The sequence below is a fragment of the Nonomuraea sp. NPDC047529 genome, assembly GCF_040642995.1.
In the GTDB taxonomy this organism is placed as follows: domain Bacteria; phylum Actinomycetota; class Actinomycetes; order Streptosporangiales; family Streptosporangiaceae; genus Nonomuraea.
This window is the reverse complement of the sequence record NZ_JBEYTJ010000007.1, coordinates 167,019-279,048: the sequence shown is the minus strand read 5'-3', so window position 1 is coordinate 279,048 and position 112,030 is coordinate 167,019. Positions and strand designations below refer to the sequence as shown.

The window sequence follows — 112,030 nt, the reverse complement described above, 5'->3', positions numbered from 1 at the left end:
TCCGGATAGCCGGGGTCGGCGTCGATCGCCGCGGTGTAGTCCGCCAGCGCCTCCTCGTACCGGCCGGCCTGGGCCAGCAGCTGGGCCCTGTTGGCGCGCAGCACCAGCAGGTGGACCGGGTGCTCGCCCGCCAGGTGCTCCTCGGCCAGCGCGACGGCCTGCTCGACCAGCCGCAGCGCGGCGTCGGGACGCCCGGCGCGCAGCTCGACCAGGGCCTTGCCGTTGAGGTCGAAGCCCAGGTGGAAGGCCCGTTCGCGGGGGTCAGGCAGCAACGACGTGATCGTGACGGCCTCGTTGATCCACGCCATCGCCTCGCCGGGGTCGCGGCGGGCGGGGTCGTGGTGGCGTACCAGGATCATGGCGGTGGCGTAGGCGATCGTGGCCCGGTGCTTGGGGTCGGTGCTGACGCGCCTGGCCCGGTCGTAGAGCTCGCGGGCCTCCTCCTCGCGTTCCACGGCCTCCAAGGCGGCGGCGACGCGCTGCACGAGCGTGCGCCACCCTTCGGGGTCGTCCTCGTACGCCATGCCGCGCAGCGCCTCCGTGCCCGACTCCGCCATCGCGTGATGGAAGCCCTCGTCGCGGTAGCGGTCGAAGTCCCCGCACAACGGGCCCTCACCGGGCGACGACGGGCCTTCCTCGACGCGCAGCAGCCCGGGGTCGAGCCGGCGGCGCAGCACCTCGACCAGCTCGGCGTCGGTGTGGTCGGCCTCGCCCAGGTTCGACACGACGAGCGTGAGCGGCCCCGTGACGGTCAGCAGCTCGCGGACGAACTCGGCCAGCCCGTTGGCGATCCTGAGGCTGCGGCGCGCCCCCGGGATGAGGATGCGCTGCGCCCTCGGCAGGTCGTCGGCCAGCGAGCGCCTGCGCGCCGGGACGAGCGGCCACAGGCGGGGCGCCGCGACCCGGAGCTCCACGTCGTGGGCGGCCACCAGGTCGGGCCGCCGGTCGAGCGCCTCGGGGACCAGCAGGTCGAGCAGCGCGGCGGCCATCGTGTAGGGGCCGGCGGCCCGGCGGTCGGCGTCCAGGGCGATCGTCCTCACGACCGCCCCCTTCCCAACGGTCGGCGTTCCCGTGCGGAAACGCCGACCCAGAGACAGGTCAAACGCAGTGCCGCGGTGAGGCGAGCGTGGTGGGCCTGACAGTCCCGGGACGATGGACGACGATCTTCTTCATGGGCATCCCCTTGGTGATCGCGGATAACCCGAACATGTCAGCACAAAGCTAACTAACGACTCAAGACTTTTCTGGTAACGGCTATTTCGGCATGAATTAGGACATGACCGATAAAAGCGGTCAGTCGCCCAGGATCGCGTCCACGAAGACCTCGGGGTCGAAGGGCGCCAGGTCGTCGGGCCCCTCGCCGAGCCCCACGAGCTTGACCGGCACGCCCAGCTCGCGCTGCACGGAGATCACGATGCCGCCCTTGGCGGTGCCGTCGAGCTTGGTGAGCGCGATGCCGGTGATGTTCACCACCTCGGCGAACACCTGGGCCTGGCGCATGCCGTTCTGGCCGGTGGTGGCGTCGAGGACGAGCAGCACCTCGTCGACCGTGGCCTTCTTCTCGATGACCCGCTTGACCTTGCCCAGCTCGTCCATCAGGCCGGTCTTGGTGTGCAGGCGGCCCGCGGTGTCGACGATGACGACGTCGACCTTGTCCTCGATGCCCTTGGCCGTGGCCTCGAAGGCCACCGAGGCCGGGTCGCCGCCCTCCGGGCCGCGCACGGTCTCGGCGCCGACCCGTTCGCCCCACGTCTGGAGCTGGTCGGCCGCCGCCGCGCGGAAGGTGTCGGCCGCGCCGAGCACGACCTTCTTGCCGTCGCCGATGAGCGAGCGGGCGAGCTTGCCCGTGGTGGTGGTCTTGCCGGTGCCGTTGACGCCCACGACGAGGACCACGGCGGGCCGCTCGCCGTGCTTCTGGACATGCAGGCCGCGGTCGAGGTCGGGGTTGACCTGGGCCAGGAGCTGCTCGCGCAGCAGGGCCCTGACCTCCGTGGGCGTGCGGCTGCCCAGCACCTTGACCTTGGTACGCAGCTCCTCGACCATCGCCTGGGTCGGGGCCACGCCCACGTCGGCGGTGATCAGGCTCTCCTCGATCTCGTCCCAGACGTCGTCGTCGAGCCGGTCACGCGACAGCAGCTCCAGCAGCCCGCGGCCGAGCGCGCTCTGCGAACGCGCCAGACGCGAGCGCAGCCGCACCATCCGCCCCGCGGACGGCGGCGGCACCTCGACCTCGGGCGCGATGACCATCGGCTCGGCCGGCGCGACCGGCGGCGGCACCGTGGTGACCGCGCCGTCGACCTCCTCGACCGGGCCGGCCGGCCGCTTCTCCTCCTCGGGAAGCGGCGGCGCCTCCGGCGGCGGCACGGGCGGCGCCGCCTTGCCACCCGGCTTGAACAGCAGGAAGAGGCCGCCGGCCGCCAGCAGGGCGACGACGACCACGATCACTATGACGCCGAGGTAACCATCCACAAGATGTCAGTTTTCCAGATCGACCGGCATGGTCATGCCCAAGGCACACGGATGATGACAGGCCGGATCAGGCGGATTCGCGCTCACGCAGGCGCTGGCTGACCACCTGCGTCACGCCGTCGCCGCGCATCGACACGCCGTAGAGGGCGTCGGCGATCTCCATCGTGCGCTTGTTGTGGGTGATGACGATGAGCTGGGAACTCTGCCGCAGCTCCTCGAACAGGGTCAGCAGGCGCTGGGTGTTGGTGTCGTCGAGGGCGGCCTCGACCTCGTCCATGACGTAGAAGGGCGAGGGCCGGGCCTTGAAGATGGAGATCAGGAACGCCACCGCGGTCAGCGAGCGCTCGCCGCCCGACAGCAGGGACAGCCGCTTGACCTTCTTGCCCGGCGGTCTGGCCTCGACCTCGATGCCGGTGGTGAGCATGTCGGTGGGGTCGGTGAGCACGAGCCGCCCGTCGCCGCCCGGGAAGACCCGGGTGAAGATCTGCTCGAACTCGCGGGCGACGTCCTCGTACGCCGAGGCGAACATCTGCTCGACCCGGTCGTCGACCTCCTTGACCACGGTCAGCAGGTCGCGCCGGGTCTTCTTGAGGTCCTCCAGCTGCGAGGTCAGGAACGCGTGGCGCTCCTCCAGCGCGGCGAACTCCTCCAGCGCCAGCGGGTTGACCTTGCCGAGCTGGGTCATCTGCCGCTCGGCGGCCCTGGCCCGCTTCTCCTGCTCCTCCCGGACGTACGGGACGGGCGGGTCGCCGGGCACGAGGGCGTCGGGGCCGTACTCGGAGATCAGCGTCTCGGCCTCGACGCCGAACTCCTCCATCGCCCGCTCCTGGAGCTGCTCCAGCCGCAGACGCTGCTCGGTGCGGGCCACCTCGCTGCCGTGGGCGCGGTTGACCAGCTTGTCGAGCTCCTGGCCCAGCTCACGCACGCGCACGCGGACCTGCTTGAGCTCGGCGTCGACGGCGACACGGGCGAGGTCGGCGTCGTCGCGCTCGCGGGAGGCGAGCTGGATCGAGGAGGTGAGCGCCCTGAGCACCTGTTTGGCGCCCCTGCTGACCGCCTCGGCCAGCACGGCCTGCCGCCTGCGCCTGGCCCGCTGTGCGGCGGCCTGGGCACGTTCCTGGCGCTCGCGCTGGGCGGCCCGCAGCAGGCCGTCGGCGCGGCCCTCCATGCTCTTGACGCGCTCCTCGGCCGTGCGCACCTGCAGGCGGGTGTCCATCTCGCGGTGCCTGGCCGTCTCGCAGGTGGCGGCCAGGTCGTCGCGCAGGTCGGTGGTGGGCTCGGTCTCCAGCTCCTGGGCGTATTCGGCCTCGGCCAGCCGGATCTCCAGCTCGGCCAGCTCCTCCAGCCCCTCGGTGCGCGCGTCCTGGGCCGCGGTGACGCTGCGGGCCAGGCGTTCGGCCTCGGCGTGCGCGGCCTGCGCGGCGGCCTCCAGCTGGGCCAGCCGCTTGGCCGCCGCCGCGTTGCGCTGGTCGGCCTCCCGCTGGCGGGCCCTGACCTGGTCGAGCACGCCCTGGGCCGCGCTCACGCCCGCCTGGGCGGTGGTGACCGCGCTCTGGGCCTCGTTGACGTGCGCCTGGGCCGCCTCGACGGCGGTCTGGGCCGCCTGCTCGGCCTCGATCGCCTGGTCGAGCGCCTCGGCCGTGGCCTCCGCCCTGGCCTCGGCCTCCCGCAGGTCGTGGACGGCCTCGTCGAGCGCCGCCCGCACCTGCAGGACGGAGGTGCCGCCGGCCGACCCGCCGCTGGCCAGATGGGCCCCCAGCACGTCGCCGCCCTCGGTCACCACGCGCAGGTCAGGACGCAGCCCCACCAGCTCGCGGGCCGCTTCGAGGTCGCCGACCACGACGACCCCGGCCAGCACGTGGTCGAGCGCGGGCCGCAGCTCGTCGGGCACGGTGACCAGATCGGCGGCCCACCGCCCGCCCTGCGGCGCCTCGGGCCGCGATCGCGCAACCTGGGAGTGATCGGCGCTGTCCGAAACCCCGGCCTGGGCCACCAGCAGCGTGACCTGCCCCGCGTCGGCGTCGCGCAGCAGGCCCAGCGCCTCGACGGCGCTGTCGAGCGTCTTGACGGTGACGGACTCGGCGACCGGGCCGAGCACGGCGGCCACGGCCAGCTCGGCGCCCGGCGTGACCTGCATCGAGGCTGCCAGCGGGCCGAGCACCCCGGCCAGGTCGGCGTCGAGCAGCGCGGCGCCGCCGTCGCCCTTGGCCAGGCCCAGCTCCAGGGCGTCGCGGCGGGCCTGGAGCGCGGCCACGGACCGCTGGGCCTGCTGGTCGGCGGCACGGGCCGTGGTGACGCCCGCCTTGGCGGCCTGGACGGCGGCCCGCGGCCCGTCGAGCCCGGCCTTGGCCTCGTCGGCGGCCACGCGGGCCTCGTCGGCGGCGGCCCTGGCCTCCTCGACCACGGCCTGCGCGGTGGCCAGCTCCTCGGCGAGCGCCGGATCGACCGCGGGCTCCTCCTCGCGCTGGTTCTCCAGGTCGATCAGGGCCTGCCGCTCGCGCTCGGCGGCGTCGGCCACGGCCTTCTCCAGCCGCCCGATCTCCTCCTCGGCCGCCCGCGCCCTGCTGCGTACGGAGTCGACCTGCCCGCGCAGCCTGGCCAGGCCCTCGCGGCGGTCGGCGGCGGCCCGCGCGGCCATCGCCAGGCGCTGCTCCTCCGCGCTCAGCTCGGCCTCGGCCGCGGCCCGCCCCTGGACGGCCTCCGCCAGCAGCTCCTGGGCGTGTTCGAGCTCGGCTCCGAGGATGTGCTCCTGCTCGCGCACCTCGCCCGCCTCGCGTTCGAGGTCTTCGGGGTCGCGGCCGCGGCGTTCGATGGCGGCGGCGTCGAGGGCGTGGCGGTGGCGTTCGGCGGCGAGCTGTTCGAGGCCGGTGATGCGCTCGCGCAGGGAGGAGAGCCTGAAGAAGGTCTCCTGGGCGGCGCTCAGCCGCGGCTGGGCCTCGGCCTCGGCGGCCTCCAGGGCGGCCTCGCGCTGCTGGCCCTCGGCCAGCTCGGTCTCGACCTGGTGGCGCCTGGTCGTGACGGCGGCCTCGTCGGCGGCCTCGCGTTCGAGCGTGGCGCGCAGGATGCCCAGGTCGTCGGCGAGCAGCCGCAACCGGGCGTCACGCAGGTCGGCCTGGATGACGGCGGCCTTGCGGGCGATCTCCGCCTGGCGGCCGAGCGGCTTGAGCTGGCGGCGCAGCTCGGTGGCGAGGTCCTGGACCCGGGTGAGGTTGGCCTGCATGGCGTCGAGCTTGCGCAGCGCCTTTTCCTTGCGCTTGCGGTGCTTGAGCACGCCCGCGGCCTCTTCGATGAAGGCGCGGCGATCTTCGGGGCCGGCGTGCAGCACGGCGTCGAGCTGGCCCTGGCCGACGATGACGTGCATCTCGCGGCCGATGCCCGAGTCGGACAGCAGCTCCTGGATGTCGAGCAGGCGGCAGGTGTCGCCGTTGATGGCGTATTCGCTCTGCCCCGACCGGAACATCAGCCGGCTGATCGTGACCTCGGTGTAGTCGATCGGCAGCGCGCCGTCGGAGTTGTCGATGGTCAGCGTCACCTCGGCGCGGCCCAGCGGCGGCCTGGAGGAGGTGCCGGCGAAGATGACGTCCTCCATCTTGCCGCCGCGCAGCGACTTGGCGCTGTGCTCGCCCATGACCCAGGCCAGGGCGTCGACGACGTTGGACTTGCCCGAGCCGTTGGGGCCGACGACGCACGTGATGCCCGGTTCGAGACGCAGGGCGGTCGCCGAGGCGAAGGACTTGAAGCCGCGCAGGGTGAGGGCCTTCAGGTACAAACGCCGACCCCCTGTCTTCCCGGCCTCCGGCTGAACGGGCTTCGGAAAAGCCTACTGGTCCCCGCCGCCCGTCGTGGGCATGTCGGTGACCAGCGCTTTTTCACCAGGGAAAATAACAAGGGACGCCTCTTCGAGACGTCCCTGGGTCTTGCGCTCCGATCACTCTCAGGTGAGTGCCGGCTCGCGCTCCTGCAAGCGACTGAGCGCTTCGTCGCGGGTCTGCGCCGCAAGAGCGTCGTTCGTGGCCTGAAGTCGGATGAGTTCTGCCTCCAGATCCCGGATACGCTGCTGCAAGCGGCGCATCTCCGAGACCATTCGAGGGTCAGGACCGCCGACGTGGCCGAGTAGAGCCTTCGCCATGGTAAAGGGTCCTCCACGCTGAGTGACCAGACTGGTTCGCGCACTTCTATTCCGCGGGAGGGGTGCGCGTGGTACTTAACAAGAGTCGCACCGGCAGTGTGGGCGGTCAAGTCGATCCAACCGCAACGCCCCACTGATAGGCACTCCCGACATATAACTATACCCTATTTGGGCCGTTTAGCAAAAGCGACTACCGCTCTACAAAACCGCTCAAACTACCTCGGGGTTCACTCCATCGTTCCACTACTCCATCGACCCTTCCCGGCGTGTCGCAACCCTTGAGCAGCTCCAACAGCTTGACGCACGCCTCCTGCGGCCCCTCGGCGACGACCTCGACCCGGCCGTCGTCGGTGTTCCGCGCCCAGCCGGTGAGGCCGAGCTCCAACGCCCGTGCGCGCGTCCACCATCGGAAGCCCACTCCCTGGACCCTCCCCCGCACCCAGGCGGTTACTCGGACGTTTCCCGAAGCTTTGTCGCCATTACTCTTCGTATCCGTCATGCCGCCACCGTCTCATGCCGCCGTACGACTTCCATGGCCAACTCGTTGAAGGCCAGGATCGAGGCCGTGCGTCCGGCCCGCAGCCAGGCCAGGCCCAGGATCGACGGAGGCAGGCCGGTGACCGGCACGAACGCGATGTCGGGCCGGCGGTGGTGGTCGGCGCTCGGCTTGCAGAAGAGCATGCCACCGCGGTTCAGGGCGACCTGCGTCAGGCCCTCCTGGGTGGTGGCCACCGAGCCGGCCCGCGCGATCGGCCGCCCGGAAGGGGTGAGGGTGGGGGCGATGTGCTCCTGCCAGCGGCGCGGGGCGGGGTCGTCGAGGCCGAACAGGGCGACCGAGGCCAGCTCCTCGGCGTCCACGCCGGCGCGGGCGGCCAGCGGATGGCGTACGGACAGGCCCAGCTCGACCGGGCAGTGGTTCAGCTCCGCGCCGCCCTCCAGGTCGGGCTCTTCGAGGGGCAGCAGCGTGAACGTCAGGTCCACCCGCCCCTCGCGCAGCTTGCTGAACGGGTCGGAGAGCGGCACCTCCACCAGCTCTACCATGCAGCCCGGATACCGGCGCTCGAACGCCGCCACGCTCCCGGTGACGATCTCGGTGGGCGTGGCCAGGAACCCCACCCGCAGCAGGCCCGCGACCTCCCGGGCCGAGGCCGTCGCCCGCGACACGGCCGCCGCCATGCCGTCGTAGGCGGGCCGCAGGTCGGCCAGGAAGCGACGGCCGAGCGGCGTCAGGCGCACCCGCCTGCTGGTGCGGTCGAACAGCCGGCCGCCGATCCGGGTCTCCAGCGCGCCGATGAGCTGGCTCACCCGGCCGGGCGACAGATACAGGCGCTCGGCCGTACGCGCGAAGTGCAGCTCCTCGCTCAGCACGACGAAGCACTCCAGTTCCCTGAACTCCATGCCACTCCCCGGGACGCGATCGCTTAGCCTGCCTAAAGCAAGGCTTCGAGCTTCGTCATTGTTCCGCCCCCGGCCGATGACGAGGCTGAACGGCATGACGACTCTTGAGACCTCCACTGTCGCGCGGGCCCGCTGGCTCGCCGTGCTCGCGGTCGCGGTGGGCACCTTCACCGTCGTGACCAGCGAGATGTTGCCCGTCGGCCTGCTGACCTCGATCGCCTCCACCCTGGGCGTGTCCGACGGCACGGCCGGGCTGATGATGTCGCTGCCGGGGCTGGTCGCGGCCGTCTCGGCGCCCGTGCTGGCCCTGGTCACCCGGCGGCTGGACCGCCGCGTCCCCTTGCTCGGCCTGATGGCGTTGCTCGCGGTGGCCAACCTGGCGGCGGCGTTCGCGACGAGCTTCCCCGTCATGCTGGGCGCGCGGGTGCTGACCGGGATCAGCATCGGCGGGTTCTGGGCCTTCGCGGCCGGGCTCGGCCTGCGGCTGGTGCCCGAGCGTTCGGTGGGCCGGGCCACGTCGGTCATCCTGGGCGGCGTGTCGGTGGCCTCGGTGCTCGGCGTGCCCGCGGCCACGCTCATCGCCTCGGCGGCCGGGTGGCGCACGTCGTTCGGGGTCATGGGCGGGGTGGCGCTGGTGCTGCTCGGGGTGCTGGCCGCCGTGCTGCCGCCCATGCCGGGCGAGGACGCCGCCGGTGGCTCGCGCGCGCCGCTGCCGGGGGCGCTGCGGGTCGTGCTGGCGGCGACCGTGCTGATCATCACCGGGCACTTCGCGGCCTACACCTACGTCCGGCCGTTCCTGGAGCAGGTCTCCGACGCCGGTCCCGCCCTGGTCAGCGTGGCCCTCCTGGTGTACGGCGCGGCCGGCGTCGTCGGCAACTTCGTCGCGGGCGCCAGGGCGGCCAGGAACCCCAAGCCGGTGCTGATCGTCCTGGCCCTGCTCATCGCCGTGTCCACGGCGGCGCTGGCGCTGGTCGGGCTGCCCCTGGTGATGCTCGTCGTGTGGGGGCTCGGCTACGGCGGCGTCGGCGTGGCGCTGCAACTGTGGATCATGCGCTCGGGCGGGGGCGAGCTGGGCACCGCGCTGTTCGTGGGCGCGTTCAACGTCTCGATCGCGCTCGGCTCGTTCGTCGGCGGCCGGGTGGTGGACGGCGTGTCGATCTCGTCGGTGATGTGGCTGGGCGCCGCGCTGGCCCTGCTCACCGCGGCTTTCGCTGGCATTTGGGGCAGGAGTACGACGACCGGTTCATGAACGCCTCCCGCCTGATGGGCGTGCCGCAGCGGGAGCACGGCAGGTCGCGGCGGCCGTAGACCTCCAGGGAACGGTCGAAGTAGCCGCTCTCGCCGTTGACGTTGACGTAGAGGCTGTCGAAGGAGGTGCCGCCCTGCTGCAGGGCGGCGCCCATCACCGTGCGGACGCCGGCCAGCAGCTCGGCGACCTTCGGACGGGTGAGCGTCTCGGTGGGACGGGCCCAGTGCAGCCGGGCGATCCACAGCGCCTCGTCGGCGTAGATGTTGCCGACGCCGCTGATCAGCGACTGGTCCAGCAGCGCCCGCTTGATCTCGGTGCGTCTGGCCCTGAGCCTGCGGGTGAACTCCGCCTCGTCGAACGACTGCTCGAACGGGTCGGGCGCGATGTGCGCGATCGGCGCGGGCACGCCACCGACGAGCGGGGTCAGCATGACGTGGCCGAACGTGCGCTGGTCGACGAAACGCAGGTCGGGGCCGCCGTCCTCGAAGCGGAGGCGTACGCGCAGGTGCTTCTCGGGCGGCGTCTGCGGATCGACGACGAGCAGCTGGCCACTCATGCCCAGGTGGGCCAGGAGGGCCTCCTCGGCGCCCGACAGGGGCAGCCACAGGTATTTGCCGCGCCGCTCGGCCGACAGGACCGTACGGCCCTTCAGGCGGGCGGCGAACTCGTCGGCCCCGGGGACGTGCCGCCGGATCGCCCGCGGGTGCAGCACCTCCGCGGCGGCGATCTCGCGGCCGACGACCCATTGCGCGAGGCCGCGCCTGACGACCTCGACCTCCGGCAGCTCAGGCACCGTGCACCAACCGTCCTCTCGACTTCCCCGGCCGCAGGGCATGCCGCGGCGGAGACGGATCCGCAGTCACAACGCCGGACGCGGGCCGGGGCTTCCCGTGTGCCGGGGTCAGCTCGCGGGCTGGCTCTCGCGCTGCTCGCGGCGGGCCCGGATGCGCGTCCAGGCCGCCTCGGCCGCCTGCTGCTCGGCCTCCTTCTTGCTGCGCCCGGTGCCCGAGCCGTAGGACTCGCCGCCGACGCGGACCATCGCCGTGAACGACTTGGCGTGGTCGGGCCCGCTCTCCTCGACGTGGTACTCGGGCACGCCGAGCGCCTCGGAGGCGGTGAGCTCCTGAAGGGAGGTCTTCCAGTCGAGCCCCGCGCCCAGCGAGGCCGAACGCACGATCAGCGGGTCGAACAGCAGGTGGACGACCCGGAACGCCTCGTCGAGGCCCTTGTCCACGTAGATCGCGCCGATCAGCGCCTCAAGCGTGTCGGCCAGGATCGAGGACTTGTCGCGCCCGCCGGTGCCCTCCTCGCCCCTGCCGAGCCGCAGGAACCGGCCGAGGCCCAGGTTGCGGGCGACGTCGGCCAGCGCGCGCATGTTGACCACCGCGGCGCGCAGCTTGGCGAGCTGCCCCTCGGGCAGGTCGGGGTGGTTGCGGTAGAGGGTGTCGGTGACCACGAGACCCAGCACCGAGTCGCCGAGGAACTCCAGGCGCTCGTTGGTGGGCAGGCCGCCGTTCTCGTACGCGTACGAGCGGTGCGTCAGGGCCCGCTCAAGGATGTCGGGGTCGAGGCCGACGACCAGGACCCGCTGCAGCTCTTCCCGGGCGACCTCCACGGCCACCGGCTTAGGACCTGCGCCCACGTGTTTCCTCCTCGGACATCTTCACAAGGCGGCCGCGGAAGATGCCCGAAAACGTGGTGGGCGTCGGGGTAACACGTTAGCCCCGGCGTCCACCACGGCCGCGGGCGAACCGCCGCCGTACGCTTCTACAGACGTTAACGCCGACCGAGGCACAATGGCACCCGGTCGGCATCACGTCAACTGCTGACGGTGAGCCCGCCGCCGACGTGACGGGCGGGCCGGCTGTCAGTGTGATCAGGCGGACGGCTCGATGACCTGACGACGGTTGTAGGTGCCGCAGGTGGGGCACGCGATGTGCGGCTGCTTGGGCGAACGGCACTGCGGGCAGCTCACCAGGGCGACAGCAGTCGTCTTCCACTGGGAGCGACGGGCGCGGGTGTTGCTCCGCGACATCTTTCGCTTCGGGACGGCCACGTCACTTCTCCTGATCGTTATCGTTCTCGGAAATCAGACCTTGCAACGACGCCCAGCGGGCATCGATCTTCTCGTGCCGGTGATCGGCGCCGGCCTCGGCCAGCTTGATCCCGCACTCCGTGCAGAGCCCCTCGCAGTCCTCGCGGCACACGGGGCTCAGCGGCAGTGCGAGCACCACCGCGTCACGGAACGTCGGCTCGAGGTCGAGCAGCTCCCCGTCGAGCAGCGAGTCCTCCTCCGAGGCGTCCTCGTCGGAGTAGAAGAACAGCTCCTGCAGATCGACCTCGATGTCCGAGGTGATCGGGTCAAGGCACCGCGCGCACTCCCCGGCGAGCGGGGCGTGCGCCGTGCCCGAGACGAGCACGCCTTCCATCACTGCTTCGAGCCGGAGGTCCAGCTCGACTTCGGCGTCTTTGGGGACACCGATCATGTCGACGCCGAGGTTAGCCGGTGCCGGAAGGGACAGGGTCATCTGCCGCATCGTGCCCGGTCGCTTCCCCAGATCATGAGTGGAGAGCACCCAAGGGGAGCGGGGGTCGAGGTGCTGAGTCATCCTGCTCTCGCTAGGCATGGCGAAGACGCTCGCCGTCGTACAAGGCCGAAATGAAAGGATACCAGGTCGCGGTCAGCCCCTGAGACGCTCGATGAGCAGCTTGTGCACCAGGTCAGGGACCAGGCCGGACACGTCGCCACCATACCGCGCGATCTCCTTGACCCGGCTGGAGGACAGGAAGGAGTACTCGGGGTTGGTGGGCATGAACAGCGTCTCGACGCCCGAGAGACGGTAGTTGAGCTGGGCCATCTGCAACTCGTAGTCGAAGTCGCTGACCACCCTGATGCCCTTGACGATGGCGGGGATGTCGTTGTGCTTGCAGAAGTCCACCAGCAGGCCGTGGAACTTCTGCACCTTGACGTTGGGGTATTCCTTGGTCACGGTCTGAAGGATCTCGATCCGTTCGTCGACCGTGAACAGGCTGCTCTTCTCGATGTTGATGAGGACCGCCACGACCACCTCGTCGTACAGGCGGGCGGACCGGCCGATGATGTCGAGATGGCCATTGGTGATGGGGTCGAACGACCCCGGGCAGACAACGCGGCGCAAGACGCCTCCCAGGTCTACGGGTTCCCGGCGGCGCGACCGTACCAAACGGATGCTTCGCCGTATCTACGGACCCTCTCCTCAACATAACCTTCCGGCCATATCAAGGACTTTCCCCTGGTTTCCCGCTCGAACGCCACCAGCCCGTCGTCCACCAGCCAGCCGTGGTCGCGCAGCAGCTCCAGGACCCGCGTCACCTCCCCGTCGCCCAGCGCGTACGGCGGATCGGCGAAGACGATGTCGTACGGCTCCTCCGGCGGCTTGGCCAGGACCCGTTCCACCTTGTCGCCCACCAGCTCGGCGCCTTCGAGGCCGAGCGACTGGATGTTGGCCCTGATCGTCCGGATCGCCTTGGCGTCGGACTCGACGAGCAGCGCGTGGGCCGCGCCCCTGGACAGCGACTCCAGCCCCACGGCGCCCGAACCGGCGTACAGGTCGAGCACGCGGGCCTCGCGCAGGCCGTAGAGGGAGTCGAGGGTCAAGAAGATGCCTTCCCTGGCCCTGTCGCTGGTCGGCCTCGTGCCGCGCCCCGGCGGCACGGCCAACCGCCGCCCGCCCGCGCTCCCCGCGATGATCCGAGTCATAAGGGCCATTGTTCCGCATGTTCGCGCAGGTCAAGAGTGGACAAGTGTCGGCCTCGACTGCGCAAGGGTGATTCACATCGGGCGGATCGGCCCGCATGATGAATCTGCGGCCTTCAAGGTGACCCACATGAAGGCCGACCGGCGTGATCGTGAGCCCTTCCGCACGCCGGTTCCCTCGGCACCTGACCCGAGGGTGGGCCCAGCCGGGGACGGCATTCGGGGGGAGGCCGTCCCCGCGGCTGGGCCTTGTAAGACCTTCATCTCTTACGGCTTCGCGTGGTTCCTCCACTCGCCGTACTTCGGCTGACGGCCCTCCACGTAACGGCCTCTGACCCTTCACCGGCTTGCCGCCGTTACGCGAGCCCCCGTCGACCTGCTTCGTGGTTCTCCCCGACCCTCACGTCTTCTCCAGGTATTCCGCCTTCTCGTCCTCCAGCAGGCGGGCGATCTCCGCGCGCAGGCCGTCGTGGGTCGCGAGGTCCGGGTCCTCCGCCAGCAGGGCGGCCGCCTCGTCCCTCGCCGTGGTGATGACGTCTTCGTCGCGGAGCAGTTGCAGAAGCTTCAGCGAGCTGCGTTTGCCCGACTGGGCCGCCCCCAGGACGTCGCCCTCGCGGCGCTGCTCCAGGTCGACGCGGGACAGCTCGAAGCCGTCGAGCGTGGCGGCCACCGCGTCGAGGCGGGCGCGGGCCGGGGTGCCCTCGGGGAAGTCGGAGACCAGCAGGCACAGGCCGGGCAGGCCGCCCCGGCCCACCCGCCCGCGAAGCTGGTGGAGCTGGGAGACGCCGAAGCGGTCGGCGTCCATGATGATCATGACCGAGGAGTTGGGCACGTCGACGCCCACCTCGATGACCGTGGTCGCGACCAGCACGTCGACCTCGCCCTTGGTGAAGGAACGCATGATCGCGTCCTTCTCCTCCGGCGGGAGCTTGCCGTGCAGGGTCTCGACCCGCAGATCCTGGAAGGGGCCCTGGGTCAGCAGCTCGGCGACCTCCAGCACGGCCAGCGGCGGACGCCGCTCGTCGTCGCCCCCCGACGCAAGGTCGCCCTCGTCGCCCTCCAGATCGCCGATCCGCGGGCACACGATGTACGCCTGCCGGCCCAGCTCCACCTCCTCGCGCACCCGCTGCCAGGTGCGTTCGAGATAGTGGGGCTTCTCGGCGGCGGGCACGACGTGCGTGGTGATGGGCGCGCGCCCCGACGGGAGCTGCGACAGCGTCGAGACCTCCAGATCGCCGAAGACCGTCATGGCGACCGTGCGCGGGATCGGGGTCGCGGTCATCACCAGCACGTGCGGACGGCCGCCGCCCGCCTTCTCGCGCAACGCGTCACGCTGCTCCACGCCGAAGCGGTGCTGCTCGTCGACCACCACCAGGCCCAGGTCGGCGAACTGGACGTGCTCCTGGAGCAGGGCGTGCGTGCCCACCACGATGCCCGCCGTGCCCGAGGCCGCGTCGAGCAGCGCCGAACGCCGGGCCGCCGCGCCCATCGAACCCGTCAGCAGGGTGACCGCCGTGCCGCCGAACATGCCGCCCTGGGCCAGCTCGCCCAGCATGTTCGTGATCGAGCGGTGGTGCTGCTGGGCCAGCACCTCCGTGGGCGCCAGCAGCGCGGCCTGGCCGCCCGCGTCGACCACCTGGAGCATCGCGCGCAGCGCCACGACCGTCTTGCCCGCGCCCACCTCGCCCTGCAACAGCCGGTGCATCGGGTGCTCCAGCGCCAGGTCGGCGGCGATCTCCTCGCCCACCTGTGCCTGCCCCTCGGTGAGCGTGAACGGCAGCCGCCCGTCGAAGTCGGCCAGCATGCCGTCGGAACGCCTCGGACGCGCCTTGGCCGGCCACGCCGTGGCCGCCTGACGCCGTTGGAGCAGCACCGCCTGCAGCACGAACGCCTCGTCGAACTTCAGCCGCTTGCGCGCTTTCCCCACCTCGGCGAAGTCCTTCGGCCGGTGGATGGCCACCAGCGCCTCGGCCAGCGGCTGGAGGCCGTGCCGGGCCCGCAGTTCGGCGGGCAGCGGGTCGTCGAGCGGGCCCAGCGTGTCGAGCACCACGCCGACCGCCCGCCTGATCGCCCACGGCGTCAGGTCCTTGCCCGCCGGGTAGATCGGCACCGGCGCCGACGCGAACTCCTCGGCGCTCGCCTCGCCCTCCTCGAACAGCTCGAACTCCGGGTGCGAGAGCTGCCAGCGCGGCTTGGACCGCGCCCCGAACAGCCCCACCTTGCCGGCGAACATGCCGCGCCGCCCCGGCTTGAGCCGCGACTCGGCCACATGGGAGCCCTTGCCGAAGAACGCCAGGTAGATCCGGTTGCCGTTGCCGTCGACGACCTCGGCCTCCAGCCACGTGCCGCCGCGGTTGCGCATCGGCTTGCGCATCAGCCTGGTCACCTCGCCGACCACGGTGACGTGCTCGTCGACCTCCAGCGCGTCGAGCGAGGTCAGCTCGCCGCGCTCGGCGTAGCGGCGCGGGTAGTGGCGCAGCAGGTCGCCGACCGTCTCCAGGCCGAGCACGCTGTGCAGCAGCTTGGCGGTCTTCGGGTCGAGCGCTTTGGTCAGGGGCTCGTCGAAACGGCTCACGGGATCCAGTTCTACCGCCTGCGGCCGACAGGAATCCCGCATCGGGGCCTGGAGTCGCCCCCGGAAGGGGCCTATGCCGCTACTCGACGCCGATCAGCAGCGGGTAACCGCCCTGCTCGCCGTCGTAGACGACCAGGTCCACGTCCGGCCGGGTGCGCCGCAGGTGGTCCTCCAGGTGGACGGCGAGCCGTTCGGGCAGGCCGGAGCCCGTGACCAGGGTCACCAGCTCGCCGCCGCCCGCCAGCATCCTGTCGACGATCAGCCTCGCCACACGTTCCAGGTCGCCGCCGATGACCGCCACGTCGCCGTCGATCAGGCCCAGCACGTCGCCCGGCCGGCACACGCCCGCGCTGGTGAACGCCTCCCTGTCCGCCACCGCCAGATGCCCGTGCCTGGTGTGGCCGGCCGCGTCCGTCATGGCCACCACGTCGTCGTCGAACCGGCGCAGCGGGTCGTGCACGGCCAGCGCCGACAACCCCTGCACGGTCGCCCTGGTCGGCAGGACGCTCACGGCCACACCGTCCTCGCGGGCGATCTCGGCCGCCGCGACGGCCACCGCGAGCACGCCCTCGTCGTTCGGCAGCACGGCCACCTCCGCGCCCGCCTGCCTGATCGCGGCCAGCAGCTCGGGCAGCGCCGGACGGGTGCCGGGCTCGCGGCGCACCACGACCGCGCCGCTCTGCTCGAACAGCGCCGCGATCCCGTCGCCCGCCGCCACCGCCACCACGCCGCTGCCCGCCCTGCCCCGGTGCGTACGCTCGGCCAGGTACGTGATCCTGATCCGGTACGGCCGCCCCGCCCGCAACCCCGCCTCCACCGCCGCCCCCGCGTCGGCCACGTGGACGTGCACGTTCCACAGCCCCTCGCCGCCCACCACGACCAGCGACTCGCCCATGGCGTCGAGCTCGGCGCGCAGCCCGGCCACGGCGCGCTCGTCGGCGTCCAGCAGGTACATCACCTCGTAGCCCGCGCCCACCTCGGTCATCGGCGTCACCCGGGCGGTCGGCGCGGGCACGTCGTAGTGATCGCTGTAGGAGTCCGTGAGCACGGCGGCCAGGGTCTCCAGCACGATCGCCGCCCCCGCCCCGCCCGCGTCCACGACCCCGCTGCGGGCCAGCACCTCCAGCTGCCCCGGCGTACGGCGCAACGCGGCCCGCGCCTCCCGCGCAGCCTGCCGCGCCACCTCGCCCGCGTCGCCGTCCACGTCCTGGGCGGCCCGCGCGGCCGACTCCAGCACGCTCAGCACCGTGCCCTCGACCGGCCTGGCCACGGCCTCCCTGGCGAGCGTGGCCGCCCTGAGCAGCCCGGCACGCAGGTCGGTACCGTCCTTGAGCACCTCGGCCAGCCCGCGCAACGCCTGGCTGACGATGACCCCCGAGTTGCCGTGCGCCCCGACCAGCGCGCCGTACGCGAGCGTCTGCCACACCACGGCCGCGTCGACGTCGTCGGGCAGGGACTCGACGGCCTCGGCCGCGGACAGCATGGTGAGGTGCAGGTTCGTGCCGGTGTCGCCGTCGGCCACGGGGAACACGTTGAGGGCGTCGATCTCCGACCTCGCACCGCCGAGCGCGTCGGCGGCCAGGCGGGCCCAGCGGCGCACCGCGGGCGGGTCGAGGGCCTTCATCTGCGCTCCTTCGACCTCCCCGTATGCGCTACCTTGTTGGAGGAGAATATCCCCGCACCGGTCACCGTCCAGTGCTCTGGTTCGCGCCCAATGGTGTGGATCAGATATTCTCGTCTGGCTGGCCGGTTGTCCCGGCATGCCCTCCGCCCGGAAAGCATCAGCGGACAGGGCTACATCGACTGTTTTAAGGAGCGATACCGTGGCTTCCGTCTGCGATGTCTGCCGCAAGGGGCCGACCTTCGGCAACAACGTGTCCCACTCCCACCGCCGTACCCGTCGTCGTTGGAACCCCAACATCCAGACGGTCCGCGCGGTCATCGGCGGCACGCCGAAGAAGCTGAACGTGTGCACCTCGTGCATCAAGGCGGGCAAGGTCACCCGCTAGTTCTCGTCTTTCGCGAAGCCCGTCGCTCTCGGTGAAGGAGCGGCGGGCTTTCGTCGTGCCCGCCGCCGCCCCCACCGATCCTCCGTCCCCCCACCCGCTCCCCCGCTGCCCCCAGGCGATTCCCCCACTGGTCCCGCTGGGGAACGGGGGGCGGGGGCGGGGCTGAGCACGCCGGGGGGGCGGGGGTTGAGGCGGGGTGGGGCCCTGAAAGCGGGGAGGGTCAGTGCCAGAGCCAGGCGTGGTCGACCGGGCCGATGCCGTCGCCCAGGGGGAAGCCGTGGGCGATCGCGCCCGTCACGTACTCCTTGGCCTTCCCCACCGCCGTCGGGACGTCGTCGCCCAGCGCGAGGCGGGAGGCGAGGGCCGAGGCCAGAGTGCAGCCCGTGCCATGGGTGTGGCGGTTGTCGAGGCGTTCGGCGGCGAAGCGGTACTCGGTCGCGCCGTCGGTCAGGAGGTCGACGGGAGCGCCGGGCAGGTGGCCGCCCTTGATGAGGGCCCAGGCCGGGCCGAGCGCGAGCACCGCGTCGGCGGCCCGGCGCAGGTCGTCCTCGCCCTCGACCTTGACGGAGGTGAGCTGCTCCACCTCCCACAGGTTGGGCGTCACGACGGTGGCGACGGGCAGCAGACGGGTCCTGAGCGTGTCGACGGCCGCGGGGGCGAGCAGGGAGTCCCCGTGCTTGGAGACCCCGACGGGATCGACCACCACCGGCGCGCCGTACGCCCCCAGCACCTCGGCCACCGTCTCCACCAGCACCGGCGAGGCCAGCATCCCGGTCTTGACCGCCTGCGCCCCGATGTCGCCCAGCACGGAGTCGAGCTGCGCGCGTACGGCCTCCGGCGGCAGCTCCCAGTAGCCCTGGACGCCCAGCGAGTTCTGGGCCGTGACGGCGGCGATCACGCTCATGCCGTGCACGCCCATCGCCATCATGGTCTTCAGGTCGGCCTGGATGCCCGCGCCGCCTCCCGAATCGGAGCCCGCGACGGTCAGCACACGTGGAGGGGTCGTCATGAACCCCATCCAACCACTCGACCCGGACTTGTCCGGCACTCAGCCGATGGCGCACTCCCCGCCGACCAGCCCGCACGCGCCCGGCTCCTGCGCCTTCCCCGTCGCCGAGTACGTGACGTCCACCGAGTCGCCGGCGGCCAGCGAGCCCGACAGGTCGATGATCAACAGGTCGCCGTCCTGGGTCCAGGCGCCGCCGTTCACGTTCGTGACGCGGCCCTCTACCGGCAGGGAGAAGGTCGCGTTGTCCAGCGGAGCCTGCGACTGGTTGGTGACGCGCAGCGTGGCCGAGTACGCGGTGAGCCGCTGCTTGACCGTCTGCCGCACGTTCACCGAGCCGCCGCTCCCGCCGTAACCGGCCGTCGAGGTGGGCTCGGGCACGGTGCTGCTGCCCACCGTGGGCACCACGCCGCCGTCGGTGTTGCCCACGGTCGTGGCGTCGTCGGTCGGGGTCTCGGTGATCGCCTCCTCGGGGGGCGGCTCGGGGGCCCGCGTCGGCTTGGTCGAGGGCTTCGGCCTCGTCCTCGTGGGCGTGGGGGTGGGGGCCGAGCTGCGGCGCGGGGGCCGGTTGCCGTACGTTGGGGCGGTGGTCGTCGGGGCGTCGGAGGGCGTGCTCGCGTCTTCGTCCTCCGACGGCTCGTCCGTCGGCTCCTCCGAGGGCTCCTCCTCGTCCGTGGGGTCGGAGACCGTGGCGGTCGAGGGGCTGGTGCTGGTGTGGACGGCGGCGCAGCTCGCGTCCGCGCACGTGCCGGGGTCGCCCGAGGAGCTCATGAGCTTCACGCCGGCGACCGTGCCGCCGAGCACGACGGCCACGGCGGCGACCGACAGCAGCGCCAGGCGTCCCTTGTTGTTGCCGTTGCCGTTGCCCTTGCCTCTGCCCCTGCCGCCGCCGGTGGGGGCGTTCAGGCCGTCGTCGTCGCCACCGCCGTCGCCGCCGCCACCGGACGACCTGCGCCGTCCGCCGCGGCGGCGACCGCGGGACTCGTCGGTCTCGTCGAGTTCGTCGAGGTCCTGGTCGGAGGACCAGCCCGAGCGCAGGAAGCCGGTCTCGGCCTCCGCCCAGGCGGGGGTGTGCACGGCGGTCGGCTCCCCGGCCACCTTCACGTCACCGGGCTCCGGCGGCCTCCCCGGGAAGCCGCCGTCGGGGCCGCCGGGCACGTCGAACCTCGCGGTGCTGCCCGGCTCCGGCAGGTCGAACCTGGCCGTGCCACCGGGTTCCTGGGCGTCGAAGGGGCCGGTGTTCCTGCCCTGCCCGTCGAACGGACCCGTGTTGCGGCCGGAGGCGTCGAACGGACCGGTGTTCCGCTGAGGGGCGTCGAACGGGCCCGTGTTGCGCTGGGGCGCGTCGAAGGGGCCGGTGGTGCGGCCGGAGGCGTCGAAGCTGGGCGGGGCGCCGGGCTGGGACGGCGGCCCACCGGACGGCCCACCAGAGGGCCCGACGGCGTCCCAGTCGGCCGGACGGGCGAAGGCGCCCGTCACCTCGAACGGCCCGGCCCCGTTCGGCTCAGGGTACGGAGCCCCGGGAAACCCGGGCCCGTTCGACTCGGAGTACGCAGACCCGGAGAAGGCGGGCCCGTTCGGCTCAGAGTAGGGAGACCCGGAGAACGCGGGACCGGACGGCGGCGGAAAGGAGCCGGCGGGGTCGTCGGACGGCGTGAACCCTGGGGCGGCGTCGGCGGGCACAGCGAAGGCCCCCGTGGTCTCGAACGGCTCGGGCTGCCTGCCGCGCTGCGGCGGGCCGTCCTCGCGGCGCGGCATCGGGGCCCACTGCCCCGTCACCTCGACCTGGTCCGGCAACGCCGGCCAGCCCGGCGCCTCGGCCGGGTCGTCGGGACCCCAGAAAGCGCTGCCGTTCCCCCGTTCATCCCCATCGTCGGATCCACCGGTGCCGTGGCGGCCCATGTGTGCCCTTTCTCGCGGTTACAGTGGCCGCCAATCTTCATAACACCTTTACTACGTCCTTGTCACAACAATCCCGCTAGTGCTACCCCAAACCAGGAAAATTTCACGTAAATCGGGACAAGTCATCACCGAAAGTGATCCCAGCCGCCTTGTCCCATCTCGCGGCCGTACACCAGGACGCCCTCTCCCTCGACCACCCGGCCCACGACCTGCCACGCCGGCGGCAGCCGTACGTCAGAGGGGAAGACCGCGGCGAGCGCGTGATCCTCGCCACCCGTGAGCACCCATTCGAGTGGATCGTTCCCCAGCTCCTTGGCCGCCGCCGCCACCGGCTCCCCCACGGTGAACGCCTCGGGATCCAGCTCGACGCGTACGCCACTGGCCTCGGCGACGTGCCCGAGGTCCTGCACCAGGCCGTCGCTGACGTCGAGCATCGCGCTCGCGCCCAGTTCGGCCGCCCGCGGCCCCTCCTCGTACGGCGGGCAGGGCCGCCGATGGGCAGCCACCGCCTCCTCCAGCACGGCGGAGCCCGCGGCGACCCCGGCCCCCAGCAGGGCCAGCCCGGCGGCGGCGTACCCCAGCCGCCCGGCCACGGCCACCACCTCCCCCGGCCGCGCCCCGGACCGCGTCACCGGCGCCCGCCCGCGCAGGTCGCCCAGCGCGGTGACCCCGATGACCACCAGGTCGGAGCGGGTGATGTCGCCCCCGACCACGCTCGCGCCGACCACCGCGCACTCCTCGCGGAACCCGTCGGTCAAGGCGTCGAGCCAGGCCACGGGCAGATCGGGCGGGATGCCGAGCCCGACCACGATGGACGTCGGCACGGCTCCCATGGCGGCGATGTCGGCCAGGTTCTGGGCGGCGGCCTTGCGGCCCACGTCGCGCCCGCCGGACCAGTCGAGGCGGAAGTGCCTGCGCTCGACCAGCAGATCGGTCGAGACGACCACCCGGCCGTCGGGCGCGGCGACCATGGCGGCGTCGTCACCGGGGCCGAGCATGACCCCCTCTCCCTGGGGCAGACGTCCGGCAATACGATTTACGACACCGAATTCGCCGAGATCTCCGACTGTGATGACGCACCTCCTGACGCACACAGGGTACGGTGGCCCTTCGGCGTGATCCAATCGCCCGGGAGGACGTGATGGTGCAGGCCTACATCCTTATTCAGACCGAGGTCGGCAAGGCCGCCGCCGTTGCCGAGGAGATCTCCGGAATTCCGGGGGTCACCCAGGCGGAAGACGTGACGGGGCCCTACGACGTGATCGTCCGCGCGGAGGCGCGCAACGTCGACGAGCTGGGCAAGCTGGTCGTGGCGCAGATTCAGGCGGTGGAGGGGATCACGCGTACTCTTACGTGTCCGATCGTTCATATCTGACACATTCGAGGTTCGGGTTCCATGCGCGCCGCCGCTGTTCTGCTTCTTCTTCTCGCACTCGCCGGCTGCGGCGGCGCCGTACAGGTCGATCCGCCCAAGCCTTCGGGGGAGGCGGCGGCGGCCTGTGACAGGCTCGCTTCCCTGCTGCCCAAGACGCTCGACGGCGCCGAGCGCGGCGTGTCGGAGCCGGCCTCGCCGTACGTGGCGGTCTGGGGGGAGTCGTCCATCGCGTTGCGCTGCGGCGTGCCGCGGCCTGCCCGGATGGCGCCGACCGACCAGCTCCAGGAGATCAACGGGGTGGGCTGGTTCGCCGACCCGGACAAGCCCATCCTGTTCACCGCCGTGGCCGCGCCCACGTACGTGGAGGTCACGGCCGGCGGCGACCACTCGGCGCCCGACGTGCTCGCGCAACTGTCGGGGCCGATCGGGCGGGCGCTCTCAACGCAGTCCGGCTGAGCGCGACAGCGCGAGCTGGATCAGCCGGTCGACCAGCGCAGGGTAGGACAACCCCGAGGCCGCCCAGAGCTGCGGCGCGACCGACAGCGAGGTGAACCCGGGCATCGTGTTGATCTCGTTGAAGACCAGCCGGCCGTCGGGCGTGTAGAAGAAGTCGACCCTGGACAGGCCCTCGCAGTCGAGCGCCTCGAAGGCCCGTACGGCCAGCGCGCGCAGCTCTTCGGCGGTCTCGGCCGGGATGTCGGCGGGCACGGTCAGCGACATCTGGTCGGGGTAGTACTTGGCCTCGAAGTCGAAGAACTCCTGGCCGCCCTCGACCTTGACCTCGCCGGGGATCGACGCGGCGGCGGGCTCGTCGCCGAGCGACTCCAGCACCGCGCACTCGATCTCGCGGCCCTCGATCGCGGCCTCGATGAGCACCTTGGGGTCGTGCAGCCTGGCCGACTCGACGGCCGACTCCAGCTCGGCGCGGTCGTGGGCCTTGGAGATGCCCTGCGAGGAGCCGGCCCGGGCGGGCTTGACGAACACCGGGAAGCCGAGCTCCTCGGCCTCCTTCAGCACGCACTCGCGGTTGAGCCGCCAGTCGCGGTCGCGGACGACGACGTATCGGCCGATCGGCAGCCCGGCGGCGGCCATCACGGTCTTCATGTGGGCCTTGTCCATGCCGACGGCGCTGGCCAGCACGCCGGAGCCGACGTAGCGGACGCCGGCCATCTCCAGCAGGCCCTGGATGGTGCCGTCCTCGGCGAACGGGCCGTGCATGACGGGGAAGACCACGTCGACCGAGCCGAGCTCGACCGGGATGCTGCCGGGGTCGTAGGCGACCAGCCCGGTGCCGCCGCTGGGCAGCGCGAGCGCGGCGCCCGAGGTGTCGACCTCGGGCAGTTGCCCGGCCTCGATGGCGAACCGCTGGTCGGACGCGGCGAGCACCCACCTGCCGTCCTGGGCGATCCCGACGGGGATCACCTCGTACTTACTCCTGTCGATCACATCCAGCACGCTGCCCGCGCCCATGAGGGACACGGCATGCTCAGAATTGCGACCTCCGAAAACGACGGCGACGCGTGGCTTGCTCATGACGTCCGAATCTACCGGGGTGTCCCCCTGACAGCGAGTCGAGCGCGCGGTGACGTCCGGATTCACACGCCGTACCGTTCGGGTTTGGGCGAGCGGGACATGAGCAGCATGCCCGCCTCCGACGGCGACATGCCGTCGTGCACGACCCCGACGACGACCTCGGTGATCGGCATCTCGACGTCGTGCTTCCTGGCCAGTTCGAGGACGGACTCGCAGGACTTCACGCCCTCGGCGGTCTGCTTGGTGGCGGCGACGACCTCGGCGAGGGTCATGCCGCGGCCCAGGTTCTCGCCGAAGGTGCGGTTGCGCGACAGCGGCGAGGTGCAGGTGGCGACCAGGTCGCCCATGCCGGCCAGGCCGGCGAAGGTGTGGGGGTCGGCGCCGAGCGCGGCGCCCAGGCGGGAGATCTCGGCCAGGCCCCTGGTGATGAGCATGGCGCTGACGTTGTCGCCCATGCCCATGCCCGCCGAGACGCCCACGGCCAGCGCGATCACGTTCTTCACCGCGCCGCCCAGCTCGACCCCGACCACGTCGGTGTTGGTGTACGGCCGGAACCATGGCGGCAGGTGGCAGGCCGCCTGGAGGCGTTCGGCGACCGACTCGTCGGTGCAGGCGACGACCGTGGCGGCGGGCTGCCGGTGAGCGATCTCCTTGGCCAGGTTGGGGCCGGACACCACCGCGACCCGCTCCTCGGGCACCTCGGCGACCTCGCGGATCACCTCGCTCATGCGCTTGGTCGTGCCGAGCTCGACGCCCTTCATGAGGCTGACCAGGACCGCTCCGGACGGGATGTGCTCGCGCCAGGCGGTCAGGTTGGGCCGCAACATCTGCGAGGGCACGGCGAGCACCACGAAGTCGGCGCCGTCGAGCGCGCGCACCGGGTCGGTGGTGGCGCGCAGGGCCTCGGGCAGCGTGACGCCGGGCAGGTAGTCGGGGTTGGCGTGGTCCTTGTCGATCGCCTCGACCAGCTCGGGCCTGCGCCCCCACAGCGTCACCTCGTTGCCCGCCTCGGCGAGGACCATGGCGAACGTGGTGCCCCACGAACCCGTGCCGAAAACGGCTGCCTTTGTCATGCCATCACCGCCTGGCGGGGTCGTAGGGAGTTTCGGGGGCCTTCTCGCCGCGCAGCTCGGTCAGTTGCTCGGTGATGGCCGCCATGATGTCGGCGGTCGCCTCCCGCAGCACACTGGCCCGCAGGGGCTGGCCCTCGTACTTGGACAGGTCGACCGGTGGGCCGACGGTCACGTGGAAGGTCTTGCGCGGGAACAGCCTGGGCTTCTTCGCGCCGTACGGGAGCAGCTCCTGGGCGCCCCAGTGGGCGACGGGGATGACCTGCACGCCGCTCTCCAGCGCCAGCCGGGCCGCGCCGGTCTTGCCCACCATGGGCCACAGGTCGGGATCGCGGGTGCAGGTGCCCTCGGGGTAGAACAGGATGGCGGCGCCGTCGCGCAGCCGCTGGGCCGAGGAGCTGAGCGACCTGGCCGCCTCGCTGCTGCCCCGCTCGACGGGGATGGCCAGCAGGCCGTTGAGCGCCCGGCCCAGGAAGGGCACCTTGAACAGCGCGGCCTTGGCCAGGATGACGGGCCAGCGGCCGTTGTTGAACAGGAAGTGCGACAGCAGGACGGGATCGGTCCAGGACAGGTGGTTGGCCGCGATGATGATGCCGCCGGTGCGCGGGAGACGCTCGCCGTTGCGCCAGTCCCTCTTGACCAGGAGCGTCGACAGCGGCTTCACCACCGCTACGGCGAATGACTCCCAGAAACGCGAAGGTCGCGTGGGGCGGCTCATGCTCTCCTCCAACCCGTACGGTATTCGCCCCAAGTCTCCCGGTTGGCCGCGTGGGATGTCGAGGCGAGATGCTTAAGCCTATGAGCAACCGCTGGTCTCTGGTCATTCCGGTGAAGACGCTGGTCGCGGCGAAGACCCGGCTGGCCGCCGCCACGGGGCCGCATCGTACGCGGCTGGCCGTGGCCGTGGCCTGCGACACCGTGGCGGCGGCGCTGGCGTGCCCGATGGTGGCGCGGGTGGTCGTGGTGACCGCCGATCCGGCCGCGGCGGGGCCGCTGGGGGCGCTGGGGGCGGAGGTGGTGCACGATCCCGACCGGGGGCTCAACACCGCGCTGCGCACGGGCGCGGCCCATGCCGTACGCGTCGCGCCCGGTGACGCGGTGGGCGCCCTCCAGGCCGACCTGCCGGCGCTGCGACCGGCCGAGCTGGCGACGGCGCTGACGGCGGCGGCCGAGTTCGACCAGTCGTTCGTGCCGGACGCGCAGGAGGTCGGCACGACGTTCTACGGCGTGCTTCCCGGCCGGCCGTTCACGCCGCGGTTCGGCGGCGAGTCGCGGGCCAAGCACCTGGGCGGCGGCGCGAAGGAGTTGTGCCCGCCGGGGATCGACTCGCTCCGGCGGGACGTGGACACCCCCGACGACCTGCGCGCGGCCCTCGTCCTGGGGCTGGGCCGGCACACGGCGGCGGTGGTCGCCGACCTGTGGCCGGACGCGTGATCCTCCGGGCCGCCTCTCGCCCGCCGGGCGGCGATCGGCTTAGGCTGGTCGGCGTGCAGGCGACGGTACGCAGCTTCGACGAGGTCACCCGTTCCGGCTCGGTCTTCCTCGACGACGGGACGGTGCTGGAGTTCGGCACGCGCGCCTTCGACGCGGGGCCGCTGCGGCTGCTGCGCACGGGGCAGCGGGTGAATCTCGCCACCGACGGCGGGGAGATCACCTACATCACGCTGTCGACGTTCCCGATTCCCGCGCCCGAATGATGACGCGGTCCCGGAAAACAGCGAACGCCCGGGCGTGGGCCGCCCGGGCGTGATGTCCGCTGAGACTATTTCTTCTTGCCGATCTGCTTGCCGCCCTCGTTCACCTGGTCCTTGAATTCAGAGCCGGGACGGAACTTGGGCGCCCAGCTCTCGGCGACCTTGATCTCGGCGCCGGTCGACGGGTTCCTGGCAGTGCGGGCGGGCTTGTTCACCATCTCGAACGCGCCGAAGCCCGTGATGGAGACCTTGTCCCCGCTCGCCACAGCCTTCTGGATGGCCTCGATGACCGCGTTGACGGCCTCGGTGGCCGTCCTTTTGTCGCCCACCCGATCGGTGATGGCGTCGACGAGCTCTCGCTTGTTCATGAAAGTCCTGCTCCCCCAGTGACGGCTCGGGGTTCCAGCTCTCGAGTTCGACGTAGAAACCCCTTACGCGCTCGAAAGTAGGCGGGATCGCGGGGGAACTCAATCACCCTGCGTGTTTTCCCCCTCGCGTGGCGTGTCGAGAGCGCCCAAAAAGGCGTCGAGGCGGGCGGCCGCCCTTTCCGGATCGCGCTTGGCGAGATCGCAGATGGACAGGTAGCGGCGGGCCGCCCGTTCCTTGTCGGCGGCGGGGAGCATGCGGACGCGGCGGTGCGCCTCGCGCAACCGCCGCGCCAGTCGGTCGTCCTCTAGACGGTCGTCGGCAGCCATGGCTGCCGACCATTCTCGTACGTGGCCACATCGTCGGCGTGACGCAGGGTCAGCCCGATGTCGTCCAGGCCTTCGGTGAGCCGCCAGCGGGTGTAGTCGTCGATCTCGAACGGCACGACCTCGCCGGCCCAGCGGACCTGACGTTCCAGCAGGTCGACGGTCACCTGGAGCTTGGGGTCGGCCTCGACGGCGGCCTGCAGGGCCTCGACCTTCTCGCCGGGCAGGACGACCGGCAGCAGGCCCATCTTGGTGGAGTTGTTGCGGAAGATGTCGCCGAAGCGGGCGGCGATCACGGCGCGGAAGCCGTACTGCTGCAGGGCCCACACGGCGTGCTCGCGGGAGGAGCCGGTGCCGAAGTCGGGGCCGGAGACCAGGATCGAGCCGCCCTCGTAGGACGGGTCGTTCAGGACGAACGTCGGGTCCTCGCGCCAGGCGGCGAACAGGCCCTTCTCGAAGCCGGTGCGGCTGACCTGCTTGAGCCAGACGGCCGGGATGATCTGGTCGGTGTCGACGTTGCTGCGGCGCAGCGGCACCGCCGTACCGGTGTGGGTGGTGAAGGCGTCCATCGGTCGTTCTCCTTACAGGTCGGCGGGGGCGGTCAGGCGGCCGGTGACGGCGGTCGCGGCGGCGACCTGCGGCGACACCAGGTGGGTGCGTCCGCCCTTGCCCTGGCGGCCCTCGAAGTTGCGGTTGGAGGTGGAGGCGCTGCGCTCGCCGGGCTGGAGCGTGTCGGGGTTCATGCCGAGGCACATCGAGCAGCCGGCCTCGCGCCACTCGGCGCCGGCGGCCTTGAACACCTCGTGCAGGCCCTCCTGCTCGGCCTGGAGCTTGACCAGCATCGAGCCGGGCACGATCAGCGTGCGGGTGCGGACCTGGCGGCCGCGCAGGATCTCGGCGGCCGAGCGCAGGTCCTCGATGCGGCCGTTGGTGCACGAGCCGACGAACACGGTGTCGACCTCGATCTCGCGCAGCGGCGTGCCCGCGGTCAGGCCCATGTACTCCAGCGCGCGCTCGGCGGCCGAGCGCTCGACCGGGTCGGCGAAGCTGTCGGGGCTGGGCACGGACCCGCCCAGCGGCAGGCCCTGGCCGGGGTTGGTGCCCCACGTGACGTACGGGGTCAGGGTCGTGGCGTCGATCTCCACGACCTTGTCGAACACGGCGTCGTCGTCGGTGCGCAGCGACTTCCAGTACTCGACGGCCTGGTCCCACAGCTCGCCCTTGGGGGCGTGCCGGCGGTCCTTGAGGTAGGCGAAGGTGGTCTCGTCCGGGGCGATCACGCCGGCGCGGGCGCCCGCCTCGATGGACATGTTGCAGACGGTCATGCGGCCCTCCATGGAGAGCTTGCGCACGGCCTCGCCGCGGTACTCGACGATGTAGCCCTGGCCGCCGCCGGTGCCGATCTTGGCGATGATCGCCAGGATCAGGTCCTTGGCCGTGACGCCGGCGGGCAGCTCGCCCGAGACCTCGATGGCCATCGTCTTCGGCCGGTAGGCGGGCAGCGTCTGGGTGGCCAGGACGTGCTCGACCTCGGAGGTGCCGATGCCGAACGCGATGCCGCCGAAGGCGCCGTGGGTGGAGGTGTGCGAGTCGCCGCACACGATCGTCATGCCCGGCTGGGTCAGGCCGAACTGCGGGCCGATGATGTGCACCACGCCCTGGCCGGCGTCGCCCATCGGGTGCAGCCTGATGCCGAACTCGGCGGCGTTCTTGCGCAGCGTCTCGACCTGGGCCTTGGAGACGGGGTCGGAGATCGGGCCGAGGACGGTCGGAACGTTGTGGTCCTCGGTGGCGATGGTGAGATCGGGCCTGCGCACCTTCCGGCCGGCGAGACGGAGTCCGTCGAACGCCTGCGGACTGGTCACCTCGTGAATGAGGTGCAGGTCGATGTAGAGCAGGTCGGGTTCGCCCTCCGCACGGCGGACGACGTGCTGCTCCCAGACCTTCTCGGCCAGTGTGCGGCCCATGATCTCCTCCTTGAGATTGCCTCCGACTTGCTTTCTCATATGTCGAGACGGCAGTATCGGTGTATGGACAACTCTAGCGGAGTCGGAGTACTCGACAAGGCCGTTCTTGTACTCAATGCCCTCGAAGCGGGTCCCGCTTCCCTGGCTCAGCTCGTCCAGGCCACCGGCCTGGCCCGCCCCACGGCCCACCGGCTGGCCGTCGCACTTGAGCACCACCGCATCGTGAGCCGCGACACGCAGGGCCGATTCGTGCTCGGGCCGCGGCTGTCGGAGTTGTCCACGGCGGCCGGCGAGGACCGGCTGCTCGCGGTGGCCTCGCCCGTGCTGACGCAGTTGCGCGACCTGACCGGCGAGAGCGCGCAACTCTACCGGCGCCAGGGTGACGAGCGGGTCTGCGTGGCGGCGGCCGAGCGGGCCAGCGGCCTGCGCGACACCGTCCCGGTGGGCTCTGCGCTGCCGATGACGGCGGGCTCGGCGGCCCAGATCCTGCTGGCCTGGGAGGAGCCGGACCGGCTGCACAGGGGCCTGCGCGGCGCCAAGTTCACCGCCGCCACCCTCGCCTCCGTACGGCGCCGCGGATGGGCCCACAGCGTCGGCGAGCGGGAGCAGGGGGTGGCCAGCGTGTCCGCCCCTATAAGGGGCAGCGGAGGCAAGGTGATCGCCGCCGTCTCGGTCTCCGGGCCCATCGAGCGGCTCACCAGAGCGCCCGGCCGGCTGCACGCCGTACCCGTCATGGCGGCCGCAGAACGCATCACCGAGGCCATGCGCCGCACGTCATGATCGGCGAAAGCTCGTATTTCGGGGGCCGACTGCCTCGTGGGCGCACTAGCCTGAGTGCGTGACAGATCGCATCGAGGTAGCCGCCACTGAGCTGCGACCCCTGCTCGAAGAGTTCATCATGTGGGCGCGCTCCAACGCGCCCGGAAGCGACCCCGAGCTCGTGGGGCCTGCCGCACTCTGGCACCGTCTCGCCTTCTCGCAGGACCTCGGCACGTGGAAGCGTGCCGACCTGCGCAACCTGCTGCTCGACCGCATGCCGAAGGTCGTGGAGGATCCCGATGCCGCCGCCGACGGCATGCTGCCCGCCGTCGACGCGTACCTGACGTTCCTCTCCCAGACCGGCAGGCTCGCCAAGGGCTCCGACACCCTCGCCGATCTGCAGGCCGAGCTCGACGACGTCGAGGACGAGTTCGTCGAGCTCATGGAGGAGCTGCTCGACGACGACGGCGCGGGTGACGACGAGGACGAGACCGGCGACCTGGGCGACTTCGAGGCGTTCGCCGACGAGCTGGCCGAGCTCGACACGATCAGGCTGCGGCCCGACTCCGAGCTGGCCGCGGCCGCCCGCCAGGCGCCGCTGGTCGGCAAGGCCCGCGACCTGGCGCTGTGGGTGGGCTCCGGCCGCCGCGTCGGCGAGGACACCCTGCTCACCGACGCCGAGGTGGAGGAGGCGCTGGCCGTCGTCGGCCTGCCCAGGCCCGAGACCGACGGCCCGGTGGCCGAGGTGGTCCCGCAGCTCTGGAACATCTGGAACCTCGCCGTCGACCTGGAGTTCCTCGAACCGGGCGAGGGCAACACCGTGGCCGTCCAGGACGACACCTCCGAGTGGCCGTTCGACGACGACGAGGACGTCCTCGACGCCTGGATGCTCGGCCTGCACTCCGTCGACTACGGCGACCCCGAGCTCGACGACGACGACCTGACGATGGCGCTGGCCGGCCTGACCCGGGGCCTGCTGGTCAGGCTGCTGCTGGCCGGCGGCTCGCGCGAGCGCGACGACCTGGCCCGCGAGCTGGCCGAGGCCGCCGCCGACCTCGACGAGCTGGGCGGCGACGCCTGGGAGGCGGCCGGCGACCCGCTGGCCCCCGCCATCGACTGGCTGGTCGGCTACGGCATGATCGAGGTCGAGGGCACCACCGTGCGTCTCACCCCGCTGGGCACCGAGGGCGTCGTCCACCTGGTCGACGACGCCGACATCGAGGTCGACGCCCGGCCCGCGATCGAGTCGATGAGCGCCCACGAGCTGCTCGCACTGAGCGCCGAGCTGCCCGAGGACGAGGCCGACGCCGAGTTCGCGGCCTGGATGCGGCTCAGGGAGCCGGCCAAGGCCGCCGAGGAGCTGCTCGACGCCGCCGCCGAGGACGAGAGCGACGCCCTGATCCGGGTGCAGGCCGCCAGCGTGGTCGGCACACTGGGCGAGGCCGCCGTCCCGGCCTGGCAGGAGGCGCTCAAGCAGCCGTCGCTGCGGCCGTACGCGGCGACGCACCTGAGCCAGCTGGAGATCGAGGGGGCACCCGAGCCCACCCAGGACGACACCCACTGGCTGATCCTCGACATGTGGACGATCTCGGCCGGGCTGGGGCGTTCCGAGTTCGTCAGCAGCCTGCAGGACATCGGCCCCGACATGGTCAACGGGCTGCTCGAAGTGATCTGGAAGATCCCGCACGCGCACGTGGAGGAGCTGCTCGACCTGATCTCGCAGGTCCACCCCGACAAGCAGGTCGCCAAGGCGGCCCGCCGCGCCCTGTTCAAGGCCCGCTCCTCGGCCTGACCCCGCTACGGCCAGGGCTCCACGCGATCGGCGTGGGGCCCTGTTCCCGTTCGCGGGCGTGCCCGTGCAACGCAAAAAACGCCCCGGTGCTTGACGCACCGGAGCGTTTTGAGTGAACGTAGTCCCGACCGGATTCGAACCGGCGCTACCGCCTTGAGAGGGCGGCGTCCTGGGCCACTAGACGACGGGACCTTCGCTCAGCTTGTGACAGTGGTAGTCCCGACCGGATTCGAACCGGCGCTACCGCCTTGAGAGGGCGGCGTCCTGGGCCACTAGACGACGGGACCCTGTTCACAAGCTGGTGTGCCGGGTCTCCCCGGCGACGCAGGTAACTCTACCGCACCCCGCAGACCACAACCAACCCGCTTGTCAGCGCATGAGATCAGGCCGGTGGCGGCGGACCCAGTCGCCCATCGGCCCCCGTTCCCACAGCGGGTCGATCTCGCCGAGCGGGATCGCCACCTCGGGCCGTCCGGTGACGGGGTCGGCGGGCACCCGGGCCAGGCGCTCGCGCATCCACTGCGGCGCCCGCGGCGGGAGCGTGCGCTCGCCCCACCCGACCAGCCCCACCGAGCGCAGGGCCTGGACGCGTACGCGGACGCCGCCGGGCCGGCCCAGGAGCCGGGGGTCGGCCGGCCGGGTGTCCACCACGCCGATCCGGGCGATGTCGGGCCAGCGCAGCCGCACCCTGAAGCCGCGGGCGTCGGCCAGCTCCACGCCCTCCGGCGAGAAGCGCACGACCGTGCCCGCGACCAGCCGGCGGTGCTTGACGACGAGCACGCCGGTCAGGGCCGCCGTGGCGAGCGCGCCGAGCACGACGCCCAGCGCCGAGCTGCCGGTGAAGATGGCCCCGAGCAGCAGGCAGACGGCGAAGAAGAGCGCCAGCGGCGCGGCGAACGGGGCGACGAAACGGGCAAGGCCGCCCTCGCGCATGCGGAATTCGTCCATGAGGCGAGGGAGGCTACCCGCCGAGCAGCCCGCGGCGGAAGGCCTCGGCCACGGCGGCGGCGCGGTCGCGGACGTCGAGCTTGGCGTAGGCGTGCAGCAGGTGCGTCTTGACGCTGGCCTCGCTGATGAACAGCTCGGCCGCCGCCTGCCGGTTGGTCGCTCCCCCGGCCACCAGCCGCAGCACCTCCAGCTCACGTCTGCTCAGGTCGCCCCGCCTCGGCCTGCGCACGTGGTCGGCCAGCCGTCCGGCCACGGCGGGGGCGAGCACGGTCTCCCCGTCGTACGTGGCCCGCACGGCGCGTGCCAGCTCCTCCGGGTGGGCGTCCTTCAGCAGGTAGCCGGCCGCCCCGGCCTCCAGCGCGGGCAGGACGTCGGTGTCGAACGTCGTGAGCACCAGCACCCGCGGCCCGCTCCCGCTCAGCTGCCTGATCGCGGCCAGGCCGTCCATGCCGGGCATGCGCAGGTCCATGAGGACGACGTCGGGCCGCAGCTCGGCCGCCAGCCGGACGGCCTGGGCGCCGTCGGCCGCCTCGCCCACGATCTCCATGCCGGGCTCGGCGCCCAGGGCGGCGCGCAGGCCGTCCCGGACGATCGGGTGGTCGTCCACGATGAGCAGTCTCACGGTCGTTCGCCTTCCGCGGGTATGACGGGGACGGCCGCGGCCACGGCGCTCCCCCGGCCCGGCTCGGACTCGACCTCCAGCGTGCCACCCACCGCGCGGGCCCGCCGGCGCATGCCTTCCACCCCGAAGCCCTCAGCAGCCTCCTGCGGAACGAAACCGCGCCCGTCGTCACGGATGTCGAGCATGACGACTTCGTCCGTGTACGACAGGGTGAGGGCCGTCTTGGTGGCATCGGCGTGCTTGGCGACGTTGGCCAGTGCCTCCTGGGCGATGCGGAACAGCGTGGCCTCGACGTCGGCGGACAGGGCGACGGGGGTGCCGGTGACCTCGACGGCCAGGCCGACGCCCGCCGTGGCGGCCCACGAACGGGCCATGCGGCCGAGTGCGTCGGGGAGTCTGGAGTCCTCCAGGGGGCCGGGGCTCAGGGCGCGTACCGACCGGCGGGTCTCGGCCAGGCTCTGGCGGGCCAGCCGAGCCGCCTGGTCGAGGTGGCGGCGACGGTCGGCCTCGGCGGTGGCGCGGCCGGCCGCGCCGAGCTGGCCGATCAGGGCCGCCAGGTCCTGTGCGACGGTGTCGTGGATCTCGCCCGCCACACGCTGCCGCTCGTCGAGCACGCCCGCCCGCCTGGCCTGGTGCAGGAGCCGGGCGTGCAGGTCGGCGTTCTCGTCCATGGCGGTACGCAGTTCGCCGATCAGGCGGCGGCGCCTGTCGCTCTCGGCGGAGACATACCAGCCGGCCAGGGCGAGCGGGACGGCGATGCCGCCGGCCACCGTGAACAGCCCGGTGGGAGCGCCGGGACCGGCCTGGGCCACGACGACGACCACGGCGGTGAGTGTCACGCCCGCCATCACCAGGCGGGTCGGCAGCAGGGCGACGGCCAGGGGGTAGCCGAGCGAGGCGAACACGACGAAGGCCGGGTTGCCCGCCACCAGCGCGCCCGCGAGGCCCATGAGCAGCACGTAGTACGGGACGACGAGAACGGCCTGCCGGTGCCGCCGGGAATGCAGCCACGGGACGGCGGCGAGCCACACCGCCGCGACGGCGGCCAGGACGGGCCAGGGCGCGACGATCCAGGGCGCCGCGGCGGCCAGGGCGTTGCCGCCCTGCGGCGGGTCGCCCATGACGGCGGCGGCGACCACGGAGATCGCCAGCAACCCGTAGCCGAGCGCGACGTGGAGCAGACGCTCACGTCCTGGTGCCCGGCTCACGCCTCCAGCCTGGCACGCCGCCCGGGTCAACCGATCGGTGGATGGGCGGACTCAGCCGTACGGACCGCCGGACGGGCGATGTGCAGGCCTGCCGGCCTGGGCGAACATCGGCCCATGAGCGATCGAGAGAGCGGATCCCGGCCCGGCCGGGTGACCACGTTCGTGTTCGTCACCGGGGCCGGCGGCGTGGCACAGGGAGATCCGGAGCTGACGCTGCGCGGGCACCGGACCGTGGGCGTGGAGCTGCCGGGGCACCTGCCCGCCGAGCAGTTCAGCCGCGCCTACCAGGCCCCGCAGGACCTGGCGGCGCTGACCACCGCGCCCTCGCCGGTGTCCGGGGTGACCCTGGACGACTACGTCGAGGCCACGGTGAACGTCGTGCGCAGGGTCGCCGCGTACGGCCCGGTGGTCCTGGTGGGCGGGAGCCTCGGCGGAGCGGCGGTCACCAAGGCCGCCGACGAGGTCCCCCACCTGCTCGACCGGCTGGTCTACGACACGGCGTTCTGCTGCACGCGGCTGCGCTCGCCGGCCGAGTACCTGGAGACACCCGAGGCCGCCACGAGCGTGGCGAAGGGGCTGGTGGCCGGATTGATCGGCGACCCCACGGCGCTCATGGCGGTGCGGATGAACTGGCGGACGTCCGACCCGGCGTTCCTGGCCGCGGCCAAGGAGGCGTTCATGGCCGAGGCGGCCGACGGCGAGTTCCTGGCGCTGCTCAACACGTTGCTGCCGGACGAGAGCCTGCTGGTCTCCGTCGCGGACGCGCGCGGCAGGCCGGACGCCTGGGGGCGGGTGCCGCGGACGTACATCAGGCACACCCGGGACCGGATGATCCCGCTCGCGCTGCAGGACCGGATGATCAGGGAGGCGGACGCGGCCACCCCGGGCAACAGGTTCGAGGTGCGCACGGTCGACACCGGGCACGCGGCCACGGCCGCGGAGTACCGGAGGATCAGCGAGATCCTGGACGCCCTGGCGACCTGACGGGCCGCCGACACGAAAAAACGGACGTCTCTCAGGGAGACATCCGTTTGGTGACTTGCTGGGGTACCAGGACTCGAACCTAGACTAACTGAACCAGAATCAGTCGTGCTGCCAATTACACCATACCCCACCGCTGCGAACCCCTTCGAGGAGCGCGCTTGGCGACGTCCGAAAGAATAGCCCAGCTCGGGGGGTAAGACCAAAACGATTGCCGAAGCGGTCTCCGGCGGACTGCGGCACGGGCTCCGGCGTGCCAAGCTGAAGAGGACAAAACACCACGTGGAGGAGCCCCAGCGTTGGCCGAGAACCCGTTCTTCGCCCCTAGTAGCCTGCCGTACCAGTTGCCTGCGTTCGCGGACGTCCGCGAGGAGCACTACCTGCCCGCGTTCGAGCGCGGCATGGCCGAGCACCTGGCCGAGGTCGACGCGATCGCGAACAGCACCGAGCCGCCCACCTTCGACAACACGATCGCGGCCCTGGAGCGTTCTGGGCGCGTTCTCGGCCGTACGGCCACGGTCTTCTTCAGCATGGCCGCGTCCAACTCCAGCGACGGGATCATGGAGATCGAGAAGGAGATCTCCCCGAAGCTGACCGCGCACAACGACGCGATCCGCCTCAACCGGGCGCTGTGGGCGCGGATCAAGCAGGTCGGCACGTCCGACGCCGAGGAGGCGTGGCTGCTGGAGAAGTATCGGGAGGACTTCGTCCGGGCCGGGGCCGACCTGTCGGAGTCGCAGCAGGACCGGCTGCGTGAGCTCAACGGCGAGCTGTCGAAGCTCTCGACCGAGTTCGCGCAGACCCTGCTCAAGGCGTCCACCGAGGAGGCCCTGGTCGTCACGGACGCCAAGGAGCTCGACGGCTTCGACGAGGCCAGGATCGAGTCGCTGCGCCAGGACGACGGCACGTACGCGCTGCCGCTGCTGAACTTCACCAACCAGCCCGGCCTGGCCCAGCTCACCGACCGCGACGTGCGCCGCCGGCTGTACGAGCTGAGCGTCGGCCGCGCCCCGGCCAACTTCGGGCGGGCGGTCCAGATGGCCACACTGCGGGCCGAGCGGGCGGCGCTGCTCGGCTTCCCCGACCATGCCGCCTACTCGGTGGCCGACCAGACGGCCAAGACCGTCGAGGCGGTCGAGGAGATGCTCGGCCAGCTCGTCGGCCCGGCCGTGCGCAACGCCGGCAAGGAGGCCGAGGCGCTGGCCGGGCAGGCCGGGTTCGCGATCGAGCCGTGGGACTGGTCGTACTACTCGGAGAAGGTGCGGCTGGCCCGCTACGACTTCGACGCCGACGCCATGCGGCCCTACTTCGAGCTGAACCGGGTCTTCAGGGACGGCGTGTTCTTCGCCGCCACCAAGCTCTACGGCCTCACCTTCACCGAGCGGCCCGACCTGGACGGCTACCACCCCGACGTGGCCGTCTTCGAGGTGTTCAACGAGGACGGCGCCCCGCTGGGCCTGTTCCTGCTCGACCCCTACGCCAGGGCGAACAAGCGCGGCGGCGCGTGGATGAACAACCTGGTCGACCAGTCGTACCTGTTCGACGAGCTGCCGGTGGTGATGAACAACCTCAACATCACCAAGCCGGCCTCGGGGCCGACGCTGCTGACGTACGACGAGGTGAACACCGCCTTCCACGAGTTCGGGCACGCGCTGCACGGGCTGTTCTCGGAGGTGCGCTACCCGCGTGTGTCGGGCACCAGCGTGCCGCGTGACTTCGTCGAGTACCCCTCGCAGGTCAACGAGATGTGGGCCACCTGGCCGGAGGTCCTGACCAACTACGCCAAGCACCACGAGACGGGCGAGCCGATGCCCGCCGAGCTGGTGGAGAAGCTGCACGCGGCCGAGAAGTTCAACCAGGGCTTCACGACGGTGGAGTACCTGGCGGCCACGCTGCTCGACTGGGCCTGGCACCGGCTGGCGGCCGGCGAGCAGGTGGCCGACGCGCAGGCGTTCGAGCAGGCGGCCCTTGAGGCGGCCGGGATCGACGTGGCGCTGGTGCGCCCCCGCTACCGGACGAACTACTTCGCCCACATCTTCTCGGGCGGCTACAGCGCCGGCTACTACTCCTATATCTGGAGCGAGGTGCTCGACGCCGAGAGCGTGGAGTGGTTCAAGGAGAACGGCGGCCTGACCAGGGCGAACGGCGACCACTTCCGCCGCGAGCTGCTCTCCAGGGGCGGCAGCCTCGACCCGCTGACCGCCTTCCGCAACTTCCGCGGGCGCGAGCCGGGCATCGGGCCGCTGCTGGCCCGCCGCGGCCTCGACTGACCGTCCCCTCCCCCGGGAATCGTCTCCCTACGGCTCCGGCAGCTCCTCGATGCGCTGCCGGAGCCATTCCTTCTCCGCCCGGCTCGACGCCCGGGCGATCTCCAGCATGCCCCGCCGGTACGGGTCCGGCTCGTCCTTGATCCGGACGGGCCGGCCGCCCTCGTGGAAGAAGCTCGCCGGGGCCTCCAGGAAGGCCAGCCTGAGGCGCAGCACCCTTGACCGGTCGGCGGGGTCGGGCAGCGCCGACAGGAACGTCAGCAGGGCGAAGAAGCGCGTCTGGTCGCTGATGTCGAGCTCGCTCGGGTCGCGCAGCCGCCGCAGCAGCTCCTGGCGGCCCTCGCCGGTGAGCGTGAGCACCTGCCTGCGGGCCGCCGCCGCGCCCGCCTCCTCGTGCCGTTCGACCAGGCCCTTGGCCTCCAGTCTCGATATGGCGGGGTAGAGAGCGCCGTCGCTGACCGGGCGGAGGTGGCCGGTGAGCGCCGTCAGGCGGGCCTTGAGCTCGTAGCCGTGCATCGGACGCTCGTTCAGGAATCCCAGGATGGTGAGGGACAGATCCCCGCCGCTTGCCATGGCCCGCATCGTAACGCTATACCTCTAAAAGAGGTACAACGAAACGAGGTATTGGCATGTTCAGGCTGGCTCTCCCCATCTACGTGGAGCTGCTCACGGCCGTGGTCGCGGTGGGCGTGATCGACCTGCTGTGGGTCTCGGGGCTCGGGGAGGGGGCCATCGCGGCCGTCACCGTGGGCACCACGGCCGAGTACCTGGCCTACGGACTGTTCCTGGCCGTCCCGACGGGGGTGACCGTGCTCGTCGGGCGGCGTGACGGTCAGGCGCCGATCGGGCCGGTGATCAGGACGGGGTGGATGTTGTGGGCCGCGTTCTCGGTGGCCGTCGCCGTCCCGGGGGTGCTGCTGCGCGAGCCGCTGGCGGCCCTGTTCACCGACGATCCCGGGCCGACGGCGGGGTTCTTCCTGATCTCACTGGGCGGGCTGCCGGTGTTCTTCGCCCAGACGGTCGTGGACGCGATCCTCAAAGGGCTGGGCGACACGAAGACCCCCATGCGGAACGCGCTGATCTGCAACGCCCTGGTCATCGTCCTGGACCCGCTGTTCATCTACGGCCTCGACCTGGGCGTCCAGGGGGCCGCGCTGGCCACCGTGGCGGCGCGGCTGGTCACGCTCGGGGTGGCGGTCACCTCCGTCGTACGGCTGCGCGCCGCCCCCGGCGACGGCCTGCTCGCCGGGGAGGTGCTGCGGACCGGCCTGCCCATGTCGGGAGACTTCCTGGCCCGTTCCCTGGTGGGCATGGCGCTGGTGGAGATCGTGGCCGGGTTCGGCACGGCCGAGGTCGCCGGGTACGGCATCGGTCAGAAGATCATGCTGGCGGGGGTCATGGTCTTCTACGCGCTGCGCCAGGCGGCGATGATCCGTACCGCGCGGTCGGAGCCGGTCGGGTCGCCGCTGCGGCTCGGGCTGGCGACCGGGGCGGTGGTCGCGGTCGTGCTCAACCTGGTGGCCGCGCCCGCGGCCGGGCTGTTCACCGGCGATCCGGCGGTGACCGTGGGCTTCCTGCGGTGGATGACGCTCTACCTGGTGCCGTTCGGCGGGCTCATCGCCGTCGGGGGGGTGCTCCAGGCAAGCGGAAGGGGCAGCCGCCTGCTCGCCGCCACGCTGGCGGGCTTCGCGGTGCAGCTGCCCCTCGCCTACCTGCTGAGCTCGTGGCTCGGCGTCACGGGGGTGTGGCTGTCGATGGCCGTCGGGTCGTCGCTCAGCCTCGCAGGCGCCCTAGCGCCGCTCGGATCCGCTCCGTGGCACGCTCGCGCCCGAGCACCTCGATCGACTCGAACAGCGGCAGGCCCACGGTCCGGCCGGTGATCGCCACGCGCACGGGGGCCTGGGTCTTGCCCAGCTTGAGCCCGAGCGGCGCGCCGACCTCCTCCAGGGCCTCCTTGAGCGACTCCGCGTCCCAGGGGACCGTCTCCAGGCGGGTGAGGTAGGCGCCGAGGATCTCCTCCGGGGAGTTCTTCATCGCCTTGTCCCAGGACGGCTGGTCGAAGACGGGCTCGTCGAGGAAGAGGAAGTCGACGTTCTGCCTGATCTCCGACAGCACGGCGATGCGGGTCTGGGCCAGCGCCGCGACCTTGCTGAACAGCTCGCGGTCCCAGGCGGGGTCGAGGTACGGAGAGCAGCGCTCCTCGAAGGTCTCCAGCGGCAGCGCCCTGATGTACTCGCCGTTGAAGGCCCGCAGCTTCTTCTCGTCGAAGAAGGCGCTGGCGGAGTTGACGTCCTCCAGCTTGAACAGCGGGACCATCTCCGCCCACGGCATGATCTCGCGGTCCTCGCCGGGGCCCCAGCCGAGCAGCATGAGGTAGTTGACCATGGCCTCGGCGAGGTAGCCCTCGTCGCGGTAGTCCTCCAGGGCCACCTTGTCGCGGCGCTTGGACAACTTCTTGCGCTGCTCGTTGACGATCACCGGCAGGTGGGCCCAGATCGGCGGGGTGGAGCCGAGCGCCGGCCACAGCAGCACCTGCTTGGCGGCGTTGCCCAGGTGCTCCTCGCCGCGCACGACGTGCGTGATGCCCTGGGTGATGTCGTCGACGGCGTTGGCCAGCACGTAGAGCGGCGAGCCGTCGGTGCGGGCGATCACGAAGTCTTCCTGGGCCTCGTTGGGGAACTCGACGTTGCCCCTGATCAGGTCTTCGACGACGGTGACGCCCTCGTCGGGGGTGCGGAAGCGCACCGCGCCCTCGGTCAGGCCGCGCTCGCGGCAGAAGCCGTCGTAGCCCTTGTGCTCGGAGCCGGTGCGGGCCACCAGGGTCTCACGGGTGCAGTCGCAGTGGTACGCCTTGCCGTCGGCCAGCAGCTTGGCCACGGCCTCGCGATGCTGCGGCTCGTAGGCCGACTGGAAGTAGGGGCCCTCGAACACCGGGTTGGTGCCGTTGATGCCGATCCAGTCGAGCGCCGAGATGATGCCCTCGGTCCACTCCGGGCGGTTGCGCGTGGCGTCGGTGTCCTCGACGCGCAGGACGAAGCGGCCGCCGGACTGTTCGGCGAGGGCCCAGTTGAACAGCGCCGTGCGGGCGCCGCCGACGTGGAACATGCCGGTCGGGGACGGGGCGAAACGCACCCGTAGATCAGTCACGGGAGACCACCTTGTTCGTGAGAGTGCCGATGCCTTCGATGCCGACGCTGACCTCGTCGCCGATCTCCAGCGGGCCGACGCCCGCCGGGGTGCCGGTCAGGATGACGTCGCCGGGGATCAGCGTCATGACCGCGCTGACGTAGGCGACCAGCGCGGGGATGTCGTTGATGAGCTGGCTGGTGCGGCCGCTCTGCCGGATCTCGCCGTTGACCGTGGTGGTCAGCGCCAGGTCGCTCGCGTCGAGATCGGTCTGGATCCAGGGCCCGAGCGGGCAGAACGTGTCGAAGCTCTTGGCCCGGGTGAACTGCACGTCCTTCTTCTGCAGGTCGCGGGCGGTGACGTCGTTGGCGCAGGTGTAGCCGAAGATGACGTCCTTGACCCGGTCGACGGGCACGTCGCGGCAGAGCCTGCCGATCACCACGGCCAGCTCGCCCTCGTAGTCGACCCGGTCGGACAGCGAGGTCGGGTAGGCGATGGCCTCGCCGTGGCCGATCACCGACGTGGACGGCTTCATGAAGATGAGCGGCTCGTCGGGCACCTCGTTGCCCATCTCGCGGGCGTGCTCGGCGTAGTTCCTGCCGATGGCGACGACCTTGCTCGGCAACATCGGGGCCAGCAGCTTCACCTGGGACAGCGGGAAGCGGTCACCGGTGAACTGCACCTGGCCGAACGGATGGCCGGAGACCGTGGAGACGAACTCCTCGCCAGGGCCGCCTTCGACCACGCCGAACGACACGCCTTCGCCTGTGGAGAACCTCGCTATACGCACCTGACAAGGCTATCGCCGCCGTCGCAGGGGTCCGCCCACCGCCGCAAAAGTCAGGAACCCTCCATAAATGCCCCCAGAGTCCGTTTTGTTGGGTATCGGAGGTGATTAACCGGATATCTCTGCCTATCTAGAGACTTCTAGGGGGTGATGGAACGTGCCGGACACGATGGTCAACCAGACCTCTGCCGTACCGCGGGCCAGAACACAGGACGGCGGACCGGCGAACCCGCTGGTCACCGACAAGGGCACGACGAGCATCGACGACGTCGTCGTCGCCAAGATCGCCGGGCTGGCCGCACGCGAGGTCTCCGGCGTGCACGCCATGGGCGGCGGCGCCGCCAGGGCGCTCGGCAGCATGCGCGGCATGGTCGGCGGGGAACGCAGCGTCGCGCAGGGCGTCTCGGTCGAGGTGGGAGAACGCCAGGCGGCCGTGGACATGGACCTGGTCGCCGAGTACGGCACCGCGATCCCGGACCTGGCCGCCGCCGTGCGCAGGAACGTCATCGCGGCGGTCGAGCGCATGTGCGGCCTGGAGGTGACCGAGGTCAACATCAGGGTCGACGACGTGCACCTGCCCGGCCAGGACCGCGACAAGGACAGGGAAATGGGCGACGGTCGCCGCGAGGTCATCGAGCAGCCGGAGCCCCGGGTCCAATGACCCGGCCCGACGCCCCCGCCTGTGGCAGGGCCGACACCGAGACCGACGCCGAGGCGGAGGCCGAGGCGCTGGCCGAGCTCGTGCGGGCCTGCCCAGGGGTGGCGGGGCTCTCCGGCGGCCCGTTCGGGACGGTGGCGACGTACCTGCGCGGGGAGCGGGTCAGGGGCGTCTCGACCGGCGGGGACGTGGTGGAGGTCGCCATCGTGGCGACCCTGGAACGGCCGCTGCCCGAGACCGCCGAGGACGTCCGCCAGGCAGTGTGGAAGCTGACCGGCGGGCGTCCCGTCAACGTACGCATCGACGACGTGGTGGAGGAACCATGAGCAACGTCCCTTGGCTGCCGGTCATCGGCATGATGGTCGGCATCATCCTCGGATTCGCGGGGGCCTTCGGCGGCCTCGGCGCGTTCCTGCTCGTCCTCGTGCTCGGCGCGGTCGGCTTCCTGGTCGGCAAGATCGCCGACACCGGCGAGCTGAACCTGTCGGGCCTGACCGCGAGGCGGCGATGACGCCGATGATCACGACCGCTCCTCAGGTGACGGTTCCCCGGCAGCGGCTCGCGCCGGGGGACGAGCCGGAGCGGCGGGGCCGTACCGAGATCGCCGACCGGGTGGTCGCCAAGATCGCGTGCTGCGCGGCGCGGGAGGTTCCCGAGGTGCGCGACGTGCAGCTGGGCGGCGTGCCGTGGACGCGTTCGTCCAGCGCCGAGGTGCGCGGCGAGCGGGCCACCCTGAAGCTGAACGTGACCGTCGCCTACCCAGCCCCGCTGCACGCCGTGGCCGCGCGGCTGCGGGAGCACGTGCGCAACCGGGTGGCCATGCAGACCGGCCTGAACGTCACGCGCCTCGACGTGATCATGACCGATCTGGCGGGAGGCCCGGAATGACCCGCCCCCTCCCGCCCGAAGAACCTGAGGAGGCGCGGGGGGCCGTCCCGGCGGACGGGGCCGCGGCCCATCGGGGCTGGGCGGAGGCCGTGCCGCCGCGCGACAAGGGGGCCGACCGGGCCGCGGTGCGCGCGTTCCGGCCGCAGCGCCGGGCGCCCGCCATCGTGGTCGCCGTCCTGCTCACGCTGCTGGGCCTGCTGGTCGCCGCCGAGACGGTGTCCGCGCTGGTCGGCAGCCCGTTGCGATGGCTGCCGTACGACCGGATGCTGGCGTGGGCGTCCACGACGCCGTGGTCGCACCCGCTGGTCCTGACCGGGGCCGCGATCGTCGCGCTGATCGGCCTGGCGCTGCTGGTCACCGCCCTGGTGCCGGGACGGCCGCGGATGGTCCCCGTACGGACCGGCGACCCCGACCTGATCATCGGGGTGCGTCCCAAGAGTTTCACCAGGGCTTTGGAGCACGCCGCCGAGGAGGTGCCTGGGGTGCGCTCGGCCCACGCCACGCTGCGCGGCCGCACGGTAGCCGTCACCCCCGCCACGTCCGGCTGGGACGACGAGGGCTTCGGCCACGCCGTGCGCGAGGCCGTGCTCACCAGGCTCGCCGGGCTGGACCCGGTGGAGCCGTACCAGGTGGCGGTCAACGTCAAGGAGCGGCGATGAACAGGCGGACCGGGCGCGGCAACCGCTGGGGGCTGGCCCTGGTCGGCCTGGTGCTGGCCGTCCTCGGCGGCCTGACGCTGGCCCGGGGCCTGCTGGGGCCGTCCATGCCGATCGTGGACGCGGGCACGCGCGGGTTCTTCGCCGGCAACAGCCCGCTCGTGTGGTGGGTCGTGGCCGCCGTGTCGGTCCTGGTCGCGCTGCTGGCCCTGCGCTGGCTGGTCGTGCAGGGACGCAGGGACGCCCGCACCCGGCTGCGCCTGGAGAGCGGCCCGGACGGCGTCACCGAGATCGCGGCGGGCGGGATGGCCCACGCGGTCGCCGCCGACGTCGAGGCCAGCCCCGCCGTCCTGAACGCCGACGCCGACCTGGTCGGCCCGCGCGGCCACCCCGAGGTACGGCTGCGCGTGGCCGCCGACGAGGCCGCCCCGATCGCCGAGCTGAGCGAGCACCTGTCCAGGGTCACCCTGCCGAACCTGCGGGACGCGCTGGACAGGGATCACGTGCCGGCGGTGGCCCGCGTTAGCCTGGAGCCCTCACCTGCGACGCAGCGGGTCGTGCGCTAAGGCTTCGCCGAGAGGGGTCCTCCGTTGTCCATCGTGAAGATCAACGTCCTGACCGTGCCCGACGAGATGCGCGAGGAGCTGGAGAAGCGCTTCTCTGGCCGGGCCGGGATGGTGGAGTCGGCCGACGGGTTCGAGTGGTTCGAGCTGCTGCGGCCGGTCGAGGGCACCGACCAGTACCTCGTCTACACGCGCTGGCGCAGCGAGGAGGACTTCCAGACCTGGCAGCAGGGTCAGGCGTTCCAGCGCGGCCACGCCCAGGCCGCCGCGGCCGCCGGGCAGGGGCAGGGGCACGGCCACGGGCAGGGCCCGGCGGCGACGGGCTCCCAGGTGTGGAGCTTCGACGTCGTGCAGAGCGCCGGGCCCAAGGGTTAGGCGTCGAGCGGGTTGTTCGCGATCCGGTCGGCGGCCCCGTTGCGGACGAACCGGCCGGCGATGCTCGACGGCTTGCGCGCCCCCTGGTCGGCGATGCAGGCGGCGAACTCCTTGGCGATCTCCAGCCGCGGATGGCGCTCCAGAACCTCGCGCCGCACGCCGTCGGGGATGTCCTCGGTACGCCGTCCGGAGATGTCCATGCCGGTGGAGAGCTCCAGCAGGTGACCCTCCGGGTCCTCCTCCAGCGGCACCTCCTCCCACATGTGCCGGACGATCACCTCGGAGGCGCGCAGCCGGCGCTCGGGCGACCAGCCGGCCCCCGCGCAGAAGGCCCAGGCCACATGGCCGCCGGCCTCCTCGAAGGGCACGGTCTGGCTGTCGAACTCGGCGACCAGGCCGAGATCGTGCAGCATCGACGACACGTAGAGCAGCTCGGCGTCGAAGTCGATCGCCCTGCTCTGGGCGTACGCGGCGGCCCACAGGTAGGCGCGCACGGAGTGGTTGAGCAGCGAGGGCGTCTGGTAGCGCGTGGCCACCTCCAGCGCACCCCGGCAGGCCGGCGTGTCAGGGATCACGATGTCGTCGTATCTCACGGATTCAGCATGACATCCGCGCTGCCGCAGGCACCGGTGGGCATCGGGCCGTTAACGATCCGGTACGCGACTTGACCGCTTGATCGTGATTCCGAAAGCATGTCCCGCCCTCACTTCTTTGTCCGGAAGGAACCCTGGCGTGCGCCGGCTCGCGATACCTCTTGCCCTCATGCTCGCGACCAGCGGGCTGGTGAGTCCCGCGCAGGCCGCCGACAAGGTGACCCGCACCGCGCAGTGCCAGGGAGACTGGCTGCCGGGCACGCCGACGGCCGAGGACGTCATGAAGGGCGAGATCTCCCTGGTGGGGCTGCCGGCGTACAAGCTGGGCAAGAACGTCGACTGGGGGGCGAGCCCGTACCGGAACCGGTCGTGGGAGTTCGTCTTCCAGTCGCTGCGCTGGATGGGCACCCTGGTCGTGGCCTACGAGAACACCGGCGAGCAGCGTTACCTGGATCGTGCCACCGAGATCACCAAGGACTGGGTGGCGAGCAACCGGCGCGGCGCCGCCGCGACCAAGCCGTACGTGTGGAAGGACCACCCCGTCTCGCTGCGCACGCAGCCGCTGCTGTGCCTGAGCATGCACGTCAAGGAGAGCTGGCTGAAGGACAGCCTGGCCGACCACGCCAAGCTGCTGTCGGACGCGCGGTTGTACAAGAAGGGCCACAACCACGGCATCGACCAGGACATCGCCCTCATGGGCATCGGCTGCCGCTACGGCCGCTCCGACTGGTCGAACCTGGCCTCCAGGCGGCTCACCGGCACGGTCAAGCTGGACGTCGACTCTCAGGGCGCGCTCATGGAGCAGGCCCCCCGCTACGCGGTCTACGTGTACGGCCGCCTCCAGGTCGCCATGACCAACATGAAGGCCTGCGACCGCAAGGTGCCGTCCGAGATCAGCCGGCGGGCCGAGGCGCTGAAGGACTTCATCGCCCACTCCACGATGCCCAACGGCTACATGGCCCCGATCGGCGACGGCAGCGCCGAGACCGAGCCCAAGATGGAGACCGGCACCCCGAAGCAGAAGATCAAGGTCTACAAGGCCGGTTACGTCTACGGCCGGACGGCCTGGGGCAAGCCGGACTCGTCGTACTACTCGATCAGGTTCGGCCCGGGCATGAAGTTCCACGGGCACGAGGACCACCTGGGCGTCACGTACTACGCCCAGGGCCACGACATCCTCATGGACGGCGGCTTCCACTCCTACGAGAAGAGCGCCTACCGCTACTGGACGCTCTCCCCCGAGGCGCACAACGTGCCGACGGTCGAGGGGGCCCGGTTCCGGCCGCGCACCTCGTCCAAGCTGACCAAGACCTCCTACGGCAAGGACCGGCAGGCCTTCCGGCTCACGGACAAGGCCTACGGCGTGAGCCGGACGCGTGCGGTGCTGGTGAACCACGGCCAGGACCTGATGGCGGTGCTCGACACGGCCTCCGGGGGCAAGAAGGTCAGGAACCTGTGGCGGTTCGCGCCCTCGTACAAGGTCGTCTCGAACTCCGGCGGCAAGGTGGTGCTGGCCGACGGCGCCTTCAAGGTGACGCTGATGCAGTTCTCCGCGTGCCGCCGGGTCGGCGGGCAGAAGGTGGAGCGCGGCGGCAAGCTGGGCTGGGTGTCGCCCACGTACCTGGCCAAGGAGGCCACCAACGTGGTGGTGTCGCCGGCGGCCAGGTCGCTGCTGACGGTGATCGTGCCGGGCACCGACTCGCCGAAGGTGTCGTGCTCGGGCGGCAAGCTCAAGGTCGAGGGCCAGCCCCTCTCCGCCGGGCTGCTCTAGAACGCGATCCGGCGGTACCACTCGTTGGACAGCATCTGGGCGCGGGCCCGCTCCGGCAGCCCGGTCAGCATGGTCATCGACGCGCCGCGCCCGACCTCGGACTCGTGGGCGAGCATCGCCGCCCACTTGCGCTCCGACCAGCGCGACACGTCGATCGCGGCCGAGACCTGGTCGTCGGGGACCCCGGGCAGGGCCTGGCCCGGCTCCGGGTCGGCGCCGAAGACCGCCCGCCAGTGTGACGTCACGACCGAGCGCGGGACGGTCGCCAGGTAGAGCGCGTGCGGCCGCCAGGGCTCGCCCGCGTCGCGGTGGAGCTGGTCGTACCCGGCCGCCTCGACGGCGGCCAGGGTGACGCGGTGCACGTGGACGTGGTCGGGGTGGCCGTAGGCGCCGAAACCGTCGTAGGTGAGCACGACGTCGGGCCTGACGTCCCGGATGTGCTCGACCAGCAGGCCCACCGCCTCGTCGAACGGCACGTCGAGGAAGCGCGGGCGGCCGGGGGCGGACTCGGGCTTGTTCGCGTCAGCGAAGCCCAGCAGCCGGGGCTTGCCCGCGCCGAGGATGTCGAGGGCCCGTTCCAGCTCCTGCGCGCGCTGGGTGCCCTCGGCCCACGTGCAGGTGACGACGGCCGTCCGCGCGCCCTCGTCGGCGTATTTGGCGAGGGTGCCGCCCGTCCAGATCGCCTCGTCGTCGGGATGGGCGTGCACGCCCAGCACACTGAAGCTCATGGATCACCATCGTATGGAGGCCGGGCACCACTCCGGCCCCACGTAGGCTTGGGCGGAACATCCGGCGCGGAAGAAATGACCCGATGAGCGAGCCCGTACCCCCTGATCTGCTGGAGATCGCCGACGCGCTCGTGCCCGGCGCTCCTCTCGACACGGCGCGGCTGGCCCGTGGCGGGATGCACGACGTCGTCCTGGTGCCCGAAGTGGCGGCCGTGCGGGTCGGCCGGCGGCCGAGCGTGTCCGAGGCGCTGCCGCGGCGGACCGAGCTGCTGCGCGCGATCGGTGCCGCCGGGCTGCCGTTCGCCGTGCCCGAGCCGCTGACGCCGGTGACGACGTTCGGGGAGCGCGCGGCCGTGGCGGTGTCCTGGGTGCGCGGCGCCGGGCACGACGCGGGCCAGGGCGACCCGGCGCTGATCGGCGAGCTGCTCGGGGCCCTGCGCGAGCTTCCGGTCACCCCGGAGCTGCGTGCCCTGCTGCCCGCTCCGCGCGCGTACGCCGGGCCGGCGAGCTGGAGCACGATCCTCGCCGAGGAGGTGCTCCCCCGCTTCCCCGCCAGGTGGCGCGACGAGGGGCGGCGACGCCTGGACGACGCCCTGGCCCTGGAACCCGTCCCCGACGCGCTGGTCCACGGCGACCTGGTCGGCGACAACGTCCACTGGGACGAGAACGGCAAGCTGGTCGGCGTCCTCGACTGGGACCGGGCGCACCTGTTCGACCCGGCGATCGACGCGGCCTTCATGGGCTGGCACGGCTGGCACACCCTGCGCGACGCCGTCGACGCCGGCACCTACCGGCGGGCGGTCACGTGGGAGCGCGCGTTCGGGGTCAACCAGCTCGTCGCCCTCCTCGTGCTCGGCGGCGAGCCCCTGACCCTCGCGGACAGCTTCACGACCCACGTCGTCGCCTGGCTGGACGAGGACGGCGGGCCGGACCGGCTCTAGACGGCCCGCTCCCGCGCGACCGGCATGCGGATGATCGCCGCCGTGATCGGACCGGCTCCCACGGCACCGGGCCGCATGGTCAAGGCGTTCCTGGCGAGAAGCGCGGCCTCCTTGGACGCCGACTTCGCCACCGATGTCGCCGCAGCCCGCGAGGCGTTCGACGACGAGATGAGGGACACGTGACCCGACGCCTGATCCTGGACACAGGGGTGCTCATCGCAACCGCGCGCGTCGTGGTCACCATGGACGCCTCCGCCGCGTTCGACGATCTCCCCGGCGTACGGGCCGTGGTCCTTCCTCACTGACACCCGGCGGCGCCCAGCGATCCGCCACCGGGCCCGCCCGGCTCACCCCTCGCCCCGCGACCCCGACCGAGGGCCACCCCTCCAGGAGGGCGGCCCTCAGCCGCGAAGCCCGCCCGGAACGCTCGTCGCCTCGGGGGTCAGCCGCAGTCGCGGCCCGCGCGCAGCAGGCCGTACGTGACCGCCTGCTCCAGCGCCTGCCAGGAAGCGTCGATGATGTTCTCGGCCACCCCCACCGTCGCCCACTCGGCGGTGTCGTCGCTGGAGGTGATGAGGACGCGGGTGACGGCGTCCGTGCCGTGGGTGCCTTCGAGGATGCGGACCTTGTAGTCCACCAGCTCCAGCTTGGCCAGCTCCGGGTAGAGCTGCTCCAGCCCCTGCCGTACGGCCTTGTCCAGGGCGTTGACGGGGCCGTTGCCCTCACCGGTGGCGACGATGCGCTCGCCCTTGGCACGCAGCTTGACGGTGGCCTCGCTGACCAGCTCGCCGCCCTTCGTACGCTCGACGATCACCCGCCACGACTCCACCTCGAAGTGCCGGCGGCGCTCCCCCTGGACGGTGTCGCGCAGCAGCAGCTCGAACGACGCGTCCGCGGCCTCGAAGGTGAACCCCTGCGACTCCAGCTCCTTGACCCGCTCGACCAGCGTCTTGGTGTGCTCCGGCGTCAGCTCGTAGCCCAGCTCGCGGCCCTTGAGCTCGACGGAGGCGCGGCCGGCCATGTCGGAGACGAGCATGCGCATGTCGTTGCCCACGGCGGCCGGGTCGATGTGCTGGTACAGGTTGGGGTCGACCTTGATGGCGCTGGCGTGCAGCCCGGCCTTGTGCGCGAAGGCGGACATGCCGACGTAGGGGGCGTGCGAGTTGGGGGTGACGTTGGTGACCTCGGTGATCGCGTGCGCGATGCGGGTCATGTCCGCCAGCGCCTCCTGCGGGACGAGGTCGAAACCGCGCTTGAGCTGGAGGTTGGCGACGACGGTGAAGAGGTTGGCGTTGCCCGAGCGCTCGCCGTAGCCGTTGGCGCAGCCCTGGACGTGCGTGGCGCCCGCCTTGACCGCGGCGAGGGTGTTGGCGACGGCGCAGCCGGTGTCGTCGTGGCAGTGGATGCCGACGCGGGCGCTGGTCTGGACGGCCGCGTGCACGGTCTCGGCCAGCTCGTCGGGCAGCATGCCGCCGTTCGTGTCGCACAGGGCGATGACGTCGGCCCCGGCTTCGGCGGCGGTCCGCAGCACTTCGAGCGCGTAGGCTGGGTTGGACTTGTAGCCGTCGAAGAAGTGCTCGGCGTCGAGGAAGACTCGCTGTCCCTCCGCACGAAGGTGAGAGACCGTGTCGCGGATCATCGCGAGGTTCTCCTGGAGAGTCGTGCGGAGGGCCAGCTCCACGTGCCGGTCGTGGCTCTTGGCGACAAGGGTCACGACCGGCGCGCCGGATTCGCGCAATGCGGCTACCAAGGGGTCGTCGGCGGCCTTCACTCCGGCCCGGCGGGTCGCGCCGAACGCGGCGAGCTGCGCGTGCTTCAGGTCGAGCTCTGTTCGAGCGCGCCTGAAGAACTCTGTGTCCTTGGGGTTGGCGCCCGGCCAGCCCCCCTCGATGAAACCGACGCCCAGGCTGTCCAGGTGCCGCGCGATGGCGAGCTTGTCGACGACGGTGAGGTTGAGTCCTTCCTGCTGCGCGCCGTCGCGCAGAGTCGTGTCGTAGACGTGGAAGCGGTCGTCGGCCATGAGTCTCTTCTTTCGGATCCGTGTCCTGGAAAACAAAAAGACCCCTCACGGACGTGAGAGGTCTGCGCGCTGGCGGTGTCCCTGTGTCAGCCAGCGCGCCTGCCGATAATGAGCAGACTGTAGAACATGGTGCCTGCCAGTCTGCCACAGGGATTCACCATCTGGCACATCGGTCTCAACTCGTGGACACGACCTTTACACTTGCACGCCGGTGCCGCCGACGATGACGCGTTCGAGCGCCGTCGGGTCGAACACCTCGTTGCCGAGCTGCTGCCCGTTGAGCAGGACGGTCGGCGTGCCCTGGATCTGGATCTTCGCGGTCTCCGCCAGGTGCGTCTTGGCGTACGACTGCGAGGTCACGCACTCGTCCACCGAGGCGCCCGCCTTTCTGGCCGCCGCGACCAGCTCCTGCACGGTGAAGCCCGAGGCCGTGCCGTGCGGGGCGGGCTGCATCGCGTAGAGCGCGTCCCTGAAGGCCAGCCAGTTCTCCTCCGGCATGCACCGGGCGGCGGCCGCGGCCCTGATGGAGTTGGAGCGCATGGGCTCGTCCTGGAAGATCGTCACGGGGTGGAAGACGACCTTGAGCCTGCCCTCCTTGGCCAGCTTCTGGATCGTGCCGTCGACCTTGGAGTGCATCTCCTTGCAGATCGGGCAGTCGAAGTCCTCGTACACGTCGAGCACGGGCGCGTCGCTGGACCTGTCGGCCAGGACCATCGAACCGTCGAGCTGCCTGGTCAGGCGTACCGACCCGGCCGTCTCACCCGGCTCCGAGAAAGCCAGCACACCCAGCACCACCAGGGCCGCACCCGCGACCACGACCGCAATCAACCGCTTCATCATCCGCCCATTTCCCCGCTCACCGATCGCGCAGACCCTACCAACGCCAGAACCACTCTCCGGACGGCCGCCCGGCGCGGCTCCCTCATTGGTACCTGATGACGGTGAGAGAACGCTGTGAGGAGAGAATGACCTTCATGAAGGCGAACCTCCTCGACCCCGCGGTGGGCCGGTACATCCTCGACCACTCCACCCCGCCCGACTCCCTGCTGGAGGAGCTGGCACGGGAGACGGCCGAGGCGACGGGCGACCGCGCCGGCATGCAGATCTCCGCCGACCAGGGCCGGTTCCTGACCATGCTCACCCAGCTCGCGGCCCCGGCCGTGGCGGTCGAGGTGGGCACGTTCACCGGCTACTCCTCGATCTGCATCGCGCGGGGGCTGTCCGGCGGGCGGCTGCACTGCTTCGACGTGAGCGAGGAATGGACCTCGATCGCCCGGCGCTACTGGGAGAAGGCGGGCGTGACCGACCGCGTCTCGCTGACGCTCGGGCCCGCCCTGGAGACGCTGGCCGCCTTCGACGAGCCCGTCGACCTGGCCTTCCTCGACGCCGACAAGGGCAACTACCCCGGCTACTACGAGCTGCTGGTCGAGCGGCTGCGGCCGGGCGGCCTGCTGCTGGCCGACAACACGCTGCGCAGCGGGCACGTGGCCGACCCGGCGCACGCGGAGCCGACGACGGTGCAGATCCGCGAGTTCAACGACCTGGTGATCGAGGACCCGCGGGTGAGCGTGGTCGTGCTGCCGATCGCCGACGGGATCACGATGATCAGGAAGAACCACTAGCCCCCCCTTGACCACGGGATCCCGGCGGTGGCCGGCGGCTGAACGCCGGCCTCCCGGGCACGCCCTAGGCGATCTTGTGGATCCAGCCGCGGGTGTCGGGGCGGGCGCCGTACTGGATGCCGACGAGCTCCTCGCGCACCCGCATGGTCACCGGGCCCGGGGTGCCGTCGGCGATGGTCCAGGAGCGGTCGGCGCCCCTGACCGAACCCACGGGGGTCACCACGGCGGCGGTGCCGCACGCGAACACCTCGGTCAGCTCGCCGGCGGCGCAGGCGGACTCCCACTCGTCCACCGAGATCAGCCGCTCCTCGGTCTCCAGGCCGAGCTCGTCGGCCAGCTCCAGGATCGACTCGCGGGTGATGCCGGGCAGCAGGGTGCCGGTGAGCGCCGGGGTGACGAGCTTGTTGCCGAAGACGAAGAACAGGTTCATCCCGCCCATCTCCTCGACGTACTCGTGCTTGTGGGCGTCGAGCCAGACGACCTGGTCGCAGCCGTTCTCGACGGCCTGGCGCTGGGCGACGAAGGCGGCGGCGTAGTTGCCGCCGCACTTGGCGAAGCCGGTGCCGCCGGGCGCGGCGCGCGTGTACTCGGTCGACAGCCACACCGAGACGGGCTTGATGCCACCGGCGAAGTACGAGGCCGCCGGCGAGGCGATGACCATGTACTTGTAGGTCTTCGACGGGTAGTTGACGCCGAGCCCGGCCTGCGTGGCGAACATGAACGGACGCAGGTAGAGGCTGTGGCCCTCGGTGGTCGGCACCCACTCCTTGTCGGCCGAGACCAGGAGCTCCAGCGACTCCACGAACGCCTCCTCCGGCAGCTCCGGCATGGCCATGCGCTCGGCCGAGCGGTTGAAGCGGGCGGCGTTCGCGTACGGACGGAAGGCCACGATCGAGCCGGAGATCTGCCGGTACGCCTTCAGTCCCTCGAAGAGCTCCTGCGCGTAGTGGAAGACCGAGGTCGCGGGGTCGAGCAGGAGCGGCCCGTACGGCAGGAGCGCGGCGTCGTGCCACCCCTGGCCCTCGGTGTAGTCGATCGTGATCATGTGGTCGGTGAAGACCTGCCCGAACCCGGGGTTCGCCAGTACCTGCTCCCGCTCGGCCGCGGTGCGAGCGTGGTCGGAATGCTGCACGTCGAAGCTGAGCTTCTGAGCGATGGTCATGACGACGGTCCTTACTCTCTGCGAATCTACGATCCTGAAAGCTACTGCCCACGAGCAGTATTCGTACTTCCTATTGTCTTGCCATTTGGGATGGCAAGAGGCAGTTGGGATGGGTTCAACCCTCTGAACGCCAAAAAGCGCCTGGCAGTCCTCGTCGGGACCGCCAGGCGCGTACGGGGCTAGACGGTCCTAGCCGGATACTCGCGCGGAGATGTCGTCGCCGATCTCGCTGGTCGAACGGCCGGCGCGGCCGGTGACGCGCTCGGCGATGTCGGCGGCCACGGCCTGCTCGACCTTGGCGGCCTCGGCGTGCAGGCCGAGGTGGTCGAGGAGCATGCCCACGGACAGGATGGTGGCGGTCGGGTCGGCCTTGCCCTGACCGGCGATGTCGGGCGCGCTGCCGTGCACCGGCTCGAACATGCTCGGCGAGGTGCGCTCGGGGTTGATGTTGCCGCTGGCCGCCAGGCCGATGCCGCCGGCGATCGCGGCGCCGAGGTCGGTGATGATGTCGCCGAACAGGTTGTCGGTGACGATCACGTCGAAGCGCTCGGGCTGGGTGACGAAGAACATCGAGGCCGCGTCGATGTGGCTGTAGTCGGTGGTGACGTCGGGGAACTCCTCGGCCACGCGGTTGACCGTGCGCTGCCAAAGGTCGCCGGCGAAGGTGAGCACGTTCGTCTTGTGGACGAGCGTGAGCTTCTTGCGGGGCCGCGACTGCGCCTTCTGGAAGGCGTAACGCACGACGCGCTCGACGCCGTGGGCGGTGTTCAGCGACTCCTGGGTGGCGATCTCGTGCGGCGTGCCGCGCCGCATGACGCCGCCGGTGCCGGCGTAGAGGCCCTCGGTGCCCTCGCGGACGACGACCATGTCGATGTGCTCGGCGGTGGCGCCGGCCAGCGCGGTCTCGACGCCGGGGAACAGCTTGACCGGGCGCAGGTTGACGTAGTGGTCGAACTCGAACCTGAGCTTGAGCAGCAGGTCGCGCTCCAGGATGCCCGGCGGCACGCTGGGGTCGCCGACGGCGCCGAGCAGGATCGCGTCGTAGCCGCGCAGCTCTTCGAGCACCGCGTCGGGCAGCGTCTCGCCCGTGCGGTGGTAGCGGGCTGCGCCCAGGTCGTAGTGGGTGGGCTCGATCTTCGTGCCCACGGCCTCCAGGGCCTTGAGCCCTTCGGCTACGACCTCGGCACCGATGCCATCCCCGGGGATGACGGCCAGGCGGATGTTACGCGACTCCATGGGCGGTACCTTACCGGCTCGTCTCGGCTGACGAACACATCATCTCAATCTCCGGACAATCCGTTTTGGGGGGATTGCGACCTTTTGACCGTTTCGTTAGAGTCCGACGAGCCTAATCCACGCAGCCGCTGCGTGGAGCCGGGGACCCATCTTTCCCCCCGGGGCGAATCGGCACCGCTCTCAAGCACCGCCGTAGGGCTACTTCCAGGCCCGAGCCCGTCAGCTAACCCGGCCGGCCACGTGGAAGGACAGTCCCCTGTCTAGCATCGCCATTCTCCTGGCGGTGGCGGCGGGCGGAGCGGGTCTCGCGCCCGCCGCTCCCGTCGCTCCCGCCGACCCCACCCCCGCCATCACCCTCACCGGCCCCCAGGTGAAACAGGTCCAGGAACGGCACGTGCCGAAACCGGCCTGGAAGGTCGCCCTCGAATACGCCATGGACAAGCGCGGCACCCCGTACGTGTGGGGCGGCGCCAGCGAGCGGGGCTACGACTGCTCGGGCCTCATGCTCCGGGCCTACGAGGACGCCGGCATCGAGCTCCCCAGAGTCGCCGCGGATCAGTACGGCGCCTTCTCCAAGAAAATCGCCTGGAAGGACCTCAAACCAGGCGACCTGGTGTTCTTCAGCGGCCTCGGCCACGTCGGCATGATCTCCAAGCCCGGCTACATGGTCCACTCCCCCCACACCGGCGACGTGGTGAAGGAGGAACGCCTGTCGCAGTGGCGCAGGCAGGCCTTCGTCGGCGCGGTACGCCCCGACCCCAAGGGCGTCAAGCGCTGGGCCGACTACGCCCAGCTCCGCAAGGCCCCGGCCCCCGCCATGCTCACCGCGACCCTGTGACGACGACCTTCCCCGGCGAGTGTCCCTCCTCCTGGTAGCGGACGGCCGCCGGGATCTCGCCGAACGGGAAGGTCCTGTCGATGACCGGGGTGACCTCCCCCTGCTCGATCAGCCCGGTCAGCGTCAGCAGGTTCGCCCTGTTGCTCCCGCAGCGGACCACGTCCGCCCTGACGATCCGCTGCGGGACGAAGGACGCCGACGCCAGTGCGGCGAACATGTGGCCGGCCGGCTGCACCCAGCGGCCGGCCGGCCCGCCGACCAGCACGTACGTGCCCTTCCTGGTCAGCACGCGACGGCAGTCCGACAGCCGGCGGCCGCCCGCCACGTCGATGAGGAGGTCGAAGCGCCGGCCCGAGGTCGCGAAGTCCTCCTTGGTGTGGTCGACGACGTCGTCCGCGCCGAGCGAGCGGACCAGGTCCGCGTTGCGCCCGCCGCACACGCCGGTGACGTGGGCCCCCATCGACCTGGCGAGCTGCACGGCGAACGTGCCCACACCGCCGGACGCGCCGTTGACCAGCACCTTCTGGCCCGGCTGCACGCGTCCCTCGTCGCGCAGCGCGATCAGCGCGGTGTTGGCCGCCATCGGCACCGCCGCCGCCTGCTCGAACGACAGCCCCCGCGGCTTGGGGGCCACCTCGTCCTGCCGCAGGCAGACGTACTCGCCGAAGCCGCCCCGCAGGGACATCGCGTACACCTCGTCGCCGGGGCGGAACAGCGTGACGTCCTTGCCCGCCGCCTCGACCTCCCCCGCCACGTCGGCCCCGAGGACGGCGATGCTGGGCCGCAGCAGCCCGACCCCGCCGCCCATGACCCGGGCCAGGTACGGCTCTCCCCGCATGAAGTGCCAGTCATAGGGCTGCACGGACGTGGCCCGCACCCGGATCAGCACCTCGTCGTCGCGCGGCACGGGCCGCTCGACCTCGGTCAGGACGAGCTGGTCGGGCGAGCCGAACCTGCGCAGGACGTAGGCCTTCATCGTTTCCTCCCTCGTGGATGTGCCGTCAGTGTGGGCGCGACCTGCGCGGACGCTCAACGGTCGAAAGGCGACGGCTCGATGGCCGAAAGTACGACGGCCCGTCCCGCCGATGGTGCGAACAGGGAGGGGCCGTCCGCGCGATGACCCGGCACGGCCGCGGCCGTCACCCTCTTCCCCATGAGATGGATCGCACCTGCCGGGCTGCTCACGCTCAGCGTCGTCCCCCTGGTCGCCGGCGCCCTCCGGGTGACCGAGCTGGCCTCCGGCGCCGCCGTCACGGCCGACAACGCGCGGTTCTTCGCCATGCCCGTGCCGGTGCTGCTGCACATCCCGGCGTCGCTGGCGTTCTGCGTCCTCGGCACGTTCCAGTTCCAGGCCGGGTTCCGGGCCCGGCGGCCCGGGTGGCACCGGGTGGCTGGGCGGGCGCTGGTGGCGTCCGGGCTGGTCGCGGCGCTGTCAGGGCTGTGGCTGACGCTCTTCTCCGACCTCCCGGCGGGCGACGGCACGCTGCTGGCCGCCTTCCGGCTGCTGTTCGGGACGGCCATGGCCGCCTGCCTCCTGCTCGGCCTGGCCGCGATCCGGCGGCGCGACGTCGCCCGGCATCGGGCCTGGATGACGCGCGGGTACGCGATCGGGCTCGGCGCGGGCACGCAGGCGTTCACCCTGGCGTTCGGGCTGGCCGCCTTCGGGCCACCTGGCGAGCTGGGCCGGGCGCTGCTCGTCGGCGCGGGCTGGGTGATCAACCTGGCGGTGGCCGAGTCGGTCGTCCGCCGGGGTCAGGTGCGTACGCGGTCGGTCTCGTAGGCCCACATGGCGATCTCGACGCGGTTGCGCACGCCGAGCTTGGTCATCAGGCTCGCGACGTGGCTCTTGACCGTGCTGAGCGAGATGTGCAGCTCGGCGGCGATCTCGCTGTTGGTCCGGCCGCGGGCCACCGCGCGCAGGATCTCCTCCTCGCGGCCGGTGAGCGCCTCGACCGGCTGCGCGGGCGCCTCGATACGCCCGGCCCCGGCGAACGCGGCCAGCAGGCGCGCGGTCACGCTCGGGGCGATGAGCGCCTCGCCGCCGGCCGCCGCGGTCACCGCCTGGGCGAGCAGCGCGGGGCCGGCGTCCTTGAGCAGGAAGCCCCTGGCTCCGGCGCGGAGGGCGGCGTAGACGTACTCGTCGAGGTCGAAGGTGGTGATCACGACCACCGCCATGGGGTCGGCGACGTCGGGCCCGGCCAGCTGCCGGGTGGCCGCGATGCCATCGAGGCCGGGCATGCGGATGTCGAACAGGCACACGTCGGGACGCAGGCGGCGGGCCAGCTCGACGGCCCGCCTGCCGTCGCCGGCCTCGCCGACAACCTCGATGCCGGGCTGGGCGTCGAGGATCATCCTGAGCCCGGTGCGGGCGATCTCCTGGTCGTCGGCGACGAGCACCCGGATGGCCCCCGCCTCCCGCTGCTCGGTCACGCGGGCTTCCCCTGGTCGGTCACGCGGCCTCCCGTCGGTCGGTCATGCGGCTTCCCCTGCTCGGTCATGCGGCTTCCCTGGGCAGGACGGCGGTGACCGTCCAGCCTCGGTTGGGGTTGGGGCCCGCCTCGCAGGTGCCGCCGAGCAGGGCGGCGCGTTCGATCATGCCGATGAGACCGTAACCGGGGGCGGCGACGCCACCGGCGCGGTCGCCATCGTCGCTCACGGTCAGGCGGACGGCGGCGTCGTCGGCGGTGACGCGGACGGTGATGTGGGTGGCGTGGCGGGCGTGCCGCCGGGCGTTGGTGATCGACTCCTGGGCGATGCGGTAGAGCGCGGCGCCCGCCGACGGCGGCAGGTCGCCGAGCCCGTCCGCGACCTCCACCTCGACGGCCGGGCCGACCCGCGGGCGGCCGGCGAGCTGCCGCAGGTCGTCGAGGTGGCGGCCCGGGGCCAGCTCCGCCGGCTCGTTCCTGCGCAGCACCCGGACCATGGCCCGCATCTCGGCGAGCGTACGCGACGCCTCGGCCTCGATCACCCGCAGCGCGTCGGTGGCCGCGCCCGGCTCGGAGGCGGCGGTGGCCAGGCCCGCCTGGGCGCGGATGGCCATGGCCGAGACGTGGTGGGCGACGGTGTCGTGCAGGTCGCGGGCGAGCTGTTCGCGTTCGAGCAGTTTGACCTGGTCGAGCTCGCGCAGCCGCGCGCCGGCCCGGTACCGGAAGGCGCTGCCCAGCCCGACGGTCGCGACCAGCACGCCCAGCGCCGGGACGACGTCGCCGATCGCCATGCGGCCGGAGGCCAGCGACAGGCCGACCGCGACGAGCCCCGCCGCCATCCCGATCCCGGCCTCGCGCCCCGAACCCCACCGGAACAGCGCGTAGAGCACGATCGTCACGAAGACCAGCGTGTACGTCTCCACCGGCGCGCCGCCGGTCAGCAGCGGGGCCAGGGTGGTGACGCCGAAGACGAGCGCGACCATGAGCAGCGGCCTGGTCCGGCGCCACAGCAGCGTGGGGATCAGCGCGACGGTGACGGCCGTCGAGACCACCGGCCACCGGAGGTCGGGCCGCAGGACGCCCTCGATCACCGCGGCCGGCACGAGCGCCGCGACGAGCGCCCAGTCGCGCCACACCCGCACCGGCGGGCCAGGGGGACGAGGCTCGCGCCACACGGAACGAAGGAGGCCGGCCACCCCCACATCGTAAAGGCGCCCCCCACCCCCCGCAGAGCCCAAACCCCCACCAACCCCCGCAAGGCACGCCACCCGAACACGCCGCCCCTCCGAAGGGTCCGGGGGCCGGGGGTCAGTGTCTGCGGGCGTCGAAGATGAGGTCCCAGGCGCGGGACTTGGCGTGGGCGACCGCGCCCAGCAGGACGCCGCTGTCGCCGAGCACGCTGGCCACCACCCGCGGGCGCAGCGGCCCGAGCTCGGCGATGCGGCGCTCGACGGACGCGCCCAGCAGGTCGAGGTTGCGGCCCACTCCCCCGCTCAGCACGATCACCTCCGGGTCCAGCACGGCGGCCACCGCCACCAGCAGCCCGCCGATGCGCCGCCCCTCGGCCTCCACCACCGACCTGGCCACCTCGTTCCCGTCGGCGGCGGCGGCGAAGACCTCCCTGGCCGTCTCCAGCTCCAGCCCCGCCGCCCGGGCGGCGCGCACGACACCCGGGGCGGAGGTGACGGCCTCGGTGGCCCCGTGCGCGAACGCGTCGGCACCGTGCACGTACGAGTCGGCACCCTGGGCGAACGCGTCGGCACCCTGGGCGAAGGAGTCCCCGCCCTCCACGAAGGAGTCGGCGCTCTGCGCGGCGGCGGCGGTGGCCGGTTCTTCGGCGGCCGGGACGTAGGAGACCTCCCCGGCCGCCCCCCGCGCCCCCACGTACAGCTCGCCGTTGATCACGATGCCCATGCCGACGCCCGTGCCGATGGACACCAGGGCGAAGTTGGCCTTGCCGCGGCCGGCCCCGTGGGCGTGTTCGCCGACGGCGGCCAGGTTGATGTCGTTCTCGATGACGAGCTCGACGCCGAGGGCCGCGCGCAGCCGGTCGGCCAGGTCCGGCGGGCCGGGCAGGTTGGGGGCGAAGTCGAGGCCGCCGCGGACGGGGTCGTACACGCCGGGCGAGCCGACCACCGCGCAGGTGATCGTGCGCCACTCGACCTCCGCCTCGCGGGCCGCCGCCCTGGCCAGCTCGCCCACCAGCCCGGCCAGCTCGGCCGAGGTACGGGCCGTGTTGCGCCCGTCGGTACGCCCCGCGAACGTGCCGCGCAGGTCGGCCACGGCCACCCGGATCCAGTCGCGGCCGATGTCGATCCCGGCGACGTGGGTGGAGGCGGCGTTCATGTCGTAGAGCGAGGACACCGGGCCGGGCCGCCCGGACACCTCCCCGACCAGGTGGACCAGGCCGTCCTCCGCCAGCCCGGCCAGGGCGGCCGAGACCGTGGGCTTGGACAGGCCGGTGCTCTTGGCCAGGTCGGCGCGCGAGGCCGGGCCGTGCTCGTGGAGCTGGTCGAGCAGGCGGCGCTCGTTGAGCACCCGCAGCAGCCGTGGATTGGCCAGGTCGCGTCGCATGTCCGGCCTCCCTCCGAGGTGCACTCTAGCCAACTCGCCTGATAGTAAACTACCTTTCTTACCAAGCGGGGGCGGGCATCTTCTGAGAGGACGAAGTGCGATGCACCGAGCTTGGCGACTCATCCCCGCGGCGGCGGTCCTGCTGGCCGCCGCCTGCGGGAACAGCACCACCGGCACGACCACCACCACGCAGGCCACCACGCAGACCGACACGGCGCGACAGGGCGGGACGATCGCCCTGTTCCTCCCCGAATCCAAGACCACCCGGTACGAAGCCTTCGACCGTCCCCTGTTCGAGGCCAAGGTCAAGGCGTTGTGCCCCGGCTGCAAGGTGATCTACGGCAACGCCGAGCAGGACGCGGCCAAGCAGCAGCAACAGGTCGAGGCCGCGCTCACCCAGGACGCCGACGTGCTCGTCCTGGACGCCGTGGACGCCAACGCGGTGGCGCCCCTGGTCAACCAGGCCAGGCAGAAGAAGGTCCCCGTGGTCGCCTACGACCGTCTGATCTCGGGGATCGACTACGCCTACTACGTCTCGTTCAACAACGTACGGGTGGGCGAGATGCAGGGCCAGGCGCTGCTCGACGCCATGAACGCCAAGGGCACCACGGCCAAGGGGCAGATCGTGATGATCCACGGCTCGCCCACCGACCCGAGCTCGGCCGACTACAAGAAGGGCGCCAAGAACGTCCTGGACGGCAAGGTCAAGGTCGGCAGGGAGTTCGACACCCCCGACTGGAGCCCCGACAAGGCGCAGCAGCAGATGGAGCAGGCGATCACCGCCCTCGGCCGGGACGACATCGTGGGCGTGCTGTCGGCCAACGACGGGATGGCGGGCGGCGCCATCGCGGCCATGAAGCGCGCCGGATACAAGGAGCTGCCGCCCATCACCGGGCAGGACGCGGAACTGGCCGCCGTGCAGCGCATCCTCACCGGCGAGCAGTACATGACCATCTACCTGGACATCAGGAGAGAGGCGGAGAAGGCCGCCGAACTGGCCGTCGCCCTGACCAAGGGCGAGCAGCCCGCCGCCACCTCCAAGGTGAACAACGGCACCGCCGACATCCCGGCCTTCCTCCTCGACCCGATCGCGGTCACCGCCGACAAGATCAAGGACACCATCGTGAAGGACGGGTTCTACAAGGCCGACCAGATCTGCACGGCCGAGGTCAAGGCCGCCTGCGCGAAGGCGGGCATCGAGTAGATGATCGCGGCGACCGGGATCTCCAAACGGTACGGAGCGGTGCGGGCGCTCGACGGGGCAGGGCTGGACCTGCGTCCCGGCGAGGTCGTGGCGCTCATGGGCGACAACGGGGCGGGCAAGTCGACGCTGGTCAAGACCATCTCCGGCGCGGTCGTGCCGGACGAGGGCCAGATCACCGTGGACGGCGTGCCGGTGCGCGTCGCCACCCCGCACGACGCGCAGGCGCTCGGCATCTCGACCGTCTACCAGGATCTCGCGCTCTGCGAGAACCTCGACGTCGTGGCCAACCTGTTCCTCGGGGCCGAACGCCGCCGCTGGTCGGTGCTGCGTCACCTGAGCATGGAACGCGCGACCCGCGACCTGCTGGCCCAGCTCGACGTGCGCATCGGCGACATCAGGGTGCCGGTGTCGATGTTGTCGGGCGGCCAGCGGCAGTCGGTGGCCATCGCCAGGGCGCTGCTCGGCGAGCCCCGGCTGGTCATCCTGGACGAGCCGACCGCCGCGCTCGGCGTCGAGCAGACGGCGCAGGTGCTCGCGCTGATCCGGCGGCTGCGCGAGCGCGGGCTCGCGGTGCTGGTCATCTCGCACAACCTCGCCGACGTGCGCGAGGTGAGCGACCGGGTGGTGGTGCTGCGCCTCGGGCGCAACGCCGGTGAGTTCCGTACGGCCGACGCCTCCCGCGAGGAGATCGTGGCCGCGATCACAGGAGCGGGCGAATGACGGCGATGCCGATCGCGGTGACCGGACGGCTGCGCCAGGGAGAGGTCGGCGCCTGGCCGGTGGTCGGCGGACTGGTGGCGATCACGATCGTGTTCAGCACGCTCAACGACCGTTTCCTGTCGCCCGAGAACCTCACCAACCTCGTCCTCCAGATGGCCGCCACGGGCACGATCGCGCTCGGCCTCATCATGGTGCTGCTGCTCGGCGAGATCGACCTGTCGGCCGGCTCGGTCAGCGGCCTGTGCGCCACGATCATGACGATCGTCCACGTCAAGCAGGGCTGGAACGCGCTGCTCGCCATCCTGCTCGCGCTGACGGCCGGAGCGGCGATCGGGCTGCTGCACGGGCTCATGCTGACCAAGCTGCGGATGCCGTCGTTCGTGGTCACGCTGGCCGGGCTGATGGGCTGGCTCGGGCTGCTGCTCTACCTGCTGCGCGAGGGCGGGACGATCAACCTGCCGTTCAACGGGTTCGTCTCCGGGCTGAGCGACACCTGGCTGCCGGGCTGGCTGTCCTGGGCGCTGGTGATCGGGCTGGCCGGCGGGCACGCCGGGATCGCCACGCTGGCCAGGCGGGCGCGGCTGGCCGCCGGGCTGCCCGTGGCGCCGGCGTGGCAGGTCCCCGTGTCGTCGGGCGGGCTGGCGGTCGTGCTCGGCGCGGCGGTGGCGGTCATGTCGGCCGACCGGGGCGTGCCGCTGCTGCTGGTGCTCTTCGGCGCGCTGGTCGTCCTGCTGGACCTGGTGCTGCGGCACACCGCCTTCGGCCGCCACCTGTACGCCGTCGGCGGCAACGCCGAAGCCGCCAGGCGCGCGGGCATCAACGTGACCAGGATCAGGATCCTGGCGTTCGTGCTGGCCTCCACGCTGGCGGCGGCCGGCGGCGTGCTGGCGGCCAGCCGGCTGTCGGCGGTCAACCAGGGGTCGGGCGGGAGCGACATCCTGCTCATGGCCATCGCGACGGCGGTCATCGGCGGCACGTCGCTGTTCGGGGGCCGGGGCCGCGCCTACGCCGCGCTGCTCGGGGTACTGGTCATCCAGTCGATCACCAACGGCATGTACCTGCTGAGCGTGGACTCCTCCGTCCGGTTCATGGTGACGGCCGGCGTGCTGGCCCTGGCGGTGGCGATCGACTCGCTGGCCCGCAGGGGCGCCGCGCGATGAGCCGGGTCCTGGGCATCGACGTCGGCGGCACCAAGGTCGCGATCGGGGTGTCGGGCTCCGACGGGCCCGTGGTCGCCGGTCGCACCCGGCTGGAGACCGGGCCGGACACGCTCGTCCGGGCCCTGGCCGCGGCCCGCGTCCTGGACGGGCGGCCGGCCGCGGTCGGCTTCTCGACCTGCGGGGTGATCAGGGACGGCGTGGTGCGCCTGGCCCCGAACGTCCCCGGCTGGGAGGGGCTGGAGCTGCCCAAGCTGCTGCGGGAGGAGTTCGGCGCCACGCCGGTGGCCATCGACAACGACGTGAACGCGGCGGCTGCGGCCGAGCTGCGGTGGGGCGCGCTGCGCGGCGTCTCCACGGGCGTCTACCTCAACCTCGGCACCGGCCTGGCGGCGGCCCTGGTGGTCGGCGGCCGGGTGGTGGCCGGGGCGCACGGCGCGGCCGGCGAGATCGGCTACCTCCAGGTCACGCCGGGGCAGGCGGCCTTCGCCGACGGGCGGGTGCCGCTGGAGGAGCTGGTCTCCGGCGCGGGGCTGGCGGCCAGGGGCGGCGCGCTGCTCGGCCGCGCGACCACGGCGGAGGAGGTGCTCGCCGCACGTTCCGGGCCGCTGGCGGAGCTGGTGGAGGAGACGCTGCGGGTGCTGACCATGACCGTGGCGAACCTGTGCGTCACGCTCGACCCGGAGCGGCTGGTCGTGGGCGGCGGCATGATGGGCGCGGCCGGGCTGATCGTGCCCAGGCTGGCCTGCGAGGTGCGGCGCGCCGTGCCGTTCCCGCCGGAGATCCGGCCCGGCCGGTTCACGGACGACGCGCCGCTGCTCGGCGCGCTCGCCCTGGCCCACGCCGCGGCGCGGGCCTGAGGGCGGGCGCTACCGGGCCGAGTTCTGGGGGGCGCCGCCGTTGTCCCTGCGGTCCAGGGCGGTCTGCAGGGCCTCGGCGGCCTCGTTCTCGTTCTCTTCGGTACGGTTCCAGGCATACATCTCGTACATGTCGCTCATCTCGTTTCGCGGGCGCGTTCCAAAGGGGGGCGTCGGACCCCGGTCGCGAATCCGACCGGGCCTGCTCTCGCGGGTCCGGGTCACGGACCGGGCGAAGGAAAAGGGACTGACCGGCCGACGACGTCACCACTCACCGCGGCGGGTCGTCGGCCTGCCCTAACAGGCCCCGCCGCGGCAGGTAATGAGTACGAGCACCTGGCGCATTTCCATCCACGGTACCCGGCGGCGGTTTCGCTGTCTCGTTGGATGTCCTACCATCTCGCATTCTGAGACAAGAAAAGGCCGCCACCCGGAACGGTCCAGGTGACGGCCTTCCCCCAGATCTGGGGGTCGGTCCCGCGGCGGCGGAGGTCAGTCCTCCAGGTCGACCGAACGGCCGCTCTCGGCGCCGATCTCGGCCGCGATCTGGTCGATCACGGCGGCCGGGATGGCCGAGTCGACGGTCAGCGCGATCAGCGCCTTGCCGCCCTTGACGTCACGGGCCACCTGCATCGAGGCGATGTTCACGGCGGCCTCGCCGAGCAGCCGGCCGACCACGCCCACGATGCCCGGACGGTCGGTGTAGGTGAAGAACGACAGGTGGGCCGTCGGCTCGATCTCCATCTCGTAGCCGTTGACCTCGACGATCTTCGTGATCTGCCGGGGGCCGGACAGCGTGCCGGAGACCGAGACGTGCCGGCCGTCGGCGAGCACGCCGCGCAGGGTCACCACGTTGCGCCAGTCGGGGCTCTCGGAGCTGGTCACCAGCTCCACGCTGATGCCCCGCTCCTTGGCCAGCAGCGGCGCGTTGACGTACGTGACCTGCTCCTCGATCACGTCGGCGAACACGCCCTTGAGCGCGGCCAGCTCGATGACCCGCACGTCCTGGGAGGCGATCTCGCCGCGGACCTCGACGTCGAGCTTGGTGGCGACCTCGCCGGCCAGGGCGGTGAAGACCCGGCCCAGCTTCTCGGCCAGCGGCAGGCCCGGCTTGACGTCCTCGGCCACCGCGCCGCCCTGGACGTTGACCGCGTCGGGCACGAACTCGCCCGCCAGCGCCAGCTTCACGCTCCGCGCGACCTGCGTGCCGGCCTTCTCCTGGGCCTCGTGCGTGGAGGCGCCGAGGTGCGGCGTGGCGACGACCTGGTCCAGCTCGAACAGGGGGCTGTCGGTGCACGGCTCCTTGGCGAACACGTCGAGGCCGGCGCCCGCGACGCGGCCCTCCTTGATCGCCGAGTAGAGCGCGGCCTCGTCCACGATGCCGCCGCGGGCCACGTTGATGATCCGCACGGACGGCTTGACCTCGTGCAGCTCCTTGTCGCCGATGAGCCCGAGGGTCTCCTTCGACTTCGGCAGGTGCACGGTGATGAAGTCGGCCTGCTTGAGCACCTCTTCGAGGCTGAGCAGCTTGACGCCCATCTGCGCGGCGCGGGCCGGCGGCAGGTAGGGGTCGTAGGCGATCAGCTCGACGCCGAACGGCTGGAGCCGCTGGGCCACGAGCTGGCCGATCTTGCCGAGGCCGAGGATGCCGACGACCTTCTCGTCCAGCTCGACGCCGGTGTACTTGGAGCGCTTCCACTCGCCGTTCTTCAGCGCGGCGTGGGCCTGGGCCGTGTTGCGGGCGCTGGCCAGGATGAGCGCGATGGTCTGCTCGGCGGCGCTGGTGATGTTGGAGGTCGGCGCGTTGACGACCATGACACCGGCCTTGGTGGCGGCCTCGACGTCGACGTTGTCGAGGCCGACGCCGGCGCGGGCGACCACGCGCAGCTTCGGCGCGGCGGCGATGGCCTCGGCGTCGACCTGCGTGGCGGAGCGCACGATCAGGGCGTCCACGTCGGCGAGGGCGGGCAGAAGCTGGGAACGGTCCGCTCCGTCGGTGTGGCGGACCTCGAAATCGGCGCCGAGCACGGCGAGGCCGGCCTCGGACAGCTCCTCTGCGACCAGAACGACGGGCTTGTTCACAGGCGTGGATCCTTAGGGGCATGCGGCGGGCTGGAGGGACACGTCGATGGGTCCCTCGGATCTCTCTGAGTCTATCCGCGCTTGTGAACGCGTTCACGAGGGACCCACGATTTGAGACGACCCGCCCGGCGTCACGGGCTCCCGGACACGGCTCCGGCTACCCCCGTCGCGGCAAAGTCATCCACTTCGCATACATCTTTGTCTTGATCGGGAGATTTATTCGCCATTAGCCTGATAAGCCGTGGCCGACTACCTATGGTTCGTCATATGAGCATCGGGAATCCTGCGCTTGCCGACGTGCTCGCACAGCATGGCACGCCCCATCGCCTGCTGGCGGCCCTCGCCGACGGTGGAGTCCTGGTGGCAGTGCGACCAGATCGATCGGTCGTCCTTGGGACGACCCAGGCGGGTGACCGGGTTCTGCTCGGTTACACCAGCCCTACGACCTATGCCCGGCACCGAGGCAGCCATTCGCTCTCGGTGTGCGACGCCGACACCATCCTGGACATCCAGCGCGTCACCGGCGTGCGGGAGATCGTGATCGACGCCGCCGGCCCCGCAGCCGCGGCCGTGCCCATCGACGATCTCCAGCGCTTCCTCACCGGCACGCGCTCGGGGCACACGCCCGTGCTGTCGGGGGCGGTGCCCGCCGCCTACGCGACGGGCGCGATGGCCACCGTCTCGCGCGTGCCCGCGATGGCGCAGGCGGCCCCGCCGACTCCGCAGGCGCCCGCGCTGCCGTGGGTGCCCGCGCCCCGGCCCCACCTGTCGGGGCCGATGCAGCAGGTGGACCCCGGCTACCGCCGGTGCACGCACCCGATCCTGCCGGCGCTGCGGCAGGCCATCGCGCAACTGCTGGCGGACTTCCCGCTCGTGCACCACGTGTGGATCTCCGAGGCCGGCACCGCGTCCGGGGCGACCGGGATCATGCTGCACGTGAAGGTGCACATGTCGGCAGCCGAGGACGTCGTCCGCGACCTGCACCGGCTGGTCCGCGCCCGCCTGCCGCAGTTCGCGGCCAGCGGCGCGCCGATCCTCATGGCCAGAGTCGCCGACGCGCGCAGCGAGCGCCGGATGATCGAGATCGGCGCGCACGTGGTGTGCGCCAACGTCCGGGAGTAGCCGCCGTTCTGGAGTGGCCGCCGGTGGGGCCCGGGAAACTGGGCCCTACCGAACAAGCTCTCGCTCGGCTTGAATAAGGCTCATGATCACAACGCCGGTGAGCGCGCCCACGGTCTCCAGGGGCGTGCGCCTCGGCTACGGCGTGGGCTCCTTCTGCACGGCCACGGTCAGCGCCGTGCCCGGCCTGCTCCTGCTGTACTACATGACCAACTTCCTGGCGGTGCCCGCGTGGCTGGCCGGCGTCGTGGTCACCGCGCCCAAGGTCTGGGACCTGATCATCAATCCGCTGGTCGGCCGGTGGTCGGACCGGACGGTCTCGCGCATGGGACCGCGCCGCCCCTGGCTGCTGGCCGGGTCGCTGACGCTGCCCGTCGCCTTCTTCCTCGTCTTCGCCGGGCCGCCGCTGACCGGCGTCCCGGCCGCCCTGTACGTCGGGCTGTGCTTCATGGCGACGGCCACGGCGTACGCGCTGTACGAGGTGCCGTACAAGGCCATGCCCGGCGAGATGACCGACGACTACCACGAGCGCACCTCACTGCTGCAGTGGCGGATGGTCTTCATCGGCGCGGCCACCGCGATCAGCGGCGTGCTGGCCCCGATGATCGCCACCGGCCAGGGCGAGGAGGGCACGCTCGGCAGCTACCGGCTGATGGGCCTGACGATCGCGCTCATCCTGCTGGCCTCGATGCTCGGCTCCTTCTTCGGCACCGCCCGCGCCCCCATGACCGGCGCCCCGGAGGCCGACCACGGCGGGTGGCGCGAGCAGTTCGCCGCGATCCGGGGCAATCGGGCGTTCCTGTGGCTGACCGTCATGGCCTGTCTGCAGATGCTGGCCGTCAGCATGATGCTGGCCGCGGCGCCGTACTTCGCGTCGTACACGCTGGGGTCGCCCAAGAGCACGCAGACGCTCTTCGCCGCGCTGGTCGGGCCGATGCTGCTGACCATGCCGCTGTGGGTGTGGCTGGCCCGGCGCTTCGACAAGCGCGGCGCGATGATCCTGGCCGCGCTGCTGTTCGGCGGCGGCACGGCGGCGGCCATGGCGACCCCGCTGTTCGGCCCCCTGTACGCCCACCTGACCATCCTGCTGGTCGGCATCGGGATCGCCGGGGTCGAGCTCATGCTCTTCTCGATGCTGGCCGACGTGGTCGCCACGGACGCGGCCGAGTCCGGCAAGCGGCGGGCGGGCGTGCTGACCGGGTTGTGGACGGCCATCGAGAGCGGCGTCAGCTCGTTCGGCGCGCTGATCTTCGGGATCATCCTGTCGATCGGCGGCTTCGTCGAGTCCGACGCGGGCACGCCCGTCCAGCAGCCGGACAGCGCCGTGACCGCGGTCCTCATCGGGCAGACCGCGGTCCCGGCGTTGATCATCTTCCTGTCCGTGCTGGTGACGCTGCGGTATCGGCTCAGGCCACCCGCCGCGCCAGCACCAGACGCGTCCGGGTGAACAGCCCGGCCACCAGCGCCGCGACCAGCGGCAGCCCCAGCACGAGCGCGGCCAGGAACAGCCAGGGGACGTCGATCACGGCAGGACCGTCCAGGAAGCTACGCGAGCCGCCACCGCCGTACCTGGTGAGCGGCCAGGTCACCGCGACCCCGGCGACGGATCCGGCCAGCAGGCCCACCACGGCGCCGAGTCCCGCGATGTAGGCGGCCTGCGCGGCCACCACCAGCCTGCGCACCCGGGGCGCCGCGCCGACCGCCGACAGGTTGTTCAGGTCGGGACGCATGTCGGCCGCCGCCAGCCCCGTGGCCGCGAACGTGCCTCCGAGCACGAGGACCAGCGCGGCACCGAGCAGGATCATGAGGACGAAGGCGCGGTTCTCCGCGTTCCCCCGCTCGGCGTAGAGGAACAGGTTGCCGTCCACCTCGCCTCGCAGGTCGGCCTCCATGCGCCGTTCGTCCTGCGGCGGGGACCCGGTGTAGAGCATCCGCTCGGTCACCACGAGTCCGGCCTTGGCCAGCGCCTGCGGCGGGATCATGGCGCCCGCCTGACGGGGGTCGGCGCCGGTGGACACCACAGCCGGGATCCGGATCGTCCTGGCGGTCGTGCGCGTGTCCCCGTCCTGGCGGTCGACGGTCACCTCGATCATGCCGTCGCGCATCACGTCCTGGCTGAAGGCCACGGCCTTGCCCGCCGCCAGCGCGGCGGCCGCCTGCGGGTCCCGGCGCTTCTGAAGGAAGGCGAGCAGGTCCGCGCCGCCGATCGGGGGGCGGTCGTAGAACCGCAGCGGGCACGCCGCCCCGCACGTCGTCCTGTTCACGGTCAACCACAGCGTCCTGCCCTTGGCGTCCGCCACCTCCCGTCCGGCGACGATCTCCGTGCCGGGGAAGCGGACGCGGACGGCCTCCTTCAGCCGCGCCCAGGTCTGGTCGTCCATCGCCGTGGCCCCGCCGATCACCGTGGTGCCCAGCGGGAACACCGTGGCGGTGGCCTCCTCCTGGTGTGTGTACGCGGTGCTGCTGCCGATGCCGAGCGCGACCGCCCCCATGGTCGCCGCCATGACGGCGGCCGCGGCGGAGGCCGTACGGACGCGGTGGCGCGCGGCGTCGCGCACGGACAGGCGCAGCGGGAGCGGCAGCCGGGCGGCGATCCGGGAGCCGGACTGGACCAGCCACGGCATCAACGCGACCACGCCGAGCACGAACGGCACGAAGGCCGCCGTCATCGACACCACGCCCCTGGTCATGGCGTAGCCGGTCGCCCCCAGCCCCACCAGCAGCAGCACGACCCCGAGCACGGGACGCCGGGCCCGCCCCCGGACCTCGGCGGCCCGCCCGGCCAGCACCAGCGCGGTGTTCTGCCGGCTCGCCTGTACCGCGGGCACGATCGCCGCGACCAGCCCGCTGACCAGGCCGAGCACCGCCACGCCGAGCACCGGCAGCCAGGGCACGTCGGCCGGCCCGTGCGTCCAGTCCAGTTCCCTGGCCGCGATCGACTCGACCAGCAGGCCGGGGCCGATGCCCAGGACCACCCCGAGCACGGCCGCCGCGCCGCCGAGCACCAGGCCGTCGGCCAGCACGATCATGCGCAGGTGCCGCGCCGACCCACCCTGTGCGGAGATCACCGCCAGCTCCCTGCGCCGCCGTCGCAACCCCACGGCGAACGCCGGACCGGCCAGCAGCACGGTCTCCATGACGACGAGCACGATCGCGACGACGAGCACGACCAGATCCTTCGCCCTTCCCGGGCCGTCGAAGCGCGAGTCGTCGCCCGTGTGGGCGTCGAGCAGCGCGCGGGAGATGACGCCCAGGCCCGCGCGGTTGAGCTGCTGCACCTTCGACCACATGACGGGCGTGGCGGTGTCGGCCAGCCAGCCGCTGCTGTTGCCGTCGTTCTGGTGCGGGAGCAGGCCCTCCGGCAGGGCGGTCAGCTCAAGGATGCCGGGCCGGTTGGGGTTGTCGAAGACGCCGACCACCTTCACGGTGCGCTCCGGCCGCCGCGTGACGAGCGTGTCGCCCACCCGGACGCCGCTGTCGGCCATCTTCGACGAGATCGCCACCTCGCCGGGCGCGGTGGCGTACCGGCCCTGCTTCAGGGGGCGCACCCCGGCCGTCATGGGGTCGCGCAGATCGACCTCCAGGACGTCCGCCAGGTTGAAGCCGTCGGGCAGCCGGGTGGTGACCACGCTCTCCTGGTAACGCAGCAGGCGACCGGGCAGCAGCGTGTTGATCTCGGCGACCGTCCACGGGCGCATCGGACCGGTGCTCTGGGTCTGGTACGCGGAGAAACCGTAGTGGTCCTGCTTCACCGGCCGGCGGAACGGGAAAGTGGTGATCCGCGCGTCGGCCGCCCCGATCTCCGACACGGCCTTCTCCTGCGGGGTGATGCTGGTCGTGGCGGCGCTCGTGAGCACCGCCGTGATCACCAGGACGGGCAGGCCGATCATCACCATGATCAGCGCGGTACGGCCCTTGGCCCGCCACGCGCTCCGCCTGGAAATGCGCAGGGCGGCGAGGAAGGCGCTCATCGGGAGCTCTCCAGCCGCACCGCCGACGCCTCCACGATCAGTCCGTCCCGCAGGTAGACCACCCGGTCGGCCCACGCCGCGTAGCGCGGCTCGTGGGTGACCAGCAGCACCGCCGCGCCCTCGTCGCAGCGGGTGCGCAGCAGTTGCAGGATCTCGTCGCCGGTGGCCGTGTCGAGCGCGCCGGTCGGCTCGTCGGCCAGCAGCAGCCGCCGTTCGCCGACGAGCGCCCTGGCTATGGCCACGCGCTGGCGCTGGCCACCGGACAGCTCTTCGGGGAACCGGTCGGCGAGCTGGTCGACACCCACGTCGGCCAGGGCGGTCAGCGCCTCCCGGCGGGCCTGGCCGGCGCGGACGCCGTCCAGTTCCCGGGGCAGCATCACGTTCTCCGCCGCCGTCAGGGACGGGATCAGGTTGAGGTCCTGGAAGACGTACCCGACGCTGCCGCGTCGCAGCGCGGCCAGGTCGCGGACCCCGGCCAGGTCGCGGCCCTCGATCAGGACCGTGCCCGACGTGGGCCGGTCGAGGCCGCCCGCCAGGTTGAGCAGGGTCGACTTGCCCGAGCCCGACGGGCCCATGACCGCGACGAGCTCCCCCTGCCCCGCCTCCAGGCTGACGCCGCGCAGGGCGTGCACCTGGCCGTGCTCGCGGGTCACGTCCCGCAGCTCCAACACAGTCATTGGTTCTTCTCCTTGACAACGGCCTCGCAGTGGTCGAGCCAGCGCTGCTCGGCCTCGACCTTGAAGATCATCGATTCCAGGACGAGCCGCTGGGCGAGACCGCCCCCCGTGGCCCTCTTGGCCCTGGTCAGGTCCTGAAGCGTGCGCATGCCCGCCATCCGCTGGGCCTGGATGACCTCGCCGACGTCCACGTCGGTGGCGGCGACGGCCATCGCGATCTTGATGACGAGTTCGTCCCGAGGCCGGTCGGAGTGGTCGACGGGGGTGCTGAACCATCGCTCCAGCTCCTCCCGACCGGCCTCGGTGATCGTGTAGACGGCTCTGCCCTGCTCGTCGGCGCCGCCGGGCGCCACCAGGCCGTCACGTTCCAGGCGGGAGAGCGTCGTGTAGACCTGGCCGATGTTGAGCGGCCAGGTCGCCCCCGTCGACGCCTCGAACTCCACCCGGAGCTGATAGCCGTAGCGCGGCGCGCTGCTCAGCAGAGCGAGCAGTCCGTGTCTGATCGACATGGATACTGAGTATGCATACCGAGTATGGCCACCGCAACCGATCCGCGTATTCTGGACACGGAACGCCGTTCAGGCCGATACTCGGGACATGAGCTCCACACAACCGCCGTTCCGCGCCTCCGACGGGGAACGCGACCGTGCGATCGACGAGCTCAAGCACCGGGCCGTGGAGGGCCGGATCTCCCACGACACCTTCGTCGGCCGGGTCGACCAGGCGCTGCGGGCGCGCAACCAGCACGAGCTCGACGAACTGGTCGCCGACCTGCCGCGACGTGCGACGATCAGGCAGCGGCTGACGGACGCGGTCTCGTCGATGTCGGAGTTCACCACCCGGCTCCAGTCGGCCTGGCGGCGGCCACGGCTGCCCCGGCTGGCCCTGCCGGACGACGACCGGCTGCGTTACGTCGTCGGCCGGGGCTCGGCCTGCGATCTCGTCCTGTCGGACCTGACGGTGTCGCGCGTGCACGCCGAGCTGCGGCGGGAGGGCGACGGCGGCTGGATGCTGGTCGATCTCGGCTCGCTCAACGGCACCCGGCTCAACGGGTGGCGGCTGGTGGGGCCCGCCCGGGTGAAGTCGGGCGACGAGATCTCCTTCGGCGACTGCGGCTTCCTGCTGGCCTCGGACATCCCGTCCGCCTGACACCTCCCCGCCTCCCGCCCGGAGCCGCGCCCTCGCCGAAAGGCCGCGCGGCGGCAGGCGGCAGTGGGTGGCGCGGGTGGCAGGCGGCGGTGGGCGGCGGCGGGCGGCGGCGGGCGGCGCGCCGCCGGAGCTCGCCCCAGAAATACGGATATTTGCGGATTACACGGCGACTGCGCTGATTCATGCTCACATGCGATCCCCCAGTCCCTTGGAGACCACATGCGGCGCACCTCAGCCTCCCTCCTCGCGGGCACGCTCGTCGCGGCACTCGCGTGGGCGTCCGGCCCCTCCACACCGGCGGTCGCCCTCGACCCCTCGCCCGGCGTGGCCGACCTGACCCAGGACATCAACCAGATCCTCGGCGACTCCCGGCTCACGATCGGCCGGGCGGGCGTCGTCGTGAAGAGCGCCGCGAACGGCGAGCAGCTCTACGCCACCGACGCCGGCAAGCTCCTGACCCCGGCGTCCAACACCAAGCTGTTCACCTCGGCCGCGGCGGTGCAGACGCTCGGCCTGGACTACCGCTTCCCGACCACCGTGCTGAACGCCGGCCGCAAGGTCGGCTCGGTGCTCACCGGCGACCTCGTGCTGCGCGGCACCGGCGACCCGACCATGCTCGCCGAGGACTACGACGCGCTGGCGGCCAAGGTCGCCGCATCCGGCGTCAAGGTCGTCACGGGCAAGCTGATCGCCGACGACACCTGGTTCGACGGCCAGCGGCTCGGCACCGACTGGGCCTGGGACGACGAGACCGCCTACTACGCGGCGCCGATCTCCGCCCTGACCGCCTCCCCCGACCGGGACTACGACGCCGGCTCGGTGATCGTCTCGGTGGAGGCCGACGGCGGCCAGGTCAAGGTCTCGACGACCCCGGAGACCGACTACCTGAAGATCGTCAACAAGGCCACCGTGGGCGCCGAGACCGACGTGCTCATCGAACGGCAGCACGCCTCCCGGACGGTCGTGATCACCGGCACGGTCGCGGACCCGTACCAGGAGTGGGTGGCGGTGGACGACCCCACGGCGTACGTGTCCACGCTGTTCCGCAAGGCGCTGGCCGCGCACGGCGTACGGGTGCTCGGGCCGACGGCGACGGGCGCGGCCCCCGCCGGGGCGGCCGAGCTGGCCAGGCACGACTCGATGCCGCTGAGCGAGCTGCTGGTGCCGTTCCTGAAGCTGAGCAACAACATGCACGCCGAGATCCTGACCAAGGCCATGGGCCGCAAGGCCGCGAACCAGGGCACCTGGTCGGCCGGCCTCAAGGTCGCCACGGACTTCGCCAAGGCCAACGGCGTCCAGGTGATCAACATGCGGGACGGTTCCGGGCTGTCGCGCCGGGACGGCTTCTCGCCGGACTCGATCGTGCAGCTGCTGACCGCCGTACGGACCAAGCCGTGGTTCAGCACCTGGTACGAGGCCCTGCCCATCGCCGGCAACGCCGACCGCTTCACCGGCGGCACGCTGCGCAGCCGGATGCGGAACACCCCCGCGGCGAACAACGTGCACGCCAAGACGGGCTCGCTGACCGGCGTGACCTCGCTGTCCGGCTACGTGACCAGCGCCGAGGGCGAGCCGCTGGTCTTCTCCATCATGCTGAACCAGTTCCTGTCCGGCTCGCCGAAGGACATCGAGGACAAGATCGCCGTACGGCTCGCGCAGTTCTCGCGGGCGACGGCGACCGACGTCACCGCCCACCTCAAGGCCGCCGACCAGGGAACGGCGGGCGACCTGGAGTGCTCGTGGCTCAAGCCGGCCCAGTGCTAGCGGCCCGATAGAGGGCCTGGCGGCCTCCGACGCATGGGGGCCGCCCCGGCTCGACAAAGGTGATCACGATCCGATCACCTGGAGCCCCAGATATAGTCCACATTTTCACTACATAGCCGACACGGGCGCGCCAGAATTCGGAGTCAACGCCGAGGCGAACCCCCCAGATCCCGGGAGCGCCGGGCCGTCACCGGCCACACCCCCAAGCCGGTCGTCCCACCGAATGCCCGGCACGCTCCCTCCCGGCGGGCCCGCGCCGCACGTCCCCCCGCACACCGGACCGCGGCCGGGCCCGCCCCCCTCCACCGGGGGACCGGCACAGGCCACGCCACGCCGCGTCGCGGCACGGCAAAGGGGCCCGCCCGGACGGGCGGACCCCTCGGTCACGCAGTTCAGCCGCTGAGGAATTACGTCAGCTGACAGCGCACTTCGTGTCTTTGCTCTTGATGCCGAGGATCTGGCTCAGGATGTCGCCGGTCTCGAGGACGAGCACACCGCTGGTGCTGTTGTCGACCTCGCCACGGGCGAAGATGTTCTCGTCACCGCAGACGAAGAGAACCCGGCCCGGGTCCTCGTCGGAGTGAGGGACGAAGGCCATGTGAGGGGTCGCCGCTAGAGCCGAGCCGCCGACCATGACCATCCCGCCGACGAGCCCGGCCAGGATGAGCCCTTGTCTGAACATATCGATTCTCCTTGATACCTATCGACTACTCTCCGTAGCTATCGGGAGGAGATTTGCCCTAGGCCCTCTTTCAACAAACGCCGGTATTTCTGTCTTTACCTGCGCAAACACGCGGCATGAGGGAAGGGATGACACAGCCCGCCCTTCTTGACCGACAGGTGTACGCGGCAGAGGAATATCCGGCTCCGCCGTGACCCCGCGCTGACGCGTCCTCTCAGGGGAGGGTGAGAACCACCGGGCCGTCGGCGGTGATGGCCACCGTGTGCTCGACGTGGGCGCTCCTGCTGCCGTCCCCGGAGCACACCGACCAGCCGTCCTCGGCCATGCGGTACTCGTCGTCGCCACCCGCCATCAGGCTGGGCTCGATGGCGATCACCAGGCCGGGACGCAGCCGCAGTCCCAGCCCGGCGCGCGCCTCGTTGGGCACGAACGGCGACTCGTGCATGGCCCGGCCGATGCCGTGGCCGCCGAAGTCGTTCTGCATGCCGTAGCCGGCGCCGCGGCCGACCAGCGACATCGCGTGGCCGATGTCGCCCATCCGGCCTCCGGGCACGGCGGCCGCGATGCCCGCCGCCAGCGTCTCGCCGGCCACCTGGACGAGCTTCAGGTCCTCGGCCCGCGCGTGCCCGACGGAGAAGCTGACCGCGCCGTCGGCGTGCCAGCCGTCCACGTGCGCGCCGAAGTCGACGCTCAGCAGGTCGCCGTCGCGCAGCCGGTACGGCGTCGGCAACCCGTGCAGCATGACCCCGTTCACGGACGTGCACACCACCCCCGGGTACGGCATGGCCCCGAACGACGGGTGGTAGCCCAGGAACGACGACCGCGCCCCTGCCTCGTGCATGACCTCGCGGGCCACCTCGTCGAGCTCCAGCAGCGACACCCCGACGGCGGCCCGCTCCCTGACGGCGGCGTGCACGGTGGCCACGACGCGGCCCGCCTCCCGCATGGCGTCGATCTCCCCGGCGGTCTTGAGCGTGATCACAGCGGCCTCCCCAGCCCTCGGCGCGATAACTATACCGGTATTATTATCACGCTTCACGGGGGCTTCAAGACTCCCCGCCGAACCCCAAGACCGGACGGGGATCTCTAGACGGACCCGATAACACCCGACTCATTGACTAATTACGTAGAGTAACCGTTATAGTGCTCGGAGTATGCGTTTCGGACGGTTCTCGATGCTCGCTCTGGCGCTCGCGGCAGGGGCCGTCGACGCGCTGAGCTTCCTTGCGCTCGGCCAGGTGTTCACCGCGAACATGACCGGCAACATCGTCCTTCTCGGCCTGGCCATCGGCACCGGCGACACCTCGCACGTCATCCGCTCGGGCCTCGCCCTGGCCACGTTCTGCCTGGGCCTGACCGCGGGCTTCACCCTGCTGGGCCGCACCCCGTCCGCGGGACGGGATCCGCCGGCGGCGGTGCCGGCGCGTCCGCTGGCGGTGCTGCTCGCCGAGCTGGCGCTGCTGGTGCTGGTGGCGGCCGGATGGGCGGCGCACGTGCTGCCGCGTCCGGCGCTGATCGCCGCCTCGGGGACGGCGATGGGCCTGCAGAGCGCGGTCACGCGCTGGGCGGGCGGCCCCGGGCTGTCCACCACCTACCTCACGGGCACGCTGACCAGCCTGGCGGGCCGGGCGGTCGGCCCGCGCTCGGGGATGCTGCGCCCGCTGGGCGTGGTGCTCTGCGTGGTCTCCGGCGCCGTCATCGCGGCCCTGGCGCTACGCCTGCACCACCCGCTCACGCCGTTCATCGCCCCGGCCACGGTCGCCGCCGCCATCGCCGCCTGGGCCCTCACCTCCGGAGACCGCGCTCACCGCGGTGAAGGCCAGGACGGCTTGCGGTAGGTCAGCAGGTAACGCCAGAAGAGCCGCCGGCGCAGGGAGAAGCCGGGGAGCAGCGACGCCGCCTCCCGCCGGACCTCCTCCAGGGACATCTCCGGCGGCCGTACAGGCGCGGGCACATGCACGGCACGTCGCCCTCCGTCCCGCCCTCCCGCCCGCTCCCCCGCCGCCACCGCCACCCGTGCCGCCGCGTTCGCCGGTACGGCCGCCAGGCTCCAGACGAAGTCGGCCGTCGTCCGCTCCGCGTAGCACCCGAGGACGGCCAGCACCCCGCCGGGCGCCAGCGCGTCCCGGAGGGCCGCCACCGTCCCGAACGGCATGTGGTGCAGGCTGGCCAGGCAGGAGATGTAGTCGTAGCGCCCCGGGGGCAGCTCCATGCGCGTGACGTCGGCGCACACGAACCGCACGCCGTCCACCGGCGACGCCGAGGCGGCCTCGATCACCTCCGGGGCCGGGTCCACCGCGTCCACCTCGATCCCGAGGCCCGCGAGCCGCCGCGCGAAGCGCCCGGTGCCACAGCCGACGTCGAGCGCCGTACGGGCTCCTCCGGGCACGAGCCGGGCCATCGCCCGGTGGTAGTGATCGTTGTGATCGAAGGGCATCCCGGCATCATGCCATCGGACCGCCCGAAACCCCCCGAAGTCGGGGAAAAGACGTCGCCCGCCCGCTGACCGTGCAGCGGGCGGGCGACGTGCGGCGCGAAGGTCAGCCCTTGAGCCAGCTCATCATCGGACGCAGCTTGGCGCCCGTCTTCTCGATCGGGTTCTCGGCCAGCTCCTCGCGGTAGCGCGTGAAGTCCTTCTGGCCGCCGTCGAACTCCTCGACGAGCTGCCGGGCGAAGGTGCCGTCCTGGATCTCACCGAGGATGCGGCGCATCTCCTGACGGGTCTCGTCGGTGATGACGCGCGGGCCGCGGGTGTAGCCGCCGTACTCGGCGGTGTCGGAGACCGACCAGTACATCTTGGAGATGCCGCCCTCGTACATGAGGTCGACGATGAGCTTCATCTCGTGGAGGCACTCGAAGTAGGCGACCTCGGGCTGGTAGCCGGCCTCGATGAGGGTCTCGAAGCCCGCCTTGATCAGTTCGGAGACGCCGCCGCACAGCACGGCCTGCTCGCCGAACAGGTCGGTCTCGGTCTCCTCGGTGAAGGTGGTGCGCAGCGCGCCGGCGCGGGTGCCGCCGATGCCCTTGGCGTACGACAACGCCAGGTCCAGGGCCTTGCCGGAGGCGTCCTTCTCGACGGCGACGAGACACGGGACGCCGCGGCCGGCCTCGAACTGGCGGCGGACCAGGTGACCCGGGCCCTTCGGGGCGACCATGCAGACGTCGACGCCCTCGGGCGCCTCGATGAGGCCGTAGCGGATGTTGAGGCCGTGGCCGAAGAACAGCGCGTCGCCCTCGACGAGGTTGGGGGCGACGTGCTCGGCGTACAGGTGGCGCTGGATGTGGTCCGGCGCGAGGATCATGGTGAGGTTGGCCTCCTCCACCGCCTCGGCCGGGGTGACGACCCGCAGCCCGTCGTTCTCCGCCTTCTCGCGGCTCTTGGAGCCCTCGGGGAGGCCGACGCGCACGTCGACGCCGGAGTCACGCAGGGAGAGCGCGTGGGCGTGGCCCTGGCTGCCGTACCCCAGCACGGCCACATGACGTCCCTGGATGATCGACAGGTCGGCCTGGTCGTCGTAGTAGATCTCGGTCACTTCTGTAGAACCTTTCAGGCGGTACGGTCCAGTGCCCTGAGGGACCGGTCGGTAATGGAACGGGCGCCGCGGCCGATGGCCACCATGCCCGACTGGACGAGCTCTTTGATCCCGAACGGCTCAAGGACCTTGACGAACGCCTCAAGCTTGTCGGGAGTGCCGGTGACCTCTATGGTCACCGCGTCGGCCGCGACGTCCACGCAGCGCGCGCGGAAAAGATTGACGAGTTCGAGCACATGCGACCGGTTCTCGGCGTCGGCCTTGACCTTGATCAGCATGAGCTCGCGCTGAACGGACTGCGACGGGTCCAGTTCGACGATCTTCAGGACGTTGACCAGCTTGTTGAGCTGCTTGGTGACCTGTTCAAGGGGCAGCTCCTCCACGCTCACCACGATCGTGATGCGCGAGATGTCGTCGTGCTCGGTGGGCCCGACGGCGAGCGAGTCGATGTTGAACCCCCGCCTGCTGAACAGCGCGGAAACACGTGCGAGAACGCCCGGCTTGTTCTCCACGAGCACGGACAGCGTGTGCCTGCTCATCGGTCGCTCCTAGTCATCCTCGTTCTCCCACTTCGGCGCCATGTCCCGGGCGATCTTGATGTCGTCGTTGCTGGTGCCGGCCGCGACCATGGGCCACACCATGGCGTCCTGGTGGACGACGAAGTCGATCACGACCGGCACGTCGTTGATCTCCATGGCCTTCCTGATGGTCGCGTCGACGTCCTCGGCGCGCTCGCATCGCAGGCCCACACAACCATAGGCCTCCGCCAGCTTGACGAAGTCGGGGATGCGACGCGCGGTCTGCAGGTCGGTGTTGGAGTAACGCTCCTCGTAGAAGAGCGTCTGCCACTGGCGGACCATGCCGAGGTTGCCGTTGTTGATGACGGCGATCTTGACCGGCACGCCCTCCAGCGCGCAGGTGGCCAGTTCCTGGTTGGTCATCTGGAAGCAGCCGTCGCCGTCGATGGCCCACACCGTGGCCTCCGGCCGGCCCATCTTGGCGCCCATGGCGGCCGGGACGGCGAAGCCCATCGTGCCGAGACCGCCGGAGTTGATGAACGTCCCGGGGTTCTCGTAGTCGATGAACTGCGCGGCCCACATCTGGTGCTGCCCGACCCCCGACACGTAGTACGCGTCGGGCCCGGCGATGGCGCTCAGCCGCTCCATCACGTACTGGGGGGCCAGCGTGCCGTCCTCGAAGGTCTCGTAGCCCAGCGGGTAGGTCTCCTTGTAGCCGTTCAGGACGGTCCACCAGTCGGTGTAGTCGCCCTTCTGGCCCGAGGCCTGGATCGCGCCGACGAGGTCGCTGATGACCTCCTTGCAGTCGCCCACGATGGGCACGTCGGCGTGCCGGTTCTTGGAGATCTCGGCGGGGTCGATGTCGGCGTGCACGACCTTGGCCTGCGGCGCGAACGAGGACAGGTTGCCGGTCACCCGGTCGTCGAAGCGCACGCCCAGCCCGATGATCAGGTCGGATCTCTGCAGGGCGCCCACGGCCGAGACGCTACCGTGCATGCCCGGCATGCCCATGTGCTGGGGGTGGCTGTCCGGGAACGTGCCCCGCGCCATCAGGGTGGTGACGACCGGGATGCCGGTCAACTCGGCGAGCTGCAGGAGCTCGGCCGACGCGCCGGCCTTGTGCACGCCGCCGCCGACGTACAGGACGGGCCTGCGCGACTCGGCGATCAGCTTGGCGGCCTCGCGGATCTGCTTGGAGTGCGGCCTGGTGACCGGGCGGTAGCCCGGGAGCTGCATGACAGGCGGCCAGCTGAAGGTGGTCTGGGCCTGCAGGGCGTCCTTGGAGATGTCCACCAGCACCGGGCCGGGACGGCCGGTCGAGGCGATGTGGAACGCCTCCATGATCGTGCGGGGGATGTCCGCCGGATCGGTGATCAGGAAGTTGTGCTTCGTGATCGGCATGGTGATGCCGGAGATGTCGGCTTCCTGGAAGGCGTCCGTGCCGATCATCGGCGCGGCGACCTGGCCGGTGATCGCCACGATCGGCACCGAGTCCATGAAGGCGTCGGCGATGGGCGTCACCAGGTTGGTGGCCCCGGGGCCGCTGGTCGCCATGCACACGCCCACCTTGCCGGTGGCCTGCGCGTAACCCTCGGCCGCGTGGCCGGCGCCCTGCTCGTGCCGTACAAGCACGTGCCGGACCTTGGTCGAGTCGTAGAGGGGATCGTAGGCGGGCAGAATCGCGCCGCCCGGGATCCCGAACACGGTGTCGACTCCCACGTGCTCCAGCGCCCTCACCAGGGCCTGTGCACCTGTCATCCGTTCGGTCATCGGCTCGTTCCTTGCGTGGCTACTCACTTAAGGACATAAAAAATGCCCCGTCCCACCGGCGGAGGTGGGTCTGGGGCGGCGCGCAGGTCGGAGTGCTTCGCTATCGGCCTGCGCGCCGGCGAAGTACTACGAGAATCTCACTGCGAAGCATGGCTTACACCATAGCCGCTCAGAACGCCCCGGTGTCAACTTGGCGGGACACGAGTCTCAAACGGTGAGACTCGTCCGCATCAGGCTGTCCACGCCGCGCGCCGCCATGGGACGTGCCACCAGGAAACCCTGCCCCCTGGTGCAGCCCATCTCGCGCAGCAGCTCCAGCTGCTCCGGCCGCTCGATGCCCTCGGCCACCACGGTGAGCCCGAGGTCGTGGCCGAGCCGCACGATCGTCCGGGTGAGCAGGGTCAGCGTGTCGTCCCTGCCCAGCCCGGACACGAACGACGGGTCGATCTTGATCATGTCGACCGGGAGCTGCCGGAGGAAGGCGAGGGAGGCGTAGCCGGTGCCGAAGTCGTCGATCGCCAGGCGCACGCCCAGCGCCCGCAGCTCCGAGAGCCGCTTGATGGTCTCCTCGGCGTCCTCGACGAGCATCTCCTCGATCACCTCAAGGGTGAGCGCGGAGGCGGGCAGGCCGCTCTCGGCCAGCGCCTGCTCGACGGTCTCGACGAACCGGGGGGCGGTGATCTGCCGCGCCGACAGGTTGAGCGACAGGCCGATGTCCCAGGACGAGGCCCGCCAGGCGGCCACCTCGCGGCACGCCTCGCGCAGGATCCACTCGCTCAGCGGCACGATCAGCCCGGTGTCCTCGGCCGGGCCGAGGAACTGCTCGGGCGGCACGAACACCGAGCCCCGCCACCACCGCACCAGCGCCTCCACCGCGGTCACCCGGGACGTGGCCAGATCGACCACGGGCTGGTACTCGATGGCGAACTGCTGCTCGATGAGCGCCCGCTGCAGGTCGGCGGCCAGCTCCAGGCGGCGCACGACGTCGGCGTGCATCTGCGCGGCGAACACCTCGACCCGGCGGCCGCCCAGTTCCTTGGAACGCGCCATCGCCACATCGGCGTTGCGCATGAGGTCGCCGGCGGGCAGGCCGTCCTCGGTGAAGGCCACGCCCACGCTCGCGGTCAGCGCAACGTCGCGGTCGGCCACCCGGAACGGCTCCTGGGAGACCGCGCGTACCAGGCGCTCGGCCATGTCCACGGCCATCTGCGCGTCGCCGCCGGTCTCCACGAGCACGGCGAACTCGTCGCCGCCCCAGCGGGCCAGCGTGTCGTCGGCGCGTACGGCCCCGCGCAGCCGCCGGGCGGCCTGGCCGAGCAGGTAGTCGCCGCTGGCGTGCCCCACCGAGTCGTTGACCGAGGTGAATCCGTCGAGGTCGAGGAAGATGACCGCGACGTTGCCGGACGTGCGGCCCGACAGCACCTCGCGGGTGCGCTCCTCGAAGTAGGCGCGGTTGGGCAGCCCGGTGACGCCGTCGTGGAAGGTGAGGTGGGCGACCTGGTTGCGCAGGGCCTCCTCGTCGCTGACGTCGCGGGTGGTGACGAGCATGAGGTCGTCGCCGCCGATGTGGCGGGTGGCGACGGACTCGGTGGGCCGCCAGGTGCCGTCGGCGGCGCGCACCCGGCAGGCGATCATGCAGGCACCCGGCGCGGCGCCCTCCTCGTCGGTGGTCATGGCGCGCATCGCGGCCTGGATGCCGGGGACGTCCTCGGGGTGGATGTAGTCGAAGATCGAGCCGCCGACCAGGTCCTCGGGAGGGTAGCCGTAGGTGACCTCGACGCCGGCGCCGATCTGGTGGACCACGCCCTCGTAGTCGCACAGCAGCACCACGTCGCCGGTGCTCTCGGCCAGCTCCCTGAGCTGCCGCTCGCCCAGCGAGACCAGGCCGCGCAGCCGGATGGAGGCCGCCGAGAGCACGAACAGGCGGACGAGCAGGAGCAGCACCACGGAGACCGCGACCACCACGACGCCGGTCACCGGCTGCGCGGCGCGGGAGCCCGCGAGGTGGGCCAGCAGCGTGCAGGCGGCCACGGCGACGAGCGCGAGCGGCATCATCGCGACCACGTTGCGCACGACCGGACCGCCCACCGGCCGCGCCCGCGGCCCCCAGGGCACGGCGGCCAGCAGCAGCAGCGCGACGGGCACGAGCATGACGGTCCACATGGGCGGCTGCTCGCCGGACAGACGGGCCATGGCGGCCGACAGCCCGCCCACGGTCATGGTGGCGAGCACGCCCACCCCGGCCAGGCCGAGCAGCCAGGAGCCCGCCCTGCTGTTGAGCACCGAGGGGATCACCCCGCAGGTGACGAGCAACGCGATCATCGGCGGCACCATGGCGAACGTGAACGTGGGCGCGTCGCCCGTGTCCTCGTAGTAGTGGCGCAGCGCGACCACCCAGCCGATGAGGAAGAGCGAGGCCGCGCACAGGTACGCGTCCGTGAGATGCCTCAGCACGACCTTGGCCGGGAACCTGCGGTCGGCGGCGATCAGCGCGCCGCCCGCGATGATCACGGTGCCGAGCAGGACGAACAGGTCGGCGAAGCCGACGACGAAGCTCGTGGCGACCGAGCGCAGCGCCACACCCGCGGCCCACACGACCGCGCCGCCGCCCATCCAGCGCGCGGCCATCGCCGTCGAGCGGTGTTCGGCCGACCTGAGCGAGACCCCCAGCAGCGAGGCGGCGGCGACGAGGGCCGCCACGCCTCCGGCCACGGCCCCGGTCAGCAGGGCCGGCCCGCCCGCGAGGAGCGCGGCGGCGAACGCCACCACTCCTGCCGCCCCTGCGGCGGCCAGCGGCGCCCGTGGATCACGCCAGCGGATCACAGTCGTTGCCCATCCTGTCTTGAACCCTGCACCAGTGTCCGCCGAAGCCCGGCGGGCACATCGCCAGTGTGTGCGGTCGCGGATGCGCGGGTGGTGACAACGCCGATGTCGTCACCGATCTGATAACCACACAGACCAATTTCCGCCAAGAGTTCCTTGACAGCGAGTCAGGAACTCCCTGCAGACGCCACCGTACGCACGAAAAGGTCACGGACCAGCCACGTTCCGGAATCCTCTCAATACGAGTCGGTAATGACGTTGATCAACTCTTCACCTGCGAGGAAACGGCCGAGCTGCTCGCGGATCAGCCGGAGCGTGCGTCGCACGGAGGCGGGGGTGCTGCCCGCGATGTGCGGTGTGATCAGCACGCCCGGCGCGTTCCAGAGGGGGTGGCCCTCGGGCAGCGGCTCGGGCGCGGTGACGTCGAGCGCGGCGCGTAGCCTACCGGTTTTGAGCTCGGCGATCAGGGCTTCGGTGTCGACCACGCCGCCCCTGGCGGCGTTGACCAGGACGGCGCCGTCCTTCATGCGGGCCAGGAAGGCGCCGTCGACCATGCCGGCGGTGTCGGCCGTGGCGGGCACGAGCAGGACCACGACGTCGGCCGCCGGCAGCAGCGCGGGCAGCTCCTCCATGGCGTGCACGCCCTCGCGCGCGCTCCTGGCCACCCGGACGACCTCGACCTCGAAGCCGCTCAGCCGCCGCTCGACCGCCGCGCCGATGGACCCGTGGCCGACGATGAGCACGGTGGAGTCGGCGAGCACGCCGGTGTGGTGGTAGGTCCACTCACCCCTGCGCTGGGCGTCGGTGAACCCGGGGAACTCCCTGAGCACCGCGATCATCGCGCCGACCGCCCACTCGGCGGTGCCGGCGTCGTGCACGCCGCGGGCGTTGCACAGCACCACGCCCTCGGGCAGGTGCGGCCGGTACGGCTCCACCCCCGCAGTGACGGTCTGCACCAGCCGCAGCGAGCGCATCCGCGCCAGCGTCTCCGCCACGCCGGGCACCACGACCAGCGGCGGGATCCAGACCTCGACGTCCTCGATGCCGTCCGGCATGGACGAACCATCGTAAACAGCGCACTCAACGCCCGGCAGGTCAGACAGGACGTCCGCCGCCGCTTCGGACGGAACCCAGATCTTCATGCCGAGAACCTTACGACCCGCGGGGAAGTATGGAACACATGAGGAAGCTCTGGACGATCGTGCTCCTGGCCGCGCTCACCGCCTGCTCCGGCGACGGTGAGACGCGCCCTGCGGCCTCCGTCCCCACCCCCGCCGTCACCTCCGTCGCGACCGCTCCCACCGCCTCCGTGCCGGCGGCCGTGGCGCCCGGCGCGCCCAAGGACGTGGCGACCGGCCTGGCCGTGCCGTGGGCGATCGCCTTCCTGCCCGGCGGCGACGCCCTGGTCACCGAGCGCGACACGGCCAGGCTGCTGCGCGTCACCCCCGCGGGCAAGGTCACCGAGGTCGGCCGGATCACCGGCGCGCGGCCCGAGGGCGAGGGCGGCCTGCTGGGCGTGGCGGTCAAGGACCGGCAGGTCTTCCTGTACTACACGGCCGAGCAGGACAACCGGATCGTCCGCTACCGGCTCGGCGACGACGGCCTCGGCGACGAGCAGGTCATCGTGCAGGGCATCCCGAAGGGCGGCATCCACAACGGCGGCCGGCTCGCCTTCGGCCCCGACGGCTACCTGTACGCCACCACCGGCGAGACCGGCGACCGCGAGCTGGCCCAGCGGCGCGACTCGCTCGGCGGCAAGATCCTGCGCATGACCGCGGACGGCGCCCCCGCCCCCGGCAACCCGTTCGGCACGCTCGTCTACAGCTACGGCCACCGCAACGTCCAGGGCCTGGCCTGGGACATCGCGGGCCGCCTGTACGCCTCGGAGTTCGGCGCGAACACCTACGACGAGATCAATTTGGTCCGGCCGGGCGCCAACTACGGCTGGCCGGAGGTCGAGGGCAAGGGGAACGACGCCCGCTTCGTCAACCCCATCCTCACCTGGTCCACCGGCGAGGCGTCGCCGTCCGGGATGGCGTACGCGGACGGCGCGCTGTGGGTGGGCACGCTGCGCGGCCAGCGGCTGTGGCAGGTGCCGCTGGGCCGGGACGGCTCGCCGGGCACGCCCGTGGGCCGCCTGACCGGCCGCTACGGCAGGCTGCGCGCGGTCACCGCGGCCCCCGGCGGCGCCCTGTGGGTGAGCACCAGCAACAAGGACGGCCGCGGCTCACCGCGTCCGGGGGACGACCGGATCATCTCGGTCCCCCTGTCCTAGCCAGGTCCTAGCCGGGCGCGCCGCAGGTGAGCGCGGTCTGCGGCCGGTACTTGGTGACCAGCTTCTTGTCCTTCTTGACGACCTCGCCGTCCTTGTAGAACACGCGGGTGACGTCGATCGTGAACCCCTGCTGGCCCATGGCGGCCACGCAGCCCGCCTCGCCGCTGGTCGCCCGTCCGAACGGCTTGAAGTCGCGCCGCTCGGACTCGACCGCCTCGATCTTGTCGTACCGCTTGGTGCTCCACAGGGAGACGGTGACCGTCGTGGGGGTGGTCGTGGTCTTGATCAGCACGCCGTACTCGGAGTCGTTGCGCCACTTGAGGTCGCGGTCGGGGTAGAGCAGCGCCACGTCGCGCCCGGCGGGGTAGGAGGGCGCGTAGTAGTCCATGGGCTCGCGCTCGACCAGGTCGAAGCCGCCGAGGAAGGCCGCGTTGTACATGGTGGTGGCGAACTGGGAGACCCCGCCGCCGACGATGTCCACCATCCGGCCGCCGACGATCTGGCCGGCCTGGACGTAGCCGTCCTCGACCGTGCGCTCGCCGGTCGCCTCGTTGAGCGAGAACGTCTCCCCCGGCTTGACCAGCCTGCCGTCGAGCTCCTGGGCCATGCGCCGGATGTTGGTGACGCGCGGCGGGCAGCAGTCGAACGTCGTGCTGAACGTGCCGACGTTCTCCTTGATGCCGAGGCCGCGGATCTGGCCGGTGGTGACCTCCGGGGTGACCACGCCGAGCTTGACCTCCACGGTCCGCGGGCCGTCCGAGCCGAACAGCTTCTCGATGTCCCGGGCCAGCAGCTTGGCGTTCACGCCCCTGCCCTTGCGCGCGGGCACCAGCACCGGCTTGTCGCCGACGATCTGGTACGTGGCGTCGCGCGGCTGCTGCGTGGCGTCCACGAGGCTGTTCTCCACCGGCGCGAGCGCGGCCTCGGCGTCGAACTCGGGGACGAGCGCGCCGTCGTCGCCGGGCGCGTAGGACAGGTGGGCGGCGATCATCGCCGGGGTGAGCTGGGCCTGCTTGCCGGCGAGCGTCAGCGTGACGGGCGCGGAGACGGCCTTCCTGGCCTCGGCCAGGGCCGACTCGACGGACTCCGCCGAGGTGGCGGGCCTGGCCGGGCGCATGGTGAGCACCACCGCGCCGCCGCCGCGCAGGAACGCCTCGCCGATCCGGCGCACGGCGTCGTCCCGGTCGAGGAGCACGCCGTCCTCGGGCATGCGGGCCTTCGGCACCAGCCCGGAGAAGACCACCTTGCCCTCGCGGGGCTGCTTGTCCACGCCTTCGGCCAGGCCCTCGACGGTCCTGGTGAGCTGCGAGGTGTCGATGGTCAGCTTGGGCGGGACGTCGGTCGTGCCGGTCAGACCGCGCCAGACCTCGACCGGGCCGGGGAAGCCGCTGGGGGCCTGCCCGATGGTGCCGACCACGTCGAGTTCGAGCCCGGCCTCGTCGGGCTGGATGGTGTCCTTCTTGGCGCCGGCCTGCACGGTGACCGGCCGGCTGAGCCTGGCGCCCAGCTCGGTGCGCAGCTTGTCGGCCGCCTGGGTGACGGTCAGGCCGCCGATGTCCACGCCGCCGACGCGGGTGCCGCGCAGCACGGCCCCCGACATCATCACGGCCGGCACCACGTACGCCAGCGCGGCCAGGACGAGCACCAGCACGAGCAGGCCGGGCAGCAGGCGGCGCCGGCGGGCGGGCTCGGGCTCGAAGGAGGACGGCCGGTCGCCGCCGCTCCCCCCGAACACGGGGGCGGACGCGGCGGGGTCCTTGTCCTTCATCGGCCACGGCTGCGCGGGCGGCGCCTTGGGTGGCAGCGCGCCGCCGGTCTGACCGCCGGGCGCGCTCGGTCCTGGGGCCGGCCGGGGCTCCTGCTGGTCCTGCGGGCCGAAGATGTCACGGGACACGCCCGGAGGTAATCCTTCGATCCGCGGCTTCTTGGAGACACCCGACGTGGGCAGAGGCACCGAGGCGAACGGGTCGGTCGGTGATTCGATCGGTCCGGCGTTTCGCACGCCTCAATCTCCTCCCGGTCCGCAGCCAAGTCTCAGGCAACAGTAAGGCACGAGTATCCGACTATGTCACGAGAAACGAATACGGAAGTGTGTCAACCTAGCCACCGGTAGCGATGTTCCGGCCGTCCCGCGGTGCCGTACCTGGGATGCAGCTCGGCCCGGCCCGAGGCGCACAGGTGCTCCAGGTACCGCCGCGCGCTCACCCTCGACAGGCCCGTGAGCTCGGCCGTCTCGGCCGCCGACAGATCCCCTCCGGCCTCGCGCAGCGCCCCTTCCACCAGCGCGCAGGTGGCCGGCGACAGGCCCTTGGGCACCGGGACGGCCTGCCGGGGCGCGCCGAAGAGCCGGTCCACGTCGTCCTGGCGGGCCTGGGGGCCGATGGCGGTGAGCCGTCTGCGGGTGTCGGCGTACTGGCGGAGGCGTTCGGTGAGCGCGGCGGCGGTGAACGGCTTGATCAGGTAGTTGACCGCGCCGCCGCGCATGGCCTCCCTGACCGTGGCCACGTCGCGGGCCGCGCTGATCATCAGGACGTCCACGTCGGTGAGGGACTTGAGCACCTCCAGGCCGGACATGTCGGGCAGGTAGATGTCGAGCAGGACCAGGTCGGGCCGGAGCTCGGCCACGGCGGCCAGCGCGTCGGCCCCGCCGTGCGCCACCGCGACGACCTCGAAGCCGGGGACGCGCGAGACGTACCCGCTGTGGATGCGGGCGACCATGAAGTCGTCGTCCACCACCAGGACCCGTACCGCGTTCACGCGCGGGCCTCGGCGGGCAGCAGGGCGGTGAAGACGGCGCCTCCCGCGTTGCGCACCCGGACCCAGCCGCCCCGGCGCAGGCACGCCTGCCGGGTCAGGGCCAGGCCCAGGCCGCGCGGCCCCGAGTGGGCGGCCTTCGTCGTGAAGCCCTCCCTGAAGACCTCCTCCACCAGCTCGGGGGTGATGCCGGGGCCGGAGTCGCCGACCCGGACGTGCAGGCCCTCGGCGTCGGCCACGACCGACACCTCGATCGTCCCGCCCGCGCCGTCGAGGGCGTCGATCGCGTTGGCGACCAGGTTCCCGACCACCAGGACGGCGTCCTGCGGGTCTCCGAGCGCACCCTCGGGCACGGCGGAGTCCTCCGACAGCACCAGCCGGGCCCCGCGTTCGGCCGCCTCCGCCGACTTGGCCAGCAGCAGCGCGGCCAGCGTGGGGTCCTGGACGCGTTCGCGCAGGCCGGTGGCGTACGCGCCGGCCGTGGTGCGGGTGATGAAGCCGATCGCGGCCTCGTGCTCGCCGAGCTCCAGCAGGCCGACGACCGTGTGCATGCGGTTGGCGAACTCGTGGGCCTGGGCGCGCAGTGCCTCGGTCGCGCTGCTGCTGTCGTCCAGCTCGCGGGCCAGGCGGACCAGCTCGGTGCGGTCGCGCAGGGTGACGACCCAGCCGCGGTGGCGGCCGCGTACGGCGACCGGGGTCCTGTTGAGCACCAGCACGCGGTCGCCGTGCAGCACCACGCGGTCCTCGCCCGGGTCGGCGCCGGTCAGCACGTCGCGCATGCGCTCGGAGACCGGCATGCTCGTCACGTCGGCCCCCAGGTCGCCGAGCAGGTCGCGGGCCGCGTCGTTGACCAGCGTGACGCGTCCGGCCAGGTCGAGGGCGAGCACGCCCTCCTTCACGCCGTGCAGCACGCCCTCGCGCTGCTCCAGCAGTTCGGCGATCTCGCGCGGCTCCAGCCCGAACGTCTGCCTGCGCACCCGGGCGGTGATCAGCGCGGCCAGCGCCAGACCGGCCAGCAGCACGGCCAGCGCCGTCCAGATCAGCGGCGGCAGCGCGCCGCCGAGCTGGCCGGTGACCGTGGTCTGGAGCACGCCGACCGAGACCAGGCCGATGACGTTGCCGTATTCGTCGCGGATGGGGGTCTTGCCCCTGACCGTGGTGCCGATCGTGCCGGTCTCGGTGCCCACCCAACTCCGTCCCGTACGCAGGACCGCGGTGCCGTCGGTGGACAGCCGTTTGCCGATCAGGGCGGCGTTGGGATGGGCGTAGCGCTTCTGGTCGGCGTTGGCGATGGCCACGTAGTCGGCTCCGGTCTCGTGCTGGACGCTGAGCGCCAGCGGTTGCAGCACCGACTCCGGGTTCTCCAGCCTGAAGGCGTCGCGCACCTGCGGAAGGGCGGCCACCGACTGCGCGATGGCCAGGGCGCGCTGCTGGTGCAGCGCGTCGAGCTGCTCCCGCGTGTGCCCGGCCCACACACCGGCCGTGCCGCCGACGGCGAGCAGCACGATCACCATCTGGAGCACGAACAACTGGGTGCCGAGGGGGGCATCGGTAACCCTGCGCACGCCCACATGGAAACAAAGCCAGGTCACGGCCAGGTCGCGACCAATACGACCACTATGACGGCAATCGCCCAAAGCCTCGACCGGACGGAGAACGGGCATCACCATCGCAGCCCTACGACTGTGAGAATCCCCCTTGGAGTGATCATGCGCTTGCGCGTATTCGCCGCCGCCCTGGCGGCACTCTCCGTCACCACCCTGTCCGGCTGCGGCGGGACCGGCGCCTCCGGCGGCGACGCGTCCCTGCGGATCATGGCCCCGGCGGCGGCCGGCGGCGGCTGGGACCAGACCGCCCGCACGGCCGAGCAGGCGCTCAAGACGGCCGACCCCAAGCGCAAGGTCGAGGTCTACAACGTGCCGGGCGCGGGCGGCACGATCGGCCTGGCCCAGCTCGCCGGCGAGAAGGGCAACGGCAACCTGCTGATGACCATGGGCCTGGTCATGGTGGGCGCCATCGAGCAGAACAAGTCGAAGGTCACCCTGGCCGAGACCACGCCCATCGCCAAGCTGACCGAGGAGTACGAGATCGTCGTGGTCCCGGCGGACTCCCCGTTCAAGACGCTGGCCGACATGGTGGCCGCGTGGAAGGCCGACCCGGCGAAGGTCTCCGTGGCGGGCGGCTCGGCGGGCGGCACCGACCACATCGTGGCCGGGCTGATGGCCAAGGCCGCCGGCGTGGACCCCAAGCAGGTCAACTACATCGCGCACTCCGGCGGCGGCGAGGCGCTCAACGCGCTGCTGGGCAGCAAGGTCAGCGCGGGCATCTCGGGCGTCGGCGAGTTCGCCGAGCACGTGAAGTCCGGCAAGCTGCGGGCGCTGGCCGTCAGCAGCGGCTCGCGCGTGGCCGGCCTGGACGCGCCGACCCTGAAGGAGGGCGGCCTGGACGTCGAGCTGGCCAACTGGCGCGGCTTCGTCGCCCCCGGCGGCCTGGACGACGCCGCCAAGAAGTCCCTCACCGACCTGGTCACCAAGATGCACGACTCCCAGCCGTGGAAGGACGCCGTCGCCAAGAACGGCTGGATCGACTCCTTCCAGACCGGGCAGCAGTTCGCCGACTACCTGAAGTCCGAGGAGAGCAAGGTCAAGGGCATCATCGCCGAAATGGGGCTCGTGTCCTGATGGCTCGCTGGTGGCGGCCCGAACTCGGGCTGGCGGTCGTGGTGCTCGCGCTGGGCGTGTTCGTGGTGGTCGGCACGCTCGACGTCTCGGCCGCGGCCTCCCGGCTCGGCCTCGGGCCGCGCTTCTTCCCCATGCTGGTCGGCGGGGCCATGGTGCTGATCGGCGTGTTCTACGTGATCGACGTGCTGCGCGGCGGCGCCGGCGACCCCGAGGAGAGCGAGGACGTGGACGCGGGCGCCCCCACCGACTGGCGCAGCGTCGGGCTGGTCAGCGGCGTCTTCCTGGCCTTCGCCGCGCTCCTGGACGTGCTCGGCTGGGTCTTCGGCGCCAGTCTGCTGTTCTTCGGCCTGTCGGTCGTGCTCGGGGCCGAGCACAGGCTGCGGGCCGCCGTGGTGGCCGTGGTGCTCGGCGTGACGACGTACCTGCTGTTCGTCAAGGGGCTCGGCGTCTCGCTGCCGGCCGGGCCGCTCGGCGGGGTGATGTGAGATGGGCTCGATCGACCTCCTGATGGACGGCTTCGCCGCCGCGCTCACCCCCGTCAACCTCCTGTACGCCCTGATCGGCGTCACCCTCGGCACCCTGGTCGGCGTGCTGCCCGGCATCGGGCCCGCGATGACCGTGGCGCTGCTGCTGCCGATCACCTTCACCGTGCCGCCGGCCAGCGCGTTCATCATGTTCGCCGGCATCTACTACGGCGGCATGTACGGCGGCTCGACCACCTCCATCCTGCTCAACACGCCCGGCGAGTCGTCCTCCATGATCACCGCCCTGGAGGGCAACAAGATGGCCAGGCGCGGGCGGGCCGCGCAGGCCCTCGCCACGGCGGCCGTCGGGTCGTTCGTGGCGGGCACGATCGCCACCGCGCTGCTGGTGGTGGCCGCGCCCGCCGTGGTGAGCTTCGCGATCTCGTTCGGCCCCGAGGACTACTTCGCGCTGGCGATCCTGGCCTTCACCGCCGTGTCGTCGGTGTTGTCCCGCTCGATCGTGCGCGGGCTGGCCTCCTTGGGGCTGGGCCTGGTGATCGGGCTGATCGGCATCGACCAGCAGACCGGTCAGGCGCGGCTCACGCTGGGCGTCCCGCAGCTGCTCGACGGCATCGACGTGGTGATCGTCGCGGTGGGCCTGTTCGCGGTCGGCGAGGCCCTGTACGTGGCCTCCCGGCTGCGGCACGCCACCCCCGAGGTGGTGCCCGTGGGCCGGGCGTGGATGGGCCGTGCCGACTGGCGGCGTTCGTGGCTGCCGTGGCTGCGCGGGACCGCGCTCGGGTTCCCGTTCGGCGCGCTGCCCGGCGGGGGCGCGGAGATCCCCACCTTCCTGTCGTACGCGGCCGAGAAGCGCCTGGCCAAGGGCGTGGCCAAGGAGGAGTACGGCAAGGGCGCGATCGAGGGCGTGGCGGGCCCGGAGGCGGCCAACAACGCCTCGGCGGCCGGGACCCTGGTCCCGCTGCTCACGCTGGGCCTGCCCACGTCGGCCACGGCCGCCATCCTGCTGGCCGCCTTCCAGCAGTACGGCCTGCAACCCGGCCCGCAGCTCTTCGACCACAACCCGGCCCTGGTGTGGGCGATGATCGCCTCGCTGTTCGTCGGCAACACGATGCTGCTCGTGCTGAACCTGCCGCTGGCTCCCCTGTGGGCGCGCGTCCTGCGCATCCCCCGGCCGTACCTGTACGCCGGGATCGTGCTGTTCGCCGCGCTCGGCGTCTACGCCCTGAACGGCACGGTCGTGGACCTGTTCGTCCTGTACGTCCTCGGCCTGCTCGGGTTCTCCATGCGCCGCTTCGGCCTGCCCGTCGCGCCCGCGGTGATCGGCATGATCCTCGGGCCGATGGCCGAGATCCAGCTCCGCCGCGCGCTCGCCATCGGCGCGGGCGACGTGAGCGTGCTGGTACGCAGCCCGATCGCCGCCGTGCTCCTGGCCCTGGCCCTGCTCGCGCTGCTGACGCCGCTGTTGCGGCGGCTGATGGCACGCCGGGGCGTCGATGCGGTCACACCCGTGTCACGCGAGGACTGACCGGCCCGCCCACCGGGAACGTCGCCCGGTGGTTCTTGGAGCCCGCTTCCCCGAGGCGGGTGGTCATGGGCGCGACCCCTCGGTGGCCCTGTCGATATGTCCGGATCGGCGGGACCACCAGGGGCCCGCCGATGTGCCGGACCTCCTCCGATCGGCGGGACCAGCAGGGGCCCCGCCGATATGCCGGACCTACTCCGAGACGCCCAGCTTCTCCAGGATGAGCTCCCGGGCGCGGGCCGCGTCGGCCTTGCCGCGACTGGCCTTCATCACGCCACCGACCAGCGCACCGGCGGCGGCGATCTTCCCGGAGCGCACCTTCTCGGCCGCGTCCGCGTTGGCGGCCAGCACCTGGTCGATGATCGCCGACAGCTCGCCCTCGTCGTTGACGATCTTCAGGCCGCGCGCCTCGACGACCTCGTCGGGCGTGCCCTCACCGGCCAGTACGCCTTCGAGCACCTCCCGGGCGAGCTTGTCGTTGAGCGCGCCCGAGGCCACCAGCTCGGTGACCCTGGCGATCTGGGCCGGCGTGATGGGCAGCTCGGCCAGCGTGACGCCGCTCTCGTTGGCGCGCCGCGCCAGCTCGCCCATCCACCACTTGCGCGCGTCGGCCGCCGGGGCGCCGGCCGCGACCGTGGCCTCGACCAGGTCGAACGCGTCGGCGTTGTGCATGGCCTGCATGTCGAGGTCGGACACGCCCCACTCGGCCTGCAGCCGCTTGCGCCGGACCGACGGCAGCTCGGGCAGCGCCGCCTTCAGCTCGGCCACCCACGCCGGGTCGGGCTCGATCGGCACCAGGTCGGGCTCCGGGAAGTACCGGTAGTCCTGGGCCTCCTCCTTGGACCGGCCGGACGTGGTGGTGCCGGTGTCCTCGTGGAAGTGCCGCGTCTCCTGGAAGATCTTGCCGCCCTCGGCGAGGACCCCCGCCTGGCGCTCGATCTCGCTGCGCACCGCCCGCTCGACGCTGCGCAGCGAGTTGACGTTCTTGGTCTCGGTGCGGGTGCCCCACTCCGAGGCCCCGCGCGGCATGAGCGAGACGTTGACGTCGCAGCGCAGCGAGCCCTCCTCCATGCGCACGTCGGACACGCCGAGCGAGCGCATGATCTCGCGCAGCTCGGTGACGTACGCCTTGGCCACCTCCGGCGCGAGCCGGTCGGTGCCCGGGATGGGCTTGGTGACGATCTCCACCAGCGGGATGCCGGCGCGGTTGTAGTCGACGATCGAGTAGTCGGCCCCGTGGATGCGGCCGGTCGCGCCGCCCATGTGGGTGGACTTGCCGGTGTCCTCCTCCAGGTGCACCCGCTCGATCTCGATGCGCACGGTCTCGCCGCCGACCTCGACGTCGACGTAGCCGTCGAAGCAGAGCGGCTCGTCGTACTGGGAGATCTGGTAGTTCTTCGGCATGTCCGGATAGAAGTAGTTCTTCCGGGCGAAGCGGCACCACTCGGCGATCGAGCAGTTCAGCGCCAGGCCGATGCGGATCGTCGACTCGATGGCCATGGCGTTGGCCACGGGCAGCGAGCCGGGCAGCGCCAGACAGGTCGGACAGACCTGCGTGTTGGCCGGGGCGCCGAAGGCGGTCTTGCAGCCGCAGAACATCTTCGACTTCGTGCCGAGCTCGACGTGCGTCTCCAGCCCGAGCACCGGCTCGAACCTGTCGAGCGCTTCGTCATAGACCATGGTCATAGCGACGGGGCCTCCTTCAGCAGCGGGCCGCCCCAGCGGCTCTCCAGGGCCTTCTCGACGGCGGCGCCGACGCGGTAGCAACGGTCGTCGGCCAGAACCGGGGCCATGATCTGCAGGCCGACCGGCAGGTTGTCCTCGTCGGCCAGGCCGCACGGCACCGAGATGGCCGCGTTGCCCGCGAGGTTGGACGGGATGGTGCACAGGTCGGCGAGGTACATCGCCATCGGGTCGTCGGTGCGCTCGCCCAGCCGGAACGCCGTGGTCGGCGTCGTCGGCGAGACCAGCACGTCGACCTGCTCGTAGGCCGCCTGGAACTCGCGCGAGATGACCGTGCGCACCTTCTGCGCCTGGCCGTAGTAGGCGTCGTAGTAGCCGCTGGACAGCGCGTACGTGCCCAGCATGATGCGCCGCTTGACCTCGGGGCCGAACCCGGCGGCCCTGGTCAGCGCCATGACCTCCTCGGCGCTGCGGGTGCCGTCGTCGCCGACGCGCAGGCCGTAGCGCATGGCGTCGAAGCGGGCCAGGTTGGACGAGCACTCCGACGGCGCGATCAGGTAGTACGCCGGCAGCGCGGTCGTGAACGACGGGCAGGACACCTCGACGACCGTGGCGCCCAGCGACTCGAGCAGCTTGACGGCCTCGTGGTAGCGGGCCAGCACGCCCGGCTGGTAGCCCTCGCCGGCGAACTCCTTGACCACGCCGATGCGCATGCCGGACACGTCGGGGTTCCTGGCCGCCTCGACGACGCTCGGGACCGGCGCGTCGACCGACGTGGAGTCCATCGGGTCGTGCCCGGAGAACGCCTCCTGAAGCAGCGCCGCGTCGAGCACGTTCCGCGCGAACGGCCCCGGCGTGTCGAGCGAGCTCGCGAACGCGATCAGCCCGTAACGGGACGAACCACCGTAGGTCGGCTTCATGCCCACGATGCCCGTGACGGCGGCCGGCTGCCGGATCGAGCCACCGGTGTCGGTGCCCGTGGACAGCGGCGCCTCGTACGCGGCGACGGCCGCGCTGGACCCGCCGGACGAGCCGCCCGGGATCCTGTCCAGGTCCCACGGGTTGCGGGTCGGGTGGTAGGCGGAGTTCTCCGTGGAGGAGCCCATGGCGAACTCGTCGAGGTTCGTCTTGCCGAGGATGACCAGCCCGGCCTCGCGCAGACGCGCGGTCACGGTCGCGTCGTACGGCGGCCGCCATCCTTCGAGGATCTTGGACCCGGCCGTGGTCGGCATGTCGCGGGTGGCGAAGATGTCCTTGTGCGCGACGGGCACCCCGGCCAGCGGCCCGAGCTTCTCGCCCGCGCGCAGCCGGGCGTCGACCGCCCGCGCCTGCTCAAGGGTGGTCTCCCGGTCGACGTGCAGGAACGCCTGGACCTTGGGCTCCACCTCGGCCATGCGGTCGAGGTGCGCCTCGGCCACCTCGGCGGCCGACACGTCACCCGCGGCGATCATCGCGCCCAGCTCGGCGGCGGTCTTGCGGATCAGACTCATGCCTCCTCCCCGAGGATGCGCGGCACACGGAAGCGGTCGTCCTCGACGGCGGGAGCGCCGGAAAGGGCCTGCTCGGGCGTCAGGGACTGTCGCACCTCGTCGGCACGGAAGACATTGGTCAGCGGAAGCGCGTGCGACGAAGGCGGCACGTCCTCGGCAGCGACCTCGGCCACCTTCGCGACCGACTCGATGATGGCATCGAGCTGGGTGGCGTAGTGGTCGAGCTCGTCGTCGGTGAGCGCCAGCCTGGACAACCGGGCCAGGTGGGCGACCTCGTCGCGGGTTATGGCGGACATGAGTCGTTGAACCCGTTTCGTGGATGGAGTTTGGGACACTGCCATCCTAGGGGGCTTGACGCCGCAGGCCCGAACCCTTAACCCGCCGGAAACACACTCACCCGTAGAGCTCCTTCAGGCCGATCGCCAGCACGTCGCTCTCCTGGGCCAGTGCGGGGTCGAATCCGGCTCCGCTGTAACAGACCAGCTTGGCGTCCCGCACGTCGAATCCCTTGGCGTCGAGCAGGTCTCGTGCCCTCCTGAGCCGGGCGACGTGCCGGGGCCCCATGACCTTGCCCCATTTCACCTCGCCCAGCGACAACACCCGCTTGCGCTCGCCGCGCATCGCGGGTGCGAAAACCGCGACGTCGATCTGGATCTGCTCGTGCCGTACGGGATCGACGACGACCCCGGCCCCGATCTCGCCCGGCGACTTCCCCAGGACCTCGAGTTCCAGCAGGTGGAACTGACGGCACATCTCCTCGAAGTGCGGGCCGAGCACCTGGTCGCTGAAACTGGCCTTGGCGTTCTCCCAGGCGTTGGTGGCCAGGCCGCTCTCCAGCAACCCCCACTGCGGCCGCATGACGACCTCGTAGAAATGGATGAGCGGCTCGCACACGCGGTACACCGATCGTGAGGGACGGAAGACGTCCGGCTCTCTCCGCAGCAGGCTGCTGTCCTCCAGCACGTTGAGGTGATGACCGATGTCGGCCGCCTTGCGCCCCACATAGTTCGCGATTCCGCCTCGTGTGCTGTTCCCCGTGGCCACCGCCGCCAGGACGGACTTGTACATGGAGTCCCGCGTCTCCGTCTCCTCTTCGAGGACGTAGCGAGCTTCCCTGAAGAGCGGGGTTGTGGACCGCAGCGCCGTTCGCCGCACCCAGTCGTCGAAGTCACCGAGGTCTTTCGGCCTGTCGTTGTTGACCAAGGGCAGGTAGGCGGGCGTTCCTCCGGTCACCGCATGCAGCTGGACGGCCAGCCGCGGGTCGGTGATCCCCCAGTACCGGGCGGCGAGACGGTAGTCGAACGGCCGGACCGAGAGCTCCATGGAAGCCCGGCCGCGCAACGGCGCGTTGCCCGCCAGGAGCCGGCCCATCACGGACATCGCCGAGCCGCACAACAGCAGCGACACGGGCAGTTCGTCGAAGACGGCGCGATCGATCTCCCGCTGGATGATCGAGGGCAGCGCCGGCGATGCCCTGCTGAGGTAGGGGAACTCGTCGATCACCATGAGCTCGCGTCGCTCGGCGCTGATGGCGAAGAGGTGCCTGATCGCATCGTCCCAGGTCGCGAAATGGATCGGCGGCGCCCCGAGGTGGCGGCTCAGCGCGTCCGCGAACAGGTTCAGCGACTCCCTCTCCGTGGCCTCCGACGCCCCGAAATAGAAGCCGCCCGTTTCGCGGGCCATGGAGGCGACCAGGAGGGTTTTGCCCTGGCGGCGCCTTCCGCTGACGACGCCCATCTGCGGACGAGAGGTGCGACGCTCGACGAAATCGGACAGCGCCCGCCACTCGAAGTCTCGCGCGAAGATCCGCTTCGGCTTCGGGATCACTGGGCCTCCAGGACATCGAAATCAACTTCGACGAAGTGTACTTCGACGAAGTACAGTCCTGTAATCGTTCAAGCCGTCTGGGTGACCTCTGACTGGTAGCCGTACTCGATGCCGGGCGCCGGGGTGAAGCGGTCCACGAGCCAGGCGGTGGCCTCGGCGGCCGGCATGGGCTGGCAGAACAGCCAGCCCTGGCCCAGGTCGCAGCCCATCTCGGCCAGGCGCACGGCGACCGCGTCGCACTCCACGCCCTCGGCCACCGAGCGTAGGCCGAGCGAGCGCACCAGGTCGACGATCGAGCGGACGATGCGGTGGTCGTCCTCGGAGTCGGCGATGCGGCGGACGAACGAGGCGTCGATCTTGACCTCGGAGACCGCCAGGCGCTGGAGCCTGATCAGCGAGGAGTAGCCGGTGCCGAAGTCGTCGAGGGACAGCGGCACGCCGAGCGCGGCCAGCGCCTTGATGGTCTCCTGGGTGTAGGCCTGGTCGCCGGTCAGGATGCGTTCGGTGACCTCCAGCTGGATGGCGGCGGGCGGCAGGCCGTAGCGGGTCAGGCCCACCTCCAGCTGCTCGGGCAGCGCCGCGTCGAGCAGGTCGCGGGCGGAGATGTTGACCGAGATCTGCACCTGCAGGCCGGTGTGCCACCAGCGGGCGGCCTGCTCCAGCGCGGACTCGATGACGTACTCGGTGAGCTGGCGCATCAGGTACGTCTGCTCGGCCAGCGGGACGAAGTCCGACGGCGGGATCGGCCCGTGCACCGGATGGCGCCAGCGCAGCAGGGCCTCCACCCCGGTCACCGCGCCGCCGGTCAGGCCGACCTTGGGCTGGTAGTGCAGTTGCAGCTCGCGGTTGTCGATGGCGCGGCGCAGGTCGCCCAGCAGGTTGAGCCGTTCGGGCGAGTTGCGGTCTTTGTCGGGCTGGTAGAGCTCGACCCCGGTACGCCCCTCCTTGGCCAGGTACATGGCCACGTCGGCGCGTTGCAGCAGCAGCTCGAAGTCGGGGGCGTGGTCGGGATAGAGCGCGATGCCGACCGAGCCGTCGAGGTCGAAGCTCATGCCCTCCAGGCGTACGGGCTCGGTCAGGGCGGCCCGCAGCCTGGCGGCCACCTCCCTGGCGGCGTTGGCGTCCCTGATCGAGGGCAGCAGCACGGCGAACTCGTCGCCGCCGAGCCTGGCCACCACGTCGCCCGGACGTACGGAATGGGTGAGCCGGTGGGCCACCATCTGGAGCAGGCGGTCGCCCACCGGATGGCCCATCGTGTCGTTGACCTCCTTGAACCGGTCGAGGTCGAGGAGGAACAGGCCGACCCGCTCGTCCTGGCGGGACTCGGCCAGCGCCTCCTCCGTGCTGACGATGAGCATCTTGCGGTTGGGCAGGCCGGTCAGCTCGTCGTGCATGGCCTGGTGGTCGCGGCGCATGGAGAGCGTGGCGGTGAAGTAGACGGCGGCGAGGGGGGCGACGAAGAGCGGCACGAGAGCGGGCGAATGGTCCATCACCACGACGACCAGCGGCGCCAGGCCCAGCAACGCCGTGTAGACGAGCCCCTGCGGCCCGGCGGTGACCCGCAGCACGCGGACGATCGAGCGCCGCTCGTGCAGCGCGACCGCCCCGGACACGAGCGCGGCCCTGGTGACGAAGTAGGCCACCCCGGCCAGCACGATCGCCGGCAGGTCGGCCCCCCTGGGCACCCACGGCACGGCCGGGCCCGGCACGACGCCGAACAGCCCGAGCACCACGGCGGCGGCGGTGAGCGCGAGGGTGGACTGGGCGACGTTGAACATGACCCGGTGCCACGCCTTGCGCGTCACGACGCCGTTCATGGCGATGGCGACGGCCTGCATGAGCACGGCGGTGGACAGCCCGAAGTGCAGCAGCACCGCGAAGGTGAACATGGTCGACGGGTACGTGCCGCCGACCGCGGTCGCCGAGGACACCATGACGGGCCGCAGCTCGCCCAGCACCACCAGAACCGCCAGCACCCAGAACAGCGGTGTACGGGCGAGCTCCGCCAGCGCGACCGGATCGAGCCGGAGCAGCGCCACGACCAGCGCGGTGAAGCCGATCACGGTGATGCCCGCGAGGAACGCCCAGAGCGGCGTGCCGACGCGAGGTCCGGTGTCACGGGTGTCGGTTGGGTCAGTCATCGGTAACAGAACCCCCATTAGGTCACTATGGGAGGGTACGACCTTCACCCCACTTCGCGAAACCAAGCGCGTACGTTCCGTCACTTCTCGTTTCCGACATATACCCAAAAACCACTATGGGTAGCGCAGCCATCGACAGTCCGTACACAATCCTGATCCCCGGCCGGCCGGGGCCGCATCCGCGAGGTCACCGAACACGAGCCCCGGCGCAAGGGCGAACCGGCCCGTTCTCAGTGCCTTCTCGGCCCTTCCAGGCTTCCCCGGCCCTGCTCCACATCCCCGATTCCCCTACATCTCCCCGACTCTTCCGCGCATCCCCGACTCCTTCCGCAGGCCCCCGAATCCTCTACGGCTCCCCGGTTCCCTTACGTCTCCTCGGTGACCGCCACCCGGGCGGCGGCCTCCGGGCCCTCCGTCAGCAGCACCTCGAACCCCTGCTCGTCGAGGATCGGCACCTTCAGACTGACCGCCTTGTCATACTTCGACCCGGCGTTCTCCCCCGCCACCAGGAACGACGTCTTCTTCGACACCGATCCGGCCACCTTCCCGCCCCGGCAGGTCAGCGCCTCGGAGGCGGTGTCACGCGTGTACGCCTCCAGCGTCCCCGTGACCACGAACGTCAGCCCCTCCAGAATCTGGGGCTCCGTCTTCTCCGGAGCGGGACCGTCGTCCATCCGCACCCCGGCGGCCCGCCACTTCTCGACGATCTCCCGGTGCCAGTCGACCTCGAACCACTCCCGGATCGTCGCCGCCACCCGCGACCCGATGCCCTTGACCGAGGCCAGCTCCTCCTCCGAGGCGTTCATGATGGCGTCGATCGACCTCATGGAGTCGGCCAGGTCGCGGGCCGTCGGCGGCCCGACGTGCCGGATCGACAGCGCGACCAGCACCTGGGCGAGCGGCGCCGCCTTGGCCCGGGCCAGCTCGTCGACCAGCGTGCGGGCGGCCTGGCTGGGCCCGCCGTCGAGGTTGGAGAACAGGGAGACGACCTTCTGCTCACCGGTCTCGGGGTCGAGCTTGGGCAGCCCGGTGTCCTGGTCGCGGACGACCGACCGGATGGGCATGAGCTGCTCGATCGTCAGGTCGAACAGGTCGGCCTCGGTACGCAGGACGGGCTCCTGCGGCGGCACCGGCTGGGTGAGCGCGGTCGCCGCGACGTAGCCCAGCCCGTCGATGTCGAGCGCGCGCCGCCCGGCCGCGAAGTAGAGGCGCTCGCGGATCTGCGCGGGGCAGCCGCGGGCGTTGGGGCAGCGCAGGTCGGCGTCGCCCTCCTTCTCGTAGGCCAGCTCGGTGCCGCACTCGGGGCAGTGGGTCGGCATGACGAACTCCCGCTCGGACCCGTCGCGCAACGCCGTGACCGCGCCGACGATCTCGGGGATGACGTCGCCCGCCTTGCGCAGCACCACGGTGTCGCCGACGAGCACGCCCTTCTTGATCACCGTGGCCGCGTTGTGCAGCGTGGCCCGCTCGACGGTCGAGCCCGCGACCACGATGGGCTCCATCACCGCGTACGGCGTGACCCGGCCGGTGCGCCCGACGCCCACCTGGATGTCGAGCAGCTTGGTGTTGACCTCCTCCGGCGGGTATTTGTAGGCGATCGCCCAGCGCGGCGCCCGCGAGGTGGACCCCAGCTCCCGCTGGGTACGGAAGTCGTCGACCTTGACCACGACCCCGTCGATCTCGTACGCCGGATCGTGCCGGTGCGCCCGGTAGTGCTCGATGAACTCGTCGACCTCGGTGAGGCCGGGCACCACCTTGAACAGGTCGCTGACCGGCAGCCCGAACTCCCGCAGCCGCTCGTAGACCTCCGACTGGGCGCGTGGCACGGCCGAGCCCTCCCAGACGCCGATGCCGTGGACGAGCATGCGCAGCGGGCGCTGCGCGGTGACCCGCGCGTCCTTCTGCCGCAGCGTGCCCGCCGCCGAGTTGCGCGGGTTGGCGAACGGCTGCCGGCCCTGCTCCACGAGCTGCTCGTTGAGCTGCTTGAACCCCTCGACCGGGATGTAGACCTCGCCGCGCACCTCGACCAGGCTCGGCACGCCCTCGCCCTTGAGCCGGTGGGGCACCCCCTTGATCGTGCGGACGTTGGCCGTGACGTCGTCGCCGACGCGGCCGTCGCCCCGGGTCGCGCCGCGCTCCAGCTTGCCGTCGCGGTAGACGAGCGCGATGGCCAGCCCGTCGATCTTCAGCTCGCACAGGTAGGGGCCCGGGTCGCGCTCGGCCAGCCGCTCGACGCGGGCCGTCCAGGCGGCCATGTCGGCCTGGTCGAAGGCGTTGTCGAGGCTCTCCATGCGGTTGAGGTGACTGACCTTGGCGAAGTCGCCCGTGACCGGCGCGCCCACCTTCTGGGTGGGCGAGTCGGGCGTCTGCAGCGCCGGATGGGCCTCCTCCAGCGTCAGCAGCTCGCGGAACCACTCGTCGAACTGCGCGTCGCTGACCGTGGGCTGGTCGAGCACGTAGTAGCGCCAGCGCGCGTCCTCGACCAGCTCGCTCAGCTCCGCATGCCGCTTGAGCGCGGCCACGGGCACGCCCCCGACCTCGGTGTCACGCTCGCTCACGCTGGGTCTCCTTCCACGTCCGACACGCTGAGCAAACGCTACCGCCGGGCCCCGACAGGAACGACTCGCCGGCTCATCCGCCCTGGGCCCAGACGCCTTCCCAGACCGAGCAGTTACCGGTGATCTTCCTTGCCGTGCCCCGGCAGACCCGGCCCTCGATGGAGAGCATGTGGCCGGTCTTTACCGAGAACTCCAGCGGCCGGGTGCCCGAGCAGTTGCGGTACGTCTTGTGCCCCTTGCCGCCGTCGTCCTCGACCCAGCGGAACTGCAGCCACGAGCACCCCGTACGGCCCGGGAAGTCGTACAGCCTGCCGCTGACCACGAACCCGGGCCGGTCGAGCAGGACCTTGCCCCTGGCCTTCCCGGCCCGGTCGGCGGAGTAGATCGACCCCCAGCTCCAGACCTCGGGGTTGGCCGAGGCGCCGGCGGGGACGGCGATCGAGGCGGACGCGATCAGCATGATGGCACCGACGGCCAGAGCGCGAACAGTCATGGCCCGGACGGTACTCAGCCGCCTTGCATCCCGCTTGCCGGATCGTCCTTGAGCACCCGGGCGGCCTTCGCGCACGCCGCCAGGGCCGCCCGCGCGTAGCGGGGAGAGGCTCCGGCGAGGCCGCAGGCGGGCGTCAGCGTGACCTTGGCGGCCAGCCCGTCGGGGGCGAACCCGAGCCGGCGCCACAGCTCCACCGCGGGCCTGGCGACCACCCCGGTGTCCGGCAGCGCGACGTCCCGGCCCGGCACGACGCCCAGGAACAGCCCCATCCCGGCCTCGAAGAGCTCGCCGAGCTCGTCGTCGTCCCGGCGGCGCAGCAGCGACGCGTCGACCGACACGGCCCGCGCCCCGGCCCGCCGCAGCAGCGCGTAGGGCACCCCGGGCGCGCAGCAGTGGACCACCGGATCGGGGAACAGCCGCAGCGACTCCTCCACCCGCCACTCCTCGACCGCCGCGAGCCGCCCGAACCCCGACGCGGTCGGGACCGTGCCCGCCAGCACGCCCGGCAGCCCCGGCTCGTCGAGCTGCAACACGATCTCGGTGACGCCGGGCAGCCGCCGCCGCACCTCGGCGCAGTGGTCGGCGACCCCCTGGGCCAGCGATGCGACCAGATCGCGCACGGCCCCCGCGTCGGAGAGCATCTTGTCGCCGAACTTCAGCTCAAGGGCCCCGGCCAGCGTCCACGGCCCGCACACCTGGAGTTTGAGCGGCCCGGAGTAGTCGTGCGCGACCTCCTCCAGCCCGTCGAGGTCGCGGCGCAGGTGGTCGACGGCCCGCCGATGGTCGCGGCCCGGCCGGTCGGCCAGCCGCCACCCGGACGGCTGCACCTCGGCCGGCAGGTCGACCAGCAGCCCGGCCGTCCTGCCGATCATGTCGGCGCCGACCCCGCGGGCCGGCAGCTCTGGCAGGTACGGCAGGCCGGGCACCTCGCCGAACACGACACGGATCGCCTCAAGATGATCCTCACCCGGATGCGACCCGACCCCGGTGGCTTCCCACGTAGACATGACCACAAGCGTAGGCTCTGCCGAATGGAGCTCACCAAACTCACGCACGCCTGTGTACGCCTTGAGAAGAACGGCAAGGTCCTGGTCATCGACCCGGGCACCTTCTCCCAGGAGCCGGTGCTCGACGGGGTCGACGCGGTGCTCATCACGCACCAGCACTTCGACCACTTCGACATCGAGAAGCTGAAGGCCGCTCCCGCCGGGGTCGAGGTCTGGACGTGCGAGGGCGTCGCGGCCCAGCTGACCGACGTGCCGGTCAAGGTCCAGGTGGTCCGGCACGGCGATGCCTTCGACGCGGCGGGTTTCCGGGTGAAGGCGTTCGGCGAGTGGCACACCAAGAACCACCCCGATGCGCCTGTCGTCCAGAATGTCGGTTTCATGCTGGACGACGAGGTGTTCTACCCGGGCGACGCGCTCACGTTGCCCGGCGTCGACGTGCCCACCCTGCTGGCGCCGACCAACGCCCCCTGGATGAAACTCAGCGAGATGGTCGAGTACCTGCGGACGCTGCGCCCGGCCCGCGCGTTCTCCACGCATGACGGCCTGCTCAACGACATCGGCCTGTCACTGGTGGACACCTACCTGGAGCTGGAGTCGGACAAGCAGGGCGCCGACATGCGCCGGCTCAAGGTCGGCGAGTCGGTGACGCTGCCCTAGGCGGCCGAGACGATGGTGGCCGAGCCGATGACCGTGTCGCCCGAGTAGAGCACGGCCGCCTGGCCCGCCGCGACGCCGGTGGCCGGGCGGTCGAGGTCGATGCGCAGGCCGCCCTCGGCCTCCTCGAAGCGGCAGCCGTAGACCTCGCCGTGGGCCCTGAGCTGCACGGTCAGGTCGTCGGAGCGGGACGGGCCGTTCCAGACCGGGCGGGCGCAGGTGATCGAGGTGACCTCCAGCGCGGCGCGCGGGCCGACCGTGACCGTGTTGGAGACCGGCTCGATCGACAACACGTAACGCGGCCTGCCGTCGGCGGCCGGACGGTCGATGTGCAGGCCCTTGCGCTGGCCCACCGTGAACCCGTGGGCGCCCTGGTGGGTGCCCACCACCGCGCCCTCCTGGTCGACGATCGGGCCCTCCTCAGCGCCGAGCCGGCCGGCCAGGAAGCCACGCGTGTCGCCGTCGGCGATGAAGCAGATGTCGTGGCTGTCGGGCTTGTCGGCGACGGTCAGGCCGCGCCGCGCGGCCTCCTCGCGCACCTCGGCCTTGGTGGAGCCGCCGAGCGGGAAGATCGCGTGGCTGAGCTGCTCACGGGTGAGCACCCCCAGCACGTACGACTGGTCCTTGCCCTGGTCGACGCTCCTGGACAGCACGCCGTCGGACAGCTTGGCGTGGTGGCCGGTCGCGACGGCGTCGAAGCCGAGGGCCAGCGCCCGGTCGAGCACCGCCTCGAACTTGATCTTCTCGTTGCACCGCAGGCACGGGTTGGGGGTGCGGCCCGCGGCGTATTCGGCCACGAAGTCCTCCACCACGTCGCGCTGGAACCTCTCGGCCATGTCCCAGATGTAGAACGGGATGCCGATCACGTCGGCGGCCCGCCGCGCGTCGCGGGAGTCCTCGACCGTGCAGCAGCCTCGCGCGCCCGTACGGTGGGATTGGGGGTTGGCCGACAAGGCCAGATGCACACCAGTGACGTCGTGACCGGCCTCGGCGATCCGGGCGGCGGCCACGGCGGAATCGACGCCGCCCGACATGGCGGCAAGCACACGCAGTCCCATGACCGTTCCAGCGTACTGTCCGGCGGGGAGTGCGCGGCCATCGGCTCCGTCTGGAAGGATTCAGCGCATGCGACTGTTCGGGCGCAAGGACGCAGAGGAAGAGGCCGACCGGCCCGGCGACGGCGTGGCCGGGTTCTGGGCGTGGTGGCAGGAGGCCAGGCCGCGGCTCGACCCGCTGGTGGCCGCGGGCGCGGCCGAGGGCATCGAGGAGCTGCTCGCCCCCGCCGTGGGCGCGCTCCATCCTGACCTGGTCTGGGAGGTGGCGCCCGGCAGGAACGCCGCGCACGCCCTGGTGGTGACCGCGGCCGGCGACGCCGAGCTGCGCTCGCTCGCCCACCGCTGGGCGAAGGCGGCGCCGCCGGCCGACCTGTTGTGGGAGTTCCATCCGTCCCGGCGGGCCAACCCGCAGGCGCTGGAGCTGACGCTCGACGTGGGCGGGTTCGAGTTCGCCCTCGACAAGCTGGCGTTCGGGCTGCGCGTGCCGCGCAACCAGCCGCGGGTCGACGTGGCCGCCTACCACCCGATCTTCAGCGAGCTCGACGAGGAGACCCGCCTGGAGGCGACGCTGCTCGCCCTCGACTGGCTGCTGGGCGAGGACGACGTGGCCAGATGGGTGGGCGAGATCACGCCCGCCACCTTCCAGCCGATCGACGCGGTCGCCGCCGTCCACCTGCCCGCCGTGGTCGCCGACCTGGCCTCGAACTACCAGGACGAGGAGTGGCTGTCGCTCGAAGGCCGGACCGGCGAGGGCGCGTCGCTGGTCGCCGTCGCGCGCTTCCCGCTACGGCCCGTCGACCACCCTCTGTTCGACCAGCACATCGAGATCACCCTCCCGTACGCCCACCGCGACGACGACGGCCTGCCCGCCGGCGAGTCGCTGACGGCGCTGCGCGACTTCGAGGAACGCCTGGGCGCCCGCCTGCTGGAGCTGCGCGACGACGCCCTGCTGGCCGCGCAGCTGAGCGCCGCCGGGCACCGGGTCGTCCACCTCTACGCCGACCCGGACTCCGACGCGGCGACCCGCGTCGAGGAGCTGATCGCGAGCTGGAAGGAGGGCGAGCCGCGGATCGACGTGGGCAGTGACCCCGCCTGGGCCGCGGTCTCCCCGTTCCTCAGCTGAGCCCGGCCCTGCGGGCGCGTTCGACGGCCGCGGGCAGCACCTCGATCAGGCGGTCGACGTCGGCGCCGGTCGAGGTGTGGCCCAGGGTGAACCTGAGCGAGCCGCGCGCGGCCGCCGCGTCGGCGCCCATCGCGAGCAGCACGTGCGAAGGCTGCGCGACGCCCGCCGAGCAGGCCGAGCCGGTCGAGCACTCCACGCCCTTGGCGTCGAGCAGCATGAGCAGCGCGTCGCCCTCGCAGCCGGGGAAGGAGAAGTGGGCGTTGCCGGGCAGCCGGCCGGCCGGGTCGCCGTTGAGCACGACGTCGGGGACGGCCTGACGGACGCGCTCGATGAGCTCGTCGCGCAGCGCCGTCAGGCGGCGGCCCAGGGCCTCCTGCTCCTTGACGGCGGTCCGCACGGCGGCGGCGAGGCCCGCGATGGCGGGCGCGTCGAGGGTGCCGGAGCGCACGTCGCGCTCCTGGCCTCCGCCGTGTTGCACCGACACCGGCGTCAGCCCTCTGGCCAGCAGCAGCGCGCCCACGCCCATCGGCCCGCCGACCTTGTGGCCGGTGAGCGTGAGGGCGTCGGCGCCCGAGTCGGCGAAGGAGACCGGGAGCTGCCCGATCGCCTGCACCGCGTCGGTGTGGAACGGGACGCCGTGGTCGTGGGCGACGGCCGCCAGCACGTGGACGGGCTGGATCGTGCCGACCTCGTTGTTGGCCCACATGACGCTGACCATGGCGACGTCGTCGGGGGCGCGCTCGATGGCGGCGCGCAGCGTGTCGGGATGGACCCGGCCGTACTCGTCGACGTCGAGCAGCTCGACCTCGGCGCCCTGGCTCTCGGCCAGCCACGCGGCCGGGTCGAGGGCGGCGTGGTGCTCGACGGAGCTGATCAGGATGCGCCGGCGCGGCCTGCGCGCCCAGTAGAGGCCCTTGATGGCGAGGTTGTCGGCCTCGGTGCCGCCCGAGGTGAACACGACCTCGCTCGGCCGGGCCCCCAGGGCGTCGGCGATGGTCTCGCGGGACTCCTCGACGACCCTGCGCACCTGACGGCCCGCGGCGTGCAGCGAGGAGGCGTTGCCGACGCGTTTGAGTTGCTCCGTCATGGCCTCGATCGCTTCGGGCAGCATGGGCGTGGTCGCCGCATGATCAAGATAGGCCGACGGTCGTGTCACCAGATCAGGGTATCTCGTTTGCCACTGTACCGTCCGGACGGTACAGTCGAGGCATGCGAAGGGACGAACTGTTGGACGCGGCGGAAGACCTCCTGTGCGACCAGGGGTCGGCCGCGCTGACGCTGTCCGCCGTGGCCGACCGGGCCGGGGTGAGCAAGGGCGGCCTTCTTTACCACTTCGGCACCAAAGAGGCCCTGATCAAGGGCATGGTCGAACGGCTGATCGAAGAGTTCGACGAGCTGATGGCCGCTCAGCCGCAGGGCACGTACACCGAGCGGTACCTCGGGGCCACGCTGGTCGCCGTGCGCTCGGGGCGGCTCCGAAGATGGGCGGTCGTGACGGGCGCGTCGGGCAACCTCTTCCTGCTGGCGCCGCTGCGGGAGGCGATGTCCCGATGGCACCGGGAGGGGCTGGGCGACGAGCCCGACCCGCTGGCCGCGCAGATCGTCCGGCTGGCGTGCGAGGGGTTGTGGGACGTGGCGAGCCATGACCCGCAGCTCAACTCCGAGGCCGACCTGCGGGCCCTCGAAACCCGCCTGAGAGCCCTGCTCAAACCCGGCTGACCTGCGCGCGCCGCTACGTGTCGCGGGTCACTCCCGCCCCGGGAATGCGCGGGGGTCACTTCTGGTTCAGGTGTCGGAGCTTCTTCGCCGGAGCTTTTCCCGGTGGACTGGAACGGATGGGGGTGGCCTCGCGATGACGATGACGCGCTCCCACGACCGCTGTCGCCGGGCTTCCGGCCGCCCACCGTCAAGACCTGACGCCTCGGCGACGCCCGCCGTCCTCGCCCGACCGGCCCGTAACGGCCGGACGAACGGGCTCGCCCCGAGCAAACGGTAGACCGGGGCGCCGGGGGCCGGTCGAGCGGCGCGAACGAGCCACTCAGGCGGCTCGAACAAGCCGCTCGGATGGCACGGACGAGCCGACCAGGAGTGCGGATCAGACGCTCGGGAGCGCGGACCAGCCGATCAGGGGCGCGGACCAGACGCTCGGGGGCGCGGACCAGCCGGCCTGGCCGGTGAGCCGACTCGGGCGGGCCGTCCGCTTCTGAGCGGCTTCGCCTGAAGCGGGCGCCGCCAAGGACCCGGCACGGTCGCCAGGCGACACGAGGCGAGCCCCCAACCGGCCCACCCCGAACCGCCGCCCCCACCCAGCCGCACCTCCCCGAACGACCCCACCAACAGCCATTCGCCCTGGGCCGCCCGGGGGCGGCCGACTCAGGGCGGTCGGCTTCGGGCCGGTCAACGGCTCGGCGGGCCACGGCCCGCCTCAACACGAGCCGGGCCGGCGCGTCGGGCCGGTGGTTCTTGTCCCTTCGAGTTCTTGTCCCCCCGAATCTTCCAGGCGCCCCCACGCGGGGAGCGCCTGATTTGTGACGACCGAACGATCTTGTGAGAGGTGTGCCTTATGACCCGCGACCTGAGGACGGCCCGCTACGGGGCGATCCTCACCTTTGTCCTTGGCGGCCTGATGGTGGGCACGATGACCGTGCGCATCCCCGCCCTGACCGACAAACTCGGCCTGTCCGAGTCGACGGTCGGCGCGGTGCTCCTCGCATGGGGCCTCGGGGCCCTCGTGACCATGCAGTCCATGCGACGGATCATGGCCCGGGCGGGCAGCAGGGCGGTTCTGCGGATCGGCGCCCCACTCACCGCGATCGGCCTGCTGGCCGTCGCCTTCGCCCCGAACCTCCCCCTCCTCATCGTGGCCGCCACGTTCTTCGGCATGGCCTTCGGCACCGTGGACGTCGCCATGAACGCCCAGGGCTCCACCGTCGAGCAGGCGTACGGCCGCCCGCTGATGAACGGCATGCACGCCGGCTGGTGCGTCGGCGCGATCTCGGCGGGCGCCCTGGGCAGCGTGTCGATCGCCGCCGGCCTGTCGTTCACCGCCAACCTGGCGCTGGTCGCCCTGGTCTCGCTGCCGGTCGCGGTGCTGCTCGGCCGTACGTACCTGCCGGAGGCCCCGGCGACGGAGGCGGCGCGCACGGCCCGGCACCGCATGCCGGCGATCGTCTACCTGCTCGGCGCCATCATGTTCTTCGCCTTCATGGTCGAGGGCGTGGTCGCCGACTGGAACGGCCTGTACATGCGCAACGAGCTCGGCGCTCCCGAGGCGCTGGCCGCGCTCGGCTACCCGGTGTTCGAGGCCGGCATGCTGCTGGCCAGGCTCACCGGCGACCGGCTGCGCTCCCGGTACGGGGTGCGCGGCATGCTGACCGTGTCGGGCGTGGCCACGGCCGGGTTCTTCACGGTCGTGCTGATGGCCCCGGCGGCGCTGGTGGCGGTGCTGGCGATGTTCTTCGTCGGGCTCGGCGTGGCGACGATCGCGCCGCTGACGCTGTCCCTGGCGGGCACCGCGACCGACGCCCCCGGACCGGCCATCGCCCAGGCGGGCGCCATGGGCTACGCGGGCCTGCTGCTCGGCCCGGTGGTGATCGGCTTCCTGTCGGACGCCACCTCGCTGCGCGGCGCGCTCGGCATCGCGGTCGTCCTGGGTGTGCTGATCGCTGTGGCGTCGCGGTTCCTGCCCCGGCGGGAGGCGCCGGTGTTCGGAGCCGTTCCCGTGCGGGAGCCGGTGAAGGTCGCCGCATAGGACCTCTGTCGTCCCAACGGCTCCTCGGGGGGTCATGTACCCGGCCCCGCGCACGGACCGCGTCCGCCTGAGACGGCGGAATCGGGGGGCCGGCGAGCGGCGGCGCCGCGCCCGGGGCTCCGGACACGGCGGCAGAGACGCCGACACCAGGGCGGTGCGG

At 71.7% G+C, this 112,030-nt stretch carries 107 protein-coding genes, 3 tRNA genes and 1 riboswitch (1 of these 111 running past the window's edge); of the genes, 42 read left to right on the top strand and 68 right to left on the bottom strand.

Annotated features, from left to right (window positions below):
* The 6 genes from ABZ815_RS14470 to ABZ815_RS14445 form a co-directional block, all read right to left on the bottom strand.
* Positions 1-1,040 carry the 5' portion of a tetratricopeptide repeat protein gene (locus tag ABZ815_RS14470; RefSeq protein ID WP_357697709.1) on the bottom strand. 637 nt of this gene lie to the left of the window's left edge, so only the first 1,040 of its 1,677 coding nucleotides appear in the window; the start codon lies at positions 1,038-1,040; its stop codon lies off the left edge, out of view.
* A 253-nt stretch (positions 1,041-1,293) separates the two neighbouring features.
* Positions 1,294-2,469: a signal recognition particle-docking protein FtsY gene (gene ftsY, locus ABZ815_RS14465; protein WP_357697707.1), complete on the bottom strand. Its 1,176-nt coding sequence runs from the start codon at positions 2,467-2,469 to the stop codon at positions 1,294-1,296.
* A 67-nt stretch (positions 2,470-2,536) separates the two neighbouring features.
* Positions 2,537-6,238, bottom strand: a complete 3,702-nt coding sequence (locus ABZ815_RS14460) for an AAA family ATPase (RefSeq protein ID WP_357697706.1) — start codon at positions 6,236-6,238, stop codon at positions 2,537-2,539.
* 165 nt (positions 6,239-6,403) lie between these two features.
* Entirely contained in the window at positions 6,404-6,598 is a 195-nt protein-coding gene (locus ABZ815_RS14455; protein ID WP_026214481.1) for a hypothetical protein, read from the bottom strand.
* A gap of 190 nt (positions 6,599-6,788) precedes the next feature.
* Positions 6,789-7,097: an acylphosphatase gene (locus ABZ815_RS14450; protein WP_357697705.1), complete on the bottom strand. Its 309-nt coding sequence runs from the start codon at positions 7,095-7,097 to the stop codon at positions 6,789-6,791.
* Positions 7,094-7,996, bottom strand: a complete 903-nt coding sequence (locus ABZ815_RS14445; RefSeq protein WP_357697703.1) for a LysR family transcriptional regulator — start codon at positions 7,994-7,996, stop codon at positions 7,094-7,096. Before ABZ815_RS14445 ends, ABZ815_RS14450 begins: the two co-directional genes overlap by 4 nt.
* 94 nt (positions 7,997-8,090) lie before the next feature.
* Between ABZ815_RS14445 and ABZ815_RS14440 the strand changes: the two genes are divergently transcribed.
* Entirely contained in the window at positions 8,091-9,245 is a 1,155-nt protein-coding gene (locus ABZ815_RS14440) for an MFS transporter (RefSeq protein ID WP_357697701.1), read from the top strand.
* Here the strand turns inward: ABZ815_RS14440 and mutM are convergent.
* The 8 genes from mutM to ABZ815_RS14400 form a co-directional block, all read right to left on the bottom strand.
* Entirely contained in the window at positions 9,193-10,038 is an 846-nt protein-coding gene (gene mutM / locus ABZ815_RS14435; RefSeq protein WP_357697699.1) for a bifunctional DNA-formamidopyrimidine glycosylase/DNA-(apurinic or apyrimidinic site) lyase, read from the bottom strand. The genes ABZ815_RS14440 and mutM overlap by 53 nt on opposite strands.
* 108 nt (positions 10,039-10,146) lie before the next feature.
* Positions 10,147-10,866, bottom strand: coding sequence for a ribonuclease III (rnc, locus tag ABZ815_RS14430; RefSeq protein WP_357697776.1), 720 nt, complete (start codon positions 10,864-10,866; stop codon positions 10,147-10,149).
* A 255-nt stretch (positions 10,867-11,121) separates the two neighbouring features.
* Positions 11,122-11,301: a 50S ribosomal protein L32 gene (rpmF, locus tag ABZ815_RS14425; RefSeq protein WP_033409409.1), complete on the bottom strand. Its 180-nt coding sequence runs from the start codon at positions 11,299-11,301 to the stop codon at positions 11,122-11,124.
* Position 11,302: 1 nt separating this feature from the next.
* Entirely contained in the window at positions 11,303-11,854 is a 552-nt protein-coding gene (locus ABZ815_RS14420) for a YceD family protein (RefSeq protein ID WP_357697697.1), read from the bottom strand.
* Between the two features lie 72 nt (positions 11,855-11,926).
* The gene (gene coaD / locus ABZ815_RS14415) at positions 11,927-12,403 is read right to left on the bottom strand and encodes a pantetheine-phosphate adenylyltransferase (protein WP_352324821.1); all 477 of its coding nucleotides are present in this window, start codon (positions 12,401-12,403) and stop codon (positions 11,927-11,929) included.
* Positions 12,404-12,417: 14 nt separating this feature from the next.
* A complete protein-coding gene (gene rsmD / locus ABZ815_RS14410; protein WP_357697695.1) occupies positions 12,418-12,984 on the bottom strand; it encodes a 16S rRNA (guanine(966)-N(2))-methyltransferase RsmD in 567 nt (188 codons plus the stop codon).
* Positions 12,985-13,381: 397 nt separating this feature from the next.
* Positions 13,382-15,556 carry an ATP-dependent DNA helicase RecG gene (gene recG, locus ABZ815_RS14405; RefSeq protein ID WP_357697693.1) on the bottom strand — a complete coding sequence of 725 codons (2,175 nt, stop codon included), beginning with the start codon at positions 15,554-15,556 and terminating at the stop codon, positions 13,382-13,384.
* Between the two features lie 79 nt (positions 15,557-15,635).
* Entirely contained in the window at positions 15,636-17,180 is a 1,545-nt protein-coding gene (locus ABZ815_RS14400) for a DAK2 domain-containing protein (protein ID WP_357697691.1), read from the bottom strand.
* Positions 17,181-17,379: 199 nt separating this feature from the next.
* On the opposite strand from ABZ815_RS14400, the gene rpmB reads away from it, so the two are divergent.
* On the top strand, positions 17,380-17,565 hold the full coding sequence (gene rpmB / locus ABZ815_RS14395) for a 50S ribosomal protein L28 (RefSeq protein WP_049556934.1): 186 nt from the start codon (positions 17,380-17,382) through the stop codon (positions 17,563-17,565).
* Between the two features lie 220 nt (positions 17,566-17,785).
* Here the strand turns inward: rpmB and thiD are convergent, their stop codons facing one another.
* The 3 genes from thiD to ABZ815_RS14380 form a co-directional block, all read right to left on the bottom strand.
* A complete protein-coding gene (gene thiD, locus ABZ815_RS14390; RefSeq protein ID WP_357697689.1) occupies positions 17,786-18,583 on the bottom strand; it encodes a bifunctional hydroxymethylpyrimidine kinase/phosphomethylpyrimidine kinase in 798 nt (265 codons plus the stop codon).
* Between the two features lie 30 nt (positions 18,584-18,613).
* On the bottom strand, positions 18,614-20,473 hold the full coding sequence (locus ABZ815_RS14385) for a hypothetical protein (RefSeq protein WP_357697687.1): 1,860 nt from the start codon (positions 20,471-20,473) through the stop codon (positions 18,614-18,616).
* Positions 20,474-20,598: 125 nt separating this feature from the next.
* Positions 20,599-21,567 (bottom strand): thiamine-phosphate kinase, encoded by a 969-nt coding sequence (locus ABZ815_RS14380; protein WP_357697685.1) that lies wholly within the window; start codon positions 21,565-21,567, stop codon positions 20,599-20,601.
* Positions 21,568-21,614: 47 nt separating this feature from the next.
* Here ABZ815_RS14380 and ABZ815_RS14375 point away from each other — a divergent pair, with 47 nt between their 5' ends.
* A complete protein-coding gene (locus ABZ815_RS14375; protein ID WP_125637145.1) occupies positions 21,615-21,848 on the top strand; it encodes an Lrp/AsnC ligand binding domain-containing protein in 234 nt (77 codons plus the stop codon).
* Positions 21,849-21,869: 21 nt separating this feature from the next.
* Entirely contained in the window at positions 21,870-22,304 is a 435-nt protein-coding gene (locus ABZ815_RS14370) for a DUF3515 domain-containing protein (RefSeq protein WP_357697683.1), read from the top strand.
* Here the strand turns inward: ABZ815_RS14370 and ABZ815_RS14365 are convergent.
* The 3 genes from ABZ815_RS14365 to ABZ815_RS14355 all read right to left on the bottom strand — a co-directional run bounded on the left by ABZ815_RS14365 (position 22,287) and on the right by ABZ815_RS14355 (position 25,115).
* Positions 22,287-23,381, bottom strand: coding sequence for a D-alanine--D-alanine ligase family protein (locus ABZ815_RS14365; protein ID WP_357697681.1), 1,095 nt, complete (start codon positions 23,379-23,381; stop codon positions 22,287-22,289). The two genes, ABZ815_RS14370 and ABZ815_RS14365, sit on opposite strands and share 18 nt — an antisense overlap.
* 62 nt (positions 23,382-23,443) lie before the next feature.
* On the bottom strand, positions 23,444-24,454 hold the full coding sequence (locus ABZ815_RS14360) for an NAD(P)H-dependent glycerol-3-phosphate dehydrogenase (protein ID WP_357697679.1): 1,011 nt from the start codon (positions 24,452-24,454) through the stop codon (positions 23,444-23,446).
* Between the two features lie 4 nt (positions 24,455-24,458).
* Positions 24,459-25,115, bottom strand: a complete 657-nt coding sequence (locus ABZ815_RS14355; RefSeq protein ID WP_357697677.1) for a lysophospholipid acyltransferase family protein — start codon at positions 25,113-25,115, stop codon at positions 24,459-24,461.
* Between the two features lie 134 nt (positions 25,116-25,249).
* On the opposite strand from ABZ815_RS14355, the gene cofC reads away from it, so the two are divergent.
* Positions 25,250-25,885, top strand: a complete 636-nt coding sequence (gene cofC, locus ABZ815_RS14350; RefSeq protein ID WP_357697675.1) for a 2-phospho-L-lactate guanylyltransferase — start codon at positions 25,250-25,252, stop codon at positions 25,883-25,885.
* A 53-nt stretch (positions 25,886-25,938) separates the two neighbouring features.
* A complete protein-coding gene (locus ABZ815_RS14345) occupies positions 25,939-26,148 on the top strand; it encodes a hypothetical protein (RefSeq protein WP_357697673.1) in 210 nt (69 codons plus the stop codon).
* 65 nt (positions 26,149-26,213) lie between these two features.
* On the opposite strand, the gene ABZ815_RS14340 is transcribed toward ABZ815_RS14345, so the two are convergent.
* The 4 genes from ABZ815_RS14340 to leuC form a co-directional block, all read right to left on the bottom strand.
* On the bottom strand, positions 26,214-26,513 hold the full coding sequence (locus ABZ815_RS14340; protein ID WP_357697671.1) for an HU family DNA-binding protein: 300 nt from the start codon (positions 26,511-26,513) through the stop codon (positions 26,214-26,216).
* A 99-nt stretch (positions 26,514-26,612) separates the two neighbouring features.
* Positions 26,613-26,840 (bottom strand): hypothetical protein, encoded by a 228-nt coding sequence (locus ABZ815_RS14335; protein WP_357697670.1) that lies wholly within the window; start codon positions 26,838-26,840, stop codon positions 26,613-26,615.
* On the bottom strand, positions 26,819-27,406 hold the full coding sequence (gene leuD, locus ABZ815_RS14330) for a 3-isopropylmalate dehydratase small subunit (RefSeq protein WP_357697668.1): 588 nt from the start codon (positions 27,404-27,406) through the stop codon (positions 26,819-26,821). The genes ABZ815_RS14335 and leuD overlap by 22 nt, the downstream gene beginning before the upstream one ends.
* 12 nt (positions 27,407-27,418) lie before the next feature.
* Positions 27,419-28,804, bottom strand: coding sequence for a 3-isopropylmalate dehydratase large subunit (gene leuC / locus ABZ815_RS14325; protein ID WP_357697666.1), 1,386 nt, complete (start codon positions 28,802-28,804; stop codon positions 27,419-27,421).
* Positions 28,805-28,867: 63 nt separating this feature from the next.
* On the opposite strand from leuC, the gene ABZ815_RS14320 reads away from it, so the two are divergent.
* Complete coding sequence (locus tag ABZ815_RS14320; RefSeq protein ID WP_357697664.1) at positions 28,868-29,584, top strand: IclR family transcriptional regulator; 717 nt, start codon at positions 28,868-28,870, stop codon at positions 29,582-29,584.
* A gap of 58 nt (positions 29,585-29,642) precedes the next feature.
* Positions 29,643-31,355: a hypothetical protein gene (locus ABZ815_RS14315; protein WP_357697662.1), complete on the top strand. Its 1,713-nt coding sequence runs from the start codon at positions 29,643-29,645 to the stop codon at positions 31,353-31,355.
* 119 nt (positions 31,356-31,474) lie between these two features.
* Here the strand turns inward: ABZ815_RS14315 and ABZ815_RS14310 are convergent.
* The 5 genes from ABZ815_RS14310 to ABZ815_RS14290 all read right to left on the bottom strand — a co-directional run bounded on the left by ABZ815_RS14310 (position 31,475) and on the right by ABZ815_RS14290 (position 34,133).
* A tRNA-Glu gene (locus tag ABZ815_RS14310) sits at positions 31,475-31,547 on the bottom strand.
* A 19-nt stretch (positions 31,548-31,566) separates the two neighbouring features.
* Positions 31,567-31,642 (bottom strand) — tRNA-Glu (locus ABZ815_RS14305).
* An 82-nt stretch (positions 31,643-31,724) separates the two neighbouring features.
* Positions 31,725-32,303 (bottom strand): hypothetical protein, encoded by a 579-nt coding sequence (locus tag ABZ815_RS14300; RefSeq protein ID WP_357697660.1) that lies wholly within the window; start codon positions 32,301-32,303, stop codon positions 31,725-31,727.
* Between the two features lie 13 nt (positions 32,304-32,316).
* Entirely contained in the window at positions 32,317-32,925 is a 609-nt protein-coding gene (locus tag ABZ815_RS14295) for a response regulator transcription factor (RefSeq protein WP_357697658.1), read from the bottom strand.
* On the bottom strand, positions 32,922-34,133 hold the full coding sequence (locus tag ABZ815_RS14290) for a sensor histidine kinase (RefSeq protein ID WP_357697656.1): 1,212 nt from the start codon (positions 34,131-34,133) through the stop codon (positions 32,922-32,924). Before ABZ815_RS14290 ends, ABZ815_RS14295 begins: the two co-directional genes overlap by 4 nt.
* A gap of 114 nt (positions 34,134-34,247) precedes the next feature.
* Here ABZ815_RS14290 and ABZ815_RS14285 point away from each other — a divergent pair, with 114 nt between their 5' ends.
* The gene (locus ABZ815_RS14285) at positions 34,248-35,117 is read left to right on the top strand and encodes an alpha/beta fold hydrolase (protein WP_357697654.1); all 870 of its coding nucleotides are present in this window, start codon (positions 34,248-34,250) and stop codon (positions 35,115-35,117) included.
* Between the two features lie 58 nt (positions 35,118-35,175).
* On the opposite strand, the gene ABZ815_RS14280 is transcribed toward ABZ815_RS14285, so the two are convergent.
* A tRNA-Gln gene (locus ABZ815_RS14280) sits at positions 35,176-35,247 on the bottom strand.
* A 166-nt stretch (positions 35,248-35,413) separates the two neighbouring features.
* Here ABZ815_RS14280 and ABZ815_RS14275 point away from each other — a divergent pair.
* Positions 35,414-37,384 (top strand): M3 family metallopeptidase, encoded by a 1,971-nt coding sequence (locus ABZ815_RS14275; protein ID WP_357697652.1) that lies wholly within the window; start codon positions 35,414-35,416, stop codon positions 37,382-37,384.
* Positions 37,385-37,411: 27 nt separating this feature from the next.
* On the opposite strand, the gene ABZ815_RS14270 is transcribed toward ABZ815_RS14275, so the two are convergent.
* Positions 37,412-37,954 carry a PadR family transcriptional regulator gene (locus ABZ815_RS14270; RefSeq protein ID WP_357697650.1) on the bottom strand — a complete coding sequence of 181 codons (543 nt, stop codon included), beginning with the start codon at positions 37,952-37,954 and terminating at the stop codon, positions 37,412-37,414.
* Positions 37,955-38,010: 56 nt separating this feature from the next.
* Here ABZ815_RS14270 and ABZ815_RS14265 point away from each other — a divergent pair, with 56 nt between their 5' ends.
* Positions 38,011-39,261 carry an MATE family efflux transporter gene (locus tag ABZ815_RS14265; RefSeq protein WP_357697648.1) on the top strand — a complete coding sequence of 417 codons (1,251 nt, stop codon included), beginning with the start codon at positions 38,011-38,013 and terminating at the stop codon, positions 39,259-39,261.
* Here the strand turns inward: ABZ815_RS14265 and gltX are convergent.
* Both gltX and ABZ815_RS14255 read right to left on the bottom strand, forming a co-directional pair.
* Entirely contained in the window at positions 39,155-40,528 is a 1,374-nt protein-coding gene (gene gltX, locus ABZ815_RS14260) for a glutamate--tRNA ligase (protein ID WP_357697646.1), read from the bottom strand. The two genes, ABZ815_RS14265 and gltX, sit on opposite strands and share 107 nt — an antisense overlap.
* Positions 40,521-41,297: a fumarylacetoacetate hydrolase family protein gene (locus ABZ815_RS14255; RefSeq protein WP_357697644.1), complete on the bottom strand. Its 777-nt coding sequence runs from the start codon at positions 41,295-41,297 to the stop codon at positions 40,521-40,523. The genes gltX and ABZ815_RS14255 overlap by 8 nt, the downstream gene beginning before the upstream one ends.
* A gap of 154 nt (positions 41,298-41,451) precedes the next feature.
* Here ABZ815_RS14255 and ABZ815_RS14250 point away from each other — a divergent pair, with 154 nt between their 5' ends.
* Genes ABZ815_RS14250 through ABZ815_RS14220 form a run of 7 tightly spaced genes read left to right on the top strand, consistent with a single transcriptional unit; the run spans position 41,452 to position 44,434 of the window.
* The gene (locus ABZ815_RS14250) at positions 41,452-41,955 is read left to right on the top strand and encodes an Asp23/Gls24 family envelope stress response protein (protein WP_357697642.1); all 504 of its coding nucleotides are present in this window, start codon (positions 41,452-41,454) and stop codon (positions 41,953-41,955) included.
* Positions 41,952-42,278 (top strand): hypothetical protein, encoded by a 327-nt coding sequence (locus ABZ815_RS14245; RefSeq protein ID WP_357697640.1) that lies wholly within the window; start codon positions 41,952-41,954, stop codon positions 42,276-42,278. Before ABZ815_RS14250 ends, ABZ815_RS14245 begins: the two co-directional genes overlap by 4 nt.
* Positions 42,275-42,463 carry a hypothetical protein gene (locus ABZ815_RS14240; protein ID WP_357697638.1) on the top strand — a complete coding sequence of 63 codons (189 nt, stop codon included), beginning with the start codon at positions 42,275-42,277 and terminating at the stop codon, positions 42,461-42,463. The genes ABZ815_RS14245 and ABZ815_RS14240 overlap by 4 nt, the downstream gene beginning before the upstream one ends.
* Positions 42,460-42,840, top strand: a complete 381-nt coding sequence (locus ABZ815_RS14235; protein ID WP_357697636.1) for an Asp23/Gls24 family envelope stress response protein — start codon at positions 42,460-42,462, stop codon at positions 42,838-42,840. The genes ABZ815_RS14240 and ABZ815_RS14235 overlap by 4 nt, the downstream gene beginning before the upstream one ends.
* On the top strand, positions 42,837-43,499 hold the full coding sequence (locus ABZ815_RS14230; RefSeq protein WP_357697634.1) for a DUF6286 domain-containing protein: 663 nt from the start codon (positions 42,837-42,839) through the stop codon (positions 43,497-43,499). Before ABZ815_RS14235 ends, ABZ815_RS14230 begins: the two co-directional genes overlap by 4 nt.
* Complete coding sequence (locus tag ABZ815_RS14225; protein ID WP_357697632.1) at positions 43,496-44,062, top strand: alkaline shock response membrane anchor protein AmaP; 567 nt, start codon at positions 43,496-43,498, stop codon at positions 44,060-44,062. Before ABZ815_RS14230 ends, ABZ815_RS14225 begins: the two co-directional genes overlap by 4 nt.
* A gap of 24 nt (positions 44,063-44,086) precedes the next feature.
* A complete protein-coding gene (locus tag ABZ815_RS14220; RefSeq protein ID WP_357697630.1) occupies positions 44,087-44,434 on the top strand; it encodes an antibiotic biosynthesis monooxygenase in 348 nt (115 codons plus the stop codon).
* Here the strand turns inward: ABZ815_RS14220 and ABZ815_RS14215 are convergent.
* Positions 44,431-45,027, bottom strand: coding sequence for an HD domain-containing protein (locus tag ABZ815_RS14215; RefSeq protein ID WP_357697628.1), 597 nt, complete (start codon positions 45,025-45,027; stop codon positions 44,431-44,433). The genes ABZ815_RS14220 and ABZ815_RS14215 overlap by 4 nt on opposite strands.
* 139 nt (positions 45,028-45,166) lie before the next feature.
* On the opposite strand from ABZ815_RS14215, the gene ABZ815_RS14210 reads away from it, so the two are divergent.
* A complete protein-coding gene (locus ABZ815_RS14210) occupies positions 45,167-46,798 on the top strand; it encodes a heparinase II/III family protein (protein ID WP_357697626.1) in 1,632 nt (543 codons plus the stop codon).
* Here ABZ815_RS14210 and ABZ815_RS14205 read toward each other — a convergent pair.
* Positions 46,795-47,526 (bottom strand): PIG-L family deacetylase, encoded by a 732-nt coding sequence (locus tag ABZ815_RS14205; protein WP_357697624.1) that lies wholly within the window; start codon positions 47,524-47,526, stop codon positions 46,795-46,797. The two genes, ABZ815_RS14210 and ABZ815_RS14205, sit on opposite strands and share 4 nt — an antisense overlap.
* A gap of 83 nt (positions 47,527-47,609) precedes the next feature.
* On the opposite strand from ABZ815_RS14205, the gene ABZ815_RS14200 reads away from it, so the two are divergent.
* The 3 genes from ABZ815_RS14200 to ABZ815_RS14190 are packed head-to-tail and all read left to right on the top strand — an operon-like array spanning position 47,610 to position 48,772.
* The gene (locus tag ABZ815_RS14200; RefSeq protein WP_357697622.1) at positions 47,610-48,467 is read left to right on the top strand and encodes a phosphotransferase; all 858 of its coding nucleotides are present in this window, start codon (positions 47,610-47,612) and stop codon (positions 48,465-48,467) included.
* A gap of 42 nt (positions 48,468-48,509) precedes the next feature.
* A complete protein-coding gene (locus tag ABZ815_RS14195) occupies positions 48,510-48,650 on the top strand; it encodes a hypothetical protein (protein WP_357697620.1) in 141 nt (46 codons plus the stop codon).
* On the top strand, positions 48,647-48,772 hold the full coding sequence (locus tag ABZ815_RS14190) for a hypothetical protein (RefSeq protein ID WP_357697618.1): 126 nt from the start codon (positions 48,647-48,649) through the stop codon (positions 48,770-48,772). The genes ABZ815_RS14195 and ABZ815_RS14190 overlap by 4 nt, the downstream gene beginning before the upstream one ends.
* 137 nt (positions 48,773-48,909) lie before the next feature.
* On the opposite strand, the gene cimA is transcribed toward ABZ815_RS14190, so the two are convergent.
* Positions 48,910-50,487: a citramalate synthase gene (gene cimA, locus ABZ815_RS14185; RefSeq protein WP_357697617.1), complete on the bottom strand. Its 1,578-nt coding sequence runs from the start codon at positions 50,485-50,487 to the stop codon at positions 48,910-48,912.
* Positions 50,488-50,682: 195 nt separating this feature from the next.
* Complete coding sequence (locus ABZ815_RS14180; RefSeq protein ID WP_357697615.1) at positions 50,683-51,327, bottom strand: thioredoxin domain-containing protein; 645 nt, start codon at positions 51,325-51,327, stop codon at positions 50,683-50,685.
* A 134-nt stretch (positions 51,328-51,461) separates the two neighbouring features.
* On the opposite strand from ABZ815_RS14180, the gene ABZ815_RS14175 reads away from it, so the two are divergent.
* Positions 51,462-52,109 carry an O-methyltransferase gene (locus ABZ815_RS14175; RefSeq protein WP_357697613.1) on the top strand — a complete coding sequence of 216 codons (648 nt, stop codon included), beginning with the start codon at positions 51,462-51,464 and terminating at the stop codon, positions 52,107-52,109.
* Between the two features lie 64 nt (positions 52,110-52,173).
* Here the strand turns inward: ABZ815_RS14175 and ABZ815_RS14170 are convergent, their stop codons facing one another.
* Both ABZ815_RS14170 and ABZ815_RS14165 read right to left on the bottom strand, forming a co-directional pair.
* Positions 52,174-53,271, bottom strand: a complete 1,098-nt coding sequence (locus tag ABZ815_RS14170; RefSeq protein ID WP_357697612.1) for a branched-chain amino acid aminotransferase — start codon at positions 53,269-53,271, stop codon at positions 52,174-52,176.
* A gap of 189 nt (positions 53,272-53,460) precedes the next feature.
* Positions 53,461-54,507: a 3-isopropylmalate dehydrogenase gene (locus tag ABZ815_RS14165; RefSeq protein ID WP_357697610.1), complete on the bottom strand. Its 1,047-nt coding sequence runs from the start codon at positions 54,505-54,507 to the stop codon at positions 53,461-53,463.
* Between the two features lie 99 nt (positions 54,508-54,606).
* A riboswitch (cyclic di-AMP (ydaO/yuaA leader) is annotated at positions 54,607-54,760 on the top strand.
* A gap of 30 nt (positions 54,761-54,790) precedes the next feature.
* Between ABZ815_RS14165 and ABZ815_RS14160 the strand changes: the two genes are divergently transcribed.
* Positions 54,791-55,345 carry a C40 family peptidase gene (locus ABZ815_RS14160; protein WP_357697608.1) on the top strand — a complete coding sequence of 185 codons (555 nt, stop codon included), beginning with the start codon at positions 54,791-54,793 and terminating at the stop codon, positions 55,343-55,345.
* Here ABZ815_RS14160 and ABZ815_RS14155 read toward each other — a convergent pair.
* Positions 55,329-56,321, bottom strand: a complete 993-nt coding sequence (locus tag ABZ815_RS14155) for an NAD(P)-dependent alcohol dehydrogenase (protein WP_357697606.1) — start codon at positions 56,319-56,321, stop codon at positions 55,329-55,331. The genes ABZ815_RS14160 and ABZ815_RS14155 overlap by 17 nt on opposite strands.
* 177 nt (positions 56,322-56,498) lie before the next feature.
* Between ABZ815_RS14155 and ABZ815_RS14150 the strand changes: the two genes are divergently transcribed.
* Positions 56,499-57,125 carry a DUF2306 domain-containing protein gene (locus ABZ815_RS14150; protein WP_357697605.1) on the top strand — a complete coding sequence of 209 codons (627 nt, stop codon included), beginning with the start codon at positions 56,499-56,501 and terminating at the stop codon, positions 57,123-57,125.
* On the opposite strand, the gene ABZ815_RS14145 is transcribed toward ABZ815_RS14150, so the two are convergent.
* The 3 genes from ABZ815_RS14145 to ABZ815_RS14135 all read right to left on the bottom strand — a co-directional run bounded on the left by ABZ815_RS14145 (position 57,098) and on the right by ABZ815_RS14135 (position 60,345).
* On the bottom strand, positions 57,098-57,775 hold the full coding sequence (locus ABZ815_RS14145) for a response regulator transcription factor (protein ID WP_357697603.1): 678 nt from the start codon (positions 57,773-57,775) through the stop codon (positions 57,098-57,100). The genes ABZ815_RS14150 and ABZ815_RS14145 overlap by 28 nt on opposite strands.
* Before the next feature lie 64 nt (positions 57,776-57,839).
* Positions 57,840-58,967 carry a sensor histidine kinase gene (locus tag ABZ815_RS14140; RefSeq protein ID WP_357697601.1) on the bottom strand — a complete coding sequence of 376 codons (1,128 nt, stop codon included), beginning with the start codon at positions 58,965-58,967 and terminating at the stop codon, positions 57,840-57,842.
* 112 nt (positions 58,968-59,079) lie between these two features.
* Positions 59,080-60,345 carry an ROK family transcriptional regulator gene (locus ABZ815_RS14135; protein ID WP_357697599.1) on the bottom strand — a complete coding sequence of 422 codons (1,266 nt, stop codon included), beginning with the start codon at positions 60,343-60,345 and terminating at the stop codon, positions 59,080-59,082.
* 100 nt (positions 60,346-60,445) lie between these two features.
* Between ABZ815_RS14135 and ABZ815_RS14130 the strand changes: the two genes are divergently transcribed.
* From ABZ815_RS14130 to ABZ815_RS14115, 4 genes are read left to right on the top strand one after another with little or no spacing between them, the layout of a single operon-like run.
* Complete coding sequence (locus ABZ815_RS14130) at positions 60,446-61,549, top strand: sugar ABC transporter substrate-binding protein (protein ID WP_357697597.1); 1,104 nt, start codon at positions 60,446-60,448, stop codon at positions 61,547-61,549.
* Positions 61,550-62,269, top strand: a complete 720-nt coding sequence (locus ABZ815_RS14125) for an ATP-binding cassette domain-containing protein (RefSeq protein ID WP_357697595.1) — start codon at positions 61,550-61,552, stop codon at positions 62,267-62,269. It begins immediately after the preceding gene.
* Entirely contained in the window at positions 62,266-63,429 is a 1,164-nt protein-coding gene (locus ABZ815_RS14120) for a sugar ABC transporter permease (RefSeq protein ID WP_357697593.1), read from the top strand. Before ABZ815_RS14125 ends, ABZ815_RS14120 begins: the two co-directional genes overlap by 4 nt.
* Complete coding sequence (locus tag ABZ815_RS14115; RefSeq protein ID WP_357697591.1) at positions 63,426-64,286, top strand: ROK family protein; 861 nt, start codon at positions 63,426-63,428, stop codon at positions 64,284-64,286. The genes ABZ815_RS14120 and ABZ815_RS14115 overlap by 4 nt, the downstream gene beginning before the upstream one ends.
* 489 nt (positions 64,287-64,775) lie before the next feature.
* Here the strand turns inward: ABZ815_RS14115 and serA are convergent, their stop codons facing one another.
* On the bottom strand, positions 64,776-66,365 hold the full coding sequence (gene serA / locus ABZ815_RS14110) for a phosphoglycerate dehydrogenase (RefSeq protein WP_357697589.1): 1,590 nt from the start codon (positions 66,363-66,365) through the stop codon (positions 64,776-64,778).
* A 297-nt stretch (positions 66,366-66,662) separates the two neighbouring features.
* Between serA and ABZ815_RS14105 the strand changes: the two genes are divergently transcribed.
* Positions 66,663-67,487, top strand: coding sequence for a hypothetical protein (locus ABZ815_RS14105; RefSeq protein WP_357697587.1), 825 nt, complete (start codon positions 66,663-66,665; stop codon positions 67,485-67,487).
* 82 nt (positions 67,488-67,569) lie between these two features.
* Positions 67,570-68,931, top strand: a complete 1,362-nt coding sequence (locus ABZ815_RS14100) for an MFS transporter (RefSeq protein ID WP_357697585.1) — start codon at positions 67,570-67,572, stop codon at positions 68,929-68,931.
* On the opposite strand, the gene ABZ815_RS14095 is transcribed toward ABZ815_RS14100, so the two are convergent.
* From ABZ815_RS14095 to ABZ815_RS14085, 3 genes are read right to left on the bottom strand one after another with little or no spacing between them, the layout of a single operon-like run.
* Entirely contained in the window at positions 68,891-71,455 is a 2,565-nt protein-coding gene (locus ABZ815_RS14095) for an FtsX-like permease family protein (RefSeq protein ID WP_357697583.1), read from the bottom strand. The genes ABZ815_RS14100 and ABZ815_RS14095 overlap by 41 nt on opposite strands.
* Positions 71,452-72,132, bottom strand: coding sequence for an ABC transporter ATP-binding protein (locus ABZ815_RS14090; protein WP_357697581.1), 681 nt, complete (start codon positions 72,130-72,132; stop codon positions 71,452-71,454). Before ABZ815_RS14090 ends, ABZ815_RS14095 begins: the two co-directional genes overlap by 4 nt.
* Positions 72,129-72,641 carry a helix-turn-helix transcriptional regulator gene (locus ABZ815_RS14085; protein ID WP_357697579.1) on the bottom strand — a complete coding sequence of 171 codons (513 nt, stop codon included), beginning with the start codon at positions 72,639-72,641 and terminating at the stop codon, positions 72,129-72,131. Before ABZ815_RS14085 ends, ABZ815_RS14090 begins: the two co-directional genes overlap by 4 nt.
* Before the next feature lie 88 nt (positions 72,642-72,729).
* On the opposite strand from ABZ815_RS14085, the gene ABZ815_RS14080 reads away from it, so the two are divergent.
* Both ABZ815_RS14080 and dacB read left to right on the top strand, forming a co-directional pair.
* Positions 72,730-73,281, top strand: coding sequence for a DUF1707 and FHA domain-containing protein (locus tag ABZ815_RS14080; RefSeq protein WP_357697577.1), 552 nt, complete (start codon positions 72,730-72,732; stop codon positions 73,279-73,281).
* 219 nt (positions 73,282-73,500) lie between these two features.
* The gene (dacB, locus tag ABZ815_RS14075; RefSeq protein WP_357697575.1) at positions 73,501-75,045 is read left to right on the top strand and encodes a D-alanyl-D-alanine carboxypeptidase/D-alanyl-D-alanine-endopeptidase; all 1,545 of its coding nucleotides are present in this window, start codon (positions 73,501-73,503) and stop codon (positions 75,043-75,045) included.
* Between the two features lie 412 nt (positions 75,046-75,457).
* Here the strand turns inward: dacB and ABZ815_RS14070 are convergent, their stop codons facing one another.
* Positions 75,458-75,727 (bottom strand): hypothetical protein, encoded by a 270-nt coding sequence (locus tag ABZ815_RS14070; protein WP_352318980.1) that lies wholly within the window; start codon positions 75,725-75,727, stop codon positions 75,458-75,460.
* A gap of 214 nt (positions 75,728-75,941) precedes the next feature.
* Positions 75,942-76,709 carry a type I methionyl aminopeptidase gene (gene map / locus ABZ815_RS14065; RefSeq protein ID WP_357697573.1) on the bottom strand — a complete coding sequence of 256 codons (768 nt, stop codon included), beginning with the start codon at positions 76,707-76,709 and terminating at the stop codon, positions 75,942-75,944.
* A gap of 172 nt (positions 76,710-76,881) precedes the next feature.
* Between map and ABZ815_RS14060 the strand changes: the two genes are divergently transcribed.
* Positions 76,882-77,565, top strand: coding sequence for a YoaK family protein (locus tag ABZ815_RS14060; protein WP_357697571.1), 684 nt, complete (start codon positions 76,882-76,884; stop codon positions 77,563-77,565).
* On the opposite strand, the gene ABZ815_RS14055 is transcribed toward ABZ815_RS14060, so the two are convergent.
* The 6 genes from ABZ815_RS14055 to ABZ815_RS14030 form a co-directional block, all read right to left on the bottom strand.
* Positions 77,532-78,164 (bottom strand): class I SAM-dependent methyltransferase, encoded by a 633-nt coding sequence (locus tag ABZ815_RS14055; protein WP_357697569.1) that lies wholly within the window; start codon positions 78,162-78,164, stop codon positions 77,532-77,534. The genes ABZ815_RS14060 and ABZ815_RS14055 overlap by 34 nt on opposite strands.
* Positions 78,165-78,267: 103 nt before the next feature.
* Positions 78,268-79,251, bottom strand: a complete 984-nt coding sequence (ilvC, locus tag ABZ815_RS14050; protein ID WP_125637313.1) for a ketol-acid reductoisomerase — start codon at positions 79,249-79,251, stop codon at positions 78,268-78,270.
* A 23-nt stretch (positions 79,252-79,274) separates the two neighbouring features.
* Positions 79,275-79,799 carry an acetolactate synthase small subunit gene (gene ilvN / locus ABZ815_RS14045; protein ID WP_352318972.1) on the bottom strand — a complete coding sequence of 175 codons (525 nt, stop codon included), beginning with the start codon at positions 79,797-79,799 and terminating at the stop codon, positions 79,275-79,277.
* A gap of 9 nt (positions 79,800-79,808) precedes the next feature.
* Positions 79,809-81,575 carry an acetolactate synthase large subunit gene (locus tag ABZ815_RS14040; RefSeq protein WP_357697567.1) on the bottom strand — a complete coding sequence of 589 codons (1,767 nt, stop codon included), beginning with the start codon at positions 81,573-81,575 and terminating at the stop codon, positions 79,809-79,811.
* A 180-nt stretch (positions 81,576-81,755) separates the two neighbouring features.
* Complete coding sequence (locus tag ABZ815_RS14035) at positions 81,756-84,371, bottom strand: sensor domain-containing phosphodiesterase (RefSeq protein ID WP_357697565.1); 2,616 nt, start codon at positions 84,369-84,371, stop codon at positions 81,756-81,758.
* A 236-nt stretch (positions 84,372-84,607) separates the two neighbouring features.
* A complete protein-coding gene (locus ABZ815_RS14030; RefSeq protein WP_357697564.1) occupies positions 84,608-85,426 on the bottom strand; it encodes a 2-hydroxyacid dehydrogenase in 819 nt (272 codons plus the stop codon).
* A 125-nt stretch (positions 85,427-85,551) separates the two neighbouring features.
* Between ABZ815_RS14030 and ABZ815_RS14025 the strand changes: the two genes are divergently transcribed.
* On the top strand, positions 85,552-86,646 hold the full coding sequence (locus ABZ815_RS14025) for a PQQ-dependent sugar dehydrogenase (protein WP_357697562.1): 1,095 nt from the start codon (positions 85,552-85,554) through the stop codon (positions 86,644-86,646).
* A 7-nt stretch (positions 86,647-86,653) separates the two neighbouring features.
* On the opposite strand, the gene ABZ815_RS14020 is transcribed toward ABZ815_RS14025, so the two are convergent.
* The 3 genes from ABZ815_RS14020 to ABZ815_RS14010 all read right to left on the bottom strand — a co-directional run bounded on the left by ABZ815_RS14020 (position 86,654) and on the right by ABZ815_RS14010 (position 90,965).
* On the bottom strand, positions 86,654-88,540 hold the full coding sequence (locus tag ABZ815_RS14020) for a VanW family protein (protein ID WP_357697561.1): 1,887 nt from the start codon (positions 88,538-88,540) through the stop codon (positions 86,654-86,656).
* A 200-nt stretch (positions 88,541-88,740) separates the two neighbouring features.
* Positions 88,741-89,364, bottom strand: coding sequence for a response regulator (locus ABZ815_RS14015; RefSeq protein ID WP_357697774.1), 624 nt, complete (start codon positions 89,362-89,364; stop codon positions 88,741-88,743).
* Between the two features lie 35 nt (positions 89,365-89,399).
* Positions 89,400-90,965, bottom strand: coding sequence for a sensor histidine kinase (locus tag ABZ815_RS14010; RefSeq protein WP_357697559.1), 1,566 nt, complete (start codon positions 90,963-90,965; stop codon positions 89,400-89,402).
* A 144-nt stretch (positions 90,966-91,109) separates the two neighbouring features.
* On the opposite strand from ABZ815_RS14010, the gene ABZ815_RS14005 reads away from it, so the two are divergent.
* Genes ABZ815_RS14005 through ABZ815_RS13995 form a run of 3 tightly spaced genes read left to right on the top strand, consistent with a single transcriptional unit; the run spans position 91,110 to position 94,091 of the window.
* Positions 91,110-92,081: a tripartite tricarboxylate transporter substrate binding protein gene (locus tag ABZ815_RS14005; protein WP_357697557.1), complete on the top strand. Its 972-nt coding sequence runs from the start codon at positions 91,110-91,112 to the stop codon at positions 92,079-92,081.
* Positions 92,081-92,566, top strand: a complete 486-nt coding sequence (locus ABZ815_RS14000; RefSeq protein WP_357697555.1) for a tripartite tricarboxylate transporter TctB family protein — start codon at positions 92,081-92,083, stop codon at positions 92,564-92,566. Before ABZ815_RS14005 ends, ABZ815_RS14000 begins: the two co-directional genes overlap by 1 nt.
* A gap of 1 nt (position 92,567) precedes the next feature.
* Entirely contained in the window at positions 92,568-94,091 is a 1,524-nt protein-coding gene (locus ABZ815_RS13995; RefSeq protein WP_357697553.1) for a tripartite tricarboxylate transporter permease, read from the top strand.
* A gap of 189 nt (positions 94,092-94,280) precedes the next feature.
* Here the strand turns inward: ABZ815_RS13995 and gatB are convergent, their stop codons facing one another.
* The 8 genes from gatB to ABZ815_RS13955 all read right to left on the bottom strand — a co-directional run bounded on the left by gatB (position 94,281) and on the right by ABZ815_RS13955 (position 105,287).
* The gene (gene gatB / locus ABZ815_RS13990; protein ID WP_357697772.1) at positions 94,281-95,768 is read right to left on the bottom strand and encodes an Asp-tRNA(Asn)/Glu-tRNA(Gln) amidotransferase subunit GatB; all 1,488 of its coding nucleotides are present in this window, start codon (positions 95,766-95,768) and stop codon (positions 94,281-94,283) included.
* Between the two features lie 2 nt (positions 95,769-95,770).
* Positions 95,771-97,261 (bottom strand): Asp-tRNA(Asn)/Glu-tRNA(Gln) amidotransferase subunit GatA, encoded by a 1,491-nt coding sequence (gatA, locus tag ABZ815_RS13985; RefSeq protein ID WP_357697551.1) that lies wholly within the window; start codon positions 97,259-97,261, stop codon positions 95,771-95,773.
* Positions 97,258-97,557, bottom strand: a complete 300-nt coding sequence (gene gatC, locus ABZ815_RS13980; RefSeq protein WP_101787882.1) for an Asp-tRNA(Asn)/Glu-tRNA(Gln) amidotransferase subunit GatC — start codon at positions 97,555-97,557, stop codon at positions 97,258-97,260. The genes gatA and gatC overlap by 4 nt, the downstream gene beginning before the upstream one ends.
* A 97-nt stretch (positions 97,558-97,654) precedes the next feature.
* Positions 97,655-99,088: an ATP-binding protein gene (locus ABZ815_RS13975; RefSeq protein WP_357697549.1), complete on the bottom strand. Its 1,434-nt coding sequence runs from the start codon at positions 99,086-99,088 to the stop codon at positions 97,655-97,657.
* 68 nt (positions 99,089-99,156) lie between these two features.
* On the bottom strand, positions 99,157-101,229 hold the full coding sequence (locus ABZ815_RS13970) for an EAL domain-containing protein (protein WP_357697547.1): 2,073 nt from the start codon (positions 101,227-101,229) through the stop codon (positions 99,157-99,159).
* Positions 101,230-101,594: 365 nt separating this feature from the next.
* Complete coding sequence (gene ligA, locus ABZ815_RS13965) at positions 101,595-103,787, bottom strand: NAD-dependent DNA ligase LigA (protein ID WP_357697545.1); 2,193 nt, start codon at positions 103,785-103,787, stop codon at positions 101,595-101,597.
* Between the two features lie 73 nt (positions 103,788-103,860).
* Positions 103,861-104,280 carry a hypothetical protein gene (locus tag ABZ815_RS13960; RefSeq protein WP_357697543.1) on the bottom strand — a complete coding sequence of 140 codons (420 nt, stop codon included), beginning with the start codon at positions 104,278-104,280 and terminating at the stop codon, positions 103,861-103,863.
* Positions 104,281-104,294: 14 nt separating this feature from the next.
* The gene (locus tag ABZ815_RS13955; protein ID WP_357697541.1) at positions 104,295-105,287 is read right to left on the bottom strand and encodes a methionine synthase; all 993 of its coding nucleotides are present in this window, start codon (positions 105,285-105,287) and stop codon (positions 104,295-104,297) included.
* A gap of 24 nt (positions 105,288-105,311) precedes the next feature.
* Here ABZ815_RS13955 and ABZ815_RS13950 point away from each other — a divergent pair, with 24 nt between their 5' ends.
* Positions 105,312-105,944, top strand: a complete 633-nt coding sequence (locus ABZ815_RS13950; protein ID WP_357697539.1) for an MBL fold metallo-hydrolase — start codon at positions 105,312-105,314, stop codon at positions 105,942-105,944.
* Here the strand turns inward: ABZ815_RS13950 and mnmA are convergent.
* Positions 105,941-106,999, bottom strand: a complete 1,059-nt coding sequence (gene mnmA, locus ABZ815_RS13945; RefSeq protein WP_357697537.1) for a tRNA 2-thiouridine(34) synthase MnmA — start codon at positions 106,997-106,999, stop codon at positions 105,941-105,943. The genes ABZ815_RS13950 and mnmA overlap by 4 nt on opposite strands.
* A gap of 67 nt (positions 107,000-107,066) precedes the next feature.
* On the opposite strand from mnmA, the gene ABZ815_RS13940 reads away from it, so the two are divergent.
* Positions 107,067-108,119, top strand: coding sequence for a DUF695 domain-containing protein (locus ABZ815_RS13940; RefSeq protein ID WP_357697535.1), 1,053 nt, complete (start codon positions 107,067-107,069; stop codon positions 108,117-108,119).
* Here the strand turns inward: ABZ815_RS13940 and ABZ815_RS13935 are convergent.
* Positions 108,112-109,275 (bottom strand): cysteine desulfurase family protein, encoded by a 1,164-nt coding sequence (locus tag ABZ815_RS13935; RefSeq protein WP_357697534.1) that lies wholly within the window; start codon positions 109,273-109,275, stop codon positions 108,112-108,114. The two genes, ABZ815_RS13940 and ABZ815_RS13935, sit on opposite strands and share 8 nt — an antisense overlap.
* A 53-nt stretch (positions 109,276-109,328) precedes the next feature.
* Here ABZ815_RS13935 and ABZ815_RS13930 point away from each other — a divergent pair, with 53 nt between their 5' ends.
* Together ABZ815_RS13930 and ABZ815_RS13925 are read left to right on the top strand one after the other, a co-directional pair.
* On the top strand, positions 109,329-109,838 hold the full coding sequence (locus ABZ815_RS13930; RefSeq protein WP_357697532.1) for a TetR/AcrR family transcriptional regulator: 510 nt from the start codon (positions 109,329-109,331) through the stop codon (positions 109,836-109,838).
* A gap of 844 nt (positions 109,839-110,682) precedes the next feature.
* The gene (locus ABZ815_RS13925) at positions 110,683-111,870 is read left to right on the top strand and encodes an MFS transporter (RefSeq protein ID WP_357697530.1); all 1,188 of its coding nucleotides are present in this window, start codon (positions 110,683-110,685) and stop codon (positions 111,868-111,870) included.
* The last annotated feature ends 160 nt before the right edge of the window (positions 111,871-112,030 follow it).

Coding starts and splice junctions, on each gene's coding strand:
- ABZ815_RS14235 (WP_357697636.1), top strand. CDS start 42,460: ATGACGCCGATGATCACGACCGCTCCTCAGGTGACGGTTCCCCGGCAG.
- ABZ815_RS14125 (WP_357697595.1), top strand. CDS start 61,550: ATGATCGCGGCGACCGGGATCTCCAAACGGTACGGAGCGGTGCGGGCG.
- thiD (WP_357697689.1), bottom strand. CDS start 18,583: ATGGGGTTCATGACGACCCCTCCACGTGTGCTGACCGTCGCGGGCTCC.
- ABZ815_RS14200 (WP_357697622.1), top strand. CDS start 47,610: ATGAGCGAGCCCGTACCCCCTGATCTGCTGGAGATCGCCGACGCGCTC.
- ABZ815_RS14025 (WP_357697562.1), top strand. CDS start 85,552: ATGAGGAAGCTCTGGACGATCGTGCTCCTGGCCGCGCTCACCGCCTGC.
- ABZ815_RS14450 (WP_357697705.1), bottom strand. CDS start 7,097: ATGACGGATACGAAGAGTAATGGCGACAAAGCTTCGGGAAACGTCCGA.
- ABZ815_RS14135 (WP_357697599.1), bottom strand. CDS start 60,345: ATGCGACGCGACCTGGCCAATCCACGGCTGCTGCGGGTGCTCAACGAG.
- ABZ815_RS14445 (WP_357697703.1), bottom strand. CDS start 7,996: ATGGAGTTCAGGGAACTGGAGTGCTTCGTCGTGCTGAGCGAGGAGCTG.
- ABZ815_RS14245 (WP_357697640.1), top strand. CDS start 41,952: ATGACCCGGCCCGACGCCCCCGCCTGTGGCAGGGCCGACACCGAGACC.
- ABZ815_RS14360 (WP_357697679.1), bottom strand. CDS start 24,454: ATGACAAAGGCAGCCGTTTTCGGCACGGGTTCGTGGGGCACCACGTTC.
- ABZ815_RS14120 (WP_357697593.1), top strand. CDS start 62,266: ATGACGGCGATGCCGATCGCGGTGACCGGACGGCTGCGCCAGGGAGAG.
- ABZ815_RS14150 (WP_357697605.1), top strand. CDS start 56,499: ATGAGATGGATCGCACCTGCCGGGCTGCTCACGCTCAGCGTCGTCCCC.
- ABZ815_RS14005 (WP_357697557.1), top strand. CDS start 91,110: ATGCGCTTGCGCGTATTCGCCGCCGCCCTGGCGGCACTCTCCGTCACC.
- ABZ815_RS14015 (WP_357697774.1), bottom strand. CDS start 89,364: ATGGTCGCCCGCATCCACAGCGGGTACGTCTCGCGCGTCCCCGGCTTC.
- gatA (WP_357697551.1), bottom strand. CDS start 97,261: ATGAGTCTGATCCGCAAGACCGCCGCCGAGCTGGGCGCGATGATCGCC.
- ABZ815_RS14240 (WP_357697638.1), top strand. CDS start 42,275: ATGAGCAACGTCCCTTGGCTGCCGGTCATCGGCATGATGGTCGGCATC.
- gatC (WP_101787882.1), bottom strand. CDS start 97,557: ATGTCCGCCATAACCCGCGACGAGGTCGCCCACCTGGCCCGGTTGTCC.
- ABZ815_RS14165 (WP_357697610.1), bottom strand. CDS start 54,507: ATGGAGTCGCGTAACATCCGCCTGGCCGTCATCCCCGGGGATGGCATC.
- ABZ815_RS14285 (WP_357697654.1), top strand. CDS start 34,248: ATGAGCGATCGAGAGAGCGGATCCCGGCCCGGCCGGGTGACCACGTTC.
- ABZ815_RS14335 (WP_357697670.1), bottom strand. CDS start 26,840: ATGGCTGCCGACGACCGTCTAGAGGACGACCGACTGGCGCGGCGGTTG.
- mnmA (WP_357697537.1), bottom strand. CDS start 106,999: ATGGGACTGCGTGTGCTTGCCGCCATGTCGGGCGGCGTCGATTCCGCC.
- ABZ815_RS14400 (WP_357697691.1), bottom strand. CDS start 17,180: ATGAAGGCCCTCGACCCGCCCGCGGTGCGCCGCTGGGCCCGCCTGGCC.
- ABZ815_RS13970 (WP_357697547.1), bottom strand. CDS start 101,229: ATGACTGACCCAACCGACACCCGTGACACCGGACCTCGCGTCGGCACG.
- ABZ815_RS14385 (WP_357697687.1), bottom strand. CDS start 20,473: ATGGGCCGCCACGGCACCGGTGGATCCGACGATGGGGATGAACGGGGG.
- ABZ815_RS14090 (WP_357697581.1), bottom strand. CDS start 72,132: ATGACTGTGTTGGAGCTGCGGGACGTGACCCGCGAGCACGGCCAGGTG.
- ABZ815_RS13955 (WP_357697541.1), bottom strand. CDS start 105,287: ATGTCTACGTGGGAAGCCACCGGGGTCGGGTCGCATCCGGGTGAGGAT.
- ABZ815_RS14115 (WP_357697591.1), top strand. CDS start 63,426: ATGAGCCGGGTCCTGGGCATCGACGTCGGCGGCACCAAGGTCGCGATC.
- ABZ815_RS14300 (WP_357697660.1), bottom strand. CDS start 32,303: ATGGACGAATTCCGCATGCGCGAGGGCGGCCTTGCCCGTTTCGTCGCC.
- ABZ815_RS14155 (WP_357697606.1), bottom strand. CDS start 56,321: ATGAAGGCCTACGTCCTGCGCAGGTTCGGCTCGCCCGACCAGCTCGTC.
- ABZ815_RS14130 (WP_357697597.1), top strand. CDS start 60,446: ATGCACCGAGCTTGGCGACTCATCCCCGCGGCGGCGGTCCTGCTGGCC.
- ABZ815_RS14455 (WP_026214481.1), bottom strand. CDS start 6,598: ATGGCGAAGGCTCTACTCGGCCACGTCGGCGGTCCTGACCCTCGAATG.
- gatB (WP_357697772.1), bottom strand. CDS start 95,768: ATGGTCTATGACGAAGCGCTCGACAGGTTCGAGCCGGTGCTCGGGCTG.
- ABZ815_RS13925 (WP_357697530.1), top strand. CDS start 110,683: ATGACCCGCGACCTGAGGACGGCCCGCTACGGGGCGATCCTCACCTTT.
- ABZ815_RS14205 (WP_357697624.1), bottom strand. CDS start 47,526: ATGAGCTTCAGTGTGCTGGGCGTGCACGCCCATCCCGACGACGAGGCG.
- ABZ815_RS14175 (WP_357697613.1), top strand. CDS start 51,462: ATGAAGGCGAACCTCCTCGACCCCGCGGTGGGCCGGTACATCCTCGAC.
- ABZ815_RS14085 (WP_357697579.1), bottom strand. CDS start 72,641: ATGTCGATCAGACACGGACTGCTCGCTCTGCTGAGCAGCGCGCCGCGC.
- ABZ815_RS14440 (WP_357697701.1), top strand. CDS start 8,091: ATGACGACTCTTGAGACCTCCACTGTCGCGCGGGCCCGCTGGCTCGCC.
- ilvN (WP_352318972.1), bottom strand. CDS start 79,799: ATGAGCAGGCACACGCTGTCCGTGCTCGTGGAGAACAAGCCGGGCGTT.
- ABZ815_RS14095 (WP_357697583.1), bottom strand. CDS start 71,455: ATGAGCGCCTTCCTCGCCGCCCTGCGCATTTCCAGGCGGAGCGCGTGG.
- ABZ815_RS14365 (WP_357697681.1), bottom strand. CDS start 23,381: ATGAGCAAGCCACGCGTCGCCGTCGTTTTCGGAGGTCGCAATTCTGAG.
- ABZ815_RS14320 (WP_357697664.1), top strand. CDS start 28,868: ATGGACAACTCTAGCGGAGTCGGAGTACTCGACAAGGCCGTTCTTGTA.
- cofC (WP_357697675.1), top strand. CDS start 25,250: ATGAGCAACCGCTGGTCTCTGGTCATTCCGGTGAAGACGCTGGTCGCG.
- ABZ815_RS13960 (WP_357697543.1), bottom strand. CDS start 104,280: ATGACTGTTCGCGCTCTGGCCGTCGGTGCCATCATGCTGATCGCGTCC.
- ABZ815_RS14270 (WP_357697650.1), bottom strand. CDS start 37,954: ATGGCAAGCGGCGGGGATCTGTCCCTCACCATCCTGGGATTCCTGAAC.
- ABZ815_RS14030 (WP_357697564.1), bottom strand. CDS start 85,426: ATGCCGGACGGCATCGAGGACGTCGAGGTCTGGATCCCGCCGCTGGTC.
- rsmD (WP_357697695.1), bottom strand. CDS start 12,984: ATGACTCGGATCATCGCGGGGAGCGCGGGCGGGCGGCGGTTGGCCGTG.
- dacB (WP_357697575.1), top strand. CDS start 73,501: ATGCGGCGCACCTCAGCCTCCCTCCTCGCGGGCACGCTCGTCGCGGCA.
- ABZ815_RS13930 (WP_357697532.1), top strand. CDS start 109,329: ATGCGAAGGGACGAACTGTTGGACGCGGCGGAAGACCTCCTGTGCGAC.
- ABZ815_RS13950 (WP_357697539.1), top strand. CDS start 105,312: ATGGAGCTCACCAAACTCACGCACGCCTGTGTACGCCTTGAGAAGAAC.
- ABZ815_RS14225 (WP_357697632.1), top strand. CDS start 43,496: ATGAACAGGCGGACCGGGCGCGGCAACCGCTGGGGGCTGGCCCTGGTC.
- ABZ815_RS14060 (WP_357697571.1), top strand. CDS start 76,882: ATGCGTTTCGGACGGTTCTCGATGCTCGCTCTGGCGCTCGCGGCAGGG.
- ABZ815_RS14055 (WP_357697569.1), bottom strand. CDS start 78,164: ATGCCCTTCGATCACAACGATCACTACCACCGGGCGATGGCCCGGCTC.
- ABZ815_RS13940 (WP_357697535.1), top strand. CDS start 107,067: ATGCGACTGTTCGGGCGCAAGGACGCAGAGGAAGAGGCCGACCGGCCC.
- ABZ815_RS14420 (WP_357697697.1), bottom strand. CDS start 11,854: ATGACTCAGCACCTCGACCCCCGCTCCCCTTGGGTGCTCTCCACTCAT.
- ABZ815_RS14100 (WP_357697585.1), top strand. CDS start 67,570: ATGATCACAACGCCGGTGAGCGCGCCCACGGTCTCCAGGGGCGTGCGC.
- ABZ815_RS14070 (WP_352318980.1), bottom strand. CDS start 75,727: ATGTTCAGACAAGGGCTCATCCTGGCCGGGCTCGTCGGCGGGATGGTC.
- ABZ815_RS14180 (WP_357697615.1), bottom strand. CDS start 51,327: ATGATGAAGCGGTTGATTGCGGTCGTGGTCGCGGGTGCGGCCCTGGTG.
- leuC (WP_357697666.1), bottom strand. CDS start 28,804: ATGGGCCGCACACTGGCCGAGAAGGTCTGGGAGCAGCACGTCGTCCGC.
- ABZ815_RS14230 (WP_357697634.1), top strand. CDS start 42,837: ATGACCCGCCCCCTCCCGCCCGAAGAACCTGAGGAGGCGCGGGGGGCC.
- ABZ815_RS13995 (WP_357697553.1), top strand. CDS start 92,568: ATGGGCTCGATCGACCTCCTGATGGACGGCTTCGCCGCCGCGCTCACC.
- ABZ815_RS14265 (WP_357697648.1), top strand. CDS start 38,011: ATGTTCAGGCTGGCTCTCCCCATCTACGTGGAGCTGCTCACGGCCGTG.
- ABZ815_RS14340 (WP_357697671.1), bottom strand. CDS start 26,513: ATGAACAAGCGAGAGCTCGTCGACGCCATCACCGATCGGGTGGGCGAC.
- ABZ815_RS14000 (WP_357697555.1), top strand. CDS start 92,081: ATGGCTCGCTGGTGGCGGCCCGAACTCGGGCTGGCGGTCGTGGTGCTC.
- ABZ815_RS14170 (WP_357697612.1), bottom strand. CDS start 53,271: ATGACCATCGCTCAGAAGCTCAGCTTCGACGTGCAGCATTCCGACCAC.
- ABZ815_RS14375 (WP_125637145.1), top strand. CDS start 21,615: ATGGTGCAGGCCTACATCCTTATTCAGACCGAGGTCGGCAAGGCCGCC.
- ABZ815_RS14080 (WP_357697577.1), top strand. CDS start 72,730: ATGAGCTCCACACAACCGCCGTTCCGCGCCTCCGACGGGGAACGCGAC.
- cimA (WP_357697617.1), bottom strand. CDS start 50,487: ATGGCCGACGACCGCTTCCACGTCTACGACACGACTCTGCGCGACGGC.
- leuD (WP_357697668.1), bottom strand. CDS start 27,406: ATGGACGCCTTCACCACCCACACCGGTACGGCGGTGCCGCTGCGCCGC.
- ABZ815_RS14370 (WP_357697683.1), top strand. CDS start 21,870: ATGCGCGCCGCCGCTGTTCTGCTTCTTCTTCTCGCACTCGCCGGCTGC.